This is a genomic window from Bradyrhizobium sp. cf659 (assembly GCF_900113725.1).
Lineage (GTDB): Bacteria > Pseudomonadota > Alphaproteobacteria > Rhizobiales > Xanthobacteraceae > Bradyrhizobium.
Genome location: NZ_FOQJ01000003.1, coordinates 740774 through 853850, shown reverse-complemented (window position 1 = coordinate 853850; position 113077 = coordinate 740774). Strand labels below are relative to the sequence as shown.

At 65.4% G+C, this 113077-nt stretch carries 107 protein-coding genes and 1 other RNA gene (2 of these 108 cut by a window edge); 33 read left to right on the top strand and 75 right to left on the bottom strand.

The genetic code is table 11. The features are described 5' to 3' along the window. Positions 1-570: the 3' portion of a phosphatase PAP2 family protein gene (locus BM118_RS18085; protein ID WP_092186843.1), read on the top strand. Its footprint begins 414 nt before the window's first position; only the last 570 of its 984 coding nucleotides appear in the window; its start codon lies off the left edge, out of view; its stop codon occupies positions 568-570. A 223-nt stretch (positions 571-793) separates the two neighbouring features. On the opposite strand, the gene BM118_RS18080 is transcribed toward BM118_RS18085, so the two are convergent. After that, positions 794-958 carry a Flp family type IVb pilin gene (locus tag BM118_RS18080; protein WP_027545569.1) on the bottom strand — a complete coding sequence of 55 codons (165 nt, stop codon included), beginning with the start codon at positions 956-958 and terminating at the stop codon, positions 794-796. 295 nt (positions 959-1253) lie between these two features. On the opposite strand from BM118_RS18080, the gene BM118_RS18075 reads away from it, so the two are divergent. The 3 genes from BM118_RS18075 to BM118_RS18065 all read left to right on the top strand — a co-directional run bounded on the left by BM118_RS18075 (position 1254) and on the right by BM118_RS18065 (position 5003). Beyond that, positions 1254-2768: a hypothetical protein gene (locus BM118_RS18075; RefSeq protein ID WP_092186842.1), complete on the top strand. Its 1515-nt coding sequence runs from the start codon at positions 1254-1256 to the stop codon at positions 2766-2768. Continuing rightward, on the top strand, positions 2765-4033 hold the full coding sequence (locus tag BM118_RS18070; protein WP_244550167.1) for a glycosyltransferase 87 family protein: 1269 nt from the start codon (positions 2765-2767) through the stop codon (positions 4031-4033). Before BM118_RS18075 ends, BM118_RS18070 begins: the two co-directional genes overlap by 4 nt. 103 nt (positions 4034-4136) lie before the next feature. Then, on the top strand, positions 4137-5003 hold the full coding sequence (locus tag BM118_RS18065; RefSeq protein WP_092186840.1) for an alpha/beta fold hydrolase: 867 nt from the start codon (positions 4137-4139) through the stop codon (positions 5001-5003). Positions 5004-5241: 238 nt separating this feature from the next. Here BM118_RS18065 and ftsH read toward each other — a convergent pair whose 3' ends face one another. From ftsH to tolQ, 10 genes are all read right to left on the bottom strand, one after another. Beyond that, entirely contained in the window at positions 5242-7164 is a 1923-nt protein-coding gene (gene ftsH / locus BM118_RS18060) for an ATP-dependent zinc metalloprotease FtsH (protein WP_018641582.1), read from the bottom strand. Positions 7165-7419: 255 nt separating this feature from the next. Continuing rightward, on the bottom strand, positions 7420-8496 hold the full coding sequence (gene tilS, locus BM118_RS18055; RefSeq protein ID WP_092186839.1) for a tRNA lysidine(34) synthetase TilS: 1077 nt from the start codon (positions 8494-8496) through the stop codon (positions 7420-7422). 170 nt (positions 8497-8666) lie between these two features. Beyond that, positions 8667-9689 (bottom strand): tol-pal system protein YbgF, encoded by a 1023-nt coding sequence (gene ybgF / locus BM118_RS18050; RefSeq protein WP_092186838.1) that lies wholly within the window; start codon positions 9687-9689, stop codon positions 8667-8669. A gap of 187 nt (positions 9690-9876) precedes the next feature. Next, on the bottom strand, positions 9877-10365 hold the full coding sequence (pal, locus tag BM118_RS18045) for a peptidoglycan-associated lipoprotein Pal (protein ID WP_092186837.1): 489 nt from the start codon (positions 10363-10365) through the stop codon (positions 9877-9879). Positions 10366-10635: 270 nt separating this feature from the next. Further along, a complete protein-coding gene (locus BM118_RS18040) occupies positions 10636-11367 on the bottom strand; it encodes an N-acyl amino acid synthase FeeM domain-containing protein (protein ID WP_092186836.1) in 732 nt (243 codons plus the stop codon). 179 nt (positions 11368-11546) lie between these two features. Then, on the bottom strand, positions 11547-13877 hold the full coding sequence (locus BM118_RS18035; protein WP_092186835.1) for a putative bifunctional diguanylate cyclase/phosphodiesterase: 2331 nt from the start codon (positions 13875-13877) through the stop codon (positions 11547-11549). Between the two features lie 236 nt (positions 13878-14113). Continuing rightward, on the bottom strand, positions 14114-15463 hold the full coding sequence (gene tolB, locus BM118_RS18030) for a Tol-Pal system beta propeller repeat protein TolB (protein WP_027545579.1): 1350 nt from the start codon (positions 15461-15463) through the stop codon (positions 14114-14116). Positions 15464-15504: 41 nt separating this feature from the next. Then, entirely contained in the window at positions 15505-16461 is a 957-nt protein-coding gene (locus tag BM118_RS18025) for a protein TolA (protein WP_092186833.1), read from the bottom strand. Between the two features lie 4 nt (positions 16462-16465). After that, positions 16466-16918 carry a protein TolR gene (tolR, locus tag BM118_RS18020; RefSeq protein ID WP_027545581.1) on the bottom strand — a complete coding sequence of 151 codons (453 nt, stop codon included), beginning with the start codon at positions 16916-16918 and terminating at the stop codon, positions 16466-16468. 43 nt (positions 16919-16961) lie between these two features. Next, positions 16962-17678 (bottom strand): protein TolQ, encoded by a 717-nt coding sequence (gene tolQ / locus BM118_RS18015; protein WP_018641591.1) that lies wholly within the window; start codon positions 17676-17678, stop codon positions 16962-16964. A 707-nt stretch (positions 17679-18385) separates the two neighbouring features. On the opposite strand from tolQ, the gene ggt reads away from it, so the two are divergent. Beyond that, positions 18386-20092 carry a gamma-glutamyltransferase gene (ggt, locus tag BM118_RS18010; protein ID WP_177234446.1) on the top strand — a complete coding sequence of 569 codons (1707 nt, stop codon included), beginning with the start codon at positions 18386-18388 and terminating at the stop codon, positions 20090-20092. A 171-nt stretch (positions 20093-20263) separates the two neighbouring features. Here the strand turns inward: ggt and BM118_RS18005 are convergent, their stop codons facing one another. From BM118_RS18005 to BM118_RS41460, 9 genes are all read right to left on the bottom strand, one after another. After that, positions 20264-20974 carry an SDR family NAD(P)-dependent oxidoreductase gene (locus tag BM118_RS18005; RefSeq protein WP_092186831.1) on the bottom strand — a complete coding sequence of 237 codons (711 nt, stop codon included), beginning with the start codon at positions 20972-20974 and terminating at the stop codon, positions 20264-20266. Positions 20975-20999: 25 nt separating this feature from the next. Continuing rightward, on the bottom strand, positions 21000-21767 hold the full coding sequence (locus tag BM118_RS18000; protein ID WP_092186830.1) for a serine acetyltransferase domain-containing protein: 768 nt from the start codon (positions 21765-21767) through the stop codon (positions 21000-21002). A gap of 51 nt (positions 21768-21818) precedes the next feature. Further along, positions 21819-21968, bottom strand: a complete 150-nt coding sequence (locus BM118_RS41465) for a hypothetical protein (RefSeq protein ID WP_177234413.1) — start codon at positions 21966-21968, stop codon at positions 21819-21821. Next, the gene (locus BM118_RS17995; RefSeq protein WP_092186829.1) at positions 21965-22222 is read right to left on the bottom strand and encodes a hypothetical protein; all 258 of its coding nucleotides are present in this window, start codon (positions 22220-22222) and stop codon (positions 21965-21967) included. Before BM118_RS17995 ends, BM118_RS41465 begins: the two co-directional genes overlap by 4 nt. 350 nt (positions 22223-22572) lie before the next feature. Beyond that, positions 22573-23058 carry a DUF2852 domain-containing protein gene (locus BM118_RS17990; protein ID WP_177234412.1) on the bottom strand — a complete coding sequence of 162 codons (486 nt, stop codon included), beginning with the start codon at positions 23056-23058 and terminating at the stop codon, positions 22573-22575. Positions 23059-23179: 121 nt separating this feature from the next. Then, on the bottom strand, positions 23180-23920 hold the full coding sequence (locus BM118_RS17985; RefSeq protein ID WP_027545587.1) for a TetR/AcrR family transcriptional regulator: 741 nt from the start codon (positions 23918-23920) through the stop codon (positions 23180-23182). 123 nt (positions 23921-24043) lie between these two features. Continuing rightward, positions 24044-24406 carry a hypothetical protein gene (locus BM118_RS17980; RefSeq protein WP_092186827.1) on the bottom strand — a complete coding sequence of 121 codons (363 nt, stop codon included), beginning with the start codon at positions 24404-24406 and terminating at the stop codon, positions 24044-24046. A gap of 52 nt (positions 24407-24458) precedes the next feature. After that, complete coding sequence (locus tag BM118_RS17975) at positions 24459-24863, bottom strand: YciI family protein (protein WP_092186826.1); 405 nt, start codon at positions 24861-24863, stop codon at positions 24459-24461. 229 nt (positions 24864-25092) lie between these two features. After that, positions 25093-25458 (bottom strand): nuclear transport factor 2 family protein, encoded by a 366-nt coding sequence (locus tag BM118_RS41460; RefSeq protein ID WP_177234411.1) that lies wholly within the window; start codon positions 25456-25458, stop codon positions 25093-25095. A gap of 219 nt (positions 25459-25677) precedes the next feature. Between BM118_RS41460 and BM118_RS17965 the strand changes: the two genes are divergently transcribed. The 4 genes from BM118_RS17965 (at position 25678) to BM118_RS17950 (ending at position 28439) form a co-directional block, all read left to right on the top strand. After that, the gene (locus tag BM118_RS17965; RefSeq protein ID WP_092186825.1) at positions 25678-26466 is read left to right on the top strand and encodes an SDR family NAD(P)-dependent oxidoreductase; all 789 of its coding nucleotides are present in this window, start codon (positions 25678-25680) and stop codon (positions 26464-26466) included. Between the two features lie 127 nt (positions 26467-26593). Then, positions 26594-27031 carry a hypothetical protein gene (locus BM118_RS17960; RefSeq protein ID WP_092186824.1) on the top strand — a complete coding sequence of 146 codons (438 nt, stop codon included), beginning with the start codon at positions 26594-26596 and terminating at the stop codon, positions 27029-27031. A 270-nt stretch (positions 27032-27301) separates the two neighbouring features. Next, complete coding sequence (locus BM118_RS17955; RefSeq protein ID WP_092186823.1) at positions 27302-27646, top strand: hypothetical protein; 345 nt, start codon at positions 27302-27304, stop codon at positions 27644-27646. A 442-nt stretch (positions 27647-28088) separates the two neighbouring features. Beyond that, a complete protein-coding gene (locus tag BM118_RS17950; protein WP_092186822.1) occupies positions 28089-28439 on the top strand; it encodes a hypothetical protein in 351 nt (116 codons plus the stop codon). A gap of 101 nt (positions 28440-28540) precedes the next feature. Here the strand turns inward: BM118_RS17950 and BM118_RS17945 are convergent, their stop codons facing one another. The 4 genes from BM118_RS17945 to BM118_RS17930 form a co-directional block, all read right to left on the bottom strand. Then, a complete protein-coding gene (locus tag BM118_RS17945; RefSeq protein WP_092186821.1) occupies positions 28541-28954 on the bottom strand; it encodes a VOC family protein in 414 nt (137 codons plus the stop codon). 35 nt (positions 28955-28989) lie between these two features. Further along, positions 28990-29529: an SRPBCC family protein gene (locus BM118_RS17940; RefSeq protein WP_092186820.1), complete on the bottom strand. Its 540-nt coding sequence runs from the start codon at positions 29527-29529 to the stop codon at positions 28990-28992. Between the two features lie 173 nt (positions 29530-29702). Next, a complete protein-coding gene (locus BM118_RS17935) occupies positions 29703-31004 on the bottom strand; it encodes an RNA polymerase sigma factor (protein ID WP_092186819.1) in 1302 nt (433 codons plus the stop codon). Beyond that, positions 31001-31369, bottom strand: coding sequence for a YciI family protein (locus tag BM118_RS17930; RefSeq protein ID WP_011089906.1), 369 nt, complete (start codon positions 31367-31369; stop codon positions 31001-31003). Before BM118_RS17930 ends, BM118_RS17935 begins: the two co-directional genes overlap by 4 nt. A gap of 145 nt (positions 31370-31514) precedes the next feature. Here BM118_RS17930 and BM118_RS17925 point away from each other — a divergent pair, with 145 nt between their 5' ends. Together BM118_RS17925 and BM118_RS17920 are read left to right on the top strand one after the other, a co-directional pair. Next, positions 31515-32480: a 2-hydroxyacid dehydrogenase gene (locus tag BM118_RS17925; RefSeq protein WP_092186818.1), complete on the top strand. Its 966-nt coding sequence runs from the start codon at positions 31515-31517 to the stop codon at positions 32478-32480. Positions 32481-32770: 290 nt separating this feature from the next. Beyond that, positions 32771-34738 carry a methyl-accepting chemotaxis protein gene (locus BM118_RS17920; protein WP_177234410.1) on the top strand — a complete coding sequence of 656 codons (1968 nt, stop codon included), beginning with the start codon at positions 32771-32773 and terminating at the stop codon, positions 34736-34738. Between the two features lie 195 nt (positions 34739-34933). On the opposite strand, the gene BM118_RS17915 is transcribed toward BM118_RS17920, so the two are convergent. After that, entirely contained in the window at positions 34934-35584 is a 651-nt protein-coding gene (locus BM118_RS17915; RefSeq protein ID WP_092186817.1) for a TetR/AcrR family transcriptional regulator, read from the bottom strand. A gap of 107 nt (positions 35585-35691) precedes the next feature. On the opposite strand from BM118_RS17915, the gene BM118_RS17910 reads away from it, so the two are divergent. Continuing rightward, positions 35692-36336 carry a glutathione binding-like protein gene (locus BM118_RS17910; RefSeq protein ID WP_027545602.1) on the top strand — a complete coding sequence of 215 codons (645 nt, stop codon included), beginning with the start codon at positions 35692-35694 and terminating at the stop codon, positions 36334-36336. A gap of 62 nt (positions 36337-36398) precedes the next feature. Here the strand turns inward: BM118_RS17910 and BM118_RS17905 are convergent, their stop codons facing one another. The 11 genes from BM118_RS17905 to BM118_RS17855 all read right to left on the bottom strand — a co-directional run bounded on the left by BM118_RS17905 (position 36399) and on the right by BM118_RS17855 (position 48740). Next, positions 36399-37166, bottom strand: a complete 768-nt coding sequence (locus tag BM118_RS17905) for a substrate-binding periplasmic protein (protein WP_092186816.1) — start codon at positions 37164-37166, stop codon at positions 36399-36401. Positions 37167-37204: 38 nt separating this feature from the next. Continuing rightward, on the bottom strand, positions 37205-37546 hold the full coding sequence (locus BM118_RS17900; protein WP_143099483.1) for a c-type cytochrome: 342 nt from the start codon (positions 37544-37546) through the stop codon (positions 37205-37207). An 89-nt stretch (positions 37547-37635) separates the two neighbouring features. Then, the gene (locus tag BM118_RS17895; protein WP_092186815.1) at positions 37636-39354 is read right to left on the bottom strand and encodes a pyrroloquinoline quinone-dependent dehydrogenase; all 1719 of its coding nucleotides are present in this window, start codon (positions 39352-39354) and stop codon (positions 37636-37638) included. 324 nt (positions 39355-39678) lie between these two features. Further along, positions 39679-40983, bottom strand: coding sequence for a TRAP transporter large permease (locus tag BM118_RS17890; protein ID WP_092186814.1), 1305 nt, complete (start codon positions 40981-40983; stop codon positions 39679-39681). Between the two features lie 31 nt (positions 40984-41014). Next, positions 41015-41608 carry a TRAP transporter small permease subunit gene (locus BM118_RS17885; protein ID WP_092187048.1) on the bottom strand — a complete coding sequence of 198 codons (594 nt, stop codon included), beginning with the start codon at positions 41606-41608 and terminating at the stop codon, positions 41015-41017. 10 nt (positions 41609-41618) lie between these two features. Further along, positions 41619-42617 (bottom strand): TRAP transporter substrate-binding protein, encoded by a 999-nt coding sequence (locus BM118_RS17880; RefSeq protein ID WP_092186813.1) that lies wholly within the window; start codon positions 42615-42617, stop codon positions 41619-41621. Positions 42618-42656: 39 nt separating this feature from the next. Next, positions 42657-44315 carry a hydantoinase B/oxoprolinase family protein gene (locus BM118_RS17875; RefSeq protein WP_092186812.1) on the bottom strand — a complete coding sequence of 553 codons (1659 nt, stop codon included), beginning with the start codon at positions 44313-44315 and terminating at the stop codon, positions 42657-42659. A 2-nt stretch (positions 44316-44317) separates the two neighbouring features. Beyond that, positions 44318-46402, bottom strand: a complete 2085-nt coding sequence (locus BM118_RS17870) for a hydantoinase/oxoprolinase family protein (RefSeq protein ID WP_092186811.1) — start codon at positions 46400-46402, stop codon at positions 44318-44320. A 141-nt stretch (positions 46403-46543) separates the two neighbouring features. After that, entirely contained in the window at positions 46544-47365 is an 822-nt protein-coding gene (locus BM118_RS17865; RefSeq protein ID WP_092186810.1) for an NAD-dependent protein deacetylase, read from the bottom strand. A gap of 145 nt (positions 47366-47510) precedes the next feature. Then, positions 47511-47915: a hypothetical protein gene (locus BM118_RS17860; RefSeq protein ID WP_092186809.1), complete on the bottom strand. Its 405-nt coding sequence runs from the start codon at positions 47913-47915 to the stop codon at positions 47511-47513. A 45-nt stretch (positions 47916-47960) separates the two neighbouring features. Continuing rightward, complete coding sequence (locus BM118_RS17855) at positions 47961-48740, bottom strand: sensor histidine kinase (protein ID WP_177234409.1); 780 nt, start codon at positions 48738-48740, stop codon at positions 47961-47963. A gap of 745 nt (positions 48741-49485) precedes the next feature. Between BM118_RS17855 and BM118_RS17845 the strand changes: the two genes are divergently transcribed. Further along, positions 49486-49746, top strand: coding sequence for a DUF1488 family protein (locus BM118_RS17845; protein WP_092186806.1), 261 nt, complete (start codon positions 49486-49488; stop codon positions 49744-49746). A 53-nt stretch (positions 49747-49799) separates the two neighbouring features. Here BM118_RS17845 and BM118_RS17840 read toward each other — a convergent pair whose 3' ends face one another. Together BM118_RS17840 and BM118_RS17835 are read right to left on the bottom strand one after the other, a co-directional pair. Beyond that, the gene (locus BM118_RS17840; RefSeq protein ID WP_092187047.1) at positions 49800-50636 is read right to left on the bottom strand and encodes an SDR family oxidoreductase; all 837 of its coding nucleotides are present in this window, start codon (positions 50634-50636) and stop codon (positions 49800-49802) included. Positions 50637-50709: 73 nt separating this feature from the next. Continuing rightward, positions 50710-52041, bottom strand: a complete 1332-nt coding sequence (locus BM118_RS17835) for a solute carrier family 23 protein (RefSeq protein WP_092186805.1) — start codon at positions 52039-52041, stop codon at positions 50710-50712. Positions 52042-52166: 125 nt separating this feature from the next. On the opposite strand from BM118_RS17835, the gene BM118_RS17830 reads away from it, so the two are divergent. Then, positions 52167-53495: a dicarboxylate/amino acid:cation symporter gene (locus BM118_RS17830; protein ID WP_092186804.1), complete on the top strand. Its 1329-nt coding sequence runs from the start codon at positions 52167-52169 to the stop codon at positions 53493-53495. Positions 53496-53742: 247 nt separating this feature from the next. Here BM118_RS17830 and BM118_RS17825 read toward each other — a convergent pair whose 3' ends face one another. The 10 genes from BM118_RS17825 to BM118_RS17780 form a co-directional block, all read right to left on the bottom strand. Further along, positions 53743-55338 (bottom strand): ABC-F family ATP-binding cassette domain-containing protein, encoded by a 1596-nt coding sequence (locus tag BM118_RS17825; RefSeq protein WP_092186803.1) that lies wholly within the window; start codon positions 55336-55338, stop codon positions 53743-53745. A 161-nt stretch (positions 55339-55499) separates the two neighbouring features. Next, positions 55500-55847 (bottom strand): RidA family protein, encoded by a 348-nt coding sequence (locus BM118_RS17820; RefSeq protein ID WP_092186802.1) that lies wholly within the window; start codon positions 55845-55847, stop codon positions 55500-55502. 15 nt (positions 55848-55862) lie between these two features. Further along, a complete protein-coding gene (locus tag BM118_RS17815) occupies positions 55863-56984 on the bottom strand; it encodes an NAD(P)/FAD-dependent oxidoreductase (protein WP_092186801.1) in 1122 nt (373 codons plus the stop codon). Beyond that, positions 56981-58399, bottom strand: a complete 1419-nt coding sequence (locus BM118_RS17810) for an FAD/NAD(P)-dependent oxidoreductase (RefSeq protein ID WP_092186800.1) — start codon at positions 58397-58399, stop codon at positions 56981-56983. Before BM118_RS17810 ends, BM118_RS17815 begins: the two co-directional genes overlap by 4 nt. Continuing rightward, complete coding sequence (locus BM118_RS17805; RefSeq protein ID WP_018641635.1) at positions 58396-58692, bottom strand: (2Fe-2S)-binding protein; 297 nt, start codon at positions 58690-58692, stop codon at positions 58396-58398. The genes BM118_RS17810 and BM118_RS17805 overlap by 4 nt, the downstream gene beginning before the upstream one ends. 27 nt (positions 58693-58719) lie before the next feature. Next, entirely contained in the window at positions 58720-59856 is a 1137-nt protein-coding gene (locus BM118_RS17800; RefSeq protein ID WP_092186799.1) for an NAD(P)/FAD-dependent oxidoreductase, read from the bottom strand. 8 nt (positions 59857-59864) lie between these two features. Beyond that, positions 59865-60671 carry an ABC transporter permease gene (locus BM118_RS17795; protein ID WP_092186798.1) on the bottom strand — a complete coding sequence of 269 codons (807 nt, stop codon included), beginning with the start codon at positions 60669-60671 and terminating at the stop codon, positions 59865-59867. Beyond that, positions 60668-61567, bottom strand: a complete 900-nt coding sequence (locus BM118_RS17790; protein ID WP_092186797.1) for an ABC transporter permease — start codon at positions 61565-61567, stop codon at positions 60668-60670. Before BM118_RS17790 ends, BM118_RS17795 begins: the two co-directional genes overlap by 4 nt. Further along, complete coding sequence (locus BM118_RS17785; protein WP_177234408.1) at positions 61564-62601, bottom strand: ABC transporter ATP-binding protein; 1038 nt, start codon at positions 62599-62601, stop codon at positions 61564-61566. Before BM118_RS17785 ends, BM118_RS17790 begins: the two co-directional genes overlap by 4 nt. A gap of 23 nt (positions 62602-62624) precedes the next feature. Further along, positions 62625-63659, bottom strand: a complete 1035-nt coding sequence (locus BM118_RS17780) for an ABC transporter substrate-binding protein (protein WP_092186795.1) — start codon at positions 63657-63659, stop codon at positions 62625-62627. 275 nt (positions 63660-63934) lie between these two features. Here BM118_RS17780 and BM118_RS17775 point away from each other — a divergent pair, with 275 nt between their 5' ends. Next, positions 63935-64834: a LysR substrate-binding domain-containing protein gene (locus BM118_RS17775; protein WP_092186794.1), complete on the top strand. Its 900-nt coding sequence runs from the start codon at positions 63935-63937 to the stop codon at positions 64832-64834. A 240-nt stretch (positions 64835-65074) separates the two neighbouring features. Here the strand turns inward: BM118_RS17775 and BM118_RS17770 are convergent, their stop codons facing one another. The 9 genes from BM118_RS17770 to BM118_RS17730 form a co-directional block, all read right to left on the bottom strand. Continuing rightward, complete coding sequence (locus tag BM118_RS17770) at positions 65075-66448, bottom strand: amidohydrolase family protein (RefSeq protein WP_092186793.1); 1374 nt, start codon at positions 66446-66448, stop codon at positions 65075-65077. Further along, a complete protein-coding gene (locus BM118_RS17765; RefSeq protein ID WP_092186792.1) occupies positions 66445-68028 on the bottom strand; it encodes an ABC transporter substrate-binding protein in 1584 nt (527 codons plus the stop codon). The genes BM118_RS17770 and BM118_RS17765 overlap by 4 nt, the downstream gene beginning before the upstream one ends. Positions 68029-68050: 22 nt before the next feature. Then, on the bottom strand, positions 68051-68707 hold the full coding sequence (locus tag BM118_RS17760; protein WP_092186791.1) for an aspartate/glutamate racemase family protein: 657 nt from the start codon (positions 68705-68707) through the stop codon (positions 68051-68053). Positions 68708-68715: 8 nt separating this feature from the next. Continuing rightward, positions 68716-69600: a polysaccharide deacetylase family protein gene (locus BM118_RS17755; protein WP_092186790.1), complete on the bottom strand. Its 885-nt coding sequence runs from the start codon at positions 69598-69600 to the stop codon at positions 68716-68718. Further along, positions 69587-70402, bottom strand: coding sequence for an ABC transporter substrate-binding protein (locus BM118_RS17750; RefSeq protein WP_177234407.1), 816 nt, complete (start codon positions 70400-70402; stop codon positions 69587-69589). Before BM118_RS17750 ends, BM118_RS17755 begins: the two co-directional genes overlap by 14 nt. 16 nt (positions 70403-70418) lie before the next feature. Beyond that, the gene (locus BM118_RS17745; protein ID WP_092186788.1) at positions 70419-71183 is read right to left on the bottom strand and encodes an amino acid ABC transporter ATP-binding protein; all 765 of its coding nucleotides are present in this window, start codon (positions 71181-71183) and stop codon (positions 70419-70421) included. After that, a complete protein-coding gene (locus BM118_RS17740; RefSeq protein ID WP_177234406.1) occupies positions 71180-72037 on the bottom strand; it encodes an amino acid ABC transporter permease in 858 nt (285 codons plus the stop codon). The genes BM118_RS17745 and BM118_RS17740 overlap by 4 nt, the downstream gene beginning before the upstream one ends. Beyond that, complete coding sequence (locus tag BM118_RS17735; protein ID WP_092186786.1) at positions 72034-72861, bottom strand: ABC transporter substrate-binding protein; 828 nt, start codon at positions 72859-72861, stop codon at positions 72034-72036. The genes BM118_RS17740 and BM118_RS17735 overlap by 4 nt, the downstream gene beginning before the upstream one ends. Positions 72862-72930: 69 nt before the next feature. After that, positions 72931-73887, bottom strand: a complete 957-nt coding sequence (locus BM118_RS17730) for an N-carbamoyl-D-amino-acid hydrolase (protein ID WP_092186785.1) — start codon at positions 73885-73887, stop codon at positions 72931-72933. A gap of 151 nt (positions 73888-74038) precedes the next feature. Between BM118_RS17730 and BM118_RS17725 the strand changes: the two genes are divergently transcribed. Continuing rightward, positions 74039-74965: a LysR family transcriptional regulator gene (locus BM118_RS17725; RefSeq protein WP_092186784.1), complete on the top strand. Its 927-nt coding sequence runs from the start codon at positions 74039-74041 to the stop codon at positions 74963-74965. A 29-nt stretch (positions 74966-74994) separates the two neighbouring features. Further along, entirely contained in the window at positions 74995-75708 is a 714-nt protein-coding gene (locus BM118_RS17720) for a type 1 glutamine amidotransferase (RefSeq protein ID WP_092186783.1), read from the top strand. Positions 75709-75962: 254 nt separating this feature from the next. On the opposite strand, the gene BM118_RS17715 is transcribed toward BM118_RS17720, so the two are convergent. From BM118_RS17715 to BM118_RS17680, 8 genes are all read right to left on the bottom strand, one after another. After that, a complete protein-coding gene (locus tag BM118_RS17715; RefSeq protein WP_092186782.1) occupies positions 75963-76430 on the bottom strand; it encodes a nuclear transport factor 2 family protein in 468 nt (155 codons plus the stop codon). Between the two features lie 79 nt (positions 76431-76509). Then, positions 76510-76914, bottom strand: a complete 405-nt coding sequence (gene ybgC, locus BM118_RS17710; protein WP_244550181.1) for a tol-pal system-associated acyl-CoA thioesterase — start codon at positions 76912-76914, stop codon at positions 76510-76512. Positions 76915-77028: 114 nt separating this feature from the next. Beyond that, on the bottom strand, positions 77029-77946 hold the full coding sequence (locus BM118_RS17705; protein ID WP_092186780.1) for a metallophosphoesterase: 918 nt from the start codon (positions 77944-77946) through the stop codon (positions 77029-77031). A gap of 86 nt (positions 77947-78032) precedes the next feature. Next, complete coding sequence (locus BM118_RS17700; RefSeq protein WP_092186779.1) at positions 78033-78902, bottom strand: DUF6869 domain-containing protein; 870 nt, start codon at positions 78900-78902, stop codon at positions 78033-78035. A gap of 93 nt (positions 78903-78995) precedes the next feature. Continuing rightward, positions 78996-80027 carry a Holliday junction branch migration DNA helicase RuvB gene (gene ruvB, locus BM118_RS17695; protein ID WP_171463833.1) on the bottom strand — a complete coding sequence of 344 codons (1032 nt, stop codon included), beginning with the start codon at positions 80025-80027 and terminating at the stop codon, positions 78996-78998. A 20-nt stretch (positions 80028-80047) separates the two neighbouring features. Continuing rightward, a complete protein-coding gene (ruvA, locus tag BM118_RS17690; protein ID WP_092186778.1) occupies positions 80048-80665 on the bottom strand; it encodes a Holliday junction branch migration protein RuvA in 618 nt (205 codons plus the stop codon). After that, the gene (gene ruvC, locus BM118_RS17685; RefSeq protein WP_092186777.1) at positions 80662-81189 is read right to left on the bottom strand and encodes a crossover junction endodeoxyribonuclease RuvC; all 528 of its coding nucleotides are present in this window, start codon (positions 81187-81189) and stop codon (positions 80662-80664) included. The genes ruvA and ruvC overlap by 4 nt, the downstream gene beginning before the upstream one ends. Before the next feature lie 243 nt (positions 81190-81432). Then, positions 81433-82179: a YebC/PmpR family DNA-binding transcriptional regulator gene (locus BM118_RS17680; protein ID WP_092186776.1), complete on the bottom strand. Its 747-nt coding sequence runs from the start codon at positions 82177-82179 to the stop codon at positions 81433-81435. Positions 82180-82383: 204 nt separating this feature from the next. Between BM118_RS17680 and BM118_RS17675 the strand changes: the two genes are divergently transcribed. The 5 genes from BM118_RS17675 (at position 82384) to BM118_RS17655 (ending at position 90306) form a co-directional block, all read left to right on the top strand. Further along, positions 82384-84132, top strand: coding sequence for a methyl-accepting chemotaxis protein (locus tag BM118_RS17675; RefSeq protein ID WP_092186775.1), 1749 nt, complete (start codon positions 82384-82386; stop codon positions 84130-84132). A 108-nt stretch (positions 84133-84240) separates the two neighbouring features. Then, entirely contained in the window at positions 84241-85665 is a 1425-nt protein-coding gene (locus tag BM118_RS17670; RefSeq protein ID WP_092186774.1) for a methyl-accepting chemotaxis protein, read from the top strand. A gap of 659 nt (positions 85666-86324) precedes the next feature. Further along, entirely contained in the window at positions 86325-86789 is a 465-nt protein-coding gene (locus tag BM118_RS17665) for a (2Fe-2S)-binding protein (protein WP_177234405.1), read from the top strand. Between the two features lie 8 nt (positions 86790-86797). Next, positions 86798-88966 (top strand): xanthine dehydrogenase family protein molybdopterin-binding subunit, encoded by a 2169-nt coding sequence (locus tag BM118_RS17660; protein ID WP_177234404.1) that lies wholly within the window; start codon positions 86798-86800, stop codon positions 88964-88966. Further along, positions 88963-90306: a c-type cytochrome gene (locus BM118_RS17655; protein WP_092186771.1), complete on the top strand. Its 1344-nt coding sequence runs from the start codon at positions 88963-88965 to the stop codon at positions 90304-90306. Before BM118_RS17660 ends, BM118_RS17655 begins: the two co-directional genes overlap by 4 nt. 191 nt (positions 90307-90497) lie before the next feature. On the opposite strand, the gene BM118_RS17650 is transcribed toward BM118_RS17655, so the two are convergent. The 5 genes from BM118_RS17650 to BM118_RS17630 all read right to left on the bottom strand — a co-directional run bounded on the left by BM118_RS17650 (position 90498) and on the right by BM118_RS17630 (position 93215). Further along, positions 90498-91322, bottom strand: a complete 825-nt coding sequence (locus BM118_RS17650) for a TIGR00282 family metallophosphoesterase (RefSeq protein WP_177234403.1) — start codon at positions 91320-91322, stop codon at positions 90498-90500. After that, positions 91300-91896 carry a 5-formyltetrahydrofolate cyclo-ligase gene (locus BM118_RS17645; RefSeq protein WP_027544174.1) on the bottom strand — a complete coding sequence of 199 codons (597 nt, stop codon included), beginning with the start codon at positions 91894-91896 and terminating at the stop codon, positions 91300-91302. Before BM118_RS17645 ends, BM118_RS17650 begins: the two co-directional genes overlap by 23 nt. Before the next feature lie 229 nt (positions 91897-92125). Continuing rightward, a non-coding RNA gene (gene ssrS / locus BM118_RS17640) (6S RNA) lies at positions 92126-92286 on the bottom strand. Positions 92287-92514: 228 nt separating this feature from the next. Continuing rightward, positions 92515-92898 carry a cell division protein ZapA gene (locus tag BM118_RS17635; protein ID WP_092186769.1) on the bottom strand — a complete coding sequence of 128 codons (384 nt, stop codon included), beginning with the start codon at positions 92896-92898 and terminating at the stop codon, positions 92515-92517. Continuing rightward, a complete protein-coding gene (locus BM118_RS17630; RefSeq protein ID WP_177234402.1) occupies positions 92895-93215 on the bottom strand; it encodes a DUF4164 domain-containing protein in 321 nt (106 codons plus the stop codon). Before BM118_RS17630 ends, BM118_RS17635 begins: the two co-directional genes overlap by 4 nt. A gap of 366 nt (positions 93216-93581) precedes the next feature. Here BM118_RS17630 and tkt point away from each other — a divergent pair, with 366 nt between their 5' ends. The 8 genes from tkt to BM118_RS17590 all read left to right on the top strand — a co-directional run bounded on the left by tkt (position 93582) and on the right by BM118_RS17590 (position 103159). Next, the gene (tkt, locus tag BM118_RS17625; RefSeq protein WP_092186768.1) at positions 93582-95597 is read left to right on the top strand and encodes a transketolase; all 2016 of its coding nucleotides are present in this window, start codon (positions 93582-93584) and stop codon (positions 95595-95597) included. A gap of 170 nt (positions 95598-95767) precedes the next feature. Continuing rightward, on the top strand, positions 95768-96775 hold the full coding sequence (gene gap, locus BM118_RS17620; protein WP_092186767.1) for a type I glyceraldehyde-3-phosphate dehydrogenase: 1008 nt from the start codon (positions 95768-95770) through the stop codon (positions 96773-96775). Between the two features lie 117 nt (positions 96776-96892). Next, the gene (locus tag BM118_RS17615; RefSeq protein ID WP_092186766.1) at positions 96893-98089 is read left to right on the top strand and encodes a phosphoglycerate kinase; all 1197 of its coding nucleotides are present in this window, start codon (positions 96893-96895) and stop codon (positions 98087-98089) included. A gap of 55 nt (positions 98090-98144) precedes the next feature. After that, positions 98145-99212: a class II fructose-bisphosphate aldolase gene (fba, locus tag BM118_RS17610; RefSeq protein WP_092186765.1), complete on the top strand. Its 1068-nt coding sequence runs from the start codon at positions 98145-98147 to the stop codon at positions 99210-99212. 258 nt (positions 99213-99470) lie between these two features. After that, positions 99471-100511: a class I fructose-bisphosphate aldolase gene (locus BM118_RS17605; protein ID WP_092186764.1), complete on the top strand. Its 1041-nt coding sequence runs from the start codon at positions 99471-99473 to the stop codon at positions 100509-100511. 3 nt (positions 100512-100514) lie between these two features. After that, the gene (locus BM118_RS17600; RefSeq protein ID WP_092186763.1) at positions 100515-101201 is read left to right on the top strand and encodes a thiamine phosphate synthase; all 687 of its coding nucleotides are present in this window, start codon (positions 100515-100517) and stop codon (positions 101199-101201) included. Positions 101202-101209: 8 nt separating this feature from the next. Next, entirely contained in the window at positions 101210-102274 is a 1065-nt protein-coding gene (locus BM118_RS17595) for a tetratricopeptide repeat protein (RefSeq protein ID WP_092186762.1), read from the top strand. Between the two features lie 99 nt (positions 102275-102373). After that, a complete protein-coding gene (locus BM118_RS17590) occupies positions 102374-103159 on the top strand; it encodes an inositol monophosphatase family protein (protein WP_092186761.1) in 786 nt (261 codons plus the stop codon). 138 nt (positions 103160-103297) lie between these two features. Here the strand turns inward: BM118_RS17590 and BM118_RS17585 are convergent, their stop codons facing one another. From BM118_RS17585 to BM118_RS17565, 4 genes are all read right to left on the bottom strand, one after another. Beyond that, the gene (locus BM118_RS17585) at positions 103298-106450 is read right to left on the bottom strand and encodes a multidrug efflux RND transporter permease subunit (protein WP_092186760.1); all 3153 of its coding nucleotides are present in this window, start codon (positions 106448-106450) and stop codon (positions 103298-103300) included. 6 nt (positions 106451-106456) lie between these two features. Then, positions 106457-107650: an efflux RND transporter periplasmic adaptor subunit gene (locus BM118_RS17580; protein WP_092187044.1), complete on the bottom strand. Its 1194-nt coding sequence runs from the start codon at positions 107648-107650 to the stop codon at positions 106457-106459. Between the two features lie 420 nt (positions 107651-108070). After that, positions 108071-108478 (bottom strand): hypothetical protein, encoded by a 408-nt coding sequence (locus tag BM118_RS17570; protein ID WP_092186759.1) that lies wholly within the window; start codon positions 108476-108478, stop codon positions 108071-108073. Positions 108479-108842: 364 nt separating this feature from the next. Further along, entirely contained in the window at positions 108843-109871 is a 1029-nt protein-coding gene (locus tag BM118_RS17565) for an SAM-dependent methyltransferase (RefSeq protein WP_092186758.1), read from the bottom strand. 331 nt (positions 109872-110202) lie between these two features. On the opposite strand from BM118_RS17565, the gene BM118_RS17560 reads away from it, so the two are divergent. From BM118_RS17560 to BM118_RS17550, 3 genes are all read left to right on the top strand, one after another. Then, entirely contained in the window at positions 110203-111219 is a 1017-nt protein-coding gene (locus BM118_RS17560) for a flagellar motor protein MotA (protein WP_177234401.1), read from the top strand. A gap of 4 nt (positions 111220-111223) precedes the next feature. Then, on the top strand, positions 111224-112252 hold the full coding sequence (locus BM118_RS17555; RefSeq protein WP_092186756.1) for a peptidoglycan -binding protein: 1029 nt from the start codon (positions 111224-111226) through the stop codon (positions 112250-112252). A gap of 124 nt (positions 112253-112376) precedes the next feature. Beyond that, positions 112377-112817: a GNAT family N-acetyltransferase gene (locus BM118_RS17550; protein WP_092186755.1), complete on the top strand. Its 441-nt coding sequence runs from the start codon at positions 112377-112379 to the stop codon at positions 112815-112817. A 197-nt stretch (positions 112818-113014) separates the two neighbouring features. On the opposite strand, the gene BM118_RS17545 is transcribed toward BM118_RS17550, so the two are convergent. Then, a protein-coding gene (locus BM118_RS17545) for an ABC transporter ATP-binding protein/permease (protein WP_177234400.1) crosses the window boundary here: on the bottom strand, positions 113015-113077 show its end. Its footprint extends 1788 nt past the window's final position; 63 of the gene's 1851 nt are visible here — the last part of the coding sequence; the start codon falls outside the window, past its right edge — the gene reads right to left on this strand; it ends in the stop codon at positions 113015-113017.

Here is a 113077-nt window from a genome sequence, read left to right as displayed (position 1 = left end):
GGCTACGGACTGATCAAATGGCCGCTGCTCGGCATCCCCGTCGTGCTGACACTGACGGCGCGCCATGTGCGGCTGCAAGTGTTCATGCTCGCGATGAGCCTTGCGCTCGCGGTCACCATCGCGATCTCCGCCGTCGTGCCGGCGATCGGCACCTATTACGGGCTACAACTGCCGGCCGCGCATTTCCCCGAGATCAACACCGCGGTCTATGCCGGGCAGTTGCGCGACATCCTGGCACTGCGCGACGGCAGCCTGCACGAGCTCCGGCTGTTCTTCCTCTCCGGCATCGTCTCGTTTCCGAGCTTTCACGCTGCATCCGCCGTGCTCTACATGTGGGCGCTGTGGCCGGTGCGCGGCATCGGCGGCATCGCGGCCGCGCTCAACCTCCTGATGATCGCGGCGACGCCGGCCATCGGTGCGCATTACCTCATCGACGTCGCCGGCGGCATCGCGGTCGCCGCTGCATCGATCTGGGTGACGACATTCTATGTTCAACGGCTCGGCCGCACGGCGCCCGTGTCTGCCGCACCTAAGCTATCGCCAGTCTGGCAGACCAGCCTCGCAGAATGACGGCGCGATCGTCGCGGTCGGAGACAAGTTGCCGTAGGGTGGGCAAAGGCGCGTAGCGCCGTGCCCACGAGCAATTTTCAATATCCCAAAGTCTCGCGGGTGGGCTCCGCCTTCGGTCTTCGAGCCATGACGGAGCTCTGCCCATCTCCGAACTGAAATCGCCGGCCAAAAGAAAAGAGCCCCGTCGAGGACGGGGCTCTCAGAATTCTCAGGTCGTCCGGCCTTACTTGAGGCTGGTCGAGATCGAGGTGAACTTGGTGTTCAGCGTGGTGCCGAGGTTGTTGACCACGGTGATGATCGCCAGCGCGATGCCGGCAGCGATCAGGCCGTATTCAATGGCGGTGGCGCCGGATTCATCCTTCACAAAGCGCGCAACGAGGTTCTTCATAGAGTGCTCCAAATGGTACACGAGGCTACAACTGATCTGGTCTTTTCGGCTTCCCAGCGCCGCCCGACCATGGAACCGAACGTAGTGGCAAAGAATTGCGCCGCAGTTAATTCGACTGCGTAAACACAGAGCGGTCTGCGTGTATTGGGCGATGGTAAACCGAAATCCAAAACAATCCGTTAAATTGTCCGGACATGAAAACGGCCCCGCCGCCGGTTTACCCGAAGTTATGACCGCCGTGGTTCAATGCCCGCCGCTCGGCCAGCCGACAAGAACAACAGGACGACGAGGCGGAATGTCCCTTTCCTTTGCCAACAGCATCGCGATGCAGAGCCGCGCGCGAGCCCTGGTGCCGCTCTGCGTCGGTGCCGGCGCCTATCTCTTCTTCCTCCATGTCGGCGACACGCTGCTTCAGGACTCCGACTCGTTCTGGCAGATCAAGATCGGGCAATGGATTCTCGATCACGGCGCCGTGCCCACCACGGACTTCTATTCCTTCACGCGAACGGGCGCGCCGTGGATCTCGACGTCGTGGCTGTCGCAAGTGCTGTTCGCCTTCTCCTATGCGCAATGGGACTGGGCAGGTCCCGTCATCCTCACCGCGATGGCGGTCGCGCTCACGGCCGCCATCTTCGTCTATCTGCTCGACGCGCAGATCGAGGCGCCGCGTGCGGTGCTGTTTGCGATGCTGGCGCTGCTGCTGTCGCTGCACCACGTGCTGGCGCGTCCGCATATTCTGGCGCTGCCCGTCATGGTGGCGTGGGTCGGCCTGCTGATGGCGGCTGCCGACCGCAGGCGCGCGCCGTCCTGGTACTGGCTGCCGCTGATGGCGCTCTGGGCGAACCTGCATGGCGGCTTCGTGCTCGGCCTGGCGCTGATCGGTCCGATCTCGCTCGAGGCCGTCGAGCACGCGGAAAAAGGGCGGCGGCTTCAGCTGTTCATGCGCTGGGTGCTGTTCGGCATCGGCGCACTGATCGCGAGCTGCTGCACGCCGTACGGCTGGAAGACGCTGCTGGGCGCGACCAACATCCTCAGCCTCGGCGAGCTGCTGTCGCTGATCTTCGAATGGATGCCGGCGAACTTCGCCACGTTCAGCTCGTTCGAAGGCGCGCTGCTCGGCCTGATCGCATTCGGCTATTATCGCGGCCTCGTGCTCTCGGCGCCGAGGATCTTCTTGATCCTGTTCCTGACCTGGAGCGCATTGACCCATGTCAGAAGCATCGAGGCATTTGCCTTCCTGGTGCCGCTGGTACTGGCGAAGCCGCTCGGCCAGATGGTTCCGCGCCCGCAGCCGGACGCCACCGGCACCGACCGCTGGCCGGCCCGCTATGTCACCGCGCTTGGCGCACTGATGATCGTGGCCGCGGGCTGGACCTCGACCTCGCTCTACATGGGGCACCACCGCTTCACCTTCACGATGACGCAGACGCCGGTTGCCGCGGTCGACCTGCTCCAGCAACGCAAGGTCCAGCGCATCTTCAACGCCTATCAGTTCGGCGGCTATCTGATCTCGCGCGACATCCCTGTCTATGTCGACGGCCGCGCCGAGCTCTATGGCGAGACATTCGTCATGGACTTCTTCAAGGCGACGGAGGGCAAGAAGCCCGAGCTGCTTCCGCGCCTGCTGGATGAGTACAAGATCGACGCGACGCTCCTGGTCGCCGATGCGCCGGGCCCGCAGATCCTCGATCAGCTCAAGGGATGGAAGCGGATCTATACGGACGACATCGCGGTGATCCATGTGCGAACCGCCGACGCACAGGCCGGTGTGGCGCCGCAAGCGGAAACATCGAGGGAAGCTTTCAAGTGAGCGTGTCCGTTCGGCGGCCGATGTCCGGTCCATCGCGCAGCTGGAGCGGGATTCCCCTGATGCTCCTGCCGGCGATCGCGATCGCAACGCTGTTCGGCTGGGGTATCCTGATCTCCACCCTCGTCCATCCCGGCTCGATCGGGCTGAACCACATCGCCCCCGGCACCGACTGGATGGTGTTTTACGGTGCCGTCAGGTCGATGCTCGCCGGCAATCTTGCGCTGGTCATCGATGGGGACGCGTTCACCGCCTATCTCAACCAGTCGTTCGCATCGTGGCTGACGGCGCCGCTAGAGTTCCGTCCCTGGTTCTATCCACCCAGCTTTCTCGTTCTGCTGCTGCCCGTCGCGCCGCTCGGTTTCGTCGGCTCCTATGTTGCATTCCAGACGGCGAGCGCAGGCTTCCTGGCCTGGGCGCTTCGCAACCGGGCCGATCAGCCGCAACTGACGCCCTACATCATCGCGGCGGTTCTGGTCTCGCCAGCCGCGTCTCTCAACCTGGCCGATGGACAATGCGCCTTTCTCGTTACCGCGCTGCTGGTCGCGGGTGTCAGGCTGCTCGGACCGCGGCCGCTCCTTGGCGGCGCAATCCTCGGGCTCCTGAGCTTCAAGCCGCAATTCTTCCTGCTCGTCCCGCTCGCGCTGGTGGGTTTGCGCCAATATCGCAGCCTGTGCGCCGCTGCATGCTCGGCATTCGCATTGGCGGTTGCGAGTGCCATGATTTTTGGCGTCGAATTGTGGCTGTGGTGGATACCGCAGGCGCTCAACAATCTGGTCAGCCCTGATGCGAAATGGCTGGCCTATGGCCGCATCTGGGGTCACAGCGTCTGGGCCTGCGCGGTGCTGCTGGGCCTGCCGGAACGGCTGGCCTCGATGCTGCAACTGGCCGCGATACTCGCGAGCGCGGCAGCGACCTTCGTTGCGTTTCGCTCCTCGCTCAGCACCGACAACAAGCTGATCGTATTGCTTGCGGCAACCGTGCTGGCGGCCCCGCATTCGGGGCCCTATGATGCGACGCTGCTGGTGGTCGCCGTCGTGCTGTGGCTTGCCGCATCGGTCGATGCTCCGCGCTTTCGCGACTGGCTGATCGGGCTCGGCATCTGGATGGTGCCGTTGCTCAGCCCAGCCGTCTATATCCCGGCGGGACGGCTGTCACCGCTCCTCACCGTCGCTCTCATTGGCCTCGTCCTCGGCGCGTTGCGCAGCCCGGCGAGATCCGGCGGGCCGGCAATCCCCGCGTCGTCGACGCAAGGAGCGTGCGGCTGAGGCGCGTTCCACCCTTGTCCCCGGACGTGCCTCACCGCGTTGGGAAGTGACGCACCCCGTCTGCCGTGCGGTAATAGCCGATGGTTGAACAGGAGAGCACGTCATGCTGCTTCGCAGTCTCGTCATCGCGCTTCTCGTCACGGTCTCGCTCAGCGCCACGCACGCGGCGCCACGATGGCTGAACCTGCCGCCGACGCCAACATTGCCCAAGGCAACGCAGAGCGGCTTCGCGCCCGTCAACGGCATCAAGGTCTGGTACGCAATGTTCGGCCGGGGTGAGCCGGTCCTGTTGCTGCATGGTGGCCTCGCCAACGGCAACTATTGGGGCCACCAGGTTCGCGCGCTGCAACGGCGCTACCAGGTCATCGTCATGGAAAGCCGCGGGCATGGGCGCAGCAGCCGCAACCAGGAGCCGTATGGCTACGATTTGATGGCTTCGGACGTGGTCGCGCTGCTCGACCATCTCAAGATCAAGAAGGCGGCGATCGTCGGCTGGAGCGACGGCGCGATCATCGGCCTCGACATCGCCATGAAGCACCCGGAGCGGGTGAGCAAGCTGTTCGCCTTCGCCGCGAACTCGGACCCGTCAGGCGTTGCGGATATCGCGACAAGCGACGTCTTCAACGCCTACATCGCCAGGGCGGGAGACGAATACAAGCGCCTCTCGCCGACCCCGACCGAGTACAAGAGCTTCGTCGCCGAGATCACCAAGATGTGGGAGAGCCAGCCGAAATGGACAGCTTCGGACCTCGCGACGATCAAGGTCCCGACATGGATCGTGGACGGCGATCACGACGAGGCGATCAAGCGCGAGAACACCGAGTTCATGGCGGCGAACATTCCGGGGGCCGGCCTGCTGATCCAGCCGGAGGTCAGCCACTTCTCGTTCCTGCAGGATCCGGAGCGGTTCAACGACGACGTGCTGCATTTTCTGGGGCGGCGGGATACGCCGAGGGCTGCGGCGAAGTAGCGGAAACTCTCGTGTCCCGGACGCGCTGCAACGCGCGAACGTTGCTGCGCAGAGCCGGGACCCAGAAGGCAACACGCTTCACTGCCGCATGGGCCCCGGCTCAGCAGCGCACCGCTAAGAAGCGCTGCGCTGCGTCCGGGGCACGAGACCGAAGTTTGACGCGCAGCTGTATCAGAATCAGCCAACAAGAAACGCGGCGTTTCCGCCGCGTTTTTCAATTCGATCTGCCGCTTCTCGATTACGCCTGCGGCTGCGGTTCCAGGCCCGGATCCGGATCGGGCCGCGGACGAGACTTGCCGGCCGGCGGCACCGCGGAGGCGCGCGGCGTAGTCGGCTCGAGCACGGACTCGCGGTTCGGCTTCTTGCCCTTGAGCAGATCGACGATCTCGTCGCCGGAGAGCGTCTCGAATTCGAGCAGGCCCTTGGCCAGCGCCTCGAGGTCGGCATGCTTCTCGGTCAGGATGCGGGTCGCTTCCTTGTAACCTTCCTCGACCAGGCGCCGAATTTCGGAGTCGATCTTCTGGACGGTCGCTTCAGAGGCGTTCTGCGTGCGCGACACCGACATGCCCAGGAAAACCTCGTCCTGGTTCTCGCCGTAGGAGACGGTGCCGAGCTCTTCCGAGAGACCCCAGCGCGTCACCATCATGCGGGCAAGGCGCGTCGCCTGCTCGATGTCGGAGGCGGCACCCGAGGTCACCTTCTCGCGGCCGAAGATCAGCTCTTCGGCGACGCGGCCACCCATCATGATGGCGAGGCGCGAGGTCATCTGCTCCAGCGACATCGACAGCTTGTCGCGCTCGGGCAGCTGCATGACCATGCCCAGCGCGCGGCCGCGCGGGATGATCGTCGCCTTGTGGATCGGATCGGTCGCGGGCACGTTCAGGCCGACGATGGCGTGGCCGCCCTCGTGATAGGCCGTCAGGAGCTTCTCTTCCTCGGTCATGACGAGCGACTTGCGCTCGGCGCCCATCATCACCTTGTCCTTGGCCTCCTCGAACTCGGCCTGCGTCACCATCCGCTTGTTGCGGCGGGCGGCGGTGAGCGCGGCTTCGTTGACGAGGTTCATCAGGTCGGCGCCGGAGAAGCCCGGGGTGCCGCGCGCGATGGTCTTGAGGTTGATATCGGGGGCCAGCGGCACCTTGCGGACGTGGACCTTGAGGATCTGCTCGCGGCCGACGACGTCGGGATTGGGCACCACGACCTGACGGTCGAAGCGGCCGGGACGCAGCAGCGCGGGATCGAGCACGTCGGGACGGTTGGTGGCGGCGATCAGGATCACGCCCTCGTTCGCCTCGAAGCCGTCCATCTCGACCAGCAGCTGGTTCAGCGTCTGCTCGCGCTCGTCATTGCCGCCGCCGAGACCGGCGCCACGGTGACGGCCGACGGCGTCGATTTCGTCGATGAAGATGATGCAGGGCGCGTTCTTCTTGGCCTGCTCGAACATGTCGCGGACGCGGCTCGCGCCGACGCCGACGAACATTTCGACGAAGTCGGAGCCGGAGATGGTGAAGAACGGCACGTTGGCTTCGCCCGCGACCGCACGCGCGATCAGGGTCTTACCGGTGCCGGGAGGGCCGACCAGCAGCACGCCGCGCGGAATGCGGCCGCCGAGGCGCTGGAATTTGCCGGGGTCGCGCAGGAACTCGACGATCTCCTGGAGGTCCTGCTTGGCTTCGTCGACGCCGGCGACGTCCTCGAAGGTGACGCGGCCATGCGCCTCGGTGAGCATCTTCGCGCGCGACTTGCCGAAGCCCATCGCCTTGCCGGCGCCGCCCTGCATCTGCCGCGACAGGAAGATCCAGACGCCGATCAGGGCGATGAAGGGCAGCCAGGAGACCAGCAGCGAGACGAACCAGGGCACGTTGTCGCCCGGCGGCTTCGCGGTGATCTGGACCTTGCTGTCATAGAGGCGCTTGACCAGCGTCGGGTCGTTCGGCGCATAGGTCTGGAAGCTGGAGCCGTTGGTGAAGGTGCCGTGGATGTCCGGCCCCTGGATCACGACGTCGCGCACATTGCCGCGGTCAACCTCGCTCAGCAGCTGGGAGAAGGCGATGTCCTGCGAAGAGGCGCGCTGACCCGGATTCTGGAAGAGCGTGAACAACGCCAACAGCAGCAAGACAATGATGACCCAGAGGGCGAAATTGCGCAGATTGGCGTTCATCGATCTTCCTTCGTGGTCGCGCGGATCGCGGCCTGAATCCTTGGGCGGTACGAGGAAATCCCCAAGGAATCCTCTCGGTTAGACGCATACAATTTAGGTGCCGCCCCGGTCGCTGCCAAGGGAACGAGATGGGACTATTTATCCCATCTTAGAGCGATTCCCGCTGAAATAATGGCGACCTATCCGGGGTTTTTCCTGCCTGGTTAAGGTGACCTGACGGCGCTGCCTCGAAACAGCCGGTGTCATGATCCGCCCTCATTTGTCCCTGCGCCGCCGGGCCGGCGCCGGTGCGATCTGGATACGCCCGCCGGCAAGGCTGATCAAGGCTCCCGCAAGGGTCTGCTTCAGGACCGGGCGGCCATTTGCGGCTGCGCGGGGGCTTGCGGCCATGTCCTGATCAAGGATGGCTTGATCGAGCACGGCCATCAGGGTCTCGACCTTGCCGAGTTCCGCCGGCCCTTCGTGCCCGAGCGCATTGATGGCCCGCAGCAGGAGCCGCAGCCGGACCTCCTCCGGCAGGGTGGCGAAGGCGCCGGCCTCGAAACTTCGCATGCCCGGCCCATGCGGCGCATCGTCGCGATCCCTCAAGCGAAGGAAGCGCTCGGCGCCATCCGTCAGCACCTCCACCGCCGCATTGGCGCGCGCCAGCCTGCCTGCGAGCCGCGCCAGACTGCGGGCGTCGCCGCCCTCGGCCGCAAGCTGCGGCAACAGCGCGCGCAGCCGCGGCCGGGTGAAGGCGGTGTCGCGGTTGGTGGGATCATCGGCAAAGCCAATCTTCGCGCGCTTCAGGGTCGCGATCAGTTGCGCCTTCGGGACGTCGAGCAGCGGGCGCGCCAGCACGATGCCGTCGCGCTGCGTGAGGCGCGCCATCGCCGACAGCCCGGCAAGTCCGCTGCCGCGGACGAGGCGCATCAACAGGGTCTCGGCCTGGTCGTCACGGGTATGGGCGGTCAGCACGTGGCTCGCACCGGCGCTGCGCGCAGCCTGCACGAGCAGGCGATAGCGGGCCTCGCGCGCGGCCGCGGGCAGTCCCGTCTTCGGCTTGGCGCCGCGCCAGCGCAGGGTCCGGTGCGGCAAGCCGAGCTCGGTGGCGAGCCGCTTCACCTCGCGCGCCTCGCGCGCCGCCTCGGCCCGCAGGCCGTGATCGACGGTGACGACGGTGAGAAGCGGGCCGCGCGCGAGGCTGCGCTGCCAGCGCGCGGCGAGCCACATCAGCGCGATCGAGTCGGGACCGCCGGAGACCGCGAGCACCAGTGCGGGCGCGCTTCTGAACCCGGCGAAGAGCTGCTTGGCTTCGCGCGCGGAGATCGGAGAATTGTCGTCGTCTGACATGACGCTGCCCGGCAATCGCCAGCGGATGGACCGACTGTTTAGCGCAGCACCATCCGCGTTGTCAGCGATCAACGCTGCGCGCCGAGCGCGATTTTACTGTTGGGCATGATCTTTCCGGACAACCGTCGCACACTTTGGGCCAACGCGGCCCTTCGGGTCCGGACCATGCCCTAGCACTTCACCCGCTTCTGCTCGCGATCGACGGCGGCTTTGACGCCGGCGGAGGCGCGCGGATATTTGCGGCCGACCTCGCCGAAGGCGGCGCAGGCGGCCTCCTTCTCCTTCAGCGCGGCCAGCGACTGGCCGAGCCGCAGCAGCGCGTCCGGCGCCTTGGCCGACTTCTCGTATTTGGTGGTGACGGCGAGGAAGGCTTCCGCGGAGTCGCGATATTGCTGGCGCTGGAAGTAGCTCTCGCCGAGCCAGTATTGCGCGTCGCCGAGCAGCGGGTCGCTCGGATATTTTTGCGCGAAATTCTTCATGGTCTGCTCGGCGAGCGCATAGTCCTTGCGCTGCATGTAGCCGATGCCGAGGTCGAACTCGTCGCGCGACGTCGCCGAGGGCGGCAGGGTCGCTAACCCGCCGCCGGCGGCAGGCGGATAGCCGGGCTGGGCTGCGGGGGGCGCGGCCTGTGGCTGATAGCGCGGGCTGGTATTGGCGAGATCGAGCGGCTCGCCGGCGTTGCGCCCGCCGGGGGCTCCTGCCGACATCGGCTGCTGCCCGCCGCCGAGCGCGCGCGGCGCGCCGGGCGCGCTCGGATTCTGGCTGGGGTCAAAGGCATCGCCGCGGCGGCGCGTGCCGGGGGCACCAGGCGCCGGCTGCTCCTGAACGATCGGTGCGGGAGAAGCGATCTGCGGCTGCTCGTAATTCGGCTGGGCGGGCTGCTGCTGGCGATAGCCCGGCGCGCCTTGAGAGGGCGAAATTTGAGCGGGCGGCACGGCGGCGACATTGGGCTGGACCGGCGCCTGTCCGGGCGCGGCTTGCGCACCGCCTTCGAGCGCCCGCAGGCGCTCCTCGAGCTGGCGGTTGCGGTATTGCAGTTCTTCGTTCTGGCCGGTGAGCTGGCGCAGCTGGTTCTCCAGCCGCTCGATCCGCATCTCGGGATCATCGTCCGACTGCGCGAAGACGGGCGAGCACAAGGAGAGCAGCGCGGCGGTCGCCACGGTGCCGGTTAACACCTTAAATCTGGATGACATCTTGCCCTGACGACGAAAGCGAAATGGCCTGCGACGGAACATTCGACGCGCCACACATTGAAGGGGAGTACGCCAAAAATGTGACTGCTACAAAGGGGTTTCTGTCACAGATCGCTGAAACGAAACCGGCGCCCGTGAGGGCGCCGGCATGATCGATTCCTGAAGATGAACGGCGCCTGACTGAACGTCAGGAGCTCGCGTTCAGCACGGTCACAGCGCGACGGTTCTGCGACCAGCAGGAGATATCGTTACAGACGGCGACCGGGCGCTCCTTGCCGTAGGAGATCGTGCGCATGCGGTTCGGATCGATGCCGCGCGAGGCGAGGAACGAACGCACCGACTGGGCTCTGCGGGCGCCGAGGGCGATGTTGTATTCGCGGGTGCCGCGCTCGTCGGCATGACCTTCGATGGTGAAGCTGTAGCGCGGATAGGTCTGCAGCCACTGCGCCTGCTTCTCCAGGGTCACGATCGCCTGCGGGGTCAGATCGGTCTGGTCGCTTTCGAAGAACACGCGGTCGCCCACGTTGACGACGAAGTCCTGCTGGCTGCCCGGCGTCGCCGCGTTGGCCATCGCATCCGTAGCAGAGTTCTTGTTGGCGCAGGCGCCCATCGACAGCGCGACAGCAAGCACCGCGGCCAGCTTCAATCCCTGGAGGATACGCATAGGATGTTTCATTCCGGAGCCTCCACGCTCACGTTAGTCCACTGCTGTCCGGTCTACAGGGGGTTGGTTAAGCGAACGTTCCGTCAACCTTGATGGGATGTTGCCAGAGCCGGTCAAATGCCCCCCACCGGCGAAAAGCAACCGTCATGGTTAATGGGTTGTAAATGTGGCGCGAGGGTGAAGGCAAGCCGCGTTAACCGGCAAAATCACTGGACTTGCTTGAATTTTGGGCCTGAGTCCGGAAAATCCCGGAGCGCCTTCGATCAGCCGGCCGCGCCGGAATCAGGCGTGCGCGGCATCCGGCACCAGCAGCGGCTGCTGCTGCGGCGGAAGCTGGCGCTGCCCGCTGCGCCCGAACAGCATCCGTCGCTCGAAGGCGGTGGACCGCATGATCGGATAACGCTCGAACACCTTCTTGCGGAAGGTCGGGAAATCCGCCGCCATCAGTCCGAACGGCTTGGTGAGACCGGGAACCAGCCTCGGCTCGGCAATGGTCTCGTGCAGAAACACCCGCCGGTAGAAGGCCTGATGCTCGGGACGCACGATCGCAAGGCCGAGATCGGCATTGAAATGCTCGCAGGCCATGTACGCGAGCCGGGTCGTCAGATAGGGCAATTCCGGAACCCGCTTCACCTGGTCGGGATCGGCGACAAACCGCGTGGGGTCGATCATGACCTCGCCGCGATCGAGTCGCGGCAGCAGGATCTCGGGAAAGACATCGGCCGAGGTCGACTGCCGCCATTCCGACGTCAGCACGCTGATGCGCACGGAGCTGCAAAGCTCGCCGTGGAGATAGACGCCGAAGGTCCACGCGTTCGGCAGTTCGTCATACTGATCGGTGACGCGCGCGTCCGCAGATTCCTTGACGGCACCTTCGCGCAGATAGGCGCGGTAGCGGAGATTGTAGATCTTCTCCTTCTCGGCCGCCGTATCGGCGAGATGATAATCGACGTCGGTCAGGAGCTCTGCACCCCGTCCAACAGCCGAAATGATCGCTCTGGCTGAGGACTGCATTCCAACTCCTTACCCATCACCGCTCAACGCATGCGCGCGGAACAACCTCCACGCGCGTGATGATTTATTAACAGCTTCTTAACAATGAAGCAAAGCAATCGAAAGGTTAGGGTTAATCCCCCGTAGCACTACGGTGCCCGGCAACAGACTGAAACGACAGGAAATTCTCGGAAGCGGAGTTAGGCGAAGGAACGCGAGCCGACGACCTGGAGCAGGCCTTCGTCGCGCCGTCCATGCGAAGCGTTGAGGAGCTGGCGCATCCGCACGGCGGGCACCGGACGGCTGAACAGATAGCCCTGCGCCTCGGAGACGGTGCCGTCGGCGCTGATCAGCTCGAGCTGCTCGTTGGTCTCGATGCCCTCGACCACGACCGCCATGCCGAGGTCGGCGGACAAGCGCGCCACGCCGCGCAAGAGCGTCAGCGGCCGGTCGGTGTCGATGCCTTCGAGGAAGGAGCGGTCGATCTTCACCTTCTGCATCGGGAAGTTATGCAGGTAGCTGAGGCTCGAATAGCCGGTGCCGAAATCGTCGAGCGAGATGCGCACGCCGAGCGCATGCAGCTGCGACAGGATGTCGTGAGTGAGCTGGGTGTTGCGCAGCAGCGAGGACTCGGTGATCTCGATCTCCAGCCGATGCGCCGGCAGGCCCGAGACCTCCAGCGCGTAGCGGATCTCGCTCAGCACGTCGCGCTGGTGGAATTGCTGCGGCGAGAAGTTGACGGCGACGCTGACGCCCTCCGGCCACTTCATGCATTCCATGCAGGCACGGCGCAGGATCCAGCGGCCGAGATCGACGATCAGGCCCATGTCCTCGGCGACCGGGATGATGTCGACCGGCGACACCGTGCCGCGCACCGGATGATTCCAGCGCAGCAGCGCCTCGCAGGTGGTGATCTTGCCGGACTTGAGATTGACCAGCGGCTGGTAGAACAGCTCGAACTCCTCGTTGGCGAGCGCCTTGCGCAGGTCGAGCTCGAGGATGCGGCGGGCCTCGACGGTCGCCGCCATCTCGTCGCGGAAGAAGCAGAAGGTGCCGCGGCCGTCGGCCTTGGCGCGATACAGCGCCATGTCGGCGTTCTTGAGCAGCGTATCGGCGCTGATGCCCTCCGGCGAGGTCAGCGCGATGCCGACGCTGGCGCCGATCTCGACCAGGTGATTGTCGATGCGATAGCGCTCGCTCAGCCGCTCGACGATGCGGCGGGCAAGGCTCGCGGCATCCTCGGGCGTGCTGATGTCCTGCTGGAACACGACGAACTCGTCGCCGCCGAAGCGGGCGACGAAATCCTCCGGACGCAGCATCTCGCGCAGGCGGTTGGCGACCGCGCACAGCAGCTGGTCGCCGCAGGGATGGCCGAGCGTGTCGTTGACCTGCTTGAACTGGTCGAGGTCGATGAACAGCAGCGCGGAGAGCCGTTCGGCATGGTGCGAAATCGCCAGCAGCCGCTCGATCTCGTCGCGGAAGGAGACCCGGTTGGGCAGCGCCGTGAGCTCGTCGTAGCGGGCGAGATGGCTGATCCGGGCTTCCGCGTTGGTGCGTTCGGTGATGTCTTCCAGCAGCAGCACGGTGCCGCCGCCGGTCATCGGCTGGAACGTCCAGGAGAGGGAGCGGCCGCGCGCGGGATTGGGATCGGCGGTGACGATCTCGCGGATCCGCGCGTGCTCGATCTCGGCGAGGATCTGGTTGCCGCTCTCCGCCGAGATGGAGCCTGCGGCGACGCAGGCCGACACGATGTCGGCGGCGGTGGCGCCGCGCTTGACCAGGTCCTCGGGCAAGCTCATCAGTTCGCCGAAGCGATGGTTCATCACCGCAAGGCGCCCGTCGGCGCGAAACATGCACAGGCCGTGCGGCATGTTGTTGAGCGCGGTATCGAACTGGCTCGCCAGCGCGGATTCGCGGAAGCTCGAGGTCAGCGCCTTGACGAAGATCGCATGCAGGCTGAGGTTGATGTTCTTCAGGCCGATGAAGAAGAACACGAGCAGAATGGCAAGACCGATGTGATAGAAGCCGCCGTGCAGGAGCAGCGCGAGCGACATCGGACCGCATGCCAATGCGACGTGCCACTGGATCACCCGGGGCTGACCGTAATTGCGGGCGGCACCGCCCGCGGTATAGCCGATGCCGATGGCGACACAGAGCATGTCGGCCACCGGATCCTCGTTGTTGTAGATCACGACGAAGGCCCAGACGCCGAGCACCGCCGCATAGCTGAGCGCGCCGATCCAGTAGCGCGGCTCCAGATGCTTGGCTTCTTCGAATGACAGTGGGTGCGTACGGTTTTCGTATCCGCGCATCTGGAACGCACGCGCGGTGCCGATGGCGATCAGCAGAAATGCGAGCGGCCACAGCCAGACATCGCCGGTCTTCAGCGCAGTCATGACCGCGGCCACGGCCGCGGAGGCCGAGCCCAGGAAAATCGCCCAGAAATTCTGCACCATAGAGTTGATGAGAGCGGCGTAGAGTATCGGCTCCAGCTCGTCTCGATCGCTCTGCTTCTGGTCGGCCAGCTGCATCGGCTTGTTACGCGTCCTGTTTGGAGCGTACTTTTACCCAGCCCAGGTGAAGCTTTCCTGAGGGAACATCGTTAAAGGCGGGTTGTTTTTCGGCAATAGCGAACCAATTTCCGCTGAAATATCAATCAACTAGGCAAGCCTTGCCGGGCGCAAGGTGAAGGAAAGCCTACCTCGCGCACAGAAACCGAAAAAATCGGCGTGATTTTTCGAAAAGATCGCGCGTCCGAACGCGCGATCTATTGACCCGCCGTCGAAGACAATAGCGGCGACCATGCCGGGTCGGAGGCGAAGCCCGGCGTCGGCACCTTCAGCTCGTTGCGGCCGGAGATATCGACGGAGTACAGCGACGGCCCGCCATTGCCGCCGGGATCGCGGAAGAACATCAGCACGCGGCCGTTCGGCGAGAAGGTCGGGCCCTCGTTGTGGAAGCCGGAGGTGAGGAGCCGCTCGCCGGAGCCGTCCGGCTTCATGACGCCGATCGAAAACTGCCCGCCGCCTTGCCTGGTGAAGGCGATGTAATCGCCGCGCGGCGACCACACCGGCGTCGAATAGCTGGCGTTGGTGTCGTCCTTGGAGAAGGAGATGCGCTGCGCAGCTCCCCCGCCCGCACCCATCACGTAGATCTGCGACCTGCCGCCGCGATCGGACTCGAAGCAGATGCGGGTGCCGTCCGGCGAGTAGGACGGAGAGGTGTCGATCGCCGGCGTGTCGGTGAGGCGCGTGGTCGAGCGCGAGCGCAGATCCATCACGAACAGGTTGGAATTGCCGCCCTGTTGCAGGCTCATGATGACGCGCTGGCCGTCGGGCGAGAAGCGCGGCGCAAAGGTCATGCCGGGGAAGTTGCCGACGATCTCGCGCTGGCCGGTCTCGATGTTGAAGAGATAGACCTTCGGATCGCCCTGCCCGAACTCCATATAGGTGATCTCTTGCGAGTTCGGCGAGAAGCGCGGCGTCAGCACGAGGTCGGAGCCGCGGGTCAGATAGCGCACATTGGCGCCGTCCTGGTCCATCATGGCGAGCCGCTTGACGCGGCGCTCCTTCGGCCCGGACTCGTCGACGAACACCACGCGGCTGTCGAAATAGCCCTTCTCGCCGGTCAACTTCTCATAGATCTGATCGGAGATGATGTGGGCGATGCGGCGCCAGTATTCCGGCGAGGTGAAATATTGCTGGCCGGCGAGCTGCTGGCCGGTGACCACGTCCCACAGGCGGAATTCGGCCTTGAGGCGGCCGTCCGGCTGCCGCGTCATGCGGCCGGTGACGAGGGCCTGCGCGTTGAGGGTCTTCCAGTTCTCGAATTGCGGCGCGACGTCGATGTTGCTGATGCGCTCGATGAAGGCGGCCTGGTCGATCGGGGCAAACAGGCCCGAGCGCTTCAGATTGTTGGTGATGACCTGCGTGACGCCGTTGCCGACGTCGCCGTCGGCGGGCGAGCCCGGCACGAAATTGCTGATCGCGATCGGAATCGGCCGGAACTCCGTGGGATCGATGCGAAGCCGTCCCTGCGGCTGCTGAGCGAAGGCCTGTCCGCCTCCGAGCATCGCAAGCGTCGATCCTGTCAGGGTCATGAAGCGGCGGCGGTTCATCGAGCGGACGTCATTCATTGCAAAGTTCTTTTGTTCGGATGTCACAACATATCTTTCAGGCCGAAAGTCATCGGAATGAGCTTCCAGCTCTCGTACTGCTGCTTCGGCATGAATGAATAGACCTGGCACTGCACGATGGCGCGCTTGGCGCTCTCGGCCACCGCCTGGGCGATCGAGCGCGACGGCCCCCGCACCGCGACGACGACGGGCTCGGACGCGAGCGATCCGTCGATCTTCATGGGAATGTCGATGTCGGCTTCGTACTGGTCGGCGTCCTGCCCGTTATAGGTCGGCGTGAAGCAGCGCTTGACCGCGCCCTGGAATGCACCGCGCCAGGTCGCGACGTTGTTGGCGGCCGTCCCGGTGGTCGATCCCAGCGCGGCGGACGCATTCAGCGCCGAGCCGGTGAGCTCGTGCCGGGTCGCAGCGCGCTTGTCGAGGTCGCGCTGGATCTGCGCGGGATCGAAGCTGCGCTCCTTGGGCTTCGGCTGCTGCTGCGGCTGCACCGCCGCGACCTTTTGCTCCGGCGGCTTGGGCGGCGGCTTCTTGGTGTCCAGCTTCTTCTGGAGCTCGGCGATCGGATCTTCCTTGGCCGGATCAGGCTTCTTTTCCTGCGGCTTCGGCTCTTCCTTCTTCGCCTCGGCCACGGGCTTCGGCGGCTCGGGCTTCTTCTCGACCGGCTTCTCGACGGGTTTGGGCGGCGGCTCCGGTGTCGAGTTGGTCTTGATCAGCTCTTTCTTCTCGGTGACCTTGCCGACGGCGTCTTCCTCGGGCTTGGCTTCCGCAATCTTCTCGACCTTGGGCTTCGGCTCTTCCTTCTTGCCGGTCTTCTGCCCCGCCATCATCTTGGCGAGCTGATCGGAGGAGATGATGTCGACCGGAAGAGACTCCTCCGGCGCGATGAAGGCCTTGCTGCTAAAGGTGACCAGTCCCCATCCAAGCACGAGGACGTGGAGGGCAATCGACGCAACGAGTGTCTTGTCGACGTTCACCTTCACCGGTTTAGGACCCCTGATCCGCTTCGGTGACGAGCGCCAGCTTCTTGAATCCGGCGCCGGACAACAGGCCCATGACCCTGGCTACCGTGCCGTAATCCGCCTTCTTGTCGGCGCGCAGATAGATGCGCTCCTCGAGCCCGCCGCGCGCATCCGTGATCGCCTTCAGCTTCGGCACCAGCTCGTTGATCGCGACCTCGGCGTCGTTGATGAACACCTTGCCCTTGATGTCGACAGACATCTGAAGCGGCTTCTGGTCGTTGTTTTCGAGGCTCTTGGCCTGGGTCTGCGGCAGGTCGAGCGGCACGCCGACCGTCAACATCGGCGCCGAGACCATGAAGATGATGAGCAGCACCAGCATCACGTCGACCATCGGCGTGACGTTGATCTCGGCCACGACGGGCTTGCGCCGACCACGGCGCCCGCCGCCTCCGGACGAACTCGCTACGTTCATCGCCATGATCGAATGCCCAAATTGCCCTTCACACTATACATGCCGTCCGTCAGCCCCGCTCGTCGATCTGACGCGACAGAATGGCTGAAAATTCATCGGCGAAGCCTTCGAGCCGCTGGGCCTGCCGGTTCACCTCGGACGTGAACTTATTGTAGAAAATAGTGGCAGGAATGGCGGCGATAAGGCCGACGGCGGTCGCGAACAGCGCCTCGGCGATACCGGGGGCGACCACCGCCAGGGAGGTATTTTTCGACGCCGCGATCGACTGGAAGCTCGACATGATGCCCCAGACCGTGCCGAACAGGCCGACGAAGGGACCGGCGGAGCCGACGGTGGCGAGCACCAGCAGGCGCCGCTCCAGGCGCTCGACCTCGCGCGCGATCGAGACGTTCATCACCTTGTCGATGCGCATCTGAAGGCCCGCGACCGAGCGGGCGTGGCTCTCGAACGAGCGCTTCCACTCGCGCATCGCCGCGACGAAGCAGGCCGCCATGGAATGCGTCGGCTTGGCCGAGAGGGTGCGATAAAGCTCCTCGATCGACTCGCCGGACCAGAAGGCCTGCTCGAAACGGTCCATCGAGCGGCGGGTGCGGGCAAACAGGAAGATCTTGTCGATGGCGATCGCCCAGACCCAGACCGAGCAGGACAGAAGTCCCAGCATCACCGCTTTCACGATCCAGTGAGCCTGCCAGAACAGCGCGATCAGCGACACGTCCGCGGAAGCGGCAACCGGAAGGGCTGACTGAGCCACGTCGGCCGGATTCATAAGCAGTATCCTCTCAAGGCGATCGTTACCTGATGCTCCGCGGCAGCAAATGACCGCCGGTTCCCCAATTGCCGCGCTAGAACCGGCGCGGCCGGCAAGCCCGCTCAAAGCCTTGTCTTTCTGGGGTGCAGGGGGCTCGTCCAAAGCCGGTCGCCTGCATTCCCTGCCAAGATGTCAAAACTATGGGCCTCGACGACGGCTATGGGCGCGATTGTCCACCCTTACCAGAGCCCGGCGATAGTTAATGCGGGGTTACCGCAGCTAAATTTGGCTGCGGGAAAGGTAGGCGGTGCAGGCGGTTGGCCGCTTCGCCGCGGGACGTGGCGGTGCATGGCGGCTGACGGACCGGAGCCGGATCCGACTGGCGAGGCCGGTTCCCTCCACCCTTGCGGGGGAAGGCTAGGGAGAAGAAATCGGGACGCGCACGACGGACACACCATTTCCCGGGCGCCCCCCTCCCCTGCCCTCCCCCGCAAGGGGGAGCGAGCGCTGCGCAACGGACGCCCCGTCTGGAACCTCGTCCCCCGCCCAGCCCGAAATCGCAGGAAGCGTCGTGTACGCCACAGCTACACCACGTCCACATGCTCCATCTCGCATCTCACGGCGAGCACGAGCCGATAGGCTGAGCTCGCGGACAATAATGCGCCGGCATCACCGGCCAGCCCGAGGAGCGTCCCTTGCCAAAACCACAAACCAATGTGCGGTGGATGGCCGCCGCGATCGTATCGGTCAGCCTCGTCACGTTCGGCGCCGCGCGCGCGGCGTCGGTCGCGCCGGTCGCCGCGCAAAACGGCATGGTGGTGTCCGCGCAGCATCTGGCGACCCAGGTGGGTGTCGATGTGCTGAAGCGCGGCGGCAATGCCGTCGATGCCGCTGTGGCCGTCGGTTATGCCTTGGCCGTCGTCTATCCCGCCGCCGGCAATCTCGGTGGTGGCGGCTTCATGACGATCCAGCTCGCCGACGGCCGCAAGACCTTCCTCGATTTCCGCGAGACGGCTCCCAAGGGCGCGACCGCGAACATGTATCTCGACAAGGACGGCAACGTCATCAAGGGCATTTCGACCAAGGGGCATCTTGCAGTCGGCGTGCCGGGATCAGTCTCGGGGATGGAATTTGCGCGCGAAAAGTACGGCACCATGAAGCGAGCCGACCTGCTCGCCCCCGCGATCCAGCTCGCCGAGCAGGGCTTTGCGCTGGAGCAGGGCGACATCGACCTGCTGCGCACGGCAACCGGCGATTTCAAGGACGATCCGGCATCGAGCGCCATCTTCCTCAACAACGGTCAGCCGTTCCAGGTGGGTGAGAGGCTGATGCAGTCGGAGCTCGCCAAGACATTGCGCGAGATCAGCAGCAAGGGCACCGACGGTTTCTACAAGGGCTGGGTCGGCAGCGCCATTGTGGCATCGAGCCAGGCCGGCAAGGGCCTGCTGACGCAGGACGACCTCGACGGCTACAAGACGCGCGAGCTCGCACCTGTCGAATGCGACTATCGCGGCTATCACGTGATTTCCGCGCCGCCACCGAGCTCTGGCGGCGTCATCATCTGCGAGATCCTGAATGTCCTGGAGGGCTATCCGCTGAAGGAGCTGGGCTATCATTCCGCACAGGCCGTGCACGTGCAGATCGAGGCCATGCGGCACGCTTACGTGGACCGCAACAGCTATCTCGGCGATCCGGATTTCGTGAAGAATCCGCTCGACCGCCTCCTCGATAAGAATTACGCGACCAAGATCCGCGCCGTGATCGATCCGAACAAGGCCGGGATCTCCAAGGACATCAAGCCGGGCGTCGCGCCGCACGAGGGCAGCAACACCACGCATTATTCAATCGCGGACAAGGACGGCAACGCGGTATCGGTAACGTACACGCTGAACGATTGGTTCGGCGCCAAGGTGACGGCGGCCAAGACCGGCGTGCTGCTGAACGACGAAATGGACGACTTCACCGCCAAGGTCGGGGTGCCGAACCTTTATGGCCTGGTGCAGGGCGAGGCGAATGCCATCGCTCCGGGCAAGCGGCCGCTGTCCTCGATGAGCCCGACCATCGTCACCAAGGACGGCAAGACCGTCATGGTCGTGGGCACGCCCGGCGGCAGCCGCATCATCACGGCCGTGTTGCAGACCATGATCAACGCGATCGATTACGGCATGAACGCACAGGAAGCCGTCGACATGCCGCGCATCCACCAGCAATGGCTGCCGGACCTGACGAACGTCGAGAACTATGCCTTGTCGCCGGATACGCGAAAGATCCTGGAAGGCATGGGCCACAAATTCGGGCCGCCGCAACCGGCGAACCACCTCGCGGTCATCATCGTCGGCGCGCCGTCGCTTAACGGCGAGCAAGTCGGCAACAATCGCTACTACGGGGCCAATGATCCACGCCGCAACAGTGGACTAGCGGCCGGGTACTGATCATCGTCAACGCCACCCTCACGACTGTCATACCCCGCGAAAGCGGGGTATCCAGTACGCTGCGGCTCCTCCGTATCTCAATGCTGTCTCTGGAATACTGGATTGCCCGCCCCAGTGCGCAAGCGCGCACAAGGCGGGCAATGACGGCGGTCGAAATGGTCGAGGCCCCCCTCACCACTTCTCCTTCGAGGTCCGCACATCGAGCTCGAACGACCAGGCTCGTTCGGGCTGGCGGTAGAGGAAAGCGTAGGCGTCGACGATACCTTCGATGTCGATCAGGCTGTCCTCGCGGCCGGCGGCGTCTGGAAAGCGCGAAAAGATCTTGTCGCCGGCGATCGCACCGTCGACCACGACATGGCCGACATGGATGCCGTCGCTCGCATATTCCTTGGCCATGGCCTGCGCCAGCGTGCGCAGGCCGGCCTTGGACGAGTTGAAGGCGCCGTAGCCGGCGCGGCCGCGCAGCGAGGCGCTGGCGCCGGTGAAGAGCAGCGTGCCTGCCTTCTTCGGCACCATGCGACGCACCGCCTCGCGGCCGAACAGGAAGCCGCCGAAGCACACGACGCGCCAGGCCTTCTCGAAATAGTCGGCCTCCATCTCGATGATCTTGCCGGGCGTATTGTTGCCGGCGTTGTAGATGGCCAGATCGAGGTCTTCGCCGGCGGCATCAAACAGAGCGACAATTTCGCTCTCGCTGGTCGCGTCCGCGACGATGGGCACGGCCGCTCCGCCCGACTTGACGATGTCGTCTGCAACCGCCTGCAACGCGGACAGCGTGCGGCCCGCGACGATCACCCTGAGCCCATCGGCCGCAAAGCGCTTGCAGAGCCGGGCCCCGAGCCCGCGGTCCGGGCCGACACCGATCACGATTGCCGTCTTCATGGGGTGGCTCCGTACAATGATGGGATCAGGCCGCCGAGGCAGGTTCGGGGCAGTTGGTCAGCCGCGCGGGATTGCCGACGGCCGTGCAGCCGGCGGGAACGTCTGACGTCACGAGCGCGTCGGCGCCGATCTTGGCGAAATCGCCGATGCTGATGTCGCCGAGGATGGTCGCACCGCCGCCGATATAGACGCTGCGGCCGATCCGCGGCGAGCGCGTCGGCAGTTCACTGCCGCGGCCGATGCTGACGTTCTGGAGGATGGTGACCTCGTCGCCGATCACCACGTTGGTGCCGATCACGATGCCCGTGGCATGGTCGAGATAGACCGACGATCCGATGCTGGCGGCCGGATGGATGCTGACCTGCAAGGCATTCGAGGCCTCGTTCTGGAACAGCAGCGCCGCATCGCGATGATCGTGCTGCCACAGCCAGTTCGAGACGCGCCAGGCTTGCAGCGCGACATAGCCCTTGAAATGCAGCAGTGGCGGCAACAGGTCGGCGATGGCGGGATCGTGGATCGCGATGGCCTGCAAGTCGCGGCTCGCCAGCTCGATCAGATCGGGCGAGCCGCGAAAGGCATCGAGGGAAAAGGCCGAGAAGCGCGTGCGCTCGGCTTCGCTGCCGCCGAGCCGACGTCCGATCAGATCGGACAAGGCCGCGGCGAAATCATCATGAGCGAGAATGGTGCCGGCAAGGGCCTTGCCGAAGACGGGATCGGCGTCCGCCGCGCGCTTCGCCTCGCCGCGGACATTTTGCCAGAGGCTGTCGCTCGCCATGATCGCAGCTTCCGCCATCGCCGCCTCCGGTCCATCCGCATTTGTAGCGGCGAATATAGGCGGTCCGCGTCAAGGCGCCAGTCTTCCTGCCGGGACGCGCTTGCTCTCGCCCGCAAGGCCGGGCTGGGCCCGCTTGCGCAGGCTGAGGGCATATAGCCAGCCACCCGCCGCGACCAGGGCGGGCAGGGCATAGAGCGCGAAATCGCGGAGCAGGATCATGGTTCGATACCCCCCTTCGCAAACGAGACCGCACGGCGGAGCGCGAACGAAGCAAACCAATAGAAATAGAGACTGAGAAAGAGCCGCCAGGACTCGCCGACCTGCCACTGCGGATAAACCTGGACCTCCGTCGGCCATCGATTGAGGAATGCGATCGCCATCGGCACAAGGGTTCCGAACCGGTCGAACAGCGCCGAGGCGCGGTCGAGGAGCGCGATGCGCTGGCTGATCTCTTTGCGTTCGGCGGCGGTCATGGTCGTACCCGTTGGCGCGCGCGGGCGGCGCGCTGTCAGGGCTTGGTCGGGCCTGGCGCGAATCGGGTTCTACCGGTCCTGCACATCTGCGTGATCAACGCCACATAGCGAATGCCGGCCGGGACACGGGCGGAAATGGCGTGCGCCGCTTGTCCCGGCCATCCACGCCTTGCCATGCGGCACGAAGAACGTGGATGCCCGGGACAAGCCCGGGCATGACGATCTCTCGTCTGCGTGGAACGGAGCTCCCCCCAAAACCAAACCGCCCGCCTGCGGGGTACGCAGGCGGGCGGCTCGGGGCCATCAGGACTTTGGGGGCATGCGCCTGAAGGCTTTGAGAAGTGTCCGGATCAACCCTGCGGCTGGTCGGTCGGCGGCGGAGTCGGACGCGTCTTGTGCTGGGCCATGAACTGGTCGAACTCTTCCTTGTCCTTGGCGTGACGCAGACGGTCGAGGAAGTTCTTGAACTCGACCTGCTCCTCCTCAAGCCGCTGCAGCGTCTCGGTGCGGTATTCGTCAAAGGCGCGGTTGCCGCTGGAGGGCGGGCCGAAGCCGAAGCCGAAACCACGGCGCTCCATGCGGCCGCGCATGCGGTCCATCTTGTACTGCATCCGCTCCATCTTGTTCTGCCAGCGATCCTGGTGGCTCCAGCAACCCATTTTTCTGCTCCCGAGTGTGAAAAAGAGAAGGGCAAGTCCGATCGGCCACCAGATGATGAAGCCGAGGATGGTCACGGCGATCCAGCCGGGATGCCAAGGCGAGTCGAGCATATGGGGGCGCTCATAGTGTTGGTCCGAGGGGCCGCGCCATCGATTGACATCAGCGGTGTAGGCCATTTCCCATCTCCATGACGGCTTCTGCGCCGTTGTGAATGTAAATAACATTTACATAGCTAGACCATCCCGCGATTTTGTCAAGCCGGCCGCCCGACAGGCCGGGCGAATTATTTGCGCAATTTTATTTCGGCTTGCCCCAGGGGCCACCGGGCGGCACGCCAGAACCGGAGGACGCCTCCGGTGGTACCGGCGGCGGCTCGGCGCTTTTCGCGGGCGGACGGCGATCGGTCGGGAAGCCGAGACCGCGCAGATAGATCAGCACCTCGGCCTCTAACAGTTCGTCCGGCGACATCGGCAGTTTTCGTCGCGCTGCATCGCCACGCGAGAACAGCGAGGCCACGCCATGCGCCATCGACCAGATGTGCAGCGCCATCATCATCGCCGGCGGCCGCGGCGTGCCGGGCGGTGCAAGTGCCGCGAGCCGCTCCGCCGCGGCGCGAATGATGTTGAATGCGCGTTCGCTCGCGGCCTGGAGCGCCGGATTGGCATCGACCGGCAGGCCGGACTCGAACATCGCGTTGTAGAACGCCGGCTCCTCGCGGGCGAAGGCGAGATAGGCCCTGCCGACCCGCTCGAACGCGGTGACCGTATCGGGCCGGCCGTCGTCCCAGGCCGCGGTCAAGCGCGCCTCGAACTGCTCGAAGCCGCGCTGGGCGATCGAGGACAACAGCTCGTCGCGGTCGCGGAAGTGCCGGTAGGGCGCCGCCGCGCTGACGCCGGCCATGCGCGCGGCATCGGCAAAGGTGAAGCCAGCCGCGCCCTTCTCGGCAATCAGCCCGAGGGCAGCCTGCAACAAGGCTTCCTTCAGATTGCCGTGGTGATAGCCGCGCTCGGCGCGGCGCGTCTCCTTGCGCCAGCTCATGTGAACAGCTTTTACATGAGCTGGGCGTGAAGTCACTAGCGCAAGCTGGGCTTGGTGAACCCGTATTTTCACCGTCATTCCGGGGCGATCCGCAGGACCGCACCCAGAATGACGCTGTCTGCCCTAACCGCCCGGGATCGGCAGCACCGGCATGATCTCGACGCGCTCGCCGGGGAAGATCGCGAAGTGCGGGTGGTTCTCGAACATCTTCGCGGCCGCTTCATGGGACGCGGCGCGGACCACGGTGAAGGCGCCCATCTCGTTGGCGATGTCGGCAGTGCCCTTGTCATCGACCCGCTTGGTCTTGCCGAGCGGACCGCCCATCGCCTGGATCGCGCCTTGGTGCTTCTCGGCCCAACCCTTCCAGGCCGCGATGCCCTCCAACTCCTTCGCCTTGCGCTCAGCGTCTGACATCGCGTTCCATGCAGCCCATTTTGGGCTGGTCTTGCTGCCGAGGAAGACGGCGAGATAGGTGTCGGCGCTCATTGGTTCTCTCCTTTGTTGATGTCGGCCGCGAACTCCATCGCGGCCGCTCTGGCTAGTTCTTCAGACCGTCGAAGCCGGCGGCGGCGGCCTGCACGTCCGGCGGAAAGTCGGTCATCTCCTGCACCTGCCGGATCTCGATCACCTCATTGGCCGAGGCCGGGCATCTCTTGGCCCACGCGATCGCCTCCGCAAGCGAGGCGACCTCGATCATCCAGTAGCCGCCCAGCACTTCCTTGGCTTCAGCGAAGGGGCCGTCGGTCACAACGGGCTCGCCGGTCGCAAACGACACGCGCGCGCCCATCGAGGGCGGATGCAGGCCGTCGAGCGTGATCAGGATGCCGGCATCCTTCAGCGCCTCGTTGTAGCGCATCATCGCGGCGACGCGCTCGGGATCGAGCTGCACGTCCGGCGGCGCGGTCTCGTAGCCGAGCGGGATCATCAGCATCATGAATCGCATGGGCAGTTCCTTGCTTACCTTCTCATTCCGGGATGCGCGGCGAGGGCGCAGGCCCGGAATCCATTCATCGATAATCTCTGCGGCCCGATGGATTCCGGGCTGCCCCGGAATGACGGGGGAGATGAGCGGGCCGAACCGGCCCGCTCTCCCCTGTAAGACGAATGCCTTGCTATAGAACCGACACCGTGGCGAAAATTATTTCGGAGGTCATGCTTGGGAGGTTCCTGCGTCAGCGCGGCTGCGGCAGGAACCGGCCGTCCTGGAACGCGGCACCGAAATAGACCTCGATCCGGCGGACCTTGCCGCCGGCGAAGGTGAAGAACTCGGTGTTGCGAAAGCTCCTGCCATCTGTCGCCAGGCAGCGATAGGTGACAAAGGCCTCGTCGCCGATGGCGAAGATGCGCTCGATATCGTGGCGCGCGATCCAGCCGGTGTCGCGCCAGCAGCGTTCGAAATAGGTCGCCTCGTCGAGGTCGTCGTCGAACGGGCTGGTGAAGCGGAAGTCGTCGGCGAGCGCCTCGCTCACCCGTTGCCGGTCATTGGCGAGATAGGCGGCGAAGAGGTCTCGGATCAGGCGCGCGTGGTCGTCAGGCATCGGTCGGTCTCCTTGGTGGAGGTCGTGTAGAAGACGGTAGAGGGGCGGCCGGGCCGACATCGCGCGAGGCGTTCCGCCGGCAGAACGCAACAATATGTCGAGTAGTCCTCGTCCAGATCGATCGGCATGGTCAGGGCCTTTCTCGTCGGGACCAAAGCGAAGTAAAAGACCGAGCCCAAGGGCGCCGCACGCCCTTTCGAACACAGGACAGATCAGCAAATGCCGCAGGCCCCGCAAAAAGTCGCCCTCGTCACCGGAGCCGCGCGCGGCATCGGGCTTGCGACCGCGAAGAAGTTCCTTGGCGAGGGCTGGCGCGTGGCGCTGCTCGACATCGAGGGGGAGTTGCTCGGCCGCGCGGTCGCCGAGATCGGCCAGGACGAGGCGACGCTCGCGCTGACCTGCGACGTCTCCGACGCGGCCGCGGTCGGCACCGCGCTTGCCGCGATCGAGCGGCAGTTCGGCCGGCTGGATGCGCTGGTCAACAATGCCGGGATCGCCGTGTTCGCGCCGCTGATGGAGACGTCGGATACCGACTGGCGCCGCGTGCTCGAGGTCAACCTCACCGGCCCGTTCCTCTGCACCAAGGCCGCGGTACCCTTGATGCGCGACAGCGACGGCGGCGCCATCGTCAACATCACCTCGATCTCGGCGGTACGCGCCTCGACCTTGCGCTCGGCCTACGGCACCAGCAAAGCGGGGCTCGCGCACCTGACCAAGCAGCTCGCGGTCGAGCTCGCCTCGCTCAACATCCGCGTCAACGCGGTTGCGCCGGGGCCGGTCGACACCGCGATGGCCAAGCAGGTGCACACCAAGGAGATCCGCGCCGACTATCACGACGCCATTCCGCTCAACCGCTACGGCCTCGAGGAGGAACTCGCGGAGGCGATCTTCTTCCTGTGCTCGGGAAGCGCGAGCTACATCACCGGCCAAATTTTGGCCGTCGATGGCGGCTTCGATGCGGCCGGCATCGGCCTGCCGACGCTGCGCGGGCAACGGCGCAACGGGTAGGCACGGGATTTGTGGGGTGGGCAAGGGCGCGACGCGCCGTGCCCACCACCGTCTCCGGATTTGTGGTGCCATTGGTGGGCACGCGACCCTTTGCCCACCCGACGACGTCGAATGTGCGGAGAGTACGATGCAACGTGTTGCTTTGGTCAAAGCCCTGATGCTCGCGACCGCCCTGCTCGCCTCCGCACCCGTTGCCGCCGAAATCCGCATCATCCAGTCACCGGGCGGACAGGTCGGGCCGTTCCTCGACCTGTTCGAGAAGGTGCGCGAGAGCGGCGAGCGCGTGGTGATCGACGGCCCCTGCCTGTCCGCCTGCACGCTGGTGCTGAGCATCGTGCCCGGCGAGCGCATCTGTGTCACCAAACGCGCCGTGCTCGGCTTCCATGCCGCACGTTCGGTCGACCGGCGCGGGCGCTTCTATGCCGAGCCGGAAGCCTCCGACGCGGTGCTCCAAGCCTATCCGGGGCCGGTGCGCGACTGGATCGGCCGCCGCGGCGGCCTCACCTCACGGTTGCTGTTGCTGAAGGGGCGCGACCTCGCCGCGATCTATCCGCGCTGCCGGTGAGGATCAGGCGGCCACCGGCCGCGTGACCAGGTTGAGCCCGCCGCTGTCCGACGATTGAGCAATTTTGCGGAATTTCGGCTCTCCGGACGCTGAATCCGCTCATCCGCTTCGCAATGCCTGCACAATTTACGCGGTTTGCAGCTTTTCCCTGCAGTCTATGATGGTTGCGGCCAGACTGAGGCCGCGGCGGCGTCATAATCTCAGCAATGGTCACAGACGAGAATGGTCCCGCTTTTTCAAGATTACTCATTTTCAAATGCGTCGCATGCCATGCAGCCCATCGACTTTCGCTACCGCCTGTCGGACCAGGGACGGATCGTCCTCGGCCAACTGAACTCCGAGGAAACCGTCGAATTCGAACTGCTGTCACGGCGCGACCGCGAGGGCCTGATGGACCTGCCGTCCCAGCTGCGGCTGCTCGAGCTCTACGTGAAGTATGTCGGCTCGGGCGCAGAAGCCGCGCTCGCGCCGACGGAACCCGCCTGGCACGACATCGCGCCGTCGCGGCCGAGGAGACCGCCGCCCTCGCGGATGGCGCGGCCGCGCAACTACGTCGTTTCGATGATCGTGATCGCAAGCGTCAGCTTCACGCTCATCGCATTGCTTGTGAGCTAGGGGCGCGCGTGAGCTAGCACGCAGGCGCGCCGGCGAAATTGCGCCGGTCTCGCGCGACGTCGGGTTCTAGAAGAACCCCTGGATCATCTGCGCCAATTCCATGCTCGCGCAGATGAGCATACCCCAAAGTGCAAAGTTGATCTGTAGCGCCGCCGCCATCGGTCGCTCCCCTTCCAAGTCACGCCCATCCCAGTTTGTAGAATTTATGAAGGAATAATTAGCGATTCTGACGCGCAGTTCACAGCCTAATATTGCGCCAGTTGTTGTGCGATGCGGTCCCGATCATTTCACGAAGCGGCCCCACTGCTCTCGCAAAGTCATGCGAATCGAGACTCCATATTTCATGCCGGCCACGTCGTTTCCCTTAGGTTCCATTTAACCGACGCGATGCAAAGTCTCTCACGCGGATTTTGCGTGTCGCGTACCGCACTGAGGGTTCGGCATGATGCGACACGGCTTCGTCTTGCTCACTTTTTGCGCAGCGCTCATGGGCTGCGCGCCGGCGCCGGCGCAGGAGCGCCGACCGATCGCATGGGACGGCCTCGGACAGAACCCGAACCGGCCACACGTCACAAAGCAGCGCGCAGCGAACCCCGCACCTGCGCAGGATAATCCCAATCAGGAACGGGAAAGAGTGCTCGGCACCTTGCGCCCCTACTCCGAAGCGTGGTGGGCGGTCCATGACGAAATCGAGGCGGAGAAAGACAGGCAGCTCGGCACGAAGCTCGTGATCTGCCCTCGCTGCGTCCAATCGCCGTCGCCCGGCGAGGACGTGACCGGATCGGTCCGTTGAGACAGCGAGCGGCCGATCCGGCAATGACGTGACCGCCTTGGGCGCGCCCCTCACCCGCAACAATCGAGAGAGGGGCGCCACGTATCAGGCGGTCGCGCGTGTTACATGCCTTCCGCCGGGCAGTTCACCATCCAGGGGATGCCGAACTTGTCGACGCACATGCCAAAACCCTTGGCCCAGAACGTCTTGCTGAAGGGCATGGTGACGGTGCCGCCGTCGGCGAGCGCGTTGAACTTGCGCTCGGCGTCCGCGACATCGGCGATCGTCAGCGAGATCGAGAAGCCCTGCGGCTTCTGGACATGCTCGGGCGGCGCGTCGGAGGCCATCAGCACGCTGCCGCCGGGCAGCGACATCCGCGCATGCATGATCGTCTTCTCCCGGCCGGGCGCGGCCGGCATGTCCGGCGGCGCGTCCGAGGCGCGCATCATCGCCTCGATCTTGCCGCCGAGAACCTTGGCGTAGAAATTGAACGCCGCTTCGCAGGTGTCCTGATAGAACAGATAGGGATTGAGCATCGTGTCTCTCCTTTTCTTTCCTTGGGCAATGAGGCTCATTGTTTCTCGGTGAGCTTCTTCAGGCTGACGAGACCGGCCTCGAAATCCTTGCCGATCATGCTGTCCATGTTGATGAAGACCTGCATCACCTTGGACATGAAGGGCGCCGGACCGTACATCGCCCACGTGACCAGTGTGGCATCGCCTTGCGGCACAAAGGTGAACTCGGCGGTGTTGTGCCCTTCGAAGGGACGCTCGAAATCGAGCTTGATACGGAGCTTCGACGGCGAATTCGCCTCGAGGATCTCCATGTGGCCGGCGCCGACATTGTTGTTGCCGTCCCAGGCATAGGTCGCGCCCTTTCCTGGCGCGGTTCCGCCGAAGCTGCGCTTCATGGCGGGGTCGCGGCCCTCGTAAGGCGACCAGGCGGTCCAGCGATGGAAATCGGCGACCAGCGGATAGATCGCATCGGCCGGCGCCTTCAGCGCGAGCGAGCGTTCGACACGGAAGGTGTCGGGCTTGGTCAGGGCGAAGACGAGGACGGCCACGATCCCGACCGCGAGCACGATGGCGATGATGGCAATGGCTTTCAGCATGAATGGCTCCCTGGATACGGGCTAAGGACGAAGGGAGGAGGCTGGGGCCGACAAGACGGGGACTTTTTTTTGGTCGTCATTCCGGGATGGTCCGAAGGACCAGACCCGGAATCTCGAGATTCCGGGTTCACCCTTCGGGTGCCCCGGAATGACAGTGTGGATGGTGCCCTGCCCTATTTCGCCGTCGCACCCTGCCTGGCGCCCCCGTTGCCGCTCTTCGGCTGGCTGTCCCGGATCAGGCGATCGATGTGCATGCGGATGTGGGCGGCTTCGGCCGAGGTGTTGGCGAGCGCGATGGCGCGGTCGAAGGCGATGCGGGCTTCGTCATTGCGGCCGAGCTGCATCAGGAAGGCGCCGCGCACGCCGTAGAAATGGAAGTAGTTGGCAAGCTTCGGCGCCAGCGGCTCGATCAGGTCGAGCGCGGCTTCCGGCCCGCGCACCTTGGACACCGCGACCGCGCGGTTGAGCGTCACCACCGGCGAGGGCTGCACCAGTTCAAGCGCGCCATAGAGCAGGTCGATCTGGGCCCAGTCGGTCTCCTCCGGCGTCGCCGCACGGGCATGCAGTGCGGCGATCGCGGCCTGGATCTGGTAGGGCCCGCTGCGGCGATGGCGCATCGCCTTGTCGATCAGCGCAAGCCCTTCCGCGATCATGGTGCCGTTCCACAAGGAGCGATCCTGGTCCTCCAGCAGGATCAGCGAACCGTCGTCCGCAAACCGCGCGGCGCTGCGCGCATGTTGCAACAGCAGCAATGCCGCCAGCCCCATGATCTCCGGCTCGCTCTGGAACAGCCGCAGGAGCAGCCGCGCCAGCCGGATCGCCTCCTCGCAGAGCGGCTTTCTGATCTCGGCGGTGTCGCCGCTCGCCGAATAACCCTCGTTGAAGATCAGGTAGATCATCGCCGCGACACCGGCGAGGCGCTCGGAGCGTTCGACTGCACCGGGCGTTTCAAACGGCGTCCCGGCCTCCGCGACCTTCGCCTTGGCGCGCGTGATGCGCTGCTCCATCGCCGCATCCGAGACCAGGAAAGCACGGGCGATCTGCTTCACCGTGAGGCCGGAGACGATGCGCAAGGCGAGCGCGATCTGCTGCGTCGCCGGCAATTGCGGATGGCAGCAGATGAACATCAGGCGCAAAATGTCGTCGCGATAATGCGAGCCGTCGAGCCGCTCGGCGAGCGCGCCCTCGGCATCGTCGAGATCGGAGATCGCCTGATCGTCCTCGGGCAGCGGCTGCTGCTTGCGGGCGCGCCGGACCTCGTCGATCGCGACATTGCGGCCGACCATGATCAGCCAGGCCGCGGGATCGCGCGGCGGCCCGTTCTGCGGCCAGGTCTTGAGCGCGCGCAGGCAGGCGTTCTGGAAGGCTTCCTCGGCGGTGTCGAGATCGCGGAAATAGCGCAGCAGCGCGCCGACCGCCTGGGGTCGCGCCGAAGTCAGCGCGGTCTCGACCCAGGCGGTGTCGGTCTCGCTCACGTCAGGTTTCCTCCCGGCCTGAACACGCCGACGGGGCGCACCTCATAGGCCCCGCCGGGATTGGCGGCGCCGAGGTCGCGCGCGACGTCGAGCGCGTCGTCGAGGTTCTTGCAATCGACGATGTAGAAGCCGAGCAACTGCTCCTTGGTCTCCGCATAGGGGCCGTCGAGCACCAGCGGCGGGTCCTCCTTGCGTAGCGTCGCCGCCGCGGTGGTCGGCAACAGCCGCGCCACCGGACCGAGCCGGCCCTGGCTCGTGAGCTTCTCCTGCACCACGGCGAGCTTCTTCATCACCGCCTCGTCCTGGTCCTTGCTCCAGGAGCCGACGAAGTCCTCGTCATGATAGCAAAGGATCGCATAAAGCATGGGCAGTACCTTCCCTGACCTCTTGTTTTGAAGACGATCCAATATGCCCTGCCCCGACAGGGCTGCGGAAAAAAATTGCAAGAAAAATCCGGCAGATCGTGCCAAGGAGAGCCCTCAAGAGCGGAACCCCGACGAGGCACTTCGAATGACCAAAGGCACCCTGGCCGTCCTGATCAATAGCACGCAGCAGAACTGGCTGCCGGAGCGCTGGAAGGCCCGGTTCGATTCGGTCTGCGGCGGCCGCCGCGTGGTGCTGCTGCCCGATGCCGGGCTCGATCCGGCCGAGGTGCACTATGCCGCGGTGTGGAAGCCGGTACCGGGCGATCTCGGCTCGTTCCCCAATCTGCGCGCGATCTTCAATCTCGGCGCCGGCGTCGATGCGCTGATGGCGGACAAGAGCCTGCCGGACGTGCCGCTGGTGCGCGTCGCCGTGCCCGACCTGACCAATCGCATGACCGAATATGTCGTGCTGCACGTACTGATGCACCACCGCCAGGAGCTGTACATGCGGCAGTCGCAGCGCGAGAAGCGCTGGGAGCCGAAATATCAATGGCCGGCGAGCGCGGTGACGGTCGGCGTGATGGGGCTAGGCACGCTGGGCGCGGACGCGGCCGACGTGCTGCGGCGGCTCGGCTTCCGCGTCGTCGGCTGGAGCCGCAGCCCGCGCACGATCGATGGCGTCGAATGCTTCCATGGCACCGCCGGGATGGACGCCTTCCTGCGCGCGACCGACATCCTCGTCAGCCTGCTGCCGCTGACGCCTGACACCCACGGCATCCTCAACCGCGACGTCTTCACCAAGCTCAATCGCAAGAGCCCGCTCGGCGCTCCGGTCCTGATCAATGCCGGCCGCGGTGGCCTCCAGAACGAAGCCGATATCCTCGCCTGCCTCGACGACGGCACGCTGGGCGCCGCTTCGCTCGACGTCTTCGTGCAGGAGCCGCAGCCGGCCGACAGCCGCTTCTGGACCCATCCCAAGGTGCTGCTGACCCCGCACAACGCCGCGGACACCGACGCGGAAGCGATCTCGGCCTATGTCGCCGAGCAGATCGCACGGTTCGAGGCGGGCGGCGCGCTGGAGAACGTGGTGGACCGGGCGCGGGGGTATTAGGGCCACACGCGGCCGCCTGATTCTCGGTGTCGTCCTGGCGAAAGCCAGGACCCATTACCCCAGGGAGGAGTTGCGGCGCGAAGTCGTAACCCCGAGTCTTCGCCAAACTACTCCCTGGGGTAATGGGTCCTGTATCTGCGCTCCGCTTCGCTGCGCTTGTCCAGGACGACGGCTTTGCTTTGGCCGACGGCCTCCACCACAACCACCCCGCTCCGCCGGTACCCCGTTCACCCTCTCTTAGCGAGAAGTTGATAAGCGTTGTTAACCAACGCTCAAAGAACGAGTCGGACATGCGGACGAGCCTCGGCCTCAGGATGCGGATCACGGTTGCGCTGGCGGTGACGGCGGCGGCGACCGCGCTGTTTGCTGTGCTGGGCGCGATGTGGATCATCGCCGGCATCATCGACCGCGCCGACCAGCGCGAGCTGCGCAGCCATTACGACGCCCTGCAATCGCGCATCGCCGAGGAATCGCACCGCGCCGCCGCGATGAGCGCCGTGGTGGCCGCGATGCCGGCGACGCAGGAGGCGATGGCGAAGCAGGACCGCGACGCGCTGGTGCGCCTGTTCGGACCGGTGTTCACGGCCATCAAATCCGACTACGGCGTCGACCAGTTCCAGTTTCACGTGCCACCGGCGACGTCTTATCTGCGCGTGCACCAGCCGGCCAAATTCGGCGACGACCTCTCCGGCTTCCGCAAGACCGTCGTCGTCGCCAACCAGGACCGCAAGGTCGTGGTCGGGCTCGAGGGCGGCGTGGCCGGGCTCGGCATCCGCGGCGTGGTGCCGATCGCGCAAGGTGGCAAGCATCTCGGCACGGTCGAATTCGGCCTGACCTTCGGCCAGCCTTTCCTCGACGATTTCAGGAACAACCGCCATGTCGACGTCGCCTTCCATCTCGCCGACGGCTCGGGCTTCAAGCTGTTCGGCGGCACGCTGAAGGGCAAGAGCTTCTTCGATGCCGCCGAATACGGCCGTGCCGCCGAGGGCAGCTTCACGGTGCGACAGGCCAAGCTCGACACCACGCCGGTCGCCGCGCTGCTCGGGCCGATCAGGGACTTCTCCGGAAAGCCGCTCGGCGCGGTCGAGCTCGTCATGGACAATGCCGATTACGAGGCGTCCGCCGATCGCGCCTGGCTGCTGGCGATCGGAATCGCCGCGCTCGGGCTCGTTCTGGCGGCGATCGTCGGCTATCTCATCGCCCGCAGCATCTCGCGCCCGATCCTGTCGATCACGAACGTGATGCGCGAGCTCGCGGACGGACGTCTCGACGTCACTGTACCCACCAGCAAGTCGAATGACGAGGTGGGCGCGATGGTGAAGGCGGTCGCGGTGTTCCGCGACAATGCGGTGAATTTCGGCAAGCTCCAGGCCGAGCAGCTCGAGGCCAAGGCGCAGTCCGAAGCGGAGAAGCGGCGCGCCTTCGCCGCGCTCGCCGACAATTTCGAGGCCAGCATCCGCGAGGTCGTCACCACGGTGTCCGCGGCCGCGGTCGAGATGGAGCACACGGCGCGCTCGATGTCCGATATCGTCGAGCAGTCGCGCGAGCAGACCCGCACGGTGTCGTCGGCCTCGGCGCTGGCCTCGGAGAACGTGCAGACGGTCGCGGCCGCCGCGGAAGAATTGTCCTCGTCGATGACCGAGATCAGCCGGCGGCTTGCGCACGCGACCGAGGTGGTCGGCAAGGCCGCAAGCGACGGACGGCAATCGAATGCGCGGGTGCAGAGCCTGGCGGATGCCGCGCAGAAGATCGGCGACGTCGTCTCCTTCATCAATGGCATTGCGGGCCAGACCAATCTGCTGGCGCTCAATGCGACGATCGAAGCGGCGCGCGCGGGCGAAGCCGGTCGCGGCTTTGCCGTGGTCGCCTCCGAAGTGAAGGCGCTGGCGACCCAGACCGCGAAGGCAACCGAAGAGATCGGCGCGCAGGTTACGGCGGTGCAGGGCGAGACGACCGGCGCGGTCGACGGCATCCAGTCGATCTGCGCGACGATCCAGCAGGTCGACGAAATCTCGGCCGCGATCGCCGCCGCCGTCGGCCAGCAGGGCACCGCGACACAGGAGATCGCGCAGAACGTCCAGCAGGCGGCCGCCCGCACCGGCGAAGTCTCGCAGAACATCTCCGGCGTCACCGCCGGCATCGCCGCGACCGGCACGGCAGCCGAGGAAGTGCTGGGCTCAGCGATCGAGCTGTCGAAGCAGTCGCAACGGCTGCGCGACGAGGTCGATCGCTTCCTGGCGCATATCCGGGCGGCGTAGTGAGACGACGGCTGGCGCCTCAGCGAAAGGTGTCGTCCTGGCGAAAGCCGGGACCCATTACCCCAGGGGCGAGTTGCTGCGCGAAGTTCTAACCCCGCGTCTTCGCCAAACCAAATTCGGTGGCTATGGGTCCTGGCTTTCGCCAGGACGACGTCGGGGAGATAGCTCGCGCCACATACTCACTGTCGTCCCGGCCTAGCTCTTCGCGCCAGCCCCCACCATCACATCAATCGCACCCTTCACGATCGCTTCCAGATCTTTGCGTGATACGCGCGCGCGCGAGCGGATGGCGATCGAGTGCACTGTCGCTGATGCGAGCTGGGCCAGCACGGCCGGGTCCGCGCTCTCCGGCAGTTCGCCCTTCTCCCTGGCGCGGCGGAAGCAACTCGCAAACGCCTTGTCGAGCTCGGTGAGACCGTCGAGCACCATGGCGCGGATGTCGGGATCACCGACCGCTTCGGACGCCGCAGTCACCACCGTGAAGCAGCCGCGCGGGCCCGTCTCGCCGGAGAGATAGATGTTCAGCGCGGAGGCGAAGATGCGCTCCAGCCGCTGGCGCAGCGGCATCTCCTCGCGAAAGATCGCGGCCATGGATGCCCGCGCTTCCTCGCGGTAGCGCTGGTAGCTCTTGATGTAGAGCTCGCGCTTGTCGCCGAAGGCCCCGTAGAGACTCGGCCGGTTCATGCCGGTGGCTTCGCTCAGATCGTCGAGCGAGGTCGCGGCAAAGCCCTGCCTGCGGAACAGGTCGAGCGCCTTGCCGAGCGCGACATCGGGCTCATAGGCGCGCGGCCGGCCACGGCGCTTCGGCTCATTGGCAGCAATTGGCGGCTTCGATTTTTGTACCATTTCGCAAATTAATCCTTGACCCTCGCCATATTATGCAAGATGGTACAAAAATCAATCTGGCCAGGTTGAGCGATATCCGAAAGAGGAACTGCCCAAGGAGGCTACAGATGGATCTCTATTTCTCGCCGCTCGCCTGTTCGATGGCGACGCGCGTCGCGCTGTATGAAGCCGGCGCCGACGCGAACTATCTCGAAGTCGATCCGCCGACCAAGAAGGTCCTGAACGACGGTACCGACTTCCGCACCGTGAACCCGATCGGCCTCGTGCCGACGCTGCGCACCGACGAGGGCGTGGTGCTAACCGAGAACGCGGCGATCCTGCAATATGTCGCCGACCGCTTCCCGCAATCCGGCCTCGGCGCCGCGGCGGGCATCGAGCGCACGCGACTGCACCAATGGCTCTGCTTCATCGGCACCGAGCTGCACAAGGGGCTGTTCATTCCCGTGCTCGACCGCAAGGCGCCGCAGGAGACCAAGGCCTACGCGCTGGAGAAGAACCTGTCGCGGCTCGACTATCTCGACAACTACCTGAAGGGACGCGACTTCCTGCTCGACCATTTCAGCGTGGCCGACGCCTATCTCGTCACGGTCATCAACTGGACCATGGCAACACCGCCGATCGAGCTCGCCAAATGGCCGAACGTGAAGGCCTATTACGAACGGCTGCGCCAGCGGCCCTCGGTCGCAAAGGCGATCGCGGAAGAGTTCGAGCTGTACAAGGCCGAACTCGCCAGGAAGAAGGCGGCGGCTTAAGGCAAGGCGGCGACGTCGTTCCGGCTGAGCCGGGACGACGTCGTTCCTTCGTTGCAATTCGACTATCTCGGCGCTTGCAGCACGATCCCGTAGCGACCGTATATCCGTTCGATCGTGCCGTCGCTTCGCAGCCGTTCCACCGCTCCGTCGATGGCTTCGCGCATCGCATCATCGGGGCGAATCATGCCGACGGCGACATTCCAGTTGAGATCGGCCACGCTCTCGTCGCGATCCAGGATCCGGAGCGCCTTGTCCGGATGCGTCAGATTGAAATAGCTCGCCGCAGTGGGGGTGACCGCGGCGGCATCGATCTCATGATTCGACACGGCGTCGAGGCTGTCACTCTCGAAGCCGAAGGTCGATGTCGGCACGCGCCGCTGACCAATGATCATGGCCGCGACCGATCCAACCTGCACTCCCACTTTGGTGGCCTCGTTGAGGCTTTTGAACGAGGTGAGCGTGCTGGATGACGGCACCGCGAGCGCGACGCCCGTGCGATAGTACGGTTTCGATATCCTCAGGCGTGTTTCGCCTTGCGCTTCGCGATCAGCGATGACGTCCAGAAGAATGTCGCAGCCGGCACTGCGCATCTGGTACTGCGTGATGATCCAGTCGAGCCGCAGCGAGACACCGAGCTCGCGTGCCAGCGCCTGACCGAGCTCGACCTGAAAGCCGGGCGGATCGCCCGCCTTGCGCGCAAAGGGAAGCGAGTTGGGATGCGCGCACAGCCCGATCGCGCCGCTCGAGCGGATCGCGTCCAGGGTTCGCGCCTGCGCCGGTCCGGATAGTCCGATGGCGGCAGCGACAATGAGCGGGACAAATGCCTTCATTCGGCGTTCCCATCTGGATGGATCGCGCCTTGCGCGATTCAGCCCTGGCGCGGTTTCAAGGCGCGGATGTATTTGACGATCTGATCGATCTGGGTGTCCGTGAAGGCGCCGTCGAATGCCGGCATCGCTCCTTGCTTGCCGTGCTTGATGCGGTCGCGAATGAAGTCGTCGTCGCGCGGCGAGTTCATCAGCTGCGGCCCCTTGCCGGGCGCCCGGCCACCGTCGGAGTGGCAGAAGCCGCAAGTCCCCGCGAACACCTGCTCGACCTCGAAGGTCCCGTTCTCGGGCGCGGGCGTGGCGGACTGTGCCCGAGCCACTACAGCGCACAGCAACACGGCGCCCAGCCCCGCCGGAATCGTCTTCAGATGCAATCTCGACACGTCCCCTCCATTCCTGAATTGCGCGCGGCCGCTTCGATCGATCGGGGCGCGGGCCTGCGCCCGCGCCCCGATCGAAGGTTTGCGGCAGACTATTTCAGGCTGAAGACGATGAGCGCGCCGTCGTCACGCGGCATGCTCTTGTAGACGCCGCCGAAGTTTGGCGCATATTCATCCGCCAGCATCCCGCCAAAGCCTGCGGCCACTGCGATATATTGCTTGCCGCCGACGGAGTAGCTGACGATGCCGCCTTGATGGCCGGTGCCATTGTTGTGTTTCCACAGCTCGGCGCCGGTTTCGGCATCGTAGGCGTGAAGGACGCCACGGGAGTCGGGCACGAACACGAGATTGCCCGCGGTCGACAGTACGCTCCCAAGCGGCGGCTCGGGATAGCGGACCTCCCATTTCTTCGCTCCCGTTATGGGATCGCGCGCATCAAGATGTCCGTAGATCTCGCCGCCTGGAGGAGGCGCCATCTTGAAGTCGGCGCCGATGTTGAGCTGGACCTGCGGCGTGGTGACCGGCGTCGTCTTCTGGACTTCCAGCGTCATGCACCATTCCTGGCCGATCTTGTAGTAGAGACCGGTCTTCGGGCTGTATGAGCCGGCATTCCAGCTGATGCCGCCGCCGATGAACGGACACAGCGGCGGTTCGGCGACTTTCCCGGCCTGGAAATCGCGTCGCCCGATCAGCGCGCCGGTCTTGGGATCGATATCCTTGACGAAGTTGATGTTCTCAACCAGTCGCCAGACGTTCTTCACGCCGAGATTGCGGTCGTAGACGAAGACGAAGCCGCCCTTGTTCGGATGAACCACGTATTTCTGCCCGTCGCGTTCGAGCATCACGAACTCGCCGACGGCGCTGTCGAAGTCCCAGGCGTCGTGGGGCAGTTCCTGGTGGTAGAATTTCAGCTTGCCGGTATCGATGTCGAGACCGATCACCGAGCTCGTATAGAGATTGTCGCCGGGACGCGCGCCTTGCGTCTTGTAGTCGGCGCCCGACCAATCATAGAGCGGCGCCGGGTTCGCGGTGCCCCACAGGATGGTGTTGGTCTCGGAATCGTAGGTCCCCGGCATCCAACCGCCACCACCGCCGGTGCGCCAGGAATCGTTGCCCCAGGTTTTCATGGCCTCGTCGGTGCCTGCGACCGTCAGGAACTCCCACTTCTTCTTTCCGGTGGTGGCGTCGACGGCGAAGATCGGGCCACGGCCCGGCCATTCGCCACCTTGCGAGCCGATGATCACGCTCCCTTTCGCGTAAAGCGGCGCCCCGGTGAAACCGACCGTGAGCTTCTGCGAGTCGATCAGCCTGGTCTCCCAGAGGACCTTTCCCGACTTTGCATCCAGACCGAAAAGACGACCATCCATCGTGCCGACGAAGACCTTGCCTTCGCCCAGAGCTACGCCACGGTTGTAGGGAGAGTGGGTCTGTCGGCTGATGAGCGCCTCATCCAGCTCCGGAAAGAACGACCAGATGACTTCGCCCGTCGCACCGTTCAGCGCAAAGACCCGGCTGTAAGAACCCGAGTAATAGAGCACGCCATCGGCTGCCAGCGGCATCGACTGGAGGCCGCGCGTCGATCGTCCGGGAATGTGTATCCAGGCTACGCCCAGATTGCCGACATTGTTCGCATTGATCTGCGCGAGTGGGCTGTAGTGATGCGACTTGTAGGAACCGTGATAGGTGAGCCAATCGTTCTGACCGGCCGCCTCGATCCGGGCCGTATCCACGGCTTGAGCCAACGCCGCCGACACTGCAAGTGTCGCAACGACAAGGACAGGCAAGCCAGAGCTGAGCCACTGCTTCCTCATATGCACTTCCTCCCGCTTTTGTGTTTGTTGATTGCGTCTCGTAAGCGCTGCTGCGAGGGGTGTTTGCAGTTCAGTACGCGTCGACCGTCCTCCATCGGACCTGAGCTGCCAACAGATGTCCCCTCTCTCGGCGCATATCGCCCAAAGGAGCCACGTTCACTGGAGTGATTGTTGTTGCACGTCTGACGTCACAGCGTACGACGGATCACAGGGAGTGCAAGGTGGAATGCGCGCAGAGGACGAATTTGACGCGGAAGGCGAATTTGAAACGACAGCGGCGCTGACCGTTTTGACCTCTAGCGACAGATGTCGACGCGACGTGGGCTAGCCGTACAGCACCCGCGGCAGGATCGTGACGATCCCGGGCCACAGCGTCAGCAGCAGCACGAAGCCGATCATGATCACCAGATACGGCATCGTGACGCGCGCGATGTAGCCGAGGCCGTCCTCGGTCAGGCCCTGGATGACGAACAGGTTGAAGCCGACCGGCGGGGTGATCTGCGCCATCTCGACGGCGAGCACGAGGAAGATGCCGAACCAGATCTCGTCGAAACCTGCGCCCTTCACGATCGGCAGCACGATCGGCAGCGTCATCACGATCATCGAGAAGCCGTCGAGGAAGCAGCCGAGGATCAGGTAGAAGACGATCAGCGCCACGATCAGCATGAAGGGCGACAGGCCGAGGCCCTTGACGAAGGCGGCCACGGCCTGCGGAATTCCCAGGAAGGCGGCCGCGTTGCCGAGGATGGAGGCCCCCAGCACGATCAGCGCGATCATCGAGCAGGTCACGACCGACCCGATCAGCACGTCGCGCATCACCTGCTGCGACATCGAGCCTTGCGCCCAGGCCACCAGGCCCGCCCCGAGCACGCCGACGGCGGCGGCTTCCGACGGCGTCGCGAGGCCGCCATACATCGAGCCGAGCACGCAGGCGATCAGGAACAGCGCCGGCGCGAGGTCCTTCAGCGCGGCGAAGCGTTCGCCCCACGGCACCTGCGAGAGTTTTGCTTCCGTCTCCGGCACCATGGAGGGCTTGAGCGTCGTGTGCAGCATCACCCAGCCCATGAAGGTGGCGGCGAGCAGCAGGCCGGGCAGCACGCCCGCCGTAAAGAGCTTGAGAATGGAAACGTCGCCGAGCACACCGTAGATGATCATGATGTTGGACGGCGGGATCAAAAAGCCGAGCGTGCCGGCGCCGGCGAGCGAGCCGATCGCGATGTCGCGCGAATAGCCCCGGCGCAAGAGCTCGTTGAGCGACATGCGGCCGATCACCTGCGTGGTCGCCGCGGACGAGCCGGAGATCGCCGCGAAGATGGTGCAGCCGATCACGTTCACATGCAGCAGGCGGCCCGGCAGCAGCCCGGCCCAGGGCGCAAGTCCCTGGAACAGCGAGCGCGACAGGCGGGTGCGGAACAACAACTCGCCCATCAGGATGAACAGCGGCAGCGCCAACAGCTCCTGCGTCGTCAGGATGTTCCAGGCGTATTGCGGCAACAGCTTGTCGAGCGGGATCGAGCGGAACATCGCCAGCAGCAGAGTGGCGGTGAGCGCGAGCGTGAGGCCGATCCATACGCCGCAGGCCAGCAGCGCAAACAGGATCGCAAACAGGGCGACGACTTCGATGGTCATGCGATCTTGAATCCGTTGGCGGGCAAGGCGGTCATTCGACGGGGGAGGCCTTCATGCGGTGATCCTCCAGCGGCAGACCGAGCGCGGCCTGGATCGCGCGCGCCAGGAACTGGAGCGTGAGCAGCAGCATGCCGAAGGTGACGACGGCTTCCGGAAACCACAGCGGCGTGTCGCTCGAGGTCGAGACCTGGCCGCGCACATAGGCGCCGAAGGCGAACTTCGCCATCGCGGAGGTCAGGAACGCCATGAAAGCGAAGCCGGCCGCGGCGGAGAGGATCTCGAGCGCGCGCTGCACCGGCGCCGGCGCGTTCTTCAGGAGCAGCACGACGCGGATGTGGCCGCCGACGCGCAGGGTCATGGCGGCGCCGAAGGTGAAGGACGCCGCCATCAGATAGGAGGAATATTCCCACGCGATCGAGATGGTCGGCGGGAAGAACGGCAGGAAGTTCGAGAGGAAGCGGGTTGCGACCTCGCACAGCATCAACAGCGTCAGCGTGAGCAGACAGCCGCCGCCGATCCAGCCGTCGAGCCGGCCGAGACGGTCTATGCCATCGAGCAGGATGCGCAGCGGCGCCGGCGCCGCTGCATTGAGGCTTTGCGGTGCCGCGGGAAGGACGCTTGTCACCACCTCGTCCTCAGCGCTTCATTTCGGCGAGATAGGCCCGCACCGGCTTGTCGGCCGCCGGCACACGCTTGAGGAAGGCGTCGAGCTGTGGCGCGGTCTTGCTGCGGATGTCGGTTATCATCGCATCCGAGACCGGGATCACCTCCATGCCGCCTTCCTTGAGGCGGTTGAGACTGTCGACGTCGGCCTTGAGCGAGTTCGCCCAGAAACCCGGCTCCATTTTCGCGGCGATATCCGCGACGAGCTTCTGCTGATCGGCGGAGAGCGCCTTCCACGAATCGAGATTGACCGTGAGCATCTGCGACGACCAGACGTGGTTGGTCGGGTAGATGTACTTCAGAAATTCCCAGAACTTGCCGTCGACGCCCGACACCGCGGAGGTGGAGACGCCCGAGACAGCCCCCGACGCAAGCGCGGGGATCGTCTCGCCCCAGGGGATCATCACCGGCGCCATGCCGACCACCGCCAGCATGTCGACGGCGTTCTTGTCGGGCACGCGGATCTTGATGTTCTTCAGGCCCTCGACGTCGGCGACCTTGACCTTGAGATGCAGATACTGCGTCGGCCACGGCACGATGTAGAGGATCTTCTGGTTGTTGCGCGCGGCGACCTTCTCGTATTCGGGCCGCACATATTTGTGCAGCACCTTGAGCTCGTCCATCGAGCCGCACAGGAACGGGATGCTCTCGACGCCCATGAAGGGCTCGTCGCCGACCTGCTGGATGTTGAGGACGTCGGCGAGCGGCACGAGGCCATCGCGCACGGCACGCAGATGCTCGGGGCCCTTGAAGCCGAGCTGGCCGCCGGCCTTCACGGTGATGCTGACCGTGCCGCCGGTCTGCTTCTTCACTTCCTCGGCGAAGGCCATCGCGTTCTGGGTGTGGAAATTGCCGTCGGGCCAGACCGTCGACATATCCCAGCTTGTCGTTGCTGCCCGCGCGCGGGTCGAGATGTGGCCGGCGGCGAGCAGCGTCGCTGCGCCCGCGGTGAAGTTCCGTCGCGTGATCATTGAGCCCCTCAGTTCACTCTACGCACGACGCCTGACGCGTCACCGCGTGTACCCATAAACCGCAACCGCGTTGTCCGCAGACACGAGGCCGCTTTCGATGTCGTCATTGACGGCCGCGCGTGCCCGCTCGGCCGGATCGCCGATGCCGGCGCCGCCGGGCGTCAGCACCACCAGACGGTCGTCCGGCGGCACCTGCTGAAAGCCCTTGCCACGCAGCTTCTTGCCGGATTTGAGGCCGACATAGCCGGCCTCGCCGTTCCGGCCGCCATCGCGCCCGCGCGGCGGATGATCGATGCGGTCGAATGCGGCCAGAATGTCGAACGGCGCATCGACGCCGCTGCCGACCTCGATGATCTGGCCGAGGCCGCCGCGGGTGCGCCCTGCCCCGCCGGAATCCGGGCGCAGCTCCTTGCGCCAGAAGATCAGCGGCGTCTGTGTTTCCGCGATCTCGACCGGCGTGCCGCGCACGCCGCTGGGATAGGCGGTGGCCGACAGGCCGTCCTTGCCGAAGCGCGCACCGGTGCCGCCATTGGAGGTGACGGCCATCGAGAACCCGTAATTGCCGCCGACGCCCGAACGGGTCTGTCCGCGCACGTTGAGATTCCACAGGCACGAGGTGCCTTCCGCAGGCACGCGCTCGGGAATGATCTGGCGCAGGCAGCCGAACACCACGTCGGGCAGCATCTGGCCGATGATGTGGCGCGAGGCGACCGGCGCCGGCTTCGGCGCATTGAGGATCGCACCGGCAGGTGCCGACACCGTCAGCGGCGAGAGCGAGCCGGCATTGTTCGGGATCTGCGAGGCGACGACGCAGCCGAGGCCGAACACGGTATAGGCCGTGGTGTAGGACAAGGGCACGTTGATGCCGAACCTCGATGCGGCCGAGGTGCCGTCGAAATCGACGTGAATGCCCGCATCCGAGATCGTCAGCGTTGCGGCCAGCGTCACCGGCGCGTCGTAGCCGTCAACGACCATGGTGTTGCGCCAGCTCCCCTTCGGCAGCTTGGCGATCTCGGCCAGCACGGCCTCGCGCGAGCGGTCGCAGATGTAGTCGCCGAGCTCGTCGAGCGTGTCGATGCCGAACTCGGTCATCATCTCCACCAGGCGCTCGCAGCCGACGTCGTTGCAGCCGGCCAGCGAATAGGTGTCGCCCTCGGTGTCGATCGGCAGCCGCGTGTTGGTGCGGATCATCGCCATCAGCGTCTCGTTGACGACGCCCTGGTCGATCAGCTTCAGCATGGGGATGTAGAGCCCCTCCATGAACACGTCGGTGGCATCAGGGCCGAAGCCGATGCCGCCGATGTCCATGAGATGGCTGGTGCAGGAGAACAGCGCGACCGGCTTGCCGTCCTTGAAGCAGGGCGTGGTGACGACGAAGTCGTTGAGGTGGCCGGTACCCATCCAGGGATCGTTGGTGATGTAGGCGTCGCCCTCCTTCATCGTCTCGATCGGGAAATGGTCGATGAAGTGCTTGACCGATTCCGCCATCGAGTTGACGTGACCGGGCGTGCCGGTGACCGCCTGCGCCAGCATCCGCCCCTTGAGGTCGAACACGCCGGCCGAGAGGTCGCCGCATTCGCGCACGATCGGGCTGAACGCGGTGCGGAGCAGCACCTGCGCCTGCTCCTCGACCACGGCGATCAGCCGGTGCCACATGATCTGAAGGTCGATCAGGCTCGCGCCGCTTGCCTTGCTCATGATCAGGCCGCCTTCCGTTCCATGACGATGCTGCCGGCACCGTCGATATGGGCGTCAAAACTGTTGGAGACGAAGGTCGAGGTCTCGTCCTCCGCGATCACGGCGGGACCCGCAACGGTCGCGCCCGGCGCCATGTCCTCGCGGCGATAGAGCGGGATCTCGATCACCTCTCCGGCCCGGCCGTCGAAGAATTTCCGGCTGCCGGACGCCTTGCCTGCGGGCATGCGTGCAACGGCCGCGACGACGGACGGATTGCGCGGCTCGGTGGTGGCGAGCACCGACCAACTCAGGACCTCGATCGCGGCGCCCGGGATCGGGCGCTCGAACATCGCCGAATAATCAGCCTCGAACTTCTGGCGCAGGCCGGCGAGATCGGCTGATGTCAGCGGCCGGTTCGGCAGCTCGACGCTGATCTCGTGGCCCTGGCCGACATAGCGCATGAAGGCCGCGCGGCGTTCGCGCACCGGCGCGCCGGCAGCACCGGGCTCGACCAGCGCACGCGCCTCGGTCGCCATCTCCTGCAAGAGGTCGGAGACCGCTCCGGTGTCGAAATCGTCGAGCCGGACGTGACGGCTGCGCACCAGTTCGTAAGCGATGGGCGCCGCCAAAAATCCGACCGCCGAGCCGACGCCGGCATTCGACGGCACGATCACCCGGGAGACGCCGATCTTCTCGGCGACGCGCGCCGCATGCAGCGGCGCGGCACCGCCGAAGGCGATCAGCGTATGCTGGCCGACCACGGCACCGCGCTCGACCGCATGCACGCGTGCCGCACTCGCCATGTTCTCGCAGACGACCTCGTGCACGGCATAGGCCGCGGTTTCCGCCGACAGGCCCAGCGGCTCGCCGACGCTGCGCAGCAGCGCCTGCTTCGAGAGTTCGGGGTCGAGCTTGATCGTGCCACCCGCGAAGGCGTCGGGATCGATCATGCCGAGCGCAACGTCCGCATCGGTCACGGCCGGACGCTCGCCGCCGCGGCCATAGCAGGCCGGGCCCGGCTCGGACGACGCACTCTCAGGGCCGACGGTGACGCGCTTCATCGCGTCGACATGGGCGATCGAGCCGCCGCCGGCGCCGATCTCGACCATCTCGATCACGGGAATGCGCACCGGCAGGCCGGAGCCTTTCAGGAAGCGCGCGGCGCGATCGACCTCGAACACGCGCGAGGTCTCGGGCTGGTATTTCTCGATCAGGCAGATCTTGGCCGTGGTGCCGCCCATGTCGAAGGAGAGCACCTTGCTCTCGCCGAGCCGCGCTGCGATCTGCGCCGCGAAGATCGCGCCGCCGGCAGGACCGGACTCGACGAGGCGCACGGGAAAGCGCCGCGCTGTCTCGATCGAGGTGACGCCGCCGCCGGACGTGACGAGATAGATGGCACCGCGGAACTGCTCGACCTGCAGGGCATCGGCCATGCGGGCGAGATAGCCGTCGATCAGCGGTTGCACATAGGCGTTCGCGACCGCGGTGGACGTGCGCTCATATTCGCGGATCTCCGGACACACCGCCGATGACACTGTCACGGAAATGCCGGGCATCTCCTCGCTGAGAATCGCGGCCGCGCGGCGCTCGTGCTCGGGATTGGCGTAGGAGTGCAGGAAGGCGATCGCGACGCTTTCGACCTTCAACTCACGCAATTTTGGCACGAGTGCACGCACCGAGGCTTCGTCGAGCGGGAGACGGACGGCGCCGTGCGCGTCGATGCGCTCGGGCACGGTGAAGCGCAGACTGCGCGGCGCCAGCGGCCGCGGCTTGTCGATGCTGAGATCGTACTGGTCGTAGCGGCTCTCGGTGCCGATATCGAGCACATCGCGAAAGCCCTCGGTCGCAATCAGCGCCGTCTTGGCGCCGCGGCGCTCGATGATCGCGTTGGTCGCGAGCGTGGTGCCGTGAATGAAGACGTCGATGTCGCTGATATGGGCGCGTGCGTCAGTGAGAATGAGACGCATCCCGTCCAGCACCGCCTGTTCGGGGCGCTGCGGCGTCGTCAGCACCTTGCGCGTCTTACGGTCCTGACCCATGTCCAGCACGATGTCGGTGAACGTGCCACCGATATCAACGGCAAGCCGCACCTCGGCTCCCTCAAGCATTCCAAATTCTCCGTGCTGATCGTCAAGACTGGGGACAAAAACGCAGCAATTTCCGTGCCATCAGGCATGCCGGCAACGCCGCGCCCGGCTATTCTGCTTGGCACCCATGCAATAGGCAAGGCGTGTTCGCCTCGCACGCGATCAGAGCAGGAATGCAAGCGCCGCTTCGCAACGCTCCTCGACCTTGAGCGTCAGGAGATCGTCGGCGCGGGTGCGCCCGAGGTTGACCGCGGCGATCGGGATCTGCCGCTGCGCGGCAGCCTGCACGAAGCGGAAACCGGAATAGACCATCAGCGAGGAGCCGACGATCAGCATCGCGTCAGCCTGCGACAGATGGTCCTGTGCGGTGGCGACGATTTCGCGCGGAACGTTCTCGCCGAAGAACACGACGTCGGGCTTGAGGATGCCGCCGCAGGCTTCGCAGGCGGGCACCTTGAACGAGGAAAAATCCGCGTGCTCCAGATCGGCATCGCCGTCAGGCGCATCCGCGGCATCGAGCGCGAGCCATTCTGCATTGGCGCGGCCGAGCGTATCCTGGAATTCGTTGCGCGGCGTCTTCGCCCCGCAGCCCATGCAGCGGACCAGATCGAGCCGGCCATGCAGGTCGATCACCTGCCGGTGGCCGGCGGACTGATGCAGCCGGTCGACGTTCTGGGTCAGCAGCATCCCGCACCGCCCGCTCGCCTCGAGCCGGGCCAGCGCATGGTGCGCATCGTTCGGCCTCGCCTGGCCGAACCGCCGCCAGCCGATCAGGCTGCGCGCCCAATAGCGCCGGCGCGTATGCGCCTCCGACATGAAGGCCTGGAAATTGACCGGCTGGGTCCGCTTCCAGTTGCCGTGGCTGTCGCGATAGTCAGGAATGCCCGAATTGGTGCTGCAGCCGGCGCCGGTCAGCACGAACAGACGTTGGTGCCGGGCGACGAAATCCTGGAGCGGAGGGTTTGCCAGCGGAGCATTTGCCATGGCGCAGATGTAGTCCGTGCAGCGACATTTTGCCAGATCACTCCCGGACCGGCGGCCCGAAGCCGGCGACGGGTTGATCCGCGCCGGAGAAATGCCGGCGGCGAATGCTCGCGCAATAGTTTGTCGTGCCCGAACACATCATCCGTCAGATCTTGCTGGGATCGGTGTCATGCCTGTGCTTGTGAAGAAACCGGGCTATCTGCCCACGGAGCGCCGCCGTGTCCAACAAGCTTCCGACCGATCCGGCGGTGTCGAAGATCTCCCGCTGAAGCGTCGTCGGCAGAGAATTCCATTGCATGATGACGGCCGCGCCGAGACAGCGCAAAACACGCTCTTCCTCCGCCGCGAGGGCTGCGCCGCGCAGTCGCTCCGTCTCCCCCGCGTTGACTGCATCCACGTATTGATCCGCGAGGACCTGCTCGTTGTCCGCGCGCGACGCAAGGCTGTCCTGCAACTTCTCGAATTTGCGGGTATCATCCTTGCCGGGCGAACTCCTGGCCAGTTCGCCATACGCGGCCGCTCTTGCACGATACTGTAGAAATTTGAACATGCCGCCTCCTTTCGTTGAAAGTCTCGACGTATTTCAGCCTGCCGGCTAGGCCGGCATCGGGACGCTCAGAGAGGCCAACGGAGCGTCGAACGTGTACGCGAAGCCCCTCTCCGCATAGGTCAATTGCACGTCGCCCTGGAGTTCGCGACCCAGCGTCTCGATCAATCGCGTTCCGAAGCTGCGCTTTGCGCGTGACTGGATCAACGGACCATTCTTCTCGATCCAGGTCAGGCGCAGGCGTTGCGCCTGCGGATCGATCGTCCAGTGGAGGTCGACGCACCCCTTTGGAGCCGAAAAGGCTCCGTACTTCGTGGCGTTCGTGCAAAGCTCATTGAGCGTCATCGCGACCGCGACCACGGCACCCGAATTGATCCGGAGATCGGGTCCCGAAATCGAGAACTTCGATTCAGCGGGATCGTCGAAAGCTTCGATAGCGCTGCGGACGACCGCCCCGAGGTTGGCGCTCGACCAGCTCGCCCGCACGAGGAGATCGTGCGCCCGGCCAAGCGCGAGTAGCCGCCCCGCGATGGCCTGCTGTGCGTGCGCCACACCTTGCTCGCCGCGCAAGCTCTGGGAGACGATGGCGGAGACGGTCGCGAGCGTGTTCTTGATGCGGTGGTGCAGCTCTTCAAGGATCAGCTTTTGCAGCTTCTCGGACGTCTCTCGCTCCCTGGCGTCGATCCCCGCCCTGGCAAGCAGGCCCCTCGTGTTGATCTCGGCCTGGGCCAGGAGAAGCCGCAGGCTGACATTCTCTGCCGCCAAAGCATCCTCATGCGACTCTCCGCCGCCGAGGTGCCGGCCCGTGCGGAGATCGATCTCGAGCATTGGCGACTGTGTCACGAGGGTTGCTGCCGGACCTGGTTTCAGTGGAACGTTCCGTCACGAAGGCGGGATTTCAGCGGCGTCGTGATCTTGCTTGGGCGCCTTCGCTGGCGAGAAATACGCGTGAATCTCAGCGGCATTTCCAAGAATCGCTGCCCTGCGCATTGCCGCCATGCGCTTGTCTCCCGACGGCATTTCGCGAGCGCGACGGAGGGCGTCGATCGCCCTCGAGTTCAGCTCGCAACCCAACGACGGCTGAATTGAATCCGATGAGGTGCTTGCCTGATCCGAGGGCGAAGGCGCGCCGAAACCGACTACCATTGAATCAACATCGAAACGGCGATCACCAGCACGAAGAAGATGGGCAGCAAGACCGGAGGTACGAGCCACTCGCGAAGGATGAATCCGGGGGAAACCGACATATTGACCGCCTCTTGGTCGCGGCGGGAGCGCAATGCTCTCAGTCACCGATAACGGCCGAGGGGCGGGCGGTGATGAACGGGATATAGTCACCTTTCGCCGAATAGCGAGGCTTGCGACGAACTATTTGTCGCGATCGGCATCGAACCGGGTTGTAACGCTGTCGCCAAATCATCATTTGAAAGAGGCGCAACCGGCTCACTCTCGTCAGGTCTCGACGAAACGTCCGTGCTCCTGACGTACGCAAGCCGAGCGTCGGCCACCCAGCGTGCCCCCGGCTCAAACGGCGTGAAGGCGCACGGCACCTGCAACCTGATCGGCCCGAACCATGATTGATTTTCCAAATCACAGTCGCTCATATGACCGGACACGGCGTGCCGTGCGGTTCTGGGGACACGACAGCGCCATCGAGGCCTCGTTCTTCATCGATGAAGGCGCGTTGAAGCAGATTCAACCGGGCGCCAATGCGACCGAATCGGGATTCCTGAACGCGTTCGATTGCAATCGCGACTTGATATGTGCCACCGCGGCCAGGAAGTATGTGCGCGGCAGCAGGGGCTCCTACGACCTGCTCGCAGCAGATTTCTGATGCGGTCGGCACGAGGGTGATGAGTTCGTGGATTCGTCCGTGAATCCAAGTTTCTAGCTTGCCCAGTTTTCGCGGAATTCCGGGAATAGCGTCAGGCCTCCGCAGGCATAGATCGTCTGCCCGGTGATGTAGCTCGCATCGTCAGAGGCGAGAAAGGCGAACACGGCGGCGATCTCTTCCGGCGTGCCGACGCGCCCCATGGGAATGTGGCTGGTGACGACGCCGCGCTTTTCCGGTTCGCCGGTCCAGGCCGCGTTGATCGGCGTGTCGATCGCGCCGGGACCGACCGCATTGACGCGGATGCCGTGCTTCGCGAATTCGAGCGCGAGCGTGCGCGTCAGGTTGGCCATGCCGCCCTTGCTGATCGAATAAGCGAGATAGCCGGGCTTCGGAACGATCTGGTGGACGCTGGAGCAATTGATGATGCTGCCGCCTCCGCCGCGCGCGACGAAATGCGCCAGCGCCTTCTGGGCGCAGAGCACGGCGCCGTTGAGATTGACGTCGATGATGCGGCGATAGGTTTCGACGTCGAGCGCATCGCTCGGCGATTCCCGCTGGAAGCCGGCATTGTTGACGAGACAGTCGAGGCGCTTCCAGCGCGCCAGGATGGTCTCGAACATCGCGGCGATGTCCTGCTCGTTGCCGACGTCAGCCTTGACGATGACATGATCGAGCTTGCCGTGGCCGCGGTCGCCCGATGCCGTCCGCGCCAGCGCGAGCGTCTCTTCGGCCTTCCCGGGGTGATCGAAATAGTTGATGGCGACGGTCGCGCCTTCCTGGGCGAGCCGGATGGCGACGGCACGGCCGATGCCTTGCGAGGCGCCGGTCACCAGCGCGTATTGGCCAACGAGGCGCGAGGGAAACGGGATCGAGCGGTCGGTCTGTGGCATGAGCTTTCTCCGGAGTGCCTCATCATCGACGGAGGCGACGTTTTGTTCCATCCCACCAGCGCAGCCCTGGGATTCATTCCGCGTGTTGCGCGAGGGAAGAGGTGAGGATCTGATAGAGGATGATGGCGCCGAAGGTCGCGGTTCCGATCCCGCCGATCGTGAACGCGCCGAATTTGAGCGTGAGGTCGCCCGCGCCCGCGGTCAGCGCCACGGCCACGGTGATCAGGTTCGCAGGATTGGCGAAGTCGACCTTGTTCTCGACCCAGATCCGCCCAGCCATCGCGGCGATCAACCCGAACAGCACGATCGAGAGACCGCCGATGACGGGACCCGGGATCGACAGGATGAGCTTGCCGAATTTCGGCGAGAAGCCGAGCAGGATCGACACCAGGGCGGCGACGGCGAACAGCAGCGTCGAATAGACCTTCGTCGCCGCCATGACGCCGATGTTCTCGGCATAGGTGGTGACGCCGGTGCCCCCGCCGCAGGCTGAAGCGATCGTGGCAAGACTGTCACCAAGGAAGGCGCGGCCGAGAAAGCCGTCGAGGCTCCGCCCCGTCATCGCGCCGATGGCCTTGATGTGTCCGAGGTTCTCGGCGACGAGGATGAGCGCGACCGGCGCGATCAGGACGATCGCATCGGCCTGGAAGGTCGGCGTGGCGAAAGCCGGCAAGCCGATCCACGGCGCGGCCGCGAGCTGGGTGAAGTCGATCGGCTTGCCAAGACCGAAGCCGTTGGCAAGCAGCCAGTACAACAGATATCCGCCGATCGCGCCGAGGATGATCGGCAGCCGGCGCCACAGCCCCGGCGCCGCAACGCCGATCACACCGATGACGAGGACGGTCACAAGCCCGATCCAGGTGTCGAACGTACCAGCGCTCACCGACTTGACGGCGACCGGCGCGAGATTGAGGCCGATGGCCGCGACCACGGCGCCGGTGACGACCGGCGGCATCAGGCGCTCGACCCAGCCGACGCCCGACCACATCACGATCAGCGCGATCACGCCGTAGAGCACGCCGGCCCCGATGATGCCGCCGAGCGCAACCGAAAGATTCGGGTTCGGTCCATGCCCCGCATAGCCGGTGGCGGCGATGACGACGGCGATGAAGGCGAAGCTCGAGCCGAGATAGCTCGGCACGCGCCCCGCCACGACCGCGAAGAAGATCAGCGTGCCGATGCCGGAGAACAGCAGCGCAACATTGGGATCGAACCCCATCAAGAGCGGCGCGATGATCGTGCCGCCCGACATCGCGACGCCGTGCTGGAGACCCGCGACGATCGTCTGGCCCAAGGGCAACCGCTCCTCGGGCATGATCACGCCTGAGGTCTTCAACGTCCAACGCGGAAAATAGCCTTGTGAACGGCCTTGCGCCTGCCCGTCGGAGCCTGTTGCAGTCGACATGTTCCCCCCAATTGCAGTGCAGCGATCGATCTTCGTGCGATCCGACAAAAATGTGATTGTTGCTTCTGCGGCGGCCATCACATGATGCAGATCATGCGAGATCAGTACGTTCCGGGGCCTACATTATGACACAGATCGCGATCCAGCCAGCCATCCGTCGTCGGCACCAGCCCTGGTACAAGATCCTCTACATCCAGGTTCTGATCGCGATCGTGCTCGGGGTACTCATCGGCTATTTCTATCCCGATTTCGGCAAGGAATTGAAGCCGCTCGGCGACGGCTTCATTGCGCTGATCAAGATGATGATCGCACCGGTGATCTTCTGCACCGTGGTGCACGGCATCTCCTCGATGGGCGATCTCAAGCGCGTCGGCCGGGTCGGGCTGAAGTCGCTGATCTATTTCGAGACGGTCTCGACCGTCGCGCTCGCGGTCGGCCTCCTGGTCGGCGAAGTGCTCCAGCCCGGACACGGCTTCAACATCGATCCCGCCACGATCGATCCGAAATCGGTCGCGACCTACGTCACCAAGGCCAAGGAGGAAGGCATCGTCGCCCATCTGATGGCGATCATCCCCGACAGCTATGTGGGCGCCATCGCACGCGGCGATTTACTCCAGGTGCTGCTGATCTCGATCCTCTCGGGCTTCGCCATCGCCTTCCTCGGCAAGGCCGGCGAGCCGATCGCGGAGGCGGTCGACAAGGCCGCGAAGATGTTCTTCGGCATCATCCGCATCATCGTGCGCGTCGCGCCCATCGGCGCGTTCGGCGCAATGGCCTTCACCGTCGGCGCCTATGGCCTCGGCTCGCTGCTCAACCTCGCCGCCCTGATCGGCACATTCTACCTCACCAGCATCCTGTTCGTACTGATCGTGCTGGGCGCAATCGCCCGGCTCGCCGGCTTTTCGATCCTGCGTTTCATCGCCTATATCAAGGACGAGCTGCTGATCGTGCTCGGCACGTCATCGTCGGAGACCGTGCTGCCGCAGATGATCCAGAAGATGGAGCATCTCGGCGCCTCCCGCTCGGTGGTCGGCCTCGTCATCCCGACCGGCTACAGCTTCAATCTTGACGGCACCAACATCTACATGACGCTGGCGACGCTGTTTCTGGCGCAGGCGACCAACACGCATCTGACGATCTGGCAGGAGCTCGGCATCCTCGGCATCGCCATGATCACCTCGAAGGGCGCCTCGGGCGTGACCGGCGCCGGTTTCATCACGCTCGCCGCGACTCTCTCGATCGTGCCAGACATCCCGATCCAATCGATCGCGATCCTGGTCGGCATCGACAAGTTCATGAGCGAGTGCCGCGCGCTGACCAATCTGATCGGCAATGGCGTCGCCTGCGTCGTCATCAGCATCTCCGAAGGCGAGCTCGACCGCGACGCGCTGCACGAGACCATGGCCCATCCGCTGGAGATCGGCGAGGCGCTGGAGCCGGGTGGCAGCGGGTAAGGCGACACAGATCGACGGCAGGAGCAACCCGGGTCCGACGCGGTAGTTTCCCGGAGTGGAAAGTTGGTGAGATACGCGTCACAACAATGGCGTTGGGATCACCGATTGATAGTCAATGTTTCCGCCCGACGCGCTGGGGGCAGGGCGTCGGGCGTTTGATAATCGCTGCGAGGGGCGACGCGCCAGGATGGCGCGCCGCCGGTGGCCGGGATCGGCATTATCATTCCGCAGGCCCGAACGGCCGGCTTCAGCCCGCAAGGTCACCGCCAAGATCGAGCCGCCGCGTAATCCCTATCGCCTGCAAGAATGCCTCGTCGTGACTGACGACCAGCAACGCGCCGTCATAGGCCCGCAAGCCTGCCTCGACGGCGTCGATGGACGCGATGTCCAGATGGTTGGTCGGCTCGTCCAGGATCAGCAGTGAGGGCGGCGTCGTCCCGCCGAACACGCAAGCAAGGCCGGCACGAAGCAGCTGTCCGCCGCTCAGGCTCCCGACGATCTGCAAGGCGGCGTCGGCGCGAAACATGAAGCGCGCAAGAGCGGCATGGCACTCATTCGTGCCCGCCTTTGGATTGCGGCGCCTGAAATTGTCCAGGATCGAGATCGCGGGATCAAGCAGGCTGACCTTCTGGTCGAACAGCGCGAAGTCGGGCCTGACCCTCACGGTGCCCGCAAGGGGGCACATCTCGCTGGCAATGAGCTTCAGCAGCGTCGTCTTGCCTGACCCATTTGGTCCGACCACCGCAACGCGCTCCGGCCCGACGATCGTGAACGACAGATCCCACAGGATCGCGCGCTCCGGATGATAGCCGGCGCTGACCCGATCGAGCCAAACCACCTCCCTGCCCGCCGGCAGGTTTGTCGACGGCAATTTCACGGACAACGGCTGGAGAATCTCGATACGCCGGCGCGCCGTGTCGGCGGCCTCGAGCGCCTCCGCGCGCCGCCGCTCGGCGACTTGCGCGGTCTTTCCGCCGGTGTCCTCGCTGCGATCCTTGCGTGCGTCGGCCAGGATGCGCGGCATGTCACCCTTGGCACGCTTCTTCCTGCCGCCGCTGTCCTTGCGCGCCTTCCTCTCCACGGCGTCCTGCGCCTTGCCGTCGATCTCGGACAGCCGCCTCTCGGCATGCGCAAGGTCGTGCCTGACGGCAGCGAGCTCGACGGCCTTCTGCTCGCGGTACCGGCTCCAATTGCCGCCGTATCGCGTTGCTCCGGGCGACGTCAACTCGACGATCGCGTCCACCGTTTCGAGCAGGCCCCGGTCGTGGCTGACGATGATCGCACCGCCGCGCCAGGTAGCGAGGAGATCGATCACGGCCTTGCGTCCGTCCTGGTCGAGATTGTTGGTGGGCTCATCCAGCAGCAGGAAGTCGGGCTCGGCGAACACCAGCGCGGCAAGACGAACCCGCGTCGTCTGGCCGCCGGACAGGCAGGACAGCTCCGTATCAGGCGCAAGATCGAACCCGACGCGCGCCAGCGCGGTCTCGAGCCGCGCTTCGAGGGTCCAATCGATCGCAGCAATGTCGTCGGCGGAGGCATCGCCCCGCTCCGCACGGCGAAGCAGTGCCAGCGCTTCCCGCACACCGAACAGATCGGCCACGGTGGCGCCTGCGAGCAGCTGTACGTCCTGGCGCAGCAGGCCGATGGTTCCGCTGGTCAGAATGCGCCCGGACCGGGGAACATGTTCCCGGCAGATCGACGCCAGCAGCGTGGTTTTCCCGACGCCGTTGCGGCCGACGAGACCGGTTCGCTCAGCCGCGAATGTCAGATCGACATTGGAAAAAAGAGAACGGCCGTCAGGCGTGGACAGCGACAGGTTCGACAGGATGATGGAAGCAGGCATGGAATTCCCCGTGAGCAAGGCGGATCGGCGTTGCGGTCGGGGTAAAATCCATGGCTGCGAATATCCTGATTGAGATGCCTCTAACTAGTCCGGCAGACGCGCAAGATCAAGCCAAGGGGACGACAGCGCGTGCGCGCTGTCGTCCCCATCGGCAGATGCCGTCAGCCCTTGAGCGCGGTGACCACGACCTCGATCAACGCGCTGCCGCCGAGATCGGCAACGCCGACGGTCGCACGGGTCGGCAGGTTGTCGCCGAAGAACTCGGTCCAGGCCGCGTCCATCTCCTTCTTCTTGGAGAGATCAGTGACGAAAATCGAGGCGCTGACGACGCGGCTCTTGTCGGTGCCGGCCTCTTTCAGATAGCCGGCGATCTTGCCGAGAATGTTGCGGGTCTGATCGCCCATGGAGACCGAGGTGTCGTCGGCAATGGTGCCGCCGAGAAAGACGAAGCCGTTGGCGTCGACGGCGCGATGCATGATGGGCGTGCGGATGCTGCGGGTGATGCTCATGATGTCCTCTTGCTGCTAGAGCGTGGAAGGGTGGAAGCGGTCGATGCCGAGATCGCTGATGCGGGTCTGGGTGCCGCCGTTGACGATCAGCTCGGCCATCACGGCGCCGGCGCCGGGGCCGAGTTGGAAGCCGTGCAGCGAGAAGCCGAACTGGTGGTAGAGGCCCTTGTGCCGCGAACTCGGCCCGAACACGGGGATGTCGTCCTTCATCTTGGCCTCGATGCCGGCCCAGGCACGTACGATCGTCGCGCTGCGCATCACCGGGAACAGCTCGAACACGGTGCGCGCACTGGTCGCGAGGCTCTTCCAGTCCAGCACCGTCTCGTTGCGGTCCTGATAGGGCGTCGCCAGATGCCCGCCGCCGATCAGCACGGTGCCGTTCGAGAACTGCTTGAAGGAGAGCTTTCGGCCGCGCAGGATCACGACGGGGTCGATGAAGTGCGGCACGCGCGAGGTGATCATCAGCATCGGCGCCACGGTTTCGACCGGCACCGGCTCGCCGAGCGCGGCAGCAATCTTCCCGGCCCAGGCGCCGGCAGCGTTGACCAGCACCGGTGCGGCATAGGTGTCGGAGCCCACATCGACATACCAGAGGCCGTCGCTATAGCGGATGTTGCTGGCCGCCACACCTTCGCGCACCGTCGCACCGAGCTGTTCGGCCTTGCGCCGGAACGCGGTCGTCGTTTGCGCCGGATTGGCGGCGCCGTCGCGGCGCGAGACCACGCCGCCGGGACAGGTGTCGGCCACCGCGGGCACCAGCCGCCGCAGCTCGGTGGCGTCGATCAGCTCTTCATGGGTGAAGCCGAGCGCGTTCAGCTCGGCGACGCGCGCGCGGCAAGTGGCGAGCTCGTCCTCGTTTTCCGCGACCAGCACCTGGCCGTGGCTCTCGAAACTGCAATCATCGTCGAGAAGATCGGTGATCTTCTCCCAGATTCCCATCGAGCGGATCGAGAGCGGGATTTCGGGGACGTGCCGCGCAAGCTGGCGCACGCCGCCGGCATTGACGCCGGAAGCATGCCGGCCGGCATAGTCTTTTTCGATCAGCACCGGCTTCAGGCCGGCAAGGCACAGATGCAGCGTGGTCGAGCATCCGTGGATGCCGCCGCCGACGACGATCGCATCCACGTTTTTTGTCATCCGCGCACCACCGCCTTGACGTCGTCTTCGCTCTTCGGGACGGCGGCGAGCTCGGCGAGCGTGATTGGCTTCACCGGCGCGCGCAGCCGGTAATAGCCGATCTCCTGCGGGGTCTTAGCCCGCGCCTGCGCCATCAGCTCGGTGACGGTGAGGCCGCAGAGCCGGCCCTGGCACGGGCCCATGCCGGTGCGGCGATAGGCCTTGAGTTGGTTCGGCCCGGTCGCGCCGATCGCGACGGAGTCGAGAACGTCCTTTGCCGTCACCTCTTCGCAGCGACACACGATGGTGTCGCCCGAAGGAATCCGGAACTGCGGCGCCGGGCGAAACAGCGTGTCGAGGAAGATGCGGCCGCGTTCGGCCTTGGCGAGATCGGCGCGGAGCGTCGCCATGGCCGGGAGCTTCGCGGCAGCCGCGGGCGCCAATGCCTCCACCGCCGCGCGCGCCGCAATGCGGCCGCGGACCACGGCGGCATTGGCACCACCGATGCCGGCGCCGTCGCCGGCGATCGCAATGCCAGCGACCGATGATGAACCGTTCGCATCGAGCACCGGCGACCAGCACAATTGCAGCTCGTCCCAGCGATGCTCGACGCCGGCCGCCATCGCCAGATTGACGTTGGGCACGACGCCTTGATGCAACAGCAGGAGATCGGCGGGAAGCGTCTCGCGCTTGCCGCCGGCGACATAGCTCACATTCGCAAGCTGGCCGTCGCCCGACGCGGAGAGCTCGGTGACGCCGGAGACGACCTGCACCTTCGCCTTCACCTCGCGCATCATCGACAGGCCCTTGGCGAAATAGGGCGAGGTCAGGAAGGCGAAGGCATGGGGGAGCGCGGCGAAATAATTGCCGCGCGCGGTGGTATCGAGGATGCGGTCGATGCGGCCGCCGAGCCGCAAAATCTGCGCGGCAAGCAGCCAGAGCAGCGGCCCCTGCCCCGCGATCACGGTGCGGCCATCGGGCACCAGCGCCGATGATTTCAGCATGGTCTGCGCAGCGCCGGCGGTCATCACGCCCGGCAGCGTCCAGCCCGGAATCGGAAACGGCCGCTCCAGCGCACCGGTCGCAAGGATTACACGCTTTGCCTTGACGAAGGCCGAGGCGCCGCCGATGGAGACGGCGATGTCGAGGTTGCGATCGAGGCTCCAGACCGTGGCACGCTGGATGACTTCGGCATTGCTCGCACGCAGCGACTGCACGAGATCGGCGCCGACCCAGTAGTCGGCACCGAGCTGGTTGCGCTCAGTCACCGGCGTCGAGGCGATGGCGCGAAACACCTGGCCGCCCGGGCCGATATTCTCGTCGAGCAGCAGCGTGGACAGGTCGGCCTCGGCGGATGTCGCAGCGGCGGCGAGGCCGGCGGGCCCGGCGCCAATCACCACCACATCGTAATCTTCGCGCTTGGGAGCCACAGTCATCTTCCGATCTCCCGCTTGCCCTTCTGGATCTCGATCTGCATGCCCTCGGCGACGGGCACGAGGCAGCCCTGGCGATTGCCGACGCCGTCGATGGTGACGAGGCAGTCGAAGCACACGCCCATCATGCAATAGGGCAGACGTGGCGCGCCGCTCACCGCGGTGGAACGCCGTGCATCCTGGCCGGAGGCCAGCAGCGCTGCGGAAACGGTGTCGCCCTGACGCGCTGCGACGGCAACGCCGTCGACGAAGATCTGCACTTGCGGACGTTTGTCCTGTTCGGATCGTCTAAACATGGGATGCCTCTTGGCTCCTTGATATCTCTAGTAGCCGCTGTTGTTGGCTGCGCCAGCGCCGCCAAAACGACTCGCGGAGAACGCGCCGACCAGCTCAGGCTCGAGCGCGCCCTGCGCCACCATGCGCGCGATATCGAAAGCGTGGTTGGAGGCGAGCGTCACGCCGGAATGGCAGCAGGCGACGAAGGCGCCGGGATGCGTTTCCGACTGGTCGTAGATCGGAAAGCCGTCCTGCGGCATGACGCGGATGCCGGCCCAGCTTCGGACCACGTTAAGCCGCGAAAGATGCGGGAACATGCGCTGCGCGCGATCGGCCATCACGCCGCTGATCGAATGCTTCAGCGCGCGATCGTCCAGCTCGTCCTCCTTGCTGTCGCCGATCATCACCGTCCCCTCGTCGGTCTGGCGGATCGTGGTCAGCGGATGCGGCAGGAACGGCATGGTGCGCTCGGTCACCACGATCTGGCCGCGGGTCGGGCCCATCGGCGCGTAGAGGCCGACCATCGGCGCGAGCGTCTGGTTGGCATTGCCCGCGGCAAGCACGATTTTGGCGGCACGAAGCTCGCCTTTCGGCGTCGTCAGGCGGAATTCGCCGCCGCTCTTGCTGATCGCCGAGACTGGTTGCTCCGGAAGATAATCAATGCCGAACGCCCTGAAGCCGGTGTGGAAGGCGCGGAACGTGCGCAGCGAATTGACGTGGCCGTCGAGCGGACAATAGCTGCCGCCGGAAACTTCCGGCCCGATCAGCGGCAGCGCCTTCTTCACCTCGGACGCGGGCAGCATCTCCATCTTGTAGTCGGCGGCGCCGACCTGGTTGTGCATGCGCTTGACGAGCTCGGTGCGCTGGCCGAATTCGTCCTCGCCGAGGGTGAGATGGAAGCCGCCATTTTGTTGAAGCGAGACGTCCAGGCCGGTCTGCTGCTTCAGCTCCGAAGCGAGCCGGCCCCACGCTTGCGACGCCTGCACGGTCCACACCGTATAGGCCGGCATGCCCAGGCCCTTGCTCTGCACCCAGACCAGCGCAAAATTGGCGCGTGAGGCACGCTTGGTGATGTCGCCTTCGTCGAGCACGGCAACCTTCTTGCCGAGCCGGCCGAGGCCCCAGGCAATGGCGGAGCCGAGCAACCCGCCGCCAACGACGGCGACGTCGTATTCTCCTGACATGAGTTCTCCTATCGTCCCGTATCGCCCTTGCCGGCGAGCACACGGTCGAGCCCGTAGAAGCGGTCGAGCAGAATGAGGGCGGTCATGGTGATCGCGATCACGCAGGCCGAGACCGACGTCACCAGCGGATCGATGTTGTCCTGGATATAAAGGAACATGCGCACCGGCAACGTTTCGGTGCCGGGCGCCGCGAGGAAGACGGTCATGGTCAGATCGTCGAAGGACTGGATGAAGGCGAGCGCCCAGCCGCTGATGACGCCGGGCAGGATCAGCGGCAAGGTCACGCGCCGGAACAGCGTCCAGCCGCCGGCGCCGAGCGAGACCGCCGCCATCTCGACCGAGAGGTCCATACCGGTCGCCGCCGCCAGCGTCAGCCGCAGCGCGAACGGAAACACGATGATGACATGCGCGATGATCAGCGCCGAAAAGCTGCCGCCGAGGCCCGCCGAAGTGAAGAAGCGCAGGAAGGCGATGCCGAGCACGACATGCGGGATCATCAGCGGCGACAGGAAGAGGGCTGCGAGCGCATCACGGCCGCGGAAACGATAGCGCGCAATCGCGAGCGCCGCGGGCACCGCGAACAACAGCGCCACGAAGGACGACAGCGCGCCCAGCCCGAGGCTGACCCAGAAGGCGTGGATGAATTCGGGATAGTTCGCGATCGTCCTGAACCAGCGCAGCGAGAAGCCGTTGGTCGGCAGCGACAGGAAGCCTTCGGGCGTGAAGGCGACGAGGCAGACCACCAGGATCGGCGCCACCATGACGATGACGAAGACGGTGTGGAAGATCAGCGCCAGCGGGCCGTTCCGTCTCATCGGAACACCTCCGCATAGCGCCGCTCGATCAGGGCGTTGCTGCCGACCACGATCAAGACCAGCGCGACCAGCAGCAGCGTGGCGACCGCCGCGCCCAGCGGCCAGTTCAGCGTGTTGAGGAACTCGTCATAGGCCAGCGTCGCCGCGACCTTGAGCCGGCGGCCGCCGATGATCGCGGGCGTCGCAAAGGCGCTGGCCGAGAGCGAGAACACGATGATCGCGCCCGACAGCACGCCCGGCATGATCTGCGGCATGATGATGCGGCGAATCGTGGTGATCGGACCTGCGCCGAGCGACATCGCGGCGTTCTCGATCTGCGGATCGAGCCGCTGAAGCGCGGCCCACACCGACAGCACCATGAACGGCATCATCACATGCGCGAGCGCGATCACCATGCCTGCTTCGGTGAACATGAAGGGAATCGGTGCGCGGATCAGCCCGGCCGACATCAGGAGCTTGTTGACGAGGCCGTTGTTGCCGCCGAACAGCAGCGCCCAGCCGAGCGTGCGCGCCACCACCGAGATCAGCAGCGGTCCGAGGATGACGAGCAGGAAGAAGCTCTTCCAGCGTCCGCTCATGCGGTTGAGGATGTAGGCTTCGGGCGCGCCTAGCAGGGCGGTGAGAAGAGTCGTCAGGATCGCGATGCGAAACGTCCGCCAGAACATTTCGGCGTAATAGGGATCGGTCGCGATCTCGTACCAGTTCTTCAGGATGAAGACAGGCTCGATACCCTTGTACTGGCCCCAATCGTGGAACGACAACATCACGGTCATCGCCAGCGGAATCAGCAGCACGCCGACGAACAGCATCAAGGCGGGCGCGGAGAGTACCCATGGCGCGCGTGCGATGCGCGCATCGGCGGCCCCAGGCGGAGCCGTATCCGCGACCGCGCTCATGCGGCAGCTCCGCGCACGCTCATGTCCTCAGGCCGCCAGGCGAGACGAACGGCCTCGCCTTCGGCCGGCTGCGCCTTGCCGTCATTCTGGCGGATCACGATCGCCGGGCCGCATTCGCTGTCGCACTGGAACAGCCAGTGATTGCCCTGGAAGATGCGCGTGACGATCCTTGCGCTGAGGCCGGCGTCGCCAAAACCGATTCGTTCAGGGCGAATGCTGACGGTGACGGGACCGCTCAGGCCAACTGGTGCCGGCGCGCTCCAGGAGCCCGCCACCAGCTTCGCGGGCGTCACGGCCCGGTCGATCGTCGCGGCAAAGTCATTGGTCTTGCCGAGGAATTGCGAGACGAAGGCCGAGGCCGGCCGCTCATAGGTCTCCTGCGGCGTGCCGATCTGCTCGATCTTGCCCTGGCTCATCACCACGATGCGGTCGGACAGCGACATCGCCTCGTTCTGGTCGTGGGTGACCAGGATCGTGGTGGTGCCGATGGTGCGCTGGATCTGGCGCAGTTCGATCTGCATCTCCTCGCGCAGCTTGGCATCGAGGTTCGACAGCGGCTCATCGAGCAGCAGCACGCTCGGCTTGATCACGAGCGCACGCGCCAGCGCCACGCGCTGTTGCTGGCCGCCGGACATGCGGCGCGGATGACGATCCTCGTAGCCGGCGAGGCCGACCATCGCGAGCGCGGCACGGACGCGCTCGGCCCGTTCAGCGCGCGGCACGTTCCGCATCTCCAGACCGAACGCGACGTTTTCCGCCGCGGTCATGTGCGGAAACAGCGCATAGCTCTGGAACACGATGCCGAGGCCGCGCTTGGCCGGATGGATCGCGGTCAGATCCTTGCCCTCCAGGCGGATCGCGCCGCGTGTGGGATCGAGGAAGCCCGCGATCATCTGCAGGGTCGTGGTCTTGCCGCAGCCGGACGGGCCGAGGAAGGAGATGAACTCCCCCTTCCCCACCGACAGGCTGAAGTCGTCGACGACAGTCTGCACTCCGAACTGCTTGGCGACCCGATCGAGCTCGAGATAAGCCATGGCGCTGTCTCCGCTGCGAACGATCAGCGTTCGACCTCGCGATTCCAGCGCTTGGTCCACTCCTCGCGCTTCTCGTTGATGACCGTCCAATCCGGATTATAGAGCTTTGCCGCGCGCTCGCCGATCGGCGCCATCTTGCCGAGCTCCGGCGGGATCACCAGCGATTTCAACACCGGGCCATAGCCGTAATCCTTGAGCATCACGAGCTGGATCTTGGGATCGAGCAGCATCTTGACGAAGCTGCCCGCGAGCGGCGAGGCGTTCGGCTTGGTGATCGGGCAGGCGGTCGTCAGCAGCGTCGCCGCGCCTTCCTTCGGATAGACGAAGTCGACGGGGAAGCCGGTGTTGGCGAAGCTTTGCACGCGGCCGGTGCCCCACACCGCGATCACGGCCTGGCCGGACTGGAACAGCTCGGTCATCTTGCCCGGCGACGGCTCGTAGGCGAGCACGTTCGGATTGATCTGCTCCTTGAAGATCTTGAAGCCGGAATCGACGTTGGACTCGCCGCCGCCGTTCATCTTCGACAGCATCACCAGCGCTTCGAGGCCGTAGGTGTTGTTGATCGGCGGGATCACGAGCTGCTTGGCGTATTTCGTGTCCTTCAGGTCGTTCCACGAGGTCGGCGGCGCCCAGCCTTTCTCGGCAAACACCTTGGTGTTGTACATCAGGCCGGTCGCGACGATGCCGATCGCAACGGCGCGATCGTCCTTGAAGCGGGCGGTGTCGTAGAGATCGGCCGGCAGGCCGTCGAGCTTGCCGCAGAAGCCGAGCTGGATCGCCTGGTACATCGGGCCGTCATCGACGATGGCGACGTCGATCTGCTGGTTGCCCTTCTGCGCCTGGAGCTTGGCCAGCGTGTCGGTGGAGTTGCCGGCGACGTATTCGACCTTGACGCCGTTCTCCTTCTCGAAGGCCGGGATCACCTCGTCGCGGATGGTCTTCTCGAACGAGCCGCCGTAACCGGCGACATAGAGCGTTTTCTGCTGGGCCGAGGCGACCGACGGGGCGGCAATGAGCGCCGCGATGCTGACCGCTGTCAGAAGGCGAAGAGTCTTCATATGGACCGATCTCCAATACCGGAATGAGGTGACGTGCCGACGTGTCTCGCGGACTGAAGCGCTTCCGCATTTCCTTCCGCGCAAACCCGTCTCCGATCAGGGCTCCGGCCCCTGCTCGACGGGTTTTGGCGCGATCTGGAGGTTTGAACCCCTCCAATCTGCCGAAAAAGCGGGCTGTCTCCAGCTCTGATGAAAAAGATCGCAGACCTATACTTCCATCGTCCAATGAATAATGGCACCCTCTGCATGCCGAAATGTTATGATTGGGAATTTGAATGGCGCGGATCAATTCGCGGCAGGTGGAGGCCTTCCGGGCGACGATGCTGACCGGCAGCGTCACCGAGGCGGCGGCGCTGATGACCGTGACGCAGCCGGCGGTCAGCCGGTTGCTGCGCGACCTCCAGGCGCTGTTGAAGATGGAGTTGTTCGAGCGGCGGGGCACCGGCCTCGTGCCGACCGCCGCGGCGATGGCGCTCTATACCGAAGTGGAGCGCTCCTTCGTCGGCCTCGAACGCATCACGGCCGCGGCCGAGGAAATCCGCGGCCGCCGCACCGGGTCGCTGCGGATCGCCGCACTGCCGGCGCTGTCGAACGGCTATCTGCCGCGGCTGGCCGGGCATTTCCTGAAGGAGCGCCCCAACCTCAACCTCGCCTTCTTCGGCGTGATCTCGCCGATCGTGGTCGACTGGGTGCTGAACAATCAGTGCGACATCGGCTTTGCCGAGGTGCCGATCGCCCATTCCGGCCTGCCGAGCCTGCGGCTGCCGGCGCTGGCGCGCGTCGCGGTGCTGCCGACCGGTCATCGCCTCGCAGAGAAGGAAGTTTTGGAGCCGCGCGACTTCGAGGGCGAGACCTTCATCTCGCTGTCGGCGGGATCGTCGAGCCGGCATCTTGTCGACCAGGTCTTCCATCGCCACGATGTCCGCCGCGTGCTCAGGGTCGAGACCACGCTGTCGGAGATCATGTGCGGCATGGTGTCGTCAGGCCTTGGCGTCGCGATCTGCGATCCCTTCACCGCGCAGGAATTCTCCACCCGCGGCGTCGTCGTGCGCCGCTTCCTGCCGCGCATCGACTTCGAGTTCTCCGCAGTCTTTCCGGCGCAGCGCAGCCCCTCGCCGGTGTCGCTGGATCTGGTCGAGACCATGCGCAAGTCGCTCGCGGAGTTCGAGGATTAAATCGAGAGTTTCGATTGCGGAGACAGCCCCTCACCCCACCCTCTCCCCGTAAGAACGGGGCGAGGGAGTGAGAGGGCGGCGCGTCCCTCACTCTCAACCTCTCCCCGCCCTTCTGCGGGGAGAGGTCGGATCGCCCCGGCGATGCGAAGCATCGTCCGGTGCGATCCGGGTGAGGGGCAGAGCACGGTATTGCCACGCGTGACCGCCCATCCGCCTCGCGAACCCAAATGCGGCGGCTTCTCAGCCGTTGAACGCGGCCTGCGCCTCCGGCAGGTCCCAGATCTTGCCGATTGCGGCGGTACCCGCTGCAACGATCGCCGCCTCGTCAGCGCCGAGATAGCGGCCGGCATCGACCAGCACGCGGCCGTCGACCATGACCTGATCGATGTTGGCGCGGTTGGCGAGCGCGATCAGCGCGCGGCGCGGGTCGAACAGCGGCTGAAGATGCGGATGGGTGAGATCGACCACGGTGAGGTCGGCGGTCGCGCCCGGCTCGATCCGGCCGAGGTCCGGCCGCTTGATGACACCGGCGGCCACGGCCGTGTTCGCCTCGATCAGCTCCGGCGAATTGGCGACATCGGCGCGCTGGGAGGTGATCTTGGAGATCAGCGAGGCCGCATTGAGCTCGCCCAGCAGATCCATGTTGTAGCCGTCGGTGCCGACCACGGTGCGCACGCCGTGCTCCGCGAACCGGCTGAACGCCGCGGTCACGCCGGCGCGCGCGAACACGCGCGGGCAATTCAGAACGGTCATGCCGCGCGCGGCCATCAGCTTGAGGTCGTCGTCGGTGCTGAACATGCAATGCGCCGCCATGAGATCGGGCGCGAGCAGACCCAGCCAGTCCAGATATTGCGCCGGCGTGCGGCCGCCATAGCGCTTGCCGATGGTCTCGACCTCGGCACGGCTCTGCGCCATATGCGTCGTGATGGGAACGCCGAGCTCGCGCGCCCGCGCCGCGCAAGCCTTGAGCAGATCGGGGCCGCAGGTGTCGGTGGCGTGCGGGCTCATCGCAAGGCTGATGCGGCCGTCGCCACGATTGTTCCAGCGCTGATAGAGCGCGTCCCACGTCGCCATGTCGGCGGTGCCGTCATCGCCGGAATATTGGACCACGCCATCCGGACCCGCCTTGGCGTCGGAGGTGGAGAAGAGGTATGGCGCGCCGTAGAAGCGTATGCCCATCTCTTCCGCCGCGTCGAACATTTCCGGGATCGAGTTGCGGAATGGCTCCATCACCGTGGTGGCCCCGCCCTTCAGCAGCTGGAGGATGCCGAGCCGGGCGACGGCCATGCGCTCCTCCGCCGACAGGATATCGGCGCCGCGCTTGGTGAGCGGCAGCAGCACCGTGTAGACGATGCTCTGGTTGTTCTTGCGGCCGTTGCCGTCCTCGCTGTGGCTGCGCGCCACCGCTTCGGAGAAGCAGTGATTGTGCAGGTTCAACAGGCCCGGCAGCACGAAGCGGCCGGGGCGATCGTAAGTTTGATCCGCGCGCGGCTTGTCGCGCGTGATTGCGGCAATCTTCTTGCCTTCGACCAAAATCCAATGGTCGCGCAACACGTCCTGCGCGCCGTCTTTCCGTGACAGCACATAGCTGCCGAAGATTGCGATCGTGCTCATGCGGGGCGTACGTTCCAGAAGACGGCGGTGCCGTCGAGAATGCCGGTGATGGCCTTGCGATAGGCGGTCGGCTGCTTGTACAGGCCGATCGGAATATAGGGGATTTCCTCGAACGCGACCGCCTGGATCTCGCGGCAGATGCGCTGCTGCTCGGCAAGCTCGGAGGCCGCCAGCCACTGGCTGCGCAGGGGCCCCATCTTCTCGCTCGCATACCAGCCGGCGACCTTGCCTTCGCCGCGGATGTTGGTGTTACCGGCCGGATTGAGCCAGTCGATGCCCTGCCAATTGCCGACCGCCGCGCTCCAGCCACCCTGCCCGATCGGATCCTTCTTGAGCTGGCGCTGCAACACCACGGCGAAATCGAGCCCGGCATATTCGACGTTCATGCCCGCCTTGCGCAAGCTATCGACAGCAATCTCGCCGAGCGGCTTCTGCGCAAGCGAGTTGGTGGGGACGAGCAGCACGATTTTCTCGCCATTGTAACCGGCCGCTTTCAGGTCAGCCTTCACCTTGGCGTAGTCGCGCGGGCCGCGGAACACGTCGAGACCGACCTCGCTCGCCATCGGGGTATCAGGCGCGAAGTAGCCGATCGGCGACACCTGAAAGGCCGGGTCGATCCCGGCGACCGCAGTCATGAAGGCGGATTGGTCGATCGCACCCAGCAGCGCGCGGCGGATCGCGGGATTGTCGAACGGCGGCTGGAGATGATTGAGGCGCAGCATGCAGGCGTAGCCGCGGGGATCGAGGATGCGCGTGTCGATGTCGCCGGCGGCCTTGATCACCGGCAGCAGATCGTGCGGCGTGGTTTCCTGCCAGTCCTGCTCGCCGGTCTGGAGCGCGGCGACACCGGTGCCCGCGTCGGGCGTGGTGGTCCAGACCACGCGGTCGTAATGCACGATCTTCGGCCCCGCCGTCCAATCCGGCTTGCCGTCGGTGCGCGGCTGGTAGCGCTCGAACTTGGCGTAGGCATTGCGCGCGCCCTGCACGCGCTCGTCGGCGAGATAGCGGAACGGGCCGCTGCCGATGACTTCGGTCAGCGGCTTGAACGGATCCTGGCTCGCCAGCCGCTCCGGCATCATGAAGCACGCATTGATCGCGGCCTTGCCGAGCGCCTGCGGCAGCAGCGGGAACGAACGCTTGAGACGAAAGCGGATGGTGCGGTCGTCGGCGGCCGAGAGCTCGGCGGTCGCCTCCATCAGCTCGCCGCCAAAGCCGTCGCGCGCCGCCCAGCGGCGGATGCTCGCGACGCAGTCGCGGGCGAGCACGCGCTCGCCGTCATGCCAGAACAGGCCGTCACGCAAGCTGAGGTCCCATTGCAGCCCGTCACCGGAGATGACATGGCCCGACAGCATCTGCGGCGAGACCTGGAGCGAGGAGCTCATGCCGTAGAGCGTGTCGTAGACCATGAAGCCATGGTTTCGCGACACCTGCGCGGTCGAATAGATGGGATCGACGAAAGCGAGATCGATGACGGGAATGAAGCGCAGCGTGCTCTGGGATTCAGCGCGTACGATACCCGGCAGCGAAAGCGCCGGCATTGCTGCGGCGGCCTTGAGGAGCGAGCGGCGGGAGATAGGCATTACAAGAGACTCCTGACGGATCTTACGTATTCAACAAGACCGCACCGATCGCAGCCGCAACCGCCTGCTGCGCCGGCTCGACCACGGGTACACCAATTGCCTCGGCAATCGCCGCGCGATGCGAGGCCATGCCGGCGCAGCCCATCACCACGACATCGGCGCGGCATTGCGTGACCAGCGCGCGGCCTGCGTCGACCAACCGGCCGCGGATGTCGGCGCCTGCCGTCTCCGCGGCGCTCGCGCCGACCGACCAGCTTCCGGCATAGCGGCTGTCGACGCCCATCACCCGCGCCATGCGTTGCTGGCGGCGGATGCTCGACGGCGACAGCGCGATGACGCCAAAGCGCTCGCCGAGCATCAGCGCGCGAAAGATGCCGCACTCGGCGATACCCATCACGGGACGGCCGCCCGCCGCCTCGCGCACCGCATGCAGGCCGGGATCGCTGAAGCAGGCGAGCACGAAGGCATCCGCATCGTCGCGCGTGACGCGATTGACCAGTGGCATGACCACGCTGTCCGCATCGCGCTGCGAGCTGATGCCGGGCGGCCCCTCGGCAAGGCCGACCACCTCGATATCAGGTCCGCCGGCGATGCGCAGCGGCGCGACGGCGTCGTCGATCGCCGCCGTCACCGACGCCGAGGAGTTGGGGTTGATGACGAGGATGCGGCGGCGGGTCATGGCGCTGCTCAACGGATGCCGGCCTCGTGGCGCAGGAAGTTGGCCGCGATCTTCTCGCCTGTGGTGATCCAGACGTCGGGGCACGACTTCGCGTAGGTCAGGAACTCGCGCAGCAGGCGCAGCCGCATCGGACGGCCGCTGCATTGCGGATGCAGCACAGTCGTCACCATCGCACCCCAGTCGCGCACTTCGTCCAGCTCGTCCTTCCAGAGCGAGAGCACGTGCTCCCTAGGGAAGATCGAGCGCGGGCTGAAACGCGCGGAGAGGCCGTGCATCCAGTCGTCATAGCTCGCGGTGACCGGTAGCTCGATGGTGCCGGGCTTGCCGTCGGCGAGGCGATGGCGGTAGGGCCTGACGTCGTCGCGGAACGAGGAGGTGTAGACGATGCCGTGCCGCACCAGCGCGACGCGCAGCTCCTCGGTGAACTCGCCATAGGGCGCACGATAGCCGGTTGGCTTGACGCCGAGCCGGCGCTTCAGCGCCTCGAAGCCGCGCTCCAGCTCCTCCTCGATCCAGGGATCGCCGGGATCGGGCAGGAGATGATGATAGCCATGATGGCCGATCTCGTGACCGGCCTTGAGGATGGATTCGGCCATTGCCGGATGCGCATCGACCGACCATCCTGTCACGAAGAACGTCGCCTTGAGATCGAGCTGGTCGAGGAGCTCCAGAAGTTTCGGCGTGCCGACGCGCGCCTCGTAGCCGCCATAGCTCATGGTGATGAGCCGCTGCGCATGCACGGCGTCCTTGCTGGTCCACGCGCTCTCCGCGTCCACGTCGAACGACAGGAACATCGCCGAATTGTACGGCTTGGGCCAGGGGTATTCCGGCGCGGGATCCGCGGTGTTGGCCGGAACGAGCGGAATGCTCTTGAGTGCCTTACTGTCCAGCATTGATGGTCGCCTTCTCTAGTCCGTTGTCGTTGAGTTTCCACTTGGCAAGCAGGGTACGATACGTGCCGTCCGCGATCAGCGCATCGACCGCTTCGAGAATAGCCTGCTGAAGTGCCTTTTCCTTGACCGGCAGTGCGATGCCCGTGAACTGCGTAGCGAACGGATCGCCGACCGGCGCATAGGTGCCCGGCTCGAGGTCCATCAGATAGGGCAGCGTCTCGTTGCCCTGCACGGCGGCGTCGATACGGCCCTGCCTGAGCTGCGTGCGCGCATCTGCAGAGCCGTCGGTGCCGACGAACTGGATCGGATTGCCGCCGCAGTTCTTCTGGCTCCACTTGTCGATCTCGGCCGGAAACATGGTTCGGCGGCTGGCGCCGACCTTCTTGCCGCACAGCGCAGCCATGTCCTTGAACTCGGACGCACGGGATTGCTGTACGAAGAATTTCGGACCGCTGCGCAAATAATCGACGAAGGACGCGATCTCGTGCCGGCTCGCATAGTCGGTGAAGCCGGACAGGATGGCATCCACCCGCCCCGTCGAAATCGACGGCATGAATTCGGCGAAGCTGGTCTCGGTCCATTCGATCTTGACGCCGAGCTTGCGGCCGATCGCCTCGCCGAGATCGATGTCGAAGCCGGACAGCGCATTGGTGGCGGGATCGCGGAACTCCATCGGCGGATAGTTCGGCACCAGTGCCACCTTGAGACTGCCGCGTTTGACGATCTCCGGTGGCAGCTCGATCGCCATCACCGATGCGCTCATGGCGCCCAAGAACGCCGCCGCAACCAAAAGCCTCTTCATCACCACACCCCCAATGTCAGATCACAGCCGAAAGAAATGCCTTGGTGCGCTCCTCGCGCGGCGCACCCAACACGTCGGATGCGCGGCCCTGCTCGACGATCGCGCCCTGGTCCATGTAGACGACGCGGTCGGCGACCTCGCGCGCGAAGCCGAGCTCATGCGTCACCACCATCATGGTCATGCCGCTCTTCGCCAGCTCCTTCATGACGGCGAGCACCTCGCCCACGAGCTCGGGATCGAGCGCGCTGGTCGGCTCGTCGAACAGCATCAGCATCGGCTTCATGGCCAGCGCCCGCGCGATCGCGACGCGCTGCTGCTGGCCGCCGGAAAGCTGCGCCGGATACGCGTCCGCCTTGGCCGCAAGTCCGACGCGACGAAGCAGCTCGAGGGCTTCGCTGCGCACTTCGTCGGATTTGCGCCCCTGAACCTGGGTCGGTCCCTCGGTGATGTTCTCCAGCGCGGTCTTGTGCGGAAACAGGTTGAAGCGCTGGAACACCATGCCGGTCTTCAGCCGCTGCCGCCCGATCTCCCGTTCGGTGAGGCGATGAAGCCGTCCGCCCTGCTCGCGCACACCGAGGAGCTCGCCGTCGAGCCAGATGCCGCCACTGTCGATCGCGGCGAGCTGGTTGATGCAGCGAAGCAGCGTTGTCTTGCCCGAACCGGAAGCGCCGATCAGGCACATCACCTCGCCGGGCCAGACGTCGAGCGAGACGTTCTTGAGAGCCTGGAACTCTCCAAAATTCTTGCTGACGGAGCGGATCGCGACGAGGGGTTTTGTCATCGCGCGAGCCGCAATGTGCCGCGTGCAAAACGGCGTTCGAGCAGCATCTGGAGCGGGGTCAGGATCGAGACCACGAGCAGATACCAGAGCCCGGCGACGATCAGCAGCTCGATGACGCGGGAATTGGCGTAGTAGATATTTTCGGCGTTGTGCAGCAATTCCGGATACTGGATCACGCTCGCGAGCGAGGTCGCCTTCACCATGCCGATGAACTCGTTGCCGAGCGGCGGGATCACCACGCGCATCGCCTGCGGCAGGACGATCCGCCGCAACGCGCGCAGCCGTCCCATGCCGATCGCCTGCGCGGCCTCATATTGCCCGATATCGACCGACAGCATGCCGGCGCGCATCACTTCGGAAGTGTAGGCGCCCTGGTTGATGCCGAGCCCGAGCAGCGCGGCAAGAAACGGCGTCATGACGTCGACGGCGCGCGCGCTCCACAGGCCCGGAATGCCGATGGTCGGAAACACCAGCGCGAGGTTGAACCAGAGCAGCAATTGCAGGATCAGGGGCGTGCCGCGGAACAGCCAGGTGTAACCGGCGGCCACCGTCTTCAGCACCGGGTTGGGCGACAGCCGCATGATCGCCACGACGATGCCGAGCACGATGCCGAGCGCCATCGCCAGCACCGCCATCACCATGGTGTTGACGATGCCTTCGAGGATGACCTTTACAGTCAGGAAGCGGCTGACATAGGACCATTCGATCTGACCGTTCGCAAACGCGCGCGCAATCGCCGCCAGCACGAGGACGATCAGGGCGGCGCTGAACCAGCGGAACCAGTGCGGCTCGCGCGCGACCCGCATCCCCGACAGATCAGGGAAACCCTCCGCGAGTGCCGGAGCCGGCCTCATTGCGGCGCCGCGTTCAGCATGGGCTGGGTGACCGCATTCGCGCCAAGACCCCATTTGTCGAGAATGGCTTTGTAGGCGCCGTCGGCGATCATGGCGGTGAGCTTCTCGGTCACCACCTCGCGCAGGGCCGAATCGTCCTTGCGGAACATGATGCCTTGATAGCCCTTGGCGAAGGCCTCGCCGACAATACGGTATTTGCCGGGCTCTTGTGTCTGCGCATAAGGCAGCGTTTCGCTGCCCTGCACGGCGGCGTCGATGCGGCCTTGCTTGAGCTGGTTGCGCACGTCGATCGAGTTCTCACCGGCCACGTACTGGATCGCCGGCTTGCCGGCCGCCTCGCAATTCTGCTTGCTCCATTTCTCGATCTCGACCGGGAAGCTGGTGCTGCGGGTGGTGCCGACCTTCTTGCCGCAGAGATCGGTCGCCGCCTTCGCCTCACTCTCCGCCATCACGAAGAACTGCGGGCCGGTCGCGAGATAATCGACGAAATCGGCGGTTTCGCGCCGCGAGGCGCGGTCCGAGATGCCGGAGATGATGAAATCGGCGCGCTTGGTCTGCAAGGACGGGATCAGCTCCGCGAACGGCGTCTCGCTCCAGACGATCTTGAGGCCGCCGAGCCGCTTCGCAAGCTCGTTCGCCAGATCGATGTCGAGCCCGACGAGCTCGTTGGTCGCGGGATCGCGATATTCCATCGGCGCGTAGGTCGAGTTGACCGTGAGCTTCAACGCGCCCGCCTGCTTGATCTCCGCCGGCAGTTCGGCGGCCTGCGCGGAGGCGATTGCGGTCAGTGCGGCAAGGCCGAGAGAAAGCGAGAGGCGTGTCATGTCAGCTCCAATCTTTTCCTTTGCCGATCTTTCCCTTTTGACGACGCTTGCCAGCGCCGTGCCACCTGTTCAGTCCGCGTCGAGAACGGCCGGCTCGATGACGCCGGCGCGTTCGGTGATCACCCTGTATTGCTCGGGCCGCCGGTGGGCGGCGAAATTGAACATCTTGTCCTTGCCCTGGCGGCAGAGGTCGAGATCGATGTCGGCGACGATCACCTCGTCCGCGAGCGTCTGCGCCTGCGCGACGATGCGGCCGTTGGGATCGACGATGCAGGAGCCGCCGATCAGCCCGGAACCGTCCTCCTCGCCCGCCTTCGCCACCGAGATCGCCCAGGTCGCGTTCATGTAGGCATTGGCCTGCGTCACCAGTGTCGAGTGGAAGGTGCGCAAGGCGCCGTCTTCGGTGGTGCCACCATTCGGATCGTAGGCCGCCGAATTGTAGCCGATGCAGACGAGCTCGACGCCCTGCAGGCCGAGCACGCGCCAGGATTCCGGCCAGCGGCGATCGTTGCAGATCATCATGCCCATGATGGCGTGGGCCCAGGCCGATCCGGCGCGGAAGGCGGGAAAGCCGAGATCGCCATATTCGAAATAGCGCTTCTCGAGCTGCTGGTAGCGCGCACCCGGACGCGGCTCGACCGAGCCCGGCAGATGCACCTTGCGATAGCGGCCGAGAATCTCGCCGTCACGATCGACCAGGATGGCGCAATTGTAGCGGCGGCCGTCCGGCGTCAGCTCGGCATAGCCGACATAGAAGCCGACGCGCAGTGCACGCGCACGGTCGAACAGCTTCGCGACGGCCGGGTTCGGCATGCCGCGCTCGAAATAATGGTCGAGCGCCTCGCCTTCGAGCAGCCAGCGCGGAAAGAAGGTGGTGAAGGCAAGCTCCGGAAACACCACGAGGCTGGCGCCGCGGCCGGCGGCCTCCTCCAGCAGTGCAAGCATGCGCGAGAGCGTGTGCTCACGCGAGTCTGCTTTCTGCGTCGGCCCCATCTGGACGGCGGCGGCGCGAAGGACACGAACCAAGATTGCCTCCAATCTGTGCGCAGTGCTGCCTCAATGGGCGAATGAACCCTTTGATGCGGCGTGCAAATCCGCTGCCATTACGCGGAAGCGGGGCTGCAAAATCAATTCGTTCTGTTATGATCTTTTGGCCCTGAGTATAATCGGCAGTGATATGAACCTGCGTCAGCTCGAGATCTTGCGCGCCGTCATCCGCCACCGCACCACGGTCGCGGCGGCGGATGAGCTGGCACTGTCGCAGCCCGCGGTCAGCAACGCGCTGAAGACGATGGAGGCGCAGGCCGGCTTTGCGCTGTTCGAGCGCGTCAACAACCGGCTGTTTCCGACGGCAGAAGCGATGGCGCTCTACAAGGAGAGCGAGGCGATCTTCGCGCTGCACGCAAAACTCGAGAACCGCGTGCGCGACCTGCGCGAGAACCGCTCCGGACATCTTTCGATCGTGGCAACACCGCCGCTTGCCTACAGCATCATCCCGTCCGCGCTATCCAGCTTCCTGCGCCGCCGCCCGGAGACGCGCGTCTTCTTCGACGTACGACGCTACGAGGGCATCATCGAGGGCGTGCTCAGCCGTGTCGCCGAGCTCGGCTTCGCGCTCGGGCTGACGCATCATCCCGGCATCGCGCATGAGGTGGTGCACACCGGCGAGATGGTGTGCGTGCTGCCGCCGCAGCATCCGCTCGCCGACAGGCCCGTGATCTCGGCGGCCGACCTGTCCGGCCTGCCCTTCATCGGGCTCGAGCGCGGCACGCGGCTTGGCGAAGCCGTGCGCGACAGTTTTGCGCGTGCGGGGGCGCCGTTCCAGCCGACCGTCGAGGTGCGCTACTGCAACACCGCCTGCGTGCTCGCCGCCGCCGGCGTCGGCGCCGCGGTGGTCGATCCGTTCTCGCCGCGGCAGAACGGCGGCAATGGCCTCGTCGTCCGGCCGTTCACGCCGACGACCCACGCGGTCGCCTACATGCTGTGGTCGGAAGCCGAGCCGCTGTCACGCCTCGCCAAGGCCTTTCTCAACGAGGTGCGGAAGGAGAGCGCGCTGCTGGAAAGCACAGCGCCACACCAGCAACATGGGGCAGAAAGCGACTGAGCTTCGCAACCTTTTATCTTGGGGGGCAGATGGCACGCATCACCATCATCGAGACGGGAAAAGTTCCGCAGAAATATCGCGAGCGCCACGGCTCGTTTCCCGACATGTTCGAGCGCATGGTCCGCGCCGAGGATCCGACTGCCACGGTCGACGTGGTCAGCATCCCGAACGGTGACGCGCTTCCCGATCCTGGCAAACTCGAAGCCGTGCTGATCACCGGCGCGGCCGCCGGCGTCTATGACGGGCTCGACTGGATCGCGCCGCTCGAGGACTTTGTCCGTAAAGCCTACGCCAGCAAGACGCCGATGGTCGGCGTCTGCTTCGGCCATCAACTGATTGCGCAGGCGCTCGGCGGCACCGTGCGTAAGTCCGAGAAGGGCTGGGGCATCGGCCGGCATGTCTATCAGGTGCTGCCGGAGAACGGCGTCGTCGAAGGCGAAGCGGTCGCCATCGCCGCCTCGCATCAGGACCAGGTGATCGAGCCGCCGAACGAAGCGCTGACAATCCTCTCATCCGAGTTCACCCCGCATGCCGGCCTGCTCTACGCCAACGGCGCGACACTGACCGTGCAGCCGCATCCCGAGTTCGACGTGGAGTTCGCGCAAGTGTGCTGCGAGCTGCGCGACGGCAAGGCACCGGAGGATGTCGTTGCGACAGCGCGGGAGTCGCTCGCCGAGCCGCTGGACAGCGCGAAGCTCGGTGGGGCGATTACGCGGTTTCTGGCGAAGCGCGCGGCGCTTTAATTCAAGGTCCCCGCCAGGCGCGCCTCTTCCCTTCTCCCCTTGTGGGAGAAGGTGGCGTAGGCGGCCTTCGGCCGCCGTTCTTAAGAACGCCGAAGCGAAGCTTCGGCTATGGCGCCGGATGAGGGGTTGCCTCCGCGAATTCAGACGCGAGAGATTCACGCGCGGATAGAACCCCTCACCCGTCTCGCCGCTACGCGGCGAGCCACCCTCTCCCACAAGGGGAGAGGGTGCAGCAGCGCCGCATTGCGAGAGAGTCAGAACGGATCCGTCCCCAGCCCCGCCACATCGGCCGGCCGCGGTCCCGGCGCTGCCCAGTGAAAGCGGCGGTCCTTCTCGGCCATCATCATGTCGTTGATCGACGCCTCGCGGCGCTTCATCAGGCCGTGCTCGTCGAACTCCCACTGCTCGTTGCCGTAGGACCGGTACCATTGGCCGCTCGCGTCGTGCCATTCGTACTGGAAGCGCACCGCGATGCGGTTGCCGTCGAAGGCCCAGAGATCCTTGATCAGGCGGTAGTCCTGCTCCTTCTCCCATTTGCGGGTGAGGAAGGCGACGATGGCCTCGCGGCCCTGAAACACCTCGGAGCGGTTACGCCAGCGGCTGTCCTCGGTATAGGCGAGCGAGACACGCACCGGATCGCGCGAATTCCAGGCGTCCTCGGCCATGCGGGCCTTTTGCGCGGCGGTCTCGCGGGTAAAGGGGGGAAGCGGCGGACGCGACATGGTGGCCTCATCGGTTGGTCGGGGCCGTAAATCTATCGCCGCAGCCGGCGGAGTCGAGTGGCCATCACCAATCGGGCGATCACGAAATCAGATCAGCCTTCATCAGCGTGCGGATCGACTTCGGGATCGGCTGGGCACGGCCGCCGCTGATGAAGGCGACGCGCACTTCGGCCTTGACCAGCACATCCTCGCCGCGCCGGACCTCCTGTGCGAGCATGATGGAGGCCCCCTTCACCGCGACCGGCCAGGTCACGACGTCGAGCACGTCGTCCATCCGCGCGGGCTTCAAGAAATCGAGATGCATCGAGCGCACCACGAAGGCGAAGCCGGCATCCTCCGTCGCGGGCTGCTCGAACAGCGCCTGCTGCTCGGCGCCCATCAGCCGCAGGTGATTGGTGCGCCCACGCTCCATGAAGCGCAGATAATTGGCGTGATAGACGATGCCGGAGAAATCCGTGTCCTCGTAGTAGACGCGGACCTGCATGTGATGGCGGCCGTCGCGGATCTCGCCGTCGAGATGGGCAGTCACGTCGCGTGCCTCTTCGCTTTTTGCTACCGGCCCGTTTTGCGCAAAAACGGCCGGCCGTGCAAGCGCAGGCTACGCCACCGCCGGCCCCGCCCTCCCCAGCGTCACCTCGACGATCTCCGGCGGTACGCCGACGCGGACCGGCATGAGGCTGCAACCGAGGCCGCCGGAGATGATGACGTCGCATTTCAGCCTGATATGACCATAGGCGAGCCGGAGGCCGTGCTGCCGCGGAACGGCCGGCGACCAGCCGAGCAGGCGGACCTGGCCGCCATGCGTGTGGCCGGACAGTTGCAGCGCGACGCGCGCGGGCACGCGCGGGGCGATGTTGGGCTCGTGCGCGAGCAGGATGATCGGCGCGTCGTCCGTGACCTTGGCGAGCGTCGCTGTGAGATCGTCGGCACCGAAGCGCCCCGTGCGCCGGAAGCGCCGCGCCGGCAGAAAGGCGAGCTGATCGCCGAGGCCGGCGAGCCAGAACGGGCGACCGTCCTTGGTGAGACGCACGGCGTCGTTCTCGTAGACGGGAATGCCGGCCGCCTCCAGCGCACGATGCGCCACCGTCGGGCCATGCCCGGCCTGCTGCACGGCCCTGTCCACCCAATAATCGTGATTGCCCATGACGGCATGGACGCCGAGCGGCGCTTTCAGGCCCGCGAGCACCCTGGCCCATTCGTTCGCGGGAATGATGCGCGTGACCTGGTGAAGTCCGGCCACGTAGTCGCCGAGCAGCACGATGAGGTCGGCATTCAACCCATTGGTGCGGTCGACGATGGCCTCGATCCGCTCCAACGACATCCAGGGATCGCAGGCATGGACGTCGGCGATCACGGCGATCTTGAGCGGCAGATCCGCCGGCCATTGCCGCGGGGTCGGATGATAGCGGGTGACGCCGAGCCGCTTGGGCTCGATACCGACACCGTAGGCGGCGGTCGAGACACCGAGGGCGGACAGGCCGCCGAAGGAACGGATGAGATGACGGCGCGTGATCATGGAAGTCCGCTTCTGCTACGATCGTCTTGATGCGGTCCGATTGAAGCGGAATTGGGGTACGCTCGTGCAGACCGTCTGCACAAAGGCTACCATCGGCTCTCGCCGACCAGCGCATCCAGCCGCGCCTTCAATTCGTCGGGCGCGCGGTAGTACCAGACACCGCCGAGCAGATCGCGAAAACGTGCGTCGGCGCGCGCCTCGCGCTCGATGCGATCGATCGTCCCGACGCTGATCACGTCTTCGAGGGGACCGGCGGCCAGCAGCGACAGCAGCACCGGGTTGGACTCGATCTTGAGGATCTCCAGGATCAGGTCGATCATCCTGTCGGGATCGTCCTCGCGCAGGTCGCGCTCGAAATCCATGATCGCGAACAGATTGTCGTCCTGGTCGCGCTCGGATCTGGAATATTGCTCGACCCAGGCGCGCGCGAGCTCCGCGACCGACATGTTGGCGCAATCGAGCGGCGCGCGCGGCGTGCGCTGCGCCAGATGGTCGGCATGCCACGCCTCGCGATCGGCGAGGCCTGCAATGCGCGACATCAAGGGATCGTCGGGACCGACATGCACGCCGCCCAGCAGCCAGCGCAGCCGGTCATTGTGCGCGGTTTCCTGCTCGACGCGCGCCATCACCTCAGTGCCATGCGCATAGAATAGCGCCAGCAGGAACTTGTCGTTGAGCTGCATCACCGTCGGCTTGTCGGCCTCGGTCTTGAGAACATCGAGCACGAGATCGAGGGCGGCTTGCGGCCTGCGATGCGGCAGATGGTCGAAATAGATCTTGATGGCCCAGATGCTGCCGACCTGGTCGCGACGGCTGACGCGCTGAAGCGCGCACCACATCGACGCCAGCTCGCCAAGCGGCATCGAATCCAGCAGCGCCTCGGTCTCGTCGGGCGTGCGCAGCTGCGGCGCGGCTGCGATGGTCTTAAGCAGCCTCGTGTCGTCCGTCGGCGCCATTCCTTCCCACTCCAGTCCGTGTGCGGCGATCCTGTTCGCCGCGCGTTCGGATTAGTGGCGGGATGGAACCTGCGGGTTCATCGACTGCGGCGATCAGTCGTCGCTTTCGTCGGTGCCGAACAGGCCGAACTGTGCCGCATCGCGATTGGGTTCGGCGAGGCCAAGATGGCGGAAGGCGTGCGAGGTGAGCAGCCGGCCGCGCGGGGTGCGCTGGAGATAGCCGCACTGGATCAGATAGGGCTCGATGATGTCCTCGATCGCATCGCGCGGCTCGGAGAGCGCTGCGGCCATCGTCTCGACACCGACGGGACCGCCGCCATAGTTCATCGCGATGGTCGTGAGATAGCGGCGGTCCATGGCATCCAGGCCCGCGGCGTCGACCTCGAGCGCACTGAGTGCGTGATCGGCGATCTTGCGATCGATCGTGTCGGCATCCGCGGCCGAAGCGAAATCGCGCACGCGCCGGAGCAGGCGCCCGGCGATACGCGGCGTGCCGCGGGCGCGGCGCGCGATCTCGTTGGCGCCATCCGCGCTCATGCCGACGTTCAGCACGCGCGCGCCGCGGCTGACGATGCTTTCGAGCTCCTCGATGGTGTAGAAATTGAGCCGGACCGGAATGCCGAAGCGGTCGCGCAAGGGATTGGTGAGCAGGCCCGCACGCGTCGTGGCGCCGACGAGGGTGAATTTCGACAGCTCGATCTTCACCGAGCGCGCCGCCGGGCCCTCGCCGATGATGAGGTCGAGCTGAAAATCCTCCATCGCGGGATAGAGCACTTCCTCCACCGCCGGGCTCAGGCGATGGATCTCGTCGATGAAGAGCACGTCGCGCTCTTCGAGATTGGTGAGGAGCGCGGCGAGATCGCCGGCCTTGGCAATCACGGGACCCGACGTGGCGCGAAAGCCGACGCCGAGCTCCTTGGCCACGATCTGCGCCAGCGTGGTCTTGCCGAGGCCGGGGGGCCCGACGAACAGCACGTGATCCAGCGCCTCGCCGCGCTTGCGCGCGGCCTCGATGAAGATCGAGAGGTTCTTGCGGGCCTGCTGCTGGCCGACGAAGTCGGACAGCGATTGCGGGCGCAGCGCGGTGTCGCCGACATCGTCGCTGCGGCGCTCCGGCGAGACCATGCGGTTGGCCTTGGGATCGCTCACTTCGCGAGTTCCTTCAGGCCGAGGCGAATGAGCTGCGCCGTTTCGGCACCTTCACCGGCGCTACGCGAGGCCGACGCAATCGCGGCGGCGGCCTGCGGCTGGCCATAGCCGAGATTGACCAGCGCGGAGATCGCATCCGCCACCGGGCGCGGCGCGCGCTGGTCGTCGACGGCGCCGGCGAGATGCACCACGGCGGGATCGACATTGGCGAACGCCGGCGCCTTGTCCTTCAACTCGGTGACGATGCGCTCGGCGACCTTGGGGCCGACGCCCGGCGTGCGTGACACCGCCGCCTTGTCGCGCAGCGCAATCGCGTTGGCGAGGTCGGACGGCGCCAGCGTGCCGAGCACGGCGAGCGCGACCTTGGCGCCGACGCCCTGCACGGTCTGGAGCAGGCGAAACCATTCGCGCTCCTGGTCGGTGCGAAAGCCGAACAGCTTGATCTGGTCCTCGCGGACATAGGTCTCGATCGACAGCACGGCGGCCTCGCCCTGCGAGGGCAGATGCTGCAGTGTACGCGTCGAGCAATGCACCTGATAGCCGACGCCGCCGACGTCGAGGATGACAAAATCCTCGCCGTAGGAATCGATCAGGCCCTTGAGCTTGCCGATCATAACCCCGCCACCTTCAGCCTGAGCGCCGTGCTCTGGCGGTGATGGGCGTGGGTGATGGCAATGGCGAGCGCGTCGGCGGCGTCGGCTGACGGCGGCTCGGCTTTCGGCAGCAATATCTTCAGCATCATCGCGATCTGTTGCTTGTCGGCATGGCCGGCGCCGACCACGGTCTTCTTCACCTGGTTCGGCGCGTATTCGGCGACGCTGATGCCGAACATTGCGGGCGCCAGCATGGCGACGCCGCGGGCCTGGCCGAGCTTCAGGGTGGCAACGCCGTCCTTGTTGACAAAGGTCTGCTCGACCGCGGCTTCCATCGGCTTGTGATCTGACAGGACCGCCGCGAGCCCTTCATGGATCGCGAGCAGGCGGCTGGACAGCGGCAGGTCGTCCGGCGGTTCCACCGAGCCGCAGGCGACATAGATCAGGCGGTTGCCCTCGGCCTCGATCACGCCCCAGCCGGTACGGCGCAGGCCGGGGTCGATGCCGATGATGCGAACGGGGCCACGAATCGGGAGCGCAGTCATGGGCCAGTGATAGCGGCTGGCTGCTTGGAGCGAAACAGAAACAGAACGAAAGTAACAGGGGAAGTGGGGTCGCCCTTCGCCTCTCCCCGCTTGCGGGGAGAGGCCGGAATGCGCGCGAAGCGCGGATTCCGGGTGAGGGGGACTCTCCGCGAGTCCATCTATCACCGTCCGCGCAGAAGCAGCCCCTCACCCCAACCCTCTCCCCGCAAGAGCGGGGCGAGGGAGCGCACCGTCCGAGCGGCCCTACCCGCCCATCTTCGCCATCAGCGCGTCCGACACCTCGAAATTGGCGTAGACGTGCTGGACGTCGTCGTGCTCGTTGAGCAGGTCCATCAGCTTGAGCAGCTTCTCGCCGGTCTCGTCGTCCACGGCGACCGTGTTCTGCGGCTTCCAGATCAGCGCGGCCTTGCGCGGTTCGCCGAACTTGGCTTCCAGCGCCTTGGCGACGTCGCGATAGCCTTCGGTCGAGGCGTAGATCTCGTGGCCGCCTTCGCCCGAGATCACGTCGTCGGCGCCGGCCTCGATCGCGGCATCGAGCACGGCGTCGTCGGAGGCGACGCTGCGGTCGTATTCGATGATGCCGGTGCGGTCGAACATGAAGGAGACCGAGCCGGTTTCGCCGAGGTTGCCGCCGGACTTGGTGAAGAAGGAGCGGATGTCGGAAGCGGCGCGGTTGCGGTTGTCGGTCAGCGCCTCGACGATGACGGCGACGCCGCCGGGGCCATAGCCCTCGTAGCGGATCTCGTCATAGTTCTCGCCGTCGCTGCCGAGCGCCTTCTTGATCGCGCGCTCGATATTGTCCTTCGGCATGTTCTCCTGGCGCGCGGCGATCACGGCGGCGCGCAGGCGCGGGTTCATGGCGGGGTCGGGCGTCCCCAGCTTGGCGGCGACGGTGATTTCCCGCGCCAGCTTGCCGAACAGCTTCGACTTCTGGGCATCCTGCCGCCCCTTGCGGTGCATGATGTTCTTGAATTGGGAATGTCCGGCCATGCGTGGTCTCGTAAAGGAATCGTGCGCCTAGGTGAGCGTGGGAAGCGCGGCCTTATAGGCCGCCAACCCACCGAAATCAAAGAGGCTCTGCGACTTTAAGGTAACACAGTAATGCCTCGCGCCTAGATGTCAGGCATCGTTAACCCTGACTTCATTCCGGACTGCGAAAATAACGTCCGATCGTCCCCCGACAAGAGAGACCTGATGGCGTTCGGACTATTTCGGAAGCGTCTGCCGGACATGGCTGCGCCTGCGGCCGCCCCGCAGCCTGCGCAGCCGCCGGCCCATTCCGAGCCCGGCCCGGCCGCTGAGGGCGATTCTGCCAGGGAAATCCTGGAACTGCTGGAACTCGAGCTGGGCGCGATGATTCGCCAGCTCGAGCGCGCCGCCAATTCGGTGGCCGGCGGCGCCGAAGCGACCGCCGTGACACTTGCGGCCATTCGCGACCGCACCGACGCCCTGACCGGCCGCACCAACGCCGCGCAGTCGACCGCATCCACCTTCGCCCATGCCGCCGACAAGTTCACCCAGTCCGCCCAAGGCATCGGGGCGCAGGTTCGCGAGGCCGGCAAGCTCGCCGACGAGGCCAGTGCCGCGGCGCAGGAAGCCCGCGCCAATGTCGACCGCTTGCGGGAATCCTCGGCCGCCATCGGCAACGTCGTCAATCTGATCGCGCAGATCGCGCGGCAGACGACGCTGCTCGCGCTCAACTCGACCATCGAGGCCGCGCGCGCCGGCGCTGCGGGCAAGGGTTTTGCGGTCGTCGCCACCGAGGTCAAGGCACTCGCGGTGCAGACCCAGGGCGCGACGGAAGAGATCACCAAGAAGATCGACGCGCTCCAGCGCGACGCCGCCGGCTCAGCCGATGCCGTGCACCGCATTTCGCAGGCGATCGAGGCGATCCGCCCGGTCTTCGAGACCGTCAATGGCGCGGTCGCCGAGCAGAACGCCACCACGAGCGAAGTCTCCGGCAATGCTGCCAGCGCGTCGGAGTTCATCGTCTCGGTCGGCCAGAGCGCGGCCGAGATCGATGCCGCAACCAAGGCGGCCGAGACCCATGGCGAGAACGTCGCCAGCGCCGGCAAGGCGGTCACCACCTTCGCACAGAAGCTGAAATCGCGCTGCGCGGTGCTGTTGCGCCAGAGCGAGCACGACGACCGCCGCAAGACCGAGCGCCTGCCCTGCCATCTCAAATTCGAGAGCGCGCGCGCCGTGATGCCGGTCTACGAGATCGCGATGGACGGCGTGCTGATCGGCGGTGCGGACGCGGGCCGGCTTGCACCGCAAGCGATGATCGAAGGCAGCCTCGAACAGGTCGGCGCCTGCCGCCTGCGCATCGTCGAGCAATCCAAGGCCGGAGCCCGCGCGCACTTCGTTGGTCCCAATGCCGAGCTCCGCGAGAAGATCGAAGACCGGCTGTGGGCGATCCACGAGGAGAACACGGAGTTCGTCACCCGCGCCATGGAAGCGGGCAACGCGCTGACCGCGATCTTCGAGCAGGCGGTTGCACGCGGCGAAGTTGGGATCGACGACCTGTTCGACACCGACTATGTGGAGATTGCGGGCACCAATCCGCAGCAATACCGCACCAGATATCTGGACTGGGCCGACCGCGCGCTGCCGCCGTTCCAGGAAGCGTTTCTCGCCAAGGAACCGCGCATGGCGTTTTGCGCCATGGTCGACCGCAACGGCTTCCTGCCGGTGCACAACAAGATCTTTTCGCATCCGCAGCGGCCGGGCGACGCCGCCTGGAACACGGCCAACAGCCGCAACCGGCGCATTTTCAACGATCCGGCGGGGTTGGCGGCCGCCCGCAACCTGCGCTCGTACCTGGTCCAGAGCTATGCGCGCGACATGGGCAACGGGAACACGGTGATGATGCGCGAAATCGACGTCCCGATCCGCGTGCAGGGCCGGCACTGGGGCGGATTCCGCACCGCTTACAAGCTGTAGTGCACGCTCAGGCAAGACGCCGGGCGCGAATCATCCTCTAAGGTCGAAACTGGACTGGGAATGCCGCGGGGAGCCGGCGTACGGCTTTGACTGGAGGACTCTCAAGACATGTCCGTCGCACAACTTGCAGTACTGGACACCGGATCCAACCGGACGCTCGCCGAACGACTGATCGACCAGCTCGCCGACCGCATCGGCGGTCTCGGCGTGGAGCTCGCCGACATTGCCGGCAACGTCCAGGAAGTCGCAAACCGCGTCGCCAACCAGTCGGAACGGTTCCATCACCTCCAGGAGACGGCCGAGACGATGGTCTCGGCCAACCACGACATCGCCAATGCGTCGCAGGCGGTGCAAACGACGACGTCCGCTGCGGTCGGCGAGATCGCGCAGTCGCGCAGCGCGGTCGATACCGCCGTCAGCCACATCTCCGAGCTTGTCGCGGCCGTAGAGCGGATCGAGGCGCGCTTGAGCGCGGTCGGCTCGGCGCTGGCGCAGGTGGCCAAGGTATCCGGCTCGATCGAGGCGATCGCGAAACAGACCAATCTGCTCGCTCTCAACGCCACCATCGAGGCCGCGCGGGCCGGCAATGCCGGCCGCGGCTTCGCGGTGGTCGCAAGCGAGGTGAAGAACCTCGCGGAAGCCACCCGCCAGGCGACGCACCAGATCTCCGACACCGTGCGCGATCTCGACGGCCAGATCGAAGGCCTGATCGGCGAGAGCAGCGACGCCTCCCAGCGCGCGAAGACCGCCGGCGAAGGCGCCCAGCAGATCTCCAGCATCATCTCGCGCGTCCAGCAGGGTTTCGCCTCCGTGGAAGCGGAGATCGACAGCGTCGCGCGCGCGGCGACCTCCAATCTCGGCCATTGCGACACCGTCATCAGCGAGCTCAACGAGCTCGCCAAGGGCGTCGACCTCTCCTCGCGCGATCTCAAATACGCCGACGAGCGGGTCGCCAAGCTGCTCGACACCTCCGAAGGCCTGATCGCGATGATCGCCGACAGCGGCGTGGAGACGTCGGACGCGCCGCTGATCCGTGCGGTCGTCGAGACCGCCAAGCGTATCTCGGCCGAATTCGAGGCCGCGATCGATCGCGGCGAGATCACGCTCGACCAGCTCATGGACGAGACGTACCGGGAAATTCCCGGCACCGATCCAAAGCAGTATCTCACCAGCTACGTCGACTTCACCGACCGCGCGCTGCCCGCCATCCAGGACCCGATCCAGAAATCCGATCCCCGCATCGTGTTCTGCGTCGCTTGGGCCAAGGGCGGCTACCTGCCGACCCACAATCCGAACTACCGCCTGCCGCAGGGCAAGGACCCGGTCTGGAATAATGCCAATTGCCGCAACCGCCGCCTGTTCACCGATCGCGCGGTGAAGAAGGTCGCTGCGAACACCAAGCCGTTCCTGCTCCAGACCTATCGCCGCGACATGGGCGGCGGGCAGTTCGTGCTGATGAAGGACCTGTCCTCGCCGATCATGGTCCGCGGCAAGCACTGGGGCGCGTTCAGGATGGGCTTCCGGCACGGCTGACGACTGTTGCGGCGCGCCTTGCGTGACGTCGCTCTGGCGCTCCTGAATCAAAAACCTGAAAAACAACCCCATGCACAGTAGCCGGGGTGCGTGGAATCAATGGCTTACGCGCCTGGTGAAGAGCTTCATCCAGCGCCCCGACGAAGGTGCGTTCCCTCCCCCGCTAGGGGGGAGGGAACGGAGAGAGTTGTGCCGTCGGCCGAACTCGATCCGACTTCAACTCATCGCACCTTAGGTGCCCGATGAACCATTGCTCCGTCGGGCAAGACAGGAGCATGATGTCATCATCGCGCACGTCGGCCATCCGGCCATTGGCCGTTGCAATTGATCCCGCGCACCGTGCTCGCCGTCGTCCGACTTTTCCCAATCGCACGAATTTCGTCATCGCATGATCTTGCGCATTCGCACGATCATCTGCGGCGATTGACGGCGCGCGCGACGAAAATGCGTCAAAACATGACGCTTATCATATCAATTAGCCCAAAACCGTTGCAGCGATCGCCGCACAAATTCGTGAACGTCATGGCCTGACGCTTCGTCCGCGCAAATATGCATTGCCAGGAATTTCGACGCTTCATCGTTTCGCGTCGTTATGATTAGGGTCGCGCGAAATACGTCGACCTGATCGCCGCAAGCGATCGTCGAGCAAGGGGATGCATATGGCAACAACTCTCACCATCAACGGCGAAACGAAATCGTTCGATGCGCCACCTGAAATGCCCTTGCTGTGGGTGCTGCGCGACATCCTCGGAATGACCGGTACCAAGTTCGGCTGCGGCATCGCGCAATGCGGCGCCTGCACGGTGCATGTCGACGGCAAGGCGGTGCGTTCCTGCGTGCTGCCGGTGAGCGCGGTCGAGAACCGCACCATCACCACCATCGAGCATGTCGGCAGCACGCCTGCGGGCGCGAAGGTGCAGAAGGCCTGGCTCGATGCCGAAGTGATCCAGTGCGGTTACTGCCAGTCCGGCCAGATCATGTCGGCTGCGGCACTGCTGGCGGCAACGCCCAATCCTGATGATTCCGACATCGACGCCGCCATGGCCGGCAACATCTGCCGCTGCGGCACCTATGTGCGCATCCGCGAGGCCATCAAGCAGGCCGCCAACGGCCGTCAGTCGTGAGCTCCGCCATGAATGCACACAACAGCGTCTCCCGCCGCACGCTCCTGACCGGCGGCCTTGCCACCGGTTTCCTGCTGGCCTTCCACCTGCCGCTGCGCGCCGCCGTCAACGAGCCGGTGCAGCCGCCTGACGCGACCGGCGGCAAGTTCGCGCCCAACGCCTTCATCCGCATCGACCCTGAAGGTGCGACCACGCTGGTGATGCCGCAGGTCGAGATGGGACAGGGAATCTACACTGCGATCTCGATGATCCTGGCGGAAGAGCTCGACGCGGATTGGTCGAAAGTCCAACTGCTGCACGCACCGGCCAACGAAAAGCTTTACGGCAATCCGATTTTCATCATTCAGGCGACCGGTGGCTCCACATCGGTCCGAGCATTCTGGAAGCCGCTGCGTGAAGCCGGCGCCAGCGCGCGTGCCATGCTGGTGCAGGCTGCAGCTGCGCAATGGAACGTCGATCCCGCCAGTTGCACGACGTCGAAGGGTGAGGTGACCCACAAGGCGAGCGGCCGGACGCTCTCCTATGGCGCGCTTGCGGCTGCCGCGAGCGGCCAGACGCCGCCCAAGGACGTCCCACTCAAGGACCCCAAGGATTTCGTCTATATCGGCCAGCCGTTCAAGCGGCTCGATACGCCCGAGAAGGTCAACGGCAAGGCGGTCTACGGCATCGACGCCATCGTGCCGAACATGAAGTTCGCAACGCTGGCGCAGTGCCCGGTTTTCGGTGGCAAGGTCGGCAAGGTCGATGATCGTGCCGCGAAGAAGATTCCGGGTGTGCGAAAGATCGTCGTGCTCGACGATCTCGTCGCCGTCGTCGGCGATCACATGTGGGCGGCGAAAAAAGGCCTGGACGCGCTCGACATCGAGTGGAACGAGGGACCGAACGCAAAGATCAATTCGAAAGCGATTTGGGACGATTTGCGCGCCGCCAGCGCAAAGGACGGCGCGGTCGCCAAATCCACCGGCGACATCGCCAAGGGCCTCGCGAGCGGCGAAAAACTCGAAGCTTCGTTCGAGCTGCCGTTTCTCGCCCACGCAACGATGGAGCCGTTGAACGCCACGGTGCATTGCACGCCCGATTCCTGCGAAATCTGGACCGGAACGCAGATCATGGCGCGCGTGCAGTCGGAGGCGGCAAAGGCGGCCGGGCTCCCGGTCGAGAAGGTGACCGTGAACAATCACCTGCTGGGCGGCGGCTTCGGCCGCAAGCTCGAGCCTGACATGGTGGTCGCGGCCGTTCGCATCGCCAAAGAGGTCGACGGGCCGGTCAAGGTCGTGTGGACCCGCGAGGAGGACATTCAGCACGACATCTATCGACCGGTCTATCGCGATACGATCGCAGCGACCTTGTCGGCCGGCAAGATCGTCGGCTGGAAATACAAGATTGCCGGCGCTGCGATCATCGCGCGCTGGCTGCCGCCAGCCTTCCAGAAGGGCATCGATATCGACGCTATCGACAGCGCCACCGACGTGCCCTACGACATCCCGAATGTCCACGTCGAATATGTGCGGGCCGAACCGCCGGCGATACCAACGGGGTTCTGGCGCGGGGTCGGACCCAACAACAACGTGTTTGCGGTCGAATGCTTCATCGACGAACTGGCCCGCAAGGCGGGCAAGGACCCGGTCGAGTTTCGCCGTGGAATGCTGGCCAATCAACCACGCTTCCTGTCCGTCCTCAATCTTGCGGCAGAGAAAGCCAATTGGGGTCAACCCTTGCCCGCGCGCGTCGGGCGCGGCGTGTGCTTGCAGCCGTCTTTCGGGAGTTTCATCGCAACCGTTGTGGAAGCTGAGGTCGACGAGCAAGGCGAGATCAATCTACGCCGTGCGACCTCGGTGGTGGACACCGGCATCGCCGTCAATCCCGATACGATCGTGGCTCAGGTCGAGGGCGGGCTGATCTTCGGCCTCACCGCCGCGCTCTATGGCGAGATCACCATCGACAAGGGCCGGGTGCAGCAGTCGAACTTCCACGACTACCGCATGATGCGCATCAACGAGACGCCGAAGATCGAGGTTCACGTCGTCAGGAGCGGCGAGGCGCCCGGCGGAATTGGCGAAACCGGCACGACGGCGGGACCGCCGGCGCTGCGCAACGCGATTTACGCCGCAACCGGCGTGGCGCTGCGGCGCCTGCCGATCGACCGGAAACTGCTTGCTGCGGGGAGGAAGGCATGAGCGGCAAGATGCGCATCCTCGCGAGCATCATTGTGATCGCCATCGTCGCGGTGGCGCTCGGCGTCTTCATCATCCGCGGGCCCGGCCCGCTCGACTTCGCCGGCGGCACGAAAGTGGCGCTGGCGGATTACCGCACCGGCAAGCCGACCGGCGTGCCGGCCAAGCTGGAGAAGGCGAGCCTGGTCGAGCGCGGCGAGTATCTGGCGAAGGCGGCCGACTGCATGGTCTGCCACACCAAGCCCGGCGAGAAGGACTATTCCGGCGGGCTCGCCTTCAAGCTGCCGTTCGGCACGCTCTATTCGACCAACATCACGCCGGACAAGGACACCGGCATCGGCAATTACAGCGACCAGGATTTTCTGAACGCGGTCCAGCACGGCAAGCGCAATGACGGCGCGCGGCTCTACCCGGCGATGCCGTACACCTCCTACACCTTCATGACCGACGAGGACGTGCTGGCGGTGAAGGCGTATCTGTTCAGCCTGCCGGCGGTGCGCGCCAAGGCGCCGGACAATACGCTGTCGTTCCCGTTCAACCAGCGTTGGGCGATGATCTTCTGGTCGGCCGTGTTCAATCCGGACACGCGCTTTGCACCCGATATGTCGAAGAGCCCGGAATGGAATCGCGGTGCGTATCTTGCGGAGGCGCTGGCGCATTGCGGCGAGTGCCACACGCCGCGCAATCTCGGCTTCGCGCTGGATAACCGCAAGAAGTTCGGCGGCGCCATCACGGCCGGCTGGCGTGCCTTCAACATCTCCTCCGACAAGACCACCGGCCTTGGCAATTGGCGCGACGAGGATCTGATCTCGTATCTGTCGCTCGGCCACGCACCTGGCCACGGCTCGGCCTCGGGTCCGATGGGCGAAGCCGTCGACCACAGCTTTAGCCAGTTCGCCCCCGAAGACATAAGCAGCATCGTTGCGTATTTGCGCAGCGTGCCGCCGGTGCCCTCGCCCGACCTCCCCGCCACCACGGCGCCGGCCGCGCCCGCCTCGCACCGCGACGGCGTGACGGCCGATGCACGCGGCAAGAAGGTGTTCGCCAGCGCCTGCGCCAGCTGCCACGGCTGGAGCGGCGAAAGCCCGGTGTCGCCGATGGCAACGCTCACCGGCACCTGGGCCGTCAACGACCCCGCCGCCACCAACGTCGCGCAGATCGTGCTGTCAGGCACCAAGCGCCATACGCCCGATGGCGCGCTGTCGATGCCGGCGTTCGGCAACGCGTACACGGACGACGAGATCGCGGCGGTGGCGAACTACGTCACGGCGCGGTTCGGCACCAAGGGCTCGAAGCTGACGGCGAAGGATGTCGCGGAGTTGAGGCAGCAGACGGCGGAGTAGCGTACGGCGTGATTGACGCGCGATCGCGCGTCAATCACCGCTGTCGTCCCGGCGAAGGCCGGGACCCATAACCACAGGGAGCTATTTGGCGAAGATTCGTCGTTCGGTACTCCTGCCGCGCGCGATCGATAGATCACGCGGTATGGGTCCCGGCCTTCGCCGGGACGACAGCGAGGGTGTGGCGACGTGCTTCAGCTCAACCAGAACCTCGGCGTCGCCGGCTCCAGCCGGCCGCCCACACGCACCGGCGCAATGCGCAGTGCGAGGCCTGTCGCATCGTCAGTCTCGATCGCAACGCCGCTGAGCGTCGCAACGCCGGCCGCCGGCTCGAAACGTCCCGACGGAATCCCCGACGTGAACCGGCGCAGCGGTTCTTCCTTCTGCATGCCGATGATGGAATCGTAGTCGCCGGTCATGCCGGCATCCGTCATGTAGGCGGTACCGCCCGTGAGGATCTGGTGGTCGGCGGTCGGCACATGGGTGTGGGTGCCGACGACGAGGCTGGCGCGGCCGTCGCAGAAGAAGCCGATGCCCTGCTTCTCGCTGCTGGCCTCGCAATGGAAGTCGACGACGATGGCATCGGCGGCGACACCAAGTGGACAAGCGCCGAGCTCGCGCTCCAGCGCCGCGAAGGGATCGTCGAACGGGGTCATGAAGACGCGGCCCAAAGCATTGACGACGAGCGCATGCTTGCCATTCTTGGTCTCGACCAGCGCGGCGCCGCGGCCGGGCGTGCCGCGCGGATAGTTCGCGGGCCGCACCAGGCGGTCGGCGCGCTCGATGAACACCAGCGCCTCGCGCTGGTCCCAGGAGTGATTGCCGAGCGTCACCGCGTCGGCGCCGGCATCGAGAAACTCCTGATAGATCGCTTCCGTGATGCCAAAGCCGCCGGCGGAATTTTCGCCGTTGACGACGACGAAATCGAGCGACCAGTCCTTGACCATGCCGGGCAGATATTCGGCGATGGCGTTGCGGCCGCTACGGCCGACGACATCACCCACGAAGAGAATGCGCAACTTCAGAACTCCGGAAATCGAACACGTCCGATTCCGTTAGCACATAATCCAGCGCGACGTCGTGGGATAGTGCCGGAACCGCCTCGATCTCCTGCGCTGCAAAGGCAAGCCCGATGCCGACGATTTGCTTGGTCTTGCGTAAGTGAGCGAAGGTGAAATCGTAATGACCCGCACCATAACCGATGCGGTGGCCGAGGCGGTCGAAGGCCGCGAGCGGCGTCAGCATGATGTCGGGGATGACTTCGGCGGCGGCCGGCGACGGCTCGGGAATGCCGAGCGGGCCGAGCATCAGCCGGTCGCTCGGATGAAAGATGCGGAAGACCAGCGACTGGCCGCGCGCGGTGACACAAGGCAGCGCGAGCCTTGCACCCTCCTCGGCGAGCTTCCTCAAGAGCGGCATCGGATCGATCTCGCTGCGGATGGGCGAATAGCCGGAGACGATGCTGCCCGGCAGCAGCTTGAACGGCAGCCCGCGCTTGGCGAGCTTGGTGGCCGCGGCGGTGCGCTTCTTCTCGCTCAGCGCGTCGCGTTTGGCGAGGGCTTTGGCACGGAGTTCGGCTTTGGAGTTGGACATGCGCGCTTTCCCCCGAAGGCGAAGTCTTGCTCCGCCGCCATCGTCCGCCTTGTGCGCCCTTGCGCACTTGGGTGGACGATCCAGTATTCCAGAGACGCCAGTGCAAGAGCCTCGACAGCGCGGCGTACTGGATGCCCCGGTCAAGCCGGGGCATGACACCGAGACTTTGATTGAACCGCGATCGTGTCGGGGACGCAATTTCGACAGGCACAAACCAAGCAAACAAAAGTGCGAAGCCGCGAACGCCGTTGAAGCACTCGATCCCGGAGTTCCCTACGAAAGTAGGTGGGCACCATATGTCCGGGCCCACGGGCCCGGCCAGGGACAGTTCCCTAAAGGATCGATAAGGCCCCGGGGATATATGGCTCCGGACGCGCGTCGCAGCCTCGCCTGCGCAATGTAACAACGATACTGACGAATCACCAGCCCAACCCGCGGCCTCGGTGTCGACCTCTCCCCAGCGGGGAGAGGTCGGATTGCGAAGCAATCCGGGTGAGGGGCCGCAGTATTCGGTGGGACCATAAGCCCTCACCCGGATCGCATCTTACGATGCGACCCGACCTCTCCCTACGGGAGAGGTGAACCGCACCCCGGGCTCCGATCAAAACCCATCACGCCTCAGCCGATCGCGATCCCGTTGCCGACGGTCCGGTTCAGGACCTGGGTCGATTTCTCGATGCGCTCGGCGGCGGCGTTCAACGCATTCACCACCGCGTTCTGCGTCATCCTGGCGCGCTCGACGGCGGCATTGCGGAAATCCCGCAACTCGGTCAATTCCTGCTCCATGGTGCGGACGCGGTTGCCGGCATCGACCAGCTCGTCGCAGACGGTCAGCGCCGCCATCACGGTGAGCCTGGCATCACCGATCTCGCCGAATTTTCCACGCAGCGACTGAATCCGCGTCTCCAGGCTCTCGGCGAGCTTGAGCAGCCGCACCTCCTGGCCCTCCTCGCAGGCCATGCGGTATTGCCGGCCGTTGATGGTGACGTTGATGTGGCTCATCCATCCTCTCCGGTATCGAGCACCGAGCGTATCGTGACGATTGCGGAATCCAGCCGTTCGGAGATCTCGCGATTGGTGCGCTCCAGCTTGCGCGCCTTCACCAGCGCACCATCGAGCTCATCGGCAAGCCGCGAGCGATCCGCGCCGAGTGCCTGGATTCGCGCGGCGAGCTCGTTCTCGTCGCGATCGGCATCGCGCCGCCGCTCGACCGCGCTCTCGAGTGCGTCGAGCGCCGCCATGAGCCTGCGTGTCGCGATCTCGATCTCGACGGCGGAGGACTCGGTCATGGCGGAACTGTTGGAAACGCGATCGTTCATGCGGTCAGCGGCGGACCTTGGTGGCCTTTGCATCGGGGCTTGCCGCCCGGCAAAAGACTCGGTTCGGCAAGCGGTTAGAAGCAGAAATTTACGTGGCAAGCTAGCAAATCGCAACGTCGCCGCGAAACTATGCACTGCTAGATCGGCCCTCGGCATGCCGGCCGGCTGGTTCCGGATCTGCATGACCCGCGGCTGCGGCTTTTCCGGATCATGCCGTAAGCAACTTTTGCGGCCAAACCGGCGTTTGATTGCCTTGGACTCCCGGAACCGAGATGCTATCCAGCCCCCAACCTCCCGTGACCGCCAGGCTCGATCCAGCGCGGCGCACACGGCCATCAAGCACCTCATTCCAGACGGATTTTCATCATGATGCAGCTCGATGCCACCCGTATGGCCCATACGCAGGTCGACCACACCCGTATGGCCAACGCGATCCGCGGCCTTTCGATGGACGCTGTCGAGAAGGCGAAATCGGGTCATCCCGGCCTGCCGATGGGCGCCGCCGACATCGCCACGGTGCTGTTCACGCAATTCCTGAAATTCGACGCCGCCGCGCCCGCCTGGCCGGACCGCGACCGCTTCGTGCTCTCGGCCGGCCACGGCTCGATGCTGCTCTATTCGCTGCTGTATCTCACCGGCAATGCCGAGATGACGCTGGACCAGATCAAGCAGTTCCGCCAGCTCGGCGGGCTGACGCCTGGCCACCCTGAGAACTTCCACACCAAGGGCATCGAGACCACCACCGGCCCGCTCGGCCAGGGCATCTCGACCGCGGTCGGCATGGCGCTCGCCGAGAAGATGCTCGCCGCCGAGTTCGGCAAGAAGATCGTCGACCACCACACCTTCGTGCTCGCCTCCGACGGCGACCTGATGGAAGGCGTGTCGCAGGAAGCGATCGCGATGGCCGGGCACTGGAAGCTCAACAAGATGATCGTCCTCTACGACGACAACGGCATCTCGATCGACGGCCCGACCTCGATCGCCGATTCCGTCGACCAGGTGAAGCGCTTCAAGTCCGCCGGCTGGGCCGCCGAGAAGATCGACGGCCACGATCAGGTCGCGATCGCCGACGCCATCACCCGCGCGAAGAAGTCGAACAAGCCGACGCTGATCGCCTGCCGCACCACCATCGGCTTCGGCGCGCCGCACAAGGCCGGCACGTCGAAGGTGCATGGCGAAGCGCTCGGCGCCGAGGAGCTCAAGGCCGCCAAGGAAAATCTCGGCATCTCGCTCGAGCCGTTCTCGGTGCCCGACGACGTGCTGAAGGCCTGGCGCGCGGCCGGCAGCCGCGGCGCCGTGGCCCGCCAGGAATGGGAAGGACGGCTCGGTGAGCTCGGCAGCCGCAAGCGCGCCGAGTTCGAGCGCCGCCTGCGCCATGAGCGTCCGGCCTCGCTCGCAAAGGCGGTGCGCGCGTACAAGAAGGAACTGCTGGAAAAGCCGCTGGTTGCGGCCACCCGCAAATCCTCGGAAGCCGTGATCGAGGTCATTGCCGGTGTGATGCCGATGGAGTTCCTCGCAGGCTCGGCCGACCTCACCGGCTCCAACAACAACAAGGCGAAATCGGCGACCGCCTTCTCCGCCAAGACGCCGAAGGGCCGCTTCATCCATTACGGCATCCGCGAGCACGGCATGGCCGCCGCGATGAACGGCATCTTCCTGCATGGCGGCTTCGCGCCGAACGGCGCGACCTTCCTGGTGTTCACCGACTATGCGCGTCCGGCGATGCGCCTTGCCGCGCTGATGGGCACCGGTGTCGTCTATGTGATGACGCACGATTCCATCGGCCTTGGCGAGGACGGCCCGACCCATCAGCCGGTCGAACATCTCGCCGCGCTTCGCGCCATTCCCAACATGCGCGTGTTCCGTCCCTGCGACTCCATCGAGGTCGCCGAGTGCTGGGAGCTCGCGCTCAACCGCATCGACGGCCCGACCGTGCTGGCGCTGACGCGGCAGAACCTGACGCAGCTCCGCACCACCGCGCCGAACGACAATCCTTGCGCGGCCGGCGCCTACGAGCTGGTTCCGGCGCAGGGCGAAGCCAAGGCGACGCTGTTCGCTTCCGGCTCCGAGGTCGAGATCGCGGTCGCCGCCCAGAAGCAGCTCGCCGAGCGCGGCATCGCGTCACGGGTGGTCTCGGTGCCCTCGCTCGAGCTGTTGTTAGCGCAACCAGAGGCGAAGCGCGCCGAGATCATCGGCAACGCGCCGGTAAAGGTCGCGATCGAGGCCGCCGTGCGCTGGGGCTGGGATGCCGTGATCGGCCAGGATGGCGAATTTGTCGGCATGCATTCCTTCGGCGCGAGCGCGCCGGCGAAGGACCTTTACAAGCATTTCGGCATTACCGCCGAGGCTGCGGTTAACGCCGTGCTGAAACGCGTTTCCTGAGAGTTGAGCTTGCCAAAAAAAAGGACTACGTAGTCTCTCATATGATCAAGCATCGCCCGGCCGAACCGGGCGTCCGCCCCTAAAAAACCTTCGCAGGCGCGTATAGCGCGTTGTGCGGGATGATTAGGCGTTATCGAGCACGTCATTGAACGGTCATAAGGAGATGAAACATGGCAGTCCGCGTCGGAATTAACGGTTTTGGCCGCATCGGCCGCAACATCCTGCGGGCGATTGCCGAGTCAGGCCGCAAGGACATCGAGGTGGTCGGCATCAACGACCTCGGCCCGGTCGAGACCAACGCCCATCTCCTCCGTTTCGACAGCGTCCATGGCCGTTTCCCCGGCACCGTCACCGTCGACGGCGACTCGATCAGCCTCGGCAACGGCAAGATCAAGGTGACCGCCGAGCGCGATCCCTCGAAGCTGCCCTGGAAGGATCTCGGCGTCGACATCGCGATGGAATGCACCGGCATCTTCACCGCGAAGGAGAAGGCCTCCGCGCATCTGACCGCCGGCGCCAGGCGCGTGCTGGTCTCCGCGCCCGCCGATGGCGCTGACGCCACCATCGTCTACGGCGTCAACCACGACACCCTGACCAAGGATCATCTGGTCGTCTCCAACGGTTCCTGCACCACCAACTGCCTCGCGCCGGTTGCCAAGGTCCTGAACGATCTCGTCGGCATCGAGACCGGCTTCATGACCACGATCCACGCCTATACCGGCGACCAGCCGACGCTCGACACCATGCACAAGGATCTCTACCGCGGCCGTGCTGCGGCGATGTCGATGATCCCGACCTCGACCGGCGCCGCCAAGGCGATCGGCCTCGTGCTGCCGGAACTGAAGGGCAAGCTCGACGGCGTTGCGATCCGCGTGCCGACCCCGAACGTCTCGGTGGTCGACCTCAAGATCATTGCCAAGCGCGCCACCGACGTGAAGGAAATCAACGCGGCGATGAAGCGCGCCTCCGAGCAGCAGCTCAAGGGCATCCTCGGCTACACCAACGCGCCGAACGTCTCGATCGACTTCAACCACGATCCGCACTCCTCGACCTTCCACGAGGACCAGACCAAGGTGCAGAACGGCACGCTGGTGCGCGTGATGTCCTGGTACGACAACGAGTGGGGCTTCTCGAACCGCATGGCCGACACCGCCGTTGCGATGAGCAAGGTGATCTAACTCCGCAGCGATTTCGTCATTCCGGGATGGTCCGAAGGACCAGACCCGGAATCTCGAGATTCCGGGTTCGCGCCAAGCGCGCCCCGGAATGACAGTCCAAATGGTTGAGGCCATCCCATGGCAAACAAATTCCGCACCCTCGACGACGTCGACGTGAAGGGCAAACGCGTGCTGCTGCGCGTCGACCTCAACGTGCCCATGGAGAACGGGCGCGTCACCGACGCAACACGGCTCGAGCGCGTCGCACCGACCATCGCCGAGCTCGCCGACAAGGGCGGCAAGGTGATCCTGCTCGCGCATTTCGGCCGGCCGAAGGGACGCGATGCCAAGGAGTCGCTCAAGCCCGTCGCCGAGGCGCTGTCGAAGGTCGTGAACAAGCCCGTTGCGTTTGCCGACGACTGCATCGGCGAGCCCGCGGCCACGGCCGTGGCGGCACTCGCGGATGGCGACATCCTCTGTCTGGAAAACACCCGCTTCCACAAGGAAGAGGAAAAGAACGATCCCGCCTTCGTCGCGGAACTCGCCAAGCTCGGCGACATCTGGGTCAATGACGCCTTCTCGGCCGCGCACCGCGCCCACGCCTCGACCGAAGGCCTCGGCCACAAGCTGCCCGCCTATGCCGGCCGCACCATGCAGGCCGAGCTCGATGCGCTGGAGAAGGCGCTGGGCTCGCCGACCAAGCCGGTCATCGCGATCATCGGCGGCGCCAAGGTCTCGACCAAGATCGACCTGCTCGAAAACCTCGTCAGCAAGGTCGACGCGCTCGTGATCGGCGGCGGCATGGCCAACACCTTCCTGCACGCCCAGGGCGTCGGCATCGGCAAGTCGCTGGCCGAGAAGGATCTCGCGCCGACCGCGCTGCGCATCATGGAAAAGGCGGAAGCCGCCAACTGCGCCATCATCCTGCCGGTCGACGCCACCGTGGCCTACCATTTCGCGGCCAACGCGCCGTCCCACGCCTACGGCCTCGATGCGATCCCGGCCGACGGCATGATCCTCGATGTCGGCCCGCAATCGGTCGTGCGCGTCCAGGCAGCGATCGACGATGCGGCGACCCTGGTCTGGAACGGCCCGTTGGGAGCCTTCGAGCTCCAGCCGTTCGACCGCGGCACCGTGGCAGCCGCCAGGCACGCCGCCGAGCGCACCAAGGCCAAGAAGCTGACCTCGATCGCGGGCGGCGGCGACACCGTCGCGGCCCTCAACCAGGCCCATGTGGCCGGTGACTTCACCTATGTCTCGACCGCCGGTGGCGCATTTCTTGAATGGATGGAAGGCAAGCCACTGCCCGGCGTCGAGGTCCTGCGCGTCAAGTAGACAGTCGACAAGTAGCTAGCGGGCCCTGAAGGCCCAAACTCGGAGAAGAAGACACATGGCTCGGATCACGTTACGTCAATTGCTCGACCATGCGGCTGAGAACGATTACGGCGTACCGGCCTTCAACATCAACAATATGGAGCAGGCGCTGGCGATCATGGACGCCGCCAACCAGGTCGATGCGCCCGTCATCATCCAGGCCTCGCGCGGTGCGCGCTCCTACGCCAACGACGTCATGCTCAAGCACATGATGGACGCGGTGACCGAGATCTATCCGCACATCCCGGTCTGCGTGCATCTCGACCACGGCAACGAGCCGGCGACCTGCATGACCGCGATCCAGGCCGGCTTCACCTCGGTGATGATGGACGGCTCGCTCAAGGCCGACGGCAAGACCCCCGGCGACTGGGGCTACAATGTCGGCGTCACCAAGACCGTGACCGACATGGCCCATCTCGGCGGCATCTCCGTCGAGGGCGAGCTTGGCGTGCTCGGCTCGCTCGAGACCGGCATGGGCGACAAGGAAGACGGCCACGGCGCCGAAGGCAAGCTGAGCCACGACCAGCTCCTGACCAATCCGGACGAGGCCGTGAAGTTCGTCCAGGAGACCAGGGTCGACGCGCTCGCGATCGCGATGGGGACTTCTCACGGCGCTTACAAATTTACCCGCAAGCCGGACGGCGACATCCTCGCCATGAACGTGATCGAGGAGATCCACCGCAAGCTGCCGAACACGCATCTCGTCATGCACGGCTCGTCCTCGGTGCCGCAGGATCTCCAGGACATCATCAACACCTATGGCGGCAAGATGAAGCCGACCTGGGGCGTGCCGGTCGCCGAGATCCAGCGCGGCATCAAGAACGGCGTGCGCAAGATCAACATCGACACCGACAACCGCATGGCGATGACCGGCCAGATCCGGAAGGTGCTCAAGGACAATCCGGAAGAGTTCGACCCGCGCAAGTACCTGAAGCCCGCGATGGAGGCGATGACCAAGCTGTGCAAGCAGCGGCTCCAGGAGTTCAACACCGCCGGCCAGGCCTCCAAGATCAAGAAGGTCCTGACCACCGCCGAGATGGCCAAGCGCTACGCCAAGGGCGAGCTCAACCCCCGCGTCGCATAGCGATCGCCGCGTCGCGTAGCGATCGCGCGGTGGCGTAAGGCCTCCGGACACACCCTCCCGTCATTCCGGGACACACAAAGCGTGGGCCCGGAATCCATAACCACAGCCTGGGGTTATGGATTCCGGGCCTGCGCCGTTCGGCGCATCCCGGAATGACAGAGCCCCCCCTTTACCCTGCGACGAACGTTAACTCGGCAATTGCCCGAGAACGGTCTATTTTCACGGGCAAGGGCAGAATCGTTTTGGGAGGACCTCTCGATGAATCTGACTGAGCTCAACAGGATCGCGACCGCCATGGTCGCGCCGGGCAAGGGCATTCTTGCCGCCGACGAATCCTCCGGCACCATCAAGAAGCGCTTCGACGCGATCGGCGTGGAATCGACGGAATCAAACCGCCGCGACTACCGCGAGATGCTGTTCCGATCCAGGGAAGCCATGAGCCAGTACATCTCCGGCGTGATCCTCTATGACGAGACGATCTGGCAGGATGCGAAGGACGGCACGCCGCTGGTGAAGCTGATCGAGAGCAGCGGCGCCATCCCCGGCATCAAGGTCGACGAAGGCACGCAAGCCCTGCCGATGTGCCCGGGCGAGCTTGTCACCGTCGGGCTCGACAAGCTCGCCGAACGGCTGAAGAAATATTACGAGCGCGGCGCGCGCTTTGCCAAATGGCGCGCGGTGATCGACATCGGCAGCGGCACTGACGGCCGGGGCATCCCCTCGATGACCGCGATCGACGTCAACGCCCACGCGCTGGCGCGCTATGCCGCGCTGTGCCAGGCCGCGCAGATCGTGCCGATCGTCGAGCCGGAAGTGCTGATGGACGGCGATCACGACATCGACCGCTGCTATGAAGTAACCCAGCGCGTGCTCGACAAGACCTTCCAGGAATTGCGCGTGCAGCGCGTCGCGCTCGAAGGCATGGTGCTGAAACCGAACATGGCGATCTCAGGCAAGAAGTGCGCGAAGCAGGCCTCCGTCGAGGACGTCGCGGAGAAGACGATACGGCTGCTCAAGGCCTGCGTGCCGGCCGCGGTGCCCGGCATCGCCTTCCTCTCCGGCGGCCAGTCGGACGAAGAGGCAACCGCGCATCTCAACGCCATGCACAAGCTTGGCCCGCTGCCCTGGGGCCTGACCTTCTCCTACGGCCGCGCGCTGCAGGCTGCGCCGCAGAAGGCCTGGTCCGGCAAGGCCGAGAACGTCGCGGCCGGACAGCGCGCCTTCAGCCATCGCGCACGAATGAACGGCCTCGCCTCCAAGGGCGAATGGCAGAGTAGCCTGGAAAAGAAAGCGGCCTAGATCTTGTCGAACAAATCGCCTCCGCCGCGCCCGGCGCCGCGCCTTTATCTCGCGACGCCTGTTGTCGATGACCCGGCTTCGCTTATTGCCGAACTGCCGGGCCTGCTCGCCTCGGCCGACGTCGCGGCCGTGCTGGTGCGGCTGAAGGAGACCGATCAGCGCACCATGACCTCGCACATCAAGGCACTCGCGCCGCCGGTCCAGAAGGCCGGCGCCGCGCTGCTGATCGACGGTCATGCCGAACTGGTCGCGCGCGGCGGTGCCGACGGCGCGCACCTGCCCGGCATCGCCGCGCTGAAAGAGGCCCTGCCATCGCTCAAGCCCGATCGCATCGCCGGTGTCGGCGGGCTGACGACGCGGCACCATTCCATGGATGCGGGCGAGATGGGCGCGGACTATGTGCTGTTCGGCGAGCCCGATGCAAAGGGCCAGCGGCCGTCGTCCCAGGCGATTGCGGAGCGGCTGGACTGGTGGGCCGAGCTGTTCGAACCGCCCTGCGTCGGCTTTGCGACCTCGCTGGAAGAGGCCTACGACTTCGCCGCCAGCGGCGCCGATTTCGTGCTGGTCGGCGAGTTCATCTGGGCCGATCCGCGCGGGCCGAAGGCCGCGCTGGTCGAGGCCGACGCTGCGATCAAGAAGGCCCATGCGACTGCGCCCGCAAGCCAAAATCCTGCGGGCGAGCACGGCTAGCGCCCGACATGAAGCTCCCGCGCATCACCATCCTGGCCACGCTGCTGCTCACAGCGCCCGCGGCCGCGCAGCTCCAGATCACGCCGCCGGCCGCAACGCCGAGCCCGCCCGCCGAAAAGCAGAAAGCCAAGCCGCCCGCGCCCGCCAAGAAAAAGGAGGCCGCCCCGGCGCCGAAGCCGTCTGCCTCGCCCAAGCCGGCGCTGCCCGCGACCGTGATCCCGGCGCCTCCGACCGACAATTCCAATGTCGACCTGGTGTACGGCGCCTACCAGCGCGGCCAGTACAAGACGGCGTTCGAGCTCGCCACCGCCCGCGCACAAGCAGGCGATCCCAAGGCCATGACCATGCTGGGCGAGCTCTACTCCAACGCCATGGGCATCAGGCGCGATTACGCCAAGGCGCTCGAATGGTACAAGCGAGCGTCCGACGCCGGCGACCGCGAGGCGATGTTTGCGCTCGCCATGCTGCGCATCTCCGGCCGCGGCGGCCCGGTCGACAAGGGCGAGGCGGTGAAGCTGATGGCCTCCGCCGCCAAGCTCGGCGAGCCCAAGGCGGCCTATAACCTCGCTTTGCTCTATCTCGACGGCCAAACCCTGCCGCAGGACGTCAAGCGTTCCGCCGAGCTGCTGCGCCAGGCCGCCGATGCCGGCCTGCCCGAGGCCCAATACGCGCTGGCGACCTTCTACAAGGAAGGCACCGGCGTGCCGAAGGACCCCGAAAGGGCGGTGCGGCTGCTCCAGGCGGCCACGCTGACCGACAATGTCGATGCCGAGGTCGAATATGCCATCGCGCTGTTCAACGGCACCGGCACGCCGAAGAACCAACCGGCGGCTGTCGCGTTGCTGCGCAAGGCGTCCCGCCAGGGCAGCGCGATCGCGCAGAACCGCCTGGCCTGGGTGCTGATCAACGGCATGGGCACGTCCGTGGACAAGGTCGAGGGGTTCAAATGGCACCTGGTGGCCAAGACCGCCGGCAAGGGCGATCCGGAGCTCGACAAGCAATTGTCCGATCTGTCGGCCGAGGACCGGGCCAAGGCGGAGGCCGCCGCCAGGAAATGGCTCGGGACCAAATGACTTGACGCAATGACTTGACGTTAGGCCCCTCACAGGGCACCCAATCCCCCCAAACAGGCGCGATTTCGCGCCATTTCCCCCGATCAAGACCGGAAGCTCATGCTGTATTCCGCAACTATCAACGTCATGGTCAAGGCCGCGCGCCGCGCCGGCCGCAGCCTCAAGCGCGATCTCGGCGAGATCGAGCATCTCCAGGTCTCGCTGAAGGGGCCGGCCAATTTCGTCTCGCTCGCCGACAAGCGCGCCGAGGAGATCCTCTACCAGGACCTCGCCAAGGCCCGGCCCGGCTACGGCTTCATCGGCGAAGAGGGCGGCACCCGCGAGGGCACCGACAAGAGCCACACCTGGATCGTCGATCCCCTCGACGGCACCACCAACTTCCTGCACGGCATCCCGCAATTCGCCATTTCGATCGGCCTCGTACGCGAGGGCACGGTGATCGCCGGCGTGATCTACAACCCCGCCAATGACGAGCTCTACATCGCCGAGCGCGGCAAGGGCGCCTTCCTGAACGACCAGCGCCTGCGCGTGGCCGGCCGCCGCCAGCTCAACGAATGCGTGGTGGCCTGCGGCCTGCCCCATATCGGCCGCGGCGACCACGAGGAATTCCGCCGCGAGATGACCGCGATCCAGGACCGCGTCGCGGGCCTGCGCCGCTTCGGCGCCGCCTCCCTCGACCTCGCCTTCGTCGCCGCCGGCCGCCTCGACGGCTACTGGGAGCGCGATCTCCAGTCCTGGGACATCGCCGCCGGCATGATCATGGTGCGCGAGGCAGGCGGAACGGTGAGCGACATCGCGACGCCGGGCGATCCGCTGGTGACCGGGCACGTCGTGTGCGGGAATGAATTCGTGCACGGGGAATTGGTGAAGATCTTGCGGAAATAAGCGAAGGCCAAGGCCTCGCCTCGCACTCCGCTGTCATCATCCGCGAAAGCGGATGATCCAGTATTCCAGAGACGTTCGCTGGATACGGAGAGGCCGCGGCGTACTGGATGCCCGCCTTCGCGGACATGACAGCGTGCCCTATGGCTTCACCGGCGCCGGCGGCCCGTAGGCCTCGCCTTCGTTCGCCACCTTCTCCCGATCGCCCGCCAGCACGCGCTGCACCGAGACGAAGAACACCGGCACCATCAGCAGCGCCAGGATCACGACCGCGATCATGCCGCCCATCACGATGCTGCCGAGCGCCTGCTGGCTGGCGCCGCCGGCGCCGTGGGCGATGGCCATCGGCAGCACGCCGCAGATGAAGGCAAGGCCGGTCATCAGGATCGGGCGGAAGCGCAGGCGGCAGGCTTCGATGGTGGCGTCCACCAGCGGCTTGCCTTCCTTGCGCAGGTCCTTCGCGAACTCGATGATCAGGATCGCGTCCTTCGCGGCGAGGCCGATGATGGTGATCAGGCCGACGGTGAAATAGACGTCGTTGGGCAGCCCCCGCAGCATCGCCGCGATCACGGCGCCGACGATGCCGAGCGGCACGGTGAGCAGCACCGCGAGCGGAATGGTCCAGCTCTCGTAGAGCGCGGCGAGGCACAGGAACACCACGAATACCGACAGCGCCAGCAGGAACGGCGCCTGCGAGCCCGACAGCTTTTCCTGGAGCGACTGGCCGGTCCATTCATAGCCGAAGCCGCGTGGCAATTTGCCCGCGAGGCGCTCCATCTCGGCGATGGCGTCGCCCGAGGTGAAGCCGGGCTTGGCTTCGCCGGAGATGCGCACCGCCGGATAATAGTTGAAGCCGGCGATCTGCGTCGGGCCGCGCGCCCACTCCACCGTGGTGAAGGAGGAGAACGGCACGAGTTGGCCGCGGCTGTTCTTGACGTTGTAGTTGAGGATGTCCTCGGTGCGCATGCGGTCGCGGGCGTCGGCCTGCACCACGACGCGCTGCATGCGACCGCGGTTCGGGAAGTCGTTGATGTAGTTCGAGCCGAGATTGGTCGAGATCGTGTTGTTGATGTCCTCGAAAGTGACGCCGAAGGCGCCGGCCTTCTCGCGGTCGATCACCAGATTGACCACGCCGGCCTCGGGCAGGCCTTCGACATAGACCTTCTGAAGCACCGCGCTGGCATTGGCCTCCGCGATCAGCTGGTCGGCGGCGCGCATCAGGGCCGGATAGCCCTTCTGGCCGCGATCCTGGAGACGGAACGAGAAGCCCGAGGAGTTGCCGAGATTGTCGATCGGCGGCGGCTGCAGCGCGGAGATCTTCGCGTCGCGGATCGACGACGACAGATCGCGGTTGATGTCGGCGACGATCGCGGCGGCCGAATCCTTCGGCCCGCGCTCCGACCAGTCCTTCAAGGTGATGAAGGCCTGCGCGGTGTTCATGCCCTGGCCGGAGAAGCTGAAGCCGGTGAGGAAGGTGACGTTGTCGACGCCCGGCCGCTGCGCCAGATATTTCTCGACCTTCTCGATCACGGCTTCGGTGCGGGGGTAGGACGAGTCCGACGGCGTCTGCACGTCGGTGGTGACGAAGCCCTGGTCGTCGACGGGCAGGAAGCCGCCGGGCAGATTGACGAAGGCCCAGGACAGGCCGACGAGCAGCGCGACATAGACCAGCATCAGGCGGCCGGTGCGCTTCAGCGAGAAGCCGACGGTGCGCCCGTAGTGAAACCGACAGGCCTCGAGCAGATGATTGAACCGGCTGAACACCACATTGCTGGAATGGCCGTGCCCCTTGGCAACGGGCTTCAACAGCGTGGCGCACAGCGCCGGCGTCAGCGACAGCGCGAGGAAGGCGGAGAAGCCGATCGCGGCCACCATGGTCACCGAGAACTGGCGGTAGATGATGCCGACCGAGCCCGGGAAGAACGCCATCGGCACGAACACCGCCATCAGCACCAGGGTGATGCCGATGATGGCGCCTGATATCTGCGACATCGCCTTGCGCGTCGCTTCCTTCGGCGGCAGCCCCTCCTCGCTCATGATGCGCTCGACGTTCTCGACCACGACGATGGCGTCGTCGACGAGGATGCCGACCGCGAGCACCATGCCGAACATCGAGAGCATGTTGATGGAATAGCCGGCGAGCAGCAGCGTGGTGCAGGCGCCCAGAAGCGCCACCGGCACCACGATGGTCGGAATGATGGTGTAGCGGATGTTCTGGAGGAACAGGAACATCACCACGAACACCAGCACCACGGCTTCGACCAGCGTCGACAGCACCTTCTTGATCGAGGCCTCGACCACGGGCGTGATGTTGTAGGGGATCTCGTAGGAGATGTTGGCCGGGAAGAAGCGCGACAGCTCCTTCATCTTCGCTTCGACCGCGCTCGCGGTCGCCAGCGCATTGCCGGTCGGCGACATCAGTACGGACAGGCCGGCGGTCGGCTTGCCGTCGAGGCGGGTGTTGAACTGGTAGCTGAGGCCGCCGACCTCGATGCGCGCGACGTCGCGCAGGCGCACGGTCGAACCGTCGGCATTGGCGCGCAGGATGATGGCGCCGAATTCGTCGGGCGAGGAGAGCTGGCCCTTGACCAGCACCAGCGCCGAGGTGCGCTGGGTCGACGTCGACGGCTCGGCCCCGATGCTGCCCGAGGCGACCTGCGCATTCTGCGCTGATATCGCCTTGTTGACGTCGTCGGCGGTCAGTCCATAGCCGACGAGCTTGGCTGGATCGACCCAGACGCGCAAGCTGCGCTCGGTCGAATAGAGCGTGGCGCGGCCGACGCCGGGGATGCGGCGGATCTCGCCGAGCACGTTGCGGATCATGAAGTCGCCGAGGCCGACCTCGTCGAGGCTGCCGTCGGTCGAGTTCAGCGTGATGATCTGGAGCACCGCGCTCGAGGCTTCCTCGATCAGAATGCCCTGCTGGATCACCGCGCGCGGCAGACGCGCTTCGACGCGCTTGATGCGGTTCTGCACCTCGACGGACGCCGCGCTGGTATCGGTGCCCGGCACGAAATTCGCGATGATCTCGACCTGGCCGAGCGAGTCGCTGGTCGATTCGAAATTGAGGATACCGGAGGCGCCGTTGAGCTCCTCCTCGATCAGGCGCGTGACGCTGTTGTAGAGGTTTTCCGGCGAGGCGCCGGGATAGCTGGTCGAGATCGAGATCGAGGGCGGCGCGATGATCGGATATTGCGCGATCGGCAGCAACGGCACCGAGATCGCACCGATCAGGCAGATGAACAGCGCGACCACCCAGGCGAAGATCGGCCTGTCGATGAAGAAACTCGCCATGGCACGTTACCGCGTGAGCTTCTGGGCGTGCCGGTTGTCCGCGGTCGCGTCCGCCTCCGACCAGGATTGCGGCTTGACCTTGTCGCCGGCCGCGAACTTCTGGAAACCCTCGACCACGACCTTGTCGCCGGCCTTGAGGCCGTCGGTGACGAACCAGATGCCGTCCTGCACCGAGCCGGTGCGCACCGGCTGCACCGCAACGTGGTTGTCGTCCTTGACGACGAACACCTCGCTGCCGCCGCCGCCGTTACGCTGGATCGCCTGCTGCGGCACCGCGATCGCGTCGGAATCGAGGCCCTGGTCGATGCGGACGCGCACATACATGCCCGGGAGGAGCTCGCGCTTGGGATTGCGGAACTCGCCGCGCAAGGTCACCTGGCCGGTGTGGGCGTCGACCTTGGCATCGGAGAACAACAGCTTGCCGTCGAGCGAATAGAGCGTGTTGTCGTCGAGCACGAGGCGCACCTTGGCGGCATCGGCCGCGATGCGCTCGAGGTCGCCGCTCTCGAAGGCACGGCGGAGCTGGTTGAGCTCGTTCACCGACTGGGTGAAATCGGCATAGATCGGATCGAGCTGCTGGATGGTGGCGAGATTGGTCTCGTTCTGCACCGCGAGCGCACCTTCGCTGACGAGCGCGGCACCGACCACGCCGTCGATCGGCGCGCGCACGGTGGCATAGTCGAGATTGAGCTTGGCGCGCGCGAGGTCGGCCTTGCGGCCTTCGACCTCGGCATGGGCCTGGCGTTCGGCCGCGATCGCCTTCTCGTTCTCGGCTTCCGGCGCTGCGCGATCCTTGGTGAGAGTGGCGACGCGGTGCGCCTGCTGCCTCGCCTGCATCAACGCAGCCTCGGCCTTGGCCAGCGCCGCCTCGTTGGCCATCACCTCGACCTCGAACGGACGCGAATCGATACGATAGAGCGCATCGCCGGCCTTCACTTCGCTGCCCTGGCGGAACAGGCGTTCGACCACGATGCCGGAGACGCGCGGCCGCACATCGGAAACGCGCGTCGGCGCGATGCGGCCGGGCAGTTCGCGCACCACGGCACGCGGCTGCGGTTTGACGATGACGATGCTGACGTCAGGGTCGGCCGGCGGGGCGGCGGACACCGCGGAGCTGGATTCGTCGCAACCCGACAGCAGCGGCGCTAAGGCCGCGAGCATCATTGCAACGCATGCCGATCGCGCACGAAGTCCTGACATGAAGTGGGGTGCCCCGATGTTGTTGAAACCGATCACGCGCCGCGCGGGCCCGTTCTGGGCCATTCCACGCGGCTGACGCCTTCAAAATAGAGTGGCCGTGCTGCGACGCAACGCATGGTATAGGCGGCCCAATGTCACACGACCTATCCTCCTGAGTTCAGGGCGCTTTCTGGCTCTCACCGGATTGTGAGTCGAGTTCCATCGCGGCGTGCTGCGACAGAAGATCGCAAGCAAACGTTACGAGCCGGGGACGTGCGTTCACGAGGGCGCAAACGATATTCAGCTACTGACCGCCAAGCGGAAGTTTTGCGATCAATCATAGCATCACCGCTCGTGACCCGAAGCGGTCCTGCACGCGGATGGCGCGTCGTCGCATGCGCCATCCGCTCCCACAATAGATCTCTTGCGAAGAAACGAGCCTTAAGCCTTCAGGTCGGTGATCCGCATAATCGCGACCACATTCCCGTCGTTGTACGCCTGTTCTTTTGTTTCCTTGTTGCAGGTCCAGACAAAATTCTTCTTGCCCGCAAAGGTCTTTCCCTCCTGCTCAAGCCGAAGCTCCCCTTCGGTGATATGGCAGACCATGGCATTCATCATCGGGGGGCCCATGGTCTTCGACCCCGGCTGCATAATGATATCGCGCATTGAGACGGTCTTAAAACCTGGGATCAGGGATGGTGTTTCGCCTTCATATTCACGCACCACGACACCTGGCCAAGGCGTCGTATCCTTGTAGCTTGCGGCTTGAGCGGCGGCTGGCTTGACCATAGCAGCCGAAACTGCAGCCAACCCGATTCCCAGTGCGGACCTTCGATTGACCTTGCTCATGCTTTCCTCCCGACATTACCCGAACGAGCCGCCGCAAACGCAGCGCGCAAAGTTCGTGGTGAACGGTGGTGCGAAACCGAAAAAAGAACGGTCTCTAAGATTAAGAGGAGTGTGCCTGCCGATAGCACCCGTGCTGCTCGTTTGCCCGGACGGTGATTTCGGCACGTCCCGCTTCAAGGGCAGTGACATTCTACGTCACCTGACGCATCCGGGAAACAGGTGGCGTCGCACGAGGACACTGCGGCCCCTTAGGAATGTCCGGAATTGGCCCAATTCGGACCTCGGGTGAGGTCTGCCATCGCGCCGCTATCGGGGGCACAGCGGACCTCATGCATGAGCTGGGCACGCGGGACTATGAGACCCCCTACCCCGCCACCTTCATCCGGTAGTGGCTGACGCCCCATTCCGTTCCGCCGGCGTAGCCGAACAGGCCCGATGTCGCGAGGAAGAACCAGCGCCAGCGCCGCATCCACAAGGCGGTCTCGTCGCCATGGACCTTGCGCAGGGCCGCCTCGATCGCATCGCGATGTGCATCGAAATTGACGAGCCAGTCATTGGCGGTGCGCTGATAATGCGTGCCGCTCCAGCACCATTCCTTCTCGACCGTGAAGATGTCGTCGAACTGCCTGACGAGGTGATGGCTCGCCATCAGCCCGCCGGTGAAGACGTGCTGCGCCATCCAGTCCTCGCGATTGGCCCGGTCGAACAGATGGGAGCCGGAGCGATGGGTGACGATGTGCATGAACAGGCGCCCCTCGGGGGCGAGCCATGACCGCAGGCGCGTCATCAGCTTGCGCCAGTTCATCACGTGCTCGAACATCTCGACCGAGACGATGCGATCGAACTGGCCCTCGGGCGCGAACACGTTCATGTCGGCGGTGACCACGCGCAGGTTCGAGAGCCCGCGCAGCCGCGCCTCCTCCTCGACATAGGCCCGCTGGCCTTGCGAGTTCGATACCGCCGTCACCTTGGCATGCGGAAACTGCCGCGCCATCCAGAGCGACAGCGAGCCCCAGCCGCAGCCGAGCTCGAGGATGGTCTGCCCGTCGGCGAGACCGGCATGCGCGACGGTCTGGCGCAGCGCCTCCTCCTCCGCCTCCCGCAAGGTGGTCGCGTCGGTCGTGTAGAAGCAGGACGAGTATTTGCGGTTGGGGCCGAGCGCCTGCGCGAAGAAGGACGCGGGCGCCTCGTCATGCCCGGCATTGGCGGCATCGATGTCCTCGGCGATCGGCCGCAGCATCATGCGCCCGGCGAAGGCGGCCTCGTCGTCCTCGCCCAGGGCGGAGATGCGGGTCGCCGTCCGCGAGCACAGGCGCTGGATCGCGGCGCGAATCACGACATCGGGCAGCGGCACGCGTTCGGCAGTCCCGATGATCGCGGAAACGACGCTCATGCGGCCACTCCCCTGGTCATGTCTGGTTCGGGACGCGGAAGAAGGAACGGGCAGGTTCGGGTGCTGCGACCAGTGGGATACAGGCAAACGCCATCAGGACCGCAAGCAAGGGCGCGATGACGTCCAGTCCCCCGAGATCCGTCACCATGCAAAAAATCCGACCTAAACCTGCGGAATGCCGAAGTTTTGCAAAATAAGTCCTTATCAAAGCGCGGCTTCGGCTTTGGGTTCCGGAAGCTCTCCCCGAAATCGGCGCATCCGGCGCTTTTTTTGGGCTGGCGCTGTGCCATAGTGCGCACCGCAATCAAGTTCGTAACGGATGATACCGGCCATGCCGCCTGGCGCCTCGCCCCGCTCCCCCATGGACATCGAATACACCAAGCTATCCTCGCCCAGCGTCTTCCTGGTGCGGATGCTGGTCTTCCTGGTGCTGTGCACGCTGGTGGGGGTGGTGCTCTACAAGCAGATCATCCAGGCTTTCTTCGCCAATCCGGGCCTCAACGCCCTGATCGGGGCGGTGCTGTTCATCGGCATCGTGCTGGCCTTCCGCCAGGTCATCCGGCTCTACCCCGAGGTCTCCTGGGTCAACAATTTCCGCATCGCCGATCCCGGCCTCGCGCCTGCCCGGCACCCAAAGCTGCTGGCACCGATGGCGATGATCCTGGGCGGCGAGCGCACCGGGCGGATGTCGATCACCCAGACCACGATGCGGCACCTGCTCGATTCGATCGCGACCCGCCTGGACGAGGCCCGGGACATCTCCCGCTACATGACCGGCCTGCTCGTCTTCCTCGGCCTGCTCGGCACCTTCTGGGGCCTGATCGAGACGGTCGGCTCGGTCGGCAAGGTGATCGACGGGCTCAAGGTCGGCGGCGATTCCGGCGCCCTGTTCGACACGCTGAAGGAGGGCCTCGCCGCCCCGCTCGGCGGCATGGGCATCTCGTTCTCCAGCTCGCTGTTCGGCCTCGCCGGCTCGCTGATCCTCGGCTTCCTCGACCTGCAATCGAGCCAGGCCCAGAACCGCTTCTACACCGACCTCGAGGACTGGCTCGCGACCACCGTGCGCGAATATGGCCGGGGCGATGTCACTGTGGCCGCCGGCGGTGGGGTTGCCAGCGGCGAGCTTCAGGCCGCCGTCGAGCGGCTGCGCTCCGCGCTCGAGGAGGGCAGCGCCAGCCGCGGCACCACGGCGGCAATGGCGAGCCTTGCCGAGGCCATCCAGGCGCTGGTCTCGCACATGCGCACCGAGCAGCAGATGATCCGCGAATGGGCCGACGGCCAGGGCGAGCAGAACCGCGAGATCCGGCGCCTCCTGGAACGGCTCGCGCGCCAGCCCGAGAAGGGTTAGCGACATGGCTCTAGCGCGCGGCCGCCGCAGCGAAGGCGCCTTCAACTACTGGCCCGGCTTCGTCGACGCGCTGTCGACGCTGGTGCTGTCGATCGTGTTCCTGCTGTCGGTGTTCCTGGTGGTGCAGTTCTTCCTGTCGCAGGAAGTGACCGGCAAGGACAAGGCGCTGGAGCAGCTCAACGCCAAGATCGCGCAGCTCAACGAGCTGCTGTCGCTGGAGAAGCTCGGCAAGCTCACGCTCGACGACCAGGTCTCGCAATTGAAGGCCGGCCTCGCCTCGGCGGAGTCCGAGCGCGACCGCATCAAGGGTCTCTATGACGGCTTAGCCGCCGCCGGCAACGACGCGCAGGGCAAGTCCACCGAGCTCGGCAAGGCGCTGGATTCGGAGAAGGCGGTCTCGGCGCGGGCGCTGGCGCAGATCGAGGTGCTGAACCAGCAGATCAGCGCGCTGCGGCGGCAACTCGCGGCGCTGGAAGAGGCGCTCGATGCCAGCGAGAAGCGCGACAAGGAATCGCAGAACCGGATCGCCGATCTGGGGTCTCGCTTGAATGTCGCCTTGGCGCAGCGCGTGCAGGAATTGTCGCGCTACCGCTCGGAATTCTTCGGCCGCTTGCGCGCCATCCTCGGCAACCGCCCCGACATCCGCGTCGTCGGCGACCGTTTCGTATTCCAGTCCGAAGTGTTCTTCGATACCGGACAGGCGACGCTTCTGCCGGAGGGCCGCGCCGAGCTCGACACCGTGGCGAACGCGCTGATCGAGCTCGACAAGAAGATCCCGGCCGAGATCGCCTGGGTGCTGCGCGTCGACGGCCATACCGACGTGCGCCCGGTGAGCGGTGCGAACTTCAAGTCGAACTGGGACCTGTCCGCAGCGCGCGCGATCTCGGTGGTGCAATATCTGATCTCGCTCGGCGTGCCGGCCCAGCGCCTCGTCGCCGCCGGCTTCGGCGAATTCCAGCCGCTCGACACCGCCAACACGGAGGACGCCTACAAGCGCAACCGCCGCATCGAGCTGAAGCTGACGGAGCGGTAGGGGTGAGGGGCGCGCGATACTCACCCCACCGTCATGGCCGGGCTTGTCCCGGCCATCCACGTCTTTGCTTCCGCGCTTGCCGCCTCTCGTGGATGCCCGGGACAAGCCCGGGCATGACGACCTCATGATCCACCTCCGCCCCTACCGCCCCGAGGACGAGGCCGCCGCCATCGACCTCTGGCATCGCACCTGGCAGCAGGCCTATCCGCAGATCGACTTCGCCGCGCGGCTGGACTGGTGGCGCGAGCGCTGGCGCAAGGATCTGGTGCCGAAGGCCTCGATCGTGGTTGCGGAAGCGGACGGCGCGCTGACCGGCTTCGTCACCATCGACGGCGAGGGCTATCTCGACCAGCTCGTGGTCGATCCGGATCACTGGGGCTCGGATGCGGCAAGGCTGCTGGTGGACGAGGCCAAGCGCCTGTCACCTTCAGGCGTCACGTTGCTCGTCAACAAGGACAACGCCCGCGCCATCCGCTTCTACGAGCGCAACGGCTTTGCCCATGCCGGCGACGATTTGAATCCGACCTCGGGACGGCCGGTGCTGAAGATGATTTGGCGGGCGTAGTCGCTACGGCGCGCCAGTCTCTCTCCAACGTCGTCCCGGCGAAGGCCGGGACCCATACCGCGTGATCTACCGATAGGCGCAGGTGGCCGTACCGCGGGAAGACTCTTCACTACGAGCCTTCGACAAACTTCTTCCTGGGGTTATGGGTCCCGGCCTTCGCCGGGACGACACTGAATTTGGGAAGGCGGCGGGACGCCTCACGCCCCCTCGAACTGCAGCCTCGCCAGCCTCGCATAAAGCCCGTTAACCGCAACCAGCTC

Coding starts and splice junctions, on each gene's coding strand:
- BM118_RS18080 (WP_027545569.1), bottom strand. CDS start 958: ATGAAGAACCTCGTTGCGCGCTTTGTGAAGGATGAATCCGGCGCCACC.
- BM118_RS18075 (WP_092186842.1), top strand. CDS start 1,254: ATGTCCCTTTCCTTTGCCAACAGCATCGCGATGCAGAGCCGCGCGCGA.
- BM118_RS18065 (WP_092186840.1), top strand. CDS start 4,137: ATGCTGCTTCGCAGTCTCGTCATCGCGCTTCTCGTCACGGTCTCGCTC.
- ftsH (WP_018641582.1), bottom strand. CDS start 7,164: ATGAACGCCAATCTGCGCAATTTCGCCCTCTGGGTCATCATTGTCTTG.
- tilS (WP_092186839.1), bottom strand. CDS start 8,496: ATGTCAGACGACGACAATTCTCCGATCTCCGCGCGCGAAGCCAAGCAG.
- ybgF (WP_092186838.1), bottom strand. CDS start 9,689: ATGTCATCCAGATTTAAGGTGTTAACCGGCACCGTGGCGACCGCCGCG.
- pal (WP_092186837.1), bottom strand. CDS start 10,365: ATGAAACATCCTATGCGTATCCTCCAGGGATTGAAGCTGGCCGCGGTG.
- BM118_RS18040 (WP_092186836.1), bottom strand. CDS start 11,367: ATGCAGTCCTCAGCCAGAGCGATCATTTCGGCTGTTGGACGGGGTGCA.
- BM118_RS18035 (WP_092186835.1), bottom strand. CDS start 13,877: ATGCAGCTGGCCGACCAGAAGCAGAGCGATCGAGACGAGCTGGAGCCG.
- tolB (WP_027545579.1), bottom strand. CDS start 15,463: ATGAACCGCCGCCGCTTCATGACCCTGACAGGATCGACGCTTGCGATG.
- tolR (WP_027545581.1), bottom strand. CDS start 16,918: ATGGCGATGAACGTAGCGAGTTCGTCCGGAGGCGGCGGGCGCCGTGGT.
- tolQ (WP_018641591.1), bottom strand. CDS start 17,678: ATGAATCCGGCCGACGTGGCTCAGTCAGCCCTTCCGGTTGCCGCTTCC.
- ggt (WP_177234446.1), top strand. CDS start 18,386: ATGGCCGCCGCGATCGTATCGGTCAGCCTCGTCACGTTCGGCGCCGCG.
- BM118_RS18005 (WP_092186831.1), bottom strand. CDS start 20,974: ATGAAGACGGCAATCGTGATCGGTGTCGGCCCGGACCGCGGGCTCGGG.
- BM118_RS18000 (WP_092186830.1), bottom strand. CDS start 21,767: ATGGCGGAAGCTGCGATCATGGCGAGCGACAGCCTCTGGCAAAATGTC.
- BM118_RS41465 (WP_177234413.1), bottom strand. CDS start 21,968: ATGATCCTGCTCCGCGATTTCGCGCTCTATGCCCTGCCCGCCCTGGTC.
- BM118_RS17995 (WP_092186829.1), bottom strand. CDS start 22,222: ATGACCGCCGCCGAACGCAAAGAGATCAGCCAGCGCATCGCGCTCCTC.
- BM118_RS17990 (WP_177234412.1), bottom strand. CDS start 23,058: ATGGCCTACACCGCTGATGTCAATCGATGGCGCGGCCCCTCGGACCAA.
- BM118_RS17985 (WP_027545587.1), bottom strand. CDS start 23,920: ATGAGCTGGCGCAAGGAGACGCGCCGCGCCGAGCGCGGCTATCACCAC.
- BM118_RS17980 (WP_092186827.1), bottom strand. CDS start 24,406: ATGAGCGCCGACACCTATCTCGCCGTCTTCCTCGGCAGCAAGACCAGC.
- BM118_RS17975 (WP_092186826.1), bottom strand. CDS start 24,863: ATGCGATTCATGATGCTGATGATCCCGCTCGGCTACGAGACCGCGCCG.
- BM118_RS41460 (WP_177234411.1), bottom strand. CDS start 25,458: ATGCCTGACGACCACGCGCGCCTGATCCGAGACCTCTTCGCCGCCTAT.
- BM118_RS17965 (WP_092186825.1), top strand. CDS start 25,678: ATGCCGCAGGCCCCGCAAAAAGTCGCCCTCGTCACCGGAGCCGCGCGC.
- BM118_RS17960 (WP_092186824.1), top strand. CDS start 26,594: ATGCAACGTGTTGCTTTGGTCAAAGCCCTGATGCTCGCGACCGCCCTG.
- BM118_RS17955 (WP_092186823.1), top strand. CDS start 27,302: ATGCAGCCCATCGACTTTCGCTACCGCCTGTCGGACCAGGGACGGATC.
- BM118_RS17950 (WP_092186822.1), top strand. CDS start 28,089: ATGATGCGACACGGCTTCGTCTTGCTCACTTTTTGCGCAGCGCTCATG.
- BM118_RS17945 (WP_092186821.1), bottom strand. CDS start 28,954: ATGCTCAATCCCTATCTGTTCTATCAGGACACCTGCGAAGCGGCGTTC.
- BM118_RS17940 (WP_092186820.1), bottom strand. CDS start 29,529: ATGCTGAAAGCCATTGCCATCATCGCCATCGTGCTCGCGGTCGGGATC.
- BM118_RS17930 (WP_011089906.1), bottom strand. CDS start 31,369: ATGCTTTATGCGATCCTTTGCTATCATGACGAGGACTTCGTCGGCTCC.
- BM118_RS17925 (WP_092186818.1), top strand. CDS start 31,515: ATGACCAAAGGCACCCTGGCCGTCCTGATCAATAGCACGCAGCAGAAC.
- BM118_RS17920 (WP_177234410.1), top strand. CDS start 32,771: ATGCGGACGAGCCTCGGCCTCAGGATGCGGATCACGGTTGCGCTGGCG.
- BM118_RS17915 (WP_092186817.1), bottom strand. CDS start 35,584: ATGGTACAAAAATCGAAGCCGCCAATTGCTGCCAATGAGCCGAAGCGC.
- BM118_RS17910 (WP_027545602.1), top strand. CDS start 35,692: ATGGATCTCTATTTCTCGCCGCTCGCCTGTTCGATGGCGACGCGCGTC.
- BM118_RS17905 (WP_092186816.1), bottom strand. CDS start 37,166: ATGAAGGCATTTGTCCCGCTCATTGTCGCTGCCGCCATCGGACTATCC.
- BM118_RS17895 (WP_092186815.1), bottom strand. CDS start 39,354: ATGAGGAAGCAGTGGCTCAGCTCTGGCTTGCCTGTCCTTGTCGTTGCG.
- BM118_RS17890 (WP_092186814.1), bottom strand. CDS start 40,983: ATGACCATCGAAGTCGTCGCCCTGTTTGCGATCCTGTTTGCGCTGCTG.
- BM118_RS17880 (WP_092186813.1), bottom strand. CDS start 42,617: ATGATCACGCGACGGAACTTCACCGCGGGCGCAGCGACGCTGCTCGCC.
- BM118_RS17875 (WP_092186812.1), bottom strand. CDS start 44,315: ATGAGCAAGGCAAGCGGCGCGAGCCTGATCGACCTTCAGATCATGTGG.
- BM118_RS17870 (WP_092186811.1), bottom strand. CDS start 46,402: ATGCTTGAGGGAGCCGAGGTGCGGCTTGCCGTTGATATCGGTGGCACG.
- BM118_RS17865 (WP_092186810.1), bottom strand. CDS start 47,365: ATGGCAAATGCTCCGCTGGCAAACCCTCCGCTCCAGGATTTCGTCGCC.
- BM118_RS17860 (WP_092186809.1), bottom strand. CDS start 47,915: ATGTTCAAATTTCTACAGTATCGTGCAAGAGCGGCCGCGTATGGCGAA.
- BM118_RS17855 (WP_177234409.1), bottom strand. CDS start 48,740: ATGCTCGAGATCGATCTCCGCACGGGCCGGCACCTCGGCGGCGGAGAG.
- BM118_RS17845 (WP_092186806.1), top strand. CDS start 49,486: ATGATTGATTTTCCAAATCACAGTCGCTCATATGACCGGACACGGCGT.
- BM118_RS17840 (WP_092187047.1), bottom strand. CDS start 50,636: ATGCCACAGACCGACCGCTCGATCCCGTTTCCCTCGCGCCTCGTTGGC.
- BM118_RS17835 (WP_092186805.1), bottom strand. CDS start 52,041: ATGTCGACTGCAACAGGCTCCGACGGGCAGGCGCAAGGCCGTTCACAA.
- BM118_RS17830 (WP_092186804.1), top strand. CDS start 52,167: ATGACACAGATCGCGATCCAGCCAGCCATCCGTCGTCGGCACCAGCCC.
- BM118_RS17825 (WP_092186803.1), bottom strand. CDS start 55,338: ATGCCTGCTTCCATCATCCTGTCGAACCTGTCGCTGTCCACGCCTGAC.
- BM118_RS17820 (WP_092186802.1), bottom strand. CDS start 55,847: ATGAGCATCACCCGCAGCATCCGCACGCCCATCATGCATCGCGCCGTC.
- BM118_RS17815 (WP_092186801.1), bottom strand. CDS start 56,984: ATGACAAAAAACGTGGATGCGATCGTCGTCGGCGGCGGCATCCACGGA.
- BM118_RS17810 (WP_092186800.1), bottom strand. CDS start 58,399: ATGACTGTGGCTCCCAAGCGCGAAGATTACGATGTGGTGGTGATTGGC.
- BM118_RS17805 (WP_018641635.1), bottom strand. CDS start 58,692: ATGTTTAGACGATCCGAACAGGACAAACGTCCGCAAGTGCAGATCTTC.
- BM118_RS17800 (WP_092186799.1), bottom strand. CDS start 59,856: ATGTCAGGAGAATACGACGTCGCCGTCGTTGGCGGCGGGTTGCTCGGC.
- BM118_RS17795 (WP_092186798.1), bottom strand. CDS start 60,671: ATGAGACGGAACGGCCCGCTGGCGCTGATCTTCCACACCGTCTTCGTC.
- BM118_RS17790 (WP_092186797.1), bottom strand. CDS start 61,567: ATGAGCGCGGTCGCGGATACGGCTCCGCCTGGGGCCGCCGATGCGCGC.
- BM118_RS17785 (WP_177234408.1), bottom strand. CDS start 62,601: ATGGCTTATCTCGAGCTCGATCGGGTCGCCAAGCAGTTCGGAGTGCAG.
- BM118_RS17780 (WP_092186795.1), bottom strand. CDS start 63,659: ATGAAGACTCTTCGCCTTCTGACAGCGGTCAGCATCGCGGCGCTCATT.
- BM118_RS17775 (WP_092186794.1), top strand. CDS start 63,935: ATGGCGCGGATCAATTCGCGGCAGGTGGAGGCCTTCCGGGCGACGATG.
- BM118_RS17770 (WP_092186793.1), bottom strand. CDS start 66,448: ATGAGCACGATCGCAATCTTCGGCAGCTATGTGCTGTCACGGAAAGAC.
- BM118_RS17765 (WP_092186792.1), bottom strand. CDS start 68,028: ATGCCTATCTCCCGCCGCTCGCTCCTCAAGGCCGCCGCAGCAATGCCG.
- BM118_RS17760 (WP_092186791.1), bottom strand. CDS start 68,707: ATGACCCGCCGCCGCATCCTCGTCATCAACCCCAACTCCTCGGCGTCG.
- BM118_RS17755 (WP_092186790.1), bottom strand. CDS start 69,600: ATGCTGGACAGTAAGGCACTCAAGAGCATTCCGCTCGTTCCGGCCAAC.
- BM118_RS17750 (WP_177234407.1), bottom strand. CDS start 70,402: ATGAAGAGGCTTTTGGTTGCGGCGGCGTTCTTGGGCGCCATGAGCGCA.
- BM118_RS17745 (WP_092186788.1), bottom strand. CDS start 71,183: ATGACAAAACCCCTCGTCGCGATCCGCTCCGTCAGCAAGAATTTTGGA.
- BM118_RS17740 (WP_177234406.1), bottom strand. CDS start 72,037: ATGAGGCCGGCTCCGGCACTCGCGGAGGGTTTCCCTGATCTGTCGGGG.
- BM118_RS17735 (WP_092186786.1), bottom strand. CDS start 72,861: ATGACACGCCTCTCGCTTTCTCTCGGCCTTGCCGCACTGACCGCAATC.
- BM118_RS17725 (WP_092186784.1), top strand. CDS start 74,039: ATGAACCTGCGTCAGCTCGAGATCTTGCGCGCCGTCATCCGCCACCGC.
- BM118_RS17720 (WP_092186783.1), top strand. CDS start 74,995: ATGGCACGCATCACCATCATCGAGACGGGAAAAGTTCCGCAGAAATAT.
- BM118_RS17715 (WP_092186782.1), bottom strand. CDS start 76,430: ATGTCGCGTCCGCCGCTTCCCCCCTTTACCCGCGAGACCGCCGCGCAA.
- ybgC (WP_244550181.1), bottom strand. CDS start 76,914: ATGCAGGTCCGCGTCTACTACGAGGACACGGATTTCTCCGGCATCGTC.
- BM118_RS17705 (WP_092186780.1), bottom strand. CDS start 77,946: ATGATCACGCGCCGTCATCTCATCCGTTCCTTCGGCGGCCTGTCCGCC.
- BM118_RS17700 (WP_092186779.1), bottom strand. CDS start 78,902: ATGGCGCCGACGGACGACACGAGGCTGCTTAAGACCATCGCAGCCGCG.
- ruvB (WP_171463833.1), bottom strand. CDS start 80,027: ATGGTCTCGCCGGAGCGCCGCAGCGACGATGTCGGCGACACCGCGCTG.
- ruvA (WP_092186778.1), bottom strand. CDS start 80,665: ATGATCGGCAAGCTCAAGGGCCTGATCGATTCCTACGGCGAGGATTTT.
- ruvC (WP_092186777.1), bottom strand. CDS start 81,189: ATGACTGCGCTCCCGATTCGTGGCCCCGTTCGCATCATCGGCATCGAC.
- BM118_RS17680 (WP_092186776.1), bottom strand. CDS start 82,179: ATGGCCGGACATTCCCAATTCAAGAACATCATGCACCGCAAGGGGCGG.
- BM118_RS17675 (WP_092186775.1), top strand. CDS start 82,384: ATGGCGTTCGGACTATTTCGGAAGCGTCTGCCGGACATGGCTGCGCCT.
- BM118_RS17670 (WP_092186774.1), top strand. CDS start 84,241: ATGTCCGTCGCACAACTTGCAGTACTGGACACCGGATCCAACCGGACG.
- BM118_RS17665 (WP_177234405.1), top strand. CDS start 86,325: ATGGCAACAACTCTCACCATCAACGGCGAAACGAAATCGTTCGATGCG.
- BM118_RS17660 (WP_177234404.1), top strand. CDS start 86,798: ATGAATGCACACAACAGCGTCTCCCGCCGCACGCTCCTGACCGGCGGC.
- BM118_RS17655 (WP_092186771.1), top strand. CDS start 88,963: ATGAGCGGCAAGATGCGCATCCTCGCGAGCATCATTGTGATCGCCATC.
- BM118_RS17645 (WP_027544174.1), bottom strand. CDS start 91,896: ATGTCCAACTCCAAAGCCGAACTCCGTGCCAAAGCCCTCGCCAAACGC.
- BM118_RS17635 (WP_092186769.1), bottom strand. CDS start 92,898: ATGAGCCACATCAACGTCACCATCAACGGCCGGCAATACCGCATGGCC.
- BM118_RS17630 (WP_177234402.1), bottom strand. CDS start 93,215: ATGAACGATCGCGTTTCCAACAGTTCCGCCATGACCGAGTCCTCCGCC.
- tkt (WP_092186768.1), top strand. CDS start 93,582: ATGATGCAGCTCGATGCCACCCGTATGGCCCATACGCAGGTCGACCAC.
- gap (WP_092186767.1), top strand. CDS start 95,768: ATGGCAGTCCGCGTCGGAATTAACGGTTTTGGCCGCATCGGCCGCAAC.
- BM118_RS17615 (WP_092186766.1), top strand. CDS start 96,893: ATGGCAAACAAATTCCGCACCCTCGACGACGTCGACGTGAAGGGCAAA.
- fba (WP_092186765.1), top strand. CDS start 98,145: ATGGCTCGGATCACGTTACGTCAATTGCTCGACCATGCGGCTGAGAAC.
- BM118_RS17605 (WP_092186764.1), top strand. CDS start 99,471: ATGAATCTGACTGAGCTCAACAGGATCGCGACCGCCATGGTCGCGCCG.
- BM118_RS17595 (WP_092186762.1), top strand. CDS start 101,210: ATGAAGCTCCCGCGCATCACCATCCTGGCCACGCTGCTGCTCACAGCG.
- BM118_RS17590 (WP_092186761.1), top strand. CDS start 102,374: ATGCTGTATTCCGCAACTATCAACGTCATGGTCAAGGCCGCGCGCCGC.
- BM118_RS17585 (WP_092186760.1), bottom strand. CDS start 106,450: ATGGCGAGTTTCTTCATCGACAGGCCGATCTTCGCCTGGGTGGTCGCG.
- BM118_RS17580 (WP_092187044.1), bottom strand. CDS start 107,650: ATGTCAGGACTTCGTGCGCGATCGGCATGCGTTGCAATGATGCTCGCG.
- BM118_RS17570 (WP_092186759.1), bottom strand. CDS start 108,478: ATGAGCAAGGTCAATCGAAGGTCCGCACTGGGAATCGGGTTGGCTGCA.
- BM118_RS17565 (WP_092186758.1), bottom strand. CDS start 109,871: ATGAGCGTCGTTTCCGCGATCATCGGGACTGCCGAACGCGTGCCGCTG.
- BM118_RS17560 (WP_177234401.1), top strand. CDS start 110,203: ATGCCGCCTGGCGCCTCGCCCCGCTCCCCCATGGACATCGAATACACC.
- BM118_RS17555 (WP_092186756.1), top strand. CDS start 111,224: ATGGCTCTAGCGCGCGGCCGCCGCAGCGAAGGCGCCTTCAACTACTGG.
- BM118_RS17550 (WP_092186755.1), top strand. CDS start 112,377: ATGATCCACCTCCGCCCCTACCGCCCCGAGGACGAGGCCGCCGCCATC.